Source organism: Dyadobacter sp. HNCC25DJ185 (assembly GCF_056895195.1).
This window is the reverse complement of sequence record NZ_JBXHAR010000007.1, coordinates 115,343-230,685: the sequence shown is the minus strand read 5'-3', so window position 1 is coordinate 230,685 and position 115,343 is coordinate 115,343. Positions and strand designations below refer to the sequence as shown.

The window sequence follows — 115,343 nt, the reverse complement described above, 5'->3', positions numbered from 1 at the left end:
TGAAACTTCTGCAGAAATCCTACAGATTATAAAAAATATCCCTACCGGGTGGGGGTGCCCCCTTTCTTTCCTTGTCCTAACTTAGGAAAGCACCTAAATACATGTCAGATCACACACCTTGGCCCCTGATCGCCAAATATTTGGCAGGCGAATGTAGCCCGGAAGAAGAGCTGGCAATGGAATGGTGGCTCGAAGACTACAATAACCACGACTTGTACCAGCAGATAAAAACCGCCTGGCAGCAGGAGAAGGGACCCGAGGGTATGCCTGAATTCAATCCTGAGGAAGCACTTGCCCGCCTACATGCCAGAATCGCTGAAACCGAAGGTAACCATCTTGAAAAGCAGGTTAAAAACAATCGCTTCCCATGGCTGAGGCCCTGGATGGCCGCAGCCAGCGTCGTGCTTTTGATTGGGATCGGATACCTTTTTGTGAATAAAAATATGGGCAAAAAGACTGTTGCCAGGATCAGCTATGGCCAAAAGGTAATGACTGCCAACGAGGTGACAAGCTTTGTACTGCCCGACGGCTCAAAGGTCTGGCTCAATAAAAACAGCAAGTTGGAATATCCGAAGGCGTTTCTTTCGGACCAAAGAGAGGTGTTCCTGGAAGGCGAGGCTTTTTTTGAAGTCGTGCCCAATCCCGAAAAACCCTTCATAGTCCGGAGCCAGAAGGTCTCAACCCGGGTGCTGGGCACGTCCTTCAACGTGAAAGCAAATAAAGGGGACGAAACTGCCTCGGTTGCTGTAGCCACCGGAAAAGTGGAAGTCAGCAAAGGGATCCAGAGCGGAATGCCCATACGCATTACCCAGCTGACGCCCCAGCAAGAACTGGTGATCAATACTGAAAAAGACGAAACGTATATAGACATCGTTAGCATACAGGACGTTGGTGCATGGCGAAGAGACCAGTTGGTATTCAGAAACAATACCTATGTGGAGGTAGCCGCCAGACTGGAGGCGCATTACGGTGTCCGCATCAATTTCAAAGAGCAAAATCTCAAAGACTGCCGGGTGATGGCAAGCTTTCATGAAGGCACCACCCTGAAAGATGTTTTAAAACTATTGAGCATCTCCAACTCCTTCCGTTATCATATTGACGGAGAACAAGTTACAATACTTGGAGGAGTTTGCAGATAAAGAATTCCTGAATCCATTGATATAGTTACTTGATTTGACTGCTGATGTTTAACACTAAACCGCTTAACCTTTCCTAGCTACGCTATGAAAAAACCATTACCCGTAAAATCGTCGCTCAGCCTGTCCCGTAAACTGCCCGGATCGCTCATGGTGATCTGGCTGTTGCTCAACACGGCGAATGCAGCCGGTATAGACTCGGGGCAGGGTATTGAAGAAGTGAAGATTTCGCTCTATCTCAAGGACGTTTCCCTGCAGAAGGCATTTATCGCTATCGAGAAAAAGAGTGACTTCAAGTTTATCACCAGCATTGAGCGCATCAACGTCAAGAAAAAAGTATCTGTTTCCTTTCAGAACACTTCGATCAAAGATATACTGGAAAATATACTTACAGGCACCGGCCTGGGCTATACACAAATCAACAACAACATTATCATCAACAATAAGTCTTCTGCTGTAAAAACCACGTCTGCGACCACAGCCCCGCCGGCCCCCTCCGAGGCAAAGGCCGCCCAGGAAGTGAGGGGGACCGTAAAGGACGCTAAGGGAAAGGCTATCCCTGGCACGAATATCCTGGTCAAGGGCACCACAGTTGGGACTACTACCGATCTTGACGGTAAATTTTCCGTGAATGTACCCGACGGCAACGCGGTACTGATATGCTCTTCCATTGGCTACAACTCCCAGGAAATAACCGTCGGTGGCCGAACCATCATTGATCTGGTACTAATCGACGACATCAAACTGCTGGGTGAAGTGGTGGTAACTGCATTAGGTATCGAAAAAGATGCAAGAAGCGTGACTTACGCCCAGCAGAATGTGAGTGGAGAAGAGCTGTTGAAGGTCAAAGACCCCAATATGATCAATGCACTGGCGGGTAAGGCGGCCGGTGTGGTGATCACCAAAGGTTCGGGCGGACCGGGCTCCTCTTCCAAAGTATTGCTTCGCGGAAACAAATCCATCACCGGCAATAACCAGCCGCTTTATGTGATCGACGGTATCCCCATGAACAATGCCAACGGCGCGCAAGGCGCTACTTTATTTGATACGCGTGACGCGGGCGATGCGATTTCGAACCTCAACCCGGAAGACATTGAAAACATCAGTATCCTCAAAGGCGCCTCGGCGGCCGCATTGTACGGAAGCCAGGCTGCGAACGGGGTGATTTTGGTAACCACCAAAAAAGGCCGCAAAGGCTTTTCGTCGGTTAACTTTTCCTCCACAGCCAATTTCGAAAACCCTATTGCATTGCCTCATGTGCAGACCAGGTACGGTCAGGGCTACGGCGGCGTGGCCAATACCACCGTCAACGACAGCTGGGGACCGGCGATTACCAATGGAAGTGACAGGCATCTCAAAAATTTCTTTGAGACAGGTAAAACCTTCGTGAACAGCGTATCGATCACAAACGGCAACGACATCGGGCAGTTTTATTTGTCCTATGCCAATACCAGGGCAAATGGTATTGTCCCTCAGAACGACTACAAGCGACATAACATCAATTTGAGAGGTACCACCCAGCTTTTCAACAACAAGCTTTCGCTGGACGCGTCCGTCAACTATATCGAACAGAAAGTTTACAATCGCCCCATGGCGGGGTTCTATTTCAGCCCGATTTTCAGCTTGTACCTGTTCCCGACCGGCGACGATTTTTCGAAATACAGCGGCGACAATTTCCAGAAATGGGATCCCTCGCGCCTCATGAATGTGCAAAACTGGCCTTATATCAAAAATGAAGCGAGTTCAAACCAAAACCCGTACTGGCTCGCCAATCGCAACCAGACCGACCAGTTCAGGAACAGGGCCATCTACGCTTTTTCGGCCAAATGGGCGATTACCGGCTGGCTGAATTTGCAGGGAAGGGCCACCTATGATAAAGTGCAGGACAGCTATGAACTTCGCCAGTACGCTTCCTCGGACCCTACACTGGTGGGGCTGAACGGCGGCTACCGCAAGAACCTGACAAACACCGACCAACTTTATTCGGACATACTGCTAAGTGGCGCAAAAACCTTTGGGAAGGATCTTTTTCTGTCGGCTACCCTTGGTTTCAGCAATACACAAAATACATTTTACGACCTGAATGTAGGCAACAACGGAGCAACCAATACCCTATCCTATCCCAATTATTTCTCGGTATATGCATTGCAGAGCCTGACCGGCCAAGGCTTTTTTAATGCGACCGAAAGTTTGCAGAAACGATTGACACAGGCGCTTTTCGGCACTGCGACCGTCGGGTTTAAGGAAACCGTTTTCCTCGACCTGACTGCCCGTAAGGAATGGTCGTCCACTGTAAACCAATCCTATTTCTACCCGTCGGTAGGTTTGTCCTACGTATTGACCGAGCATTTGTCCCCAAACGATATATTTTCTTTTGCAAAAGTCAGGGCTTCCTATGCCGAGGTGGGGAATGCACTGCCATTTGGAGTGGCCAACTGGACGCCGCCTTATTCGCTTTCCAATGACGAAAACGTGAATGGAAGAGGCACACTGCCGTTTTTCAGCGGCACAGATACCACCAGCCTGAAACCCGAAAGGACACGTTCGTATGAGATTGGTACGGAATTAAGGTTTTTCAAGGACAAGCTGAGCATGAACCTGACGTATTACAATGCCACTACCTACGATCAGGTTTTCCAGATCCAGGCGCCTGCCGGGGCTGGTGCATCCAATTTCTGGATCAACGGAGGAACCATACGGAACAAAGGCTTTGAATCGACCATAAGCTACAAAGCGGATTTCGAAGGGGTAACCTGGACACCAGGGATCAATTTTTCGAGGAATGTCAACCAGATCCGCGAACTCAGCAGCTTGTTGAAATCCGATTGGTTTGTATTGCAGGCCGGCGGAAGTACACGGATGCTGCAATTGTTCCTGACGCGCCCCGGTATCTCCAATCTGCATGGCCGGGAATATGGTTCTTACGGCGATTTGTTTGGAAAAACCTATCAGCGGGACGAAAATGGCAACATCAAATACAATGAAACGACGGGCCTCCCGCTGTTATCCGCAGGTACCGACCAGTATCTGGGCAATGCAAATCCTAAATTCCTGCTGGGTTTCAACAACCAGTTCAAATACAAAAATGCGGCACTTTCATTTCTGGTGGATGGCCGTTTCGGGGGGAAAATTGCTTCGATGACCGAGCAGTGGCTGGATTTCAAAGGGCTATCCAAAAGGTCCGGGGATGCCCGGGATGCGGGTGGGGTGACGTTGAACGGGAAAGTGGTACCTGCGGAAACCTACTACAACTTTATTTCAGGAAAAGGCGATGTCGCGGCGGCGGCCGAAGAGTATATGTTCAGCGCCACCAATGTGCGTTTGCGCGAACTGGCTTTGAGCTATTCCTTCCCTCAGGTTTCCAAAGCCATCAAAGACATCAGCGTTTCGCTGATCAGCAGGAACCTGTTCTTCTTTTACAAAGACGCCCCGTTTGACCCGGAAGTAAGTATCACGACCGCCAACAGCATGCAGGGGATCGAAGGGTTCAGCATACCCGCCACCCGCTCCTATGGCTTTACTGTACGTGCAACCTTCTAACTGTCAATGCAATGAATTTACTTCCTAAACCCTATAAATTCAATGTCCTGATAGTCGCAGGCCTGCTTTCCGCGGCGACTTCGTGCACCGATTACATGCAAACCCTGAACCAGGACGAAAAGCTGATCACCGACGAAGACCTGGTCCAGGACGCCAATGAAGGCGGTATCCTGCTCCCTTTGATGATGAACCGGATCGTCGCTACCACCACAGCGGTACAAACCCAGCAAAACCTGCAAGCCGAATCCTTCGCCGGTTACCTCGAAACCCCTACCCCGTTTTTGAACAATGAAAACACCACCACCTATTTCATGGTGGACGGCTGGAACAACACAGCCTGGAACACCTCCACGCAAAATGTGATGGATCAATGGCTCCAGATGTCGAAAAAAGGTTATGAAACCAAGTATCCCGACTTATACGGTATTTCCCTGATCGTGAAAGTAGCCGGTGCGCATCGACTGGTGGATACCTTCGGGCCCTATCCCTATTCCCGATATGGGACCGCCGCCCAAGTTACTTTTGATTCGGAAGAGGAAGCTTATACCGCATTTTTTGCAGACCTGGAAAAAGCCGTAGGCTTTCTGAAAGCTTCTGAGGCAGCTAACCCCAATGCGGACAAAACGCGTTTCGCCAAATGGGACAAATCGTCGCTTCTCGGAGAATATACCAACTGGATCAAGCTGGCCAACACATTGAGGCTGCGACTGGCAATACGTATTTCAGAAGTGAAACCGGATGTGGCCAAAACCCAGGCAGAAAAGGCCGCAGACCCGGCCAGCGGCGGCTTACTGTCCGACATTGGGTTTTCGGTGACACCTTCTACGACCAATCCTTACTATACCATGGCCAATGCCTGGTCGGACACGCGGCTTTCGGCTAGCGTCGAGACATTCCTGAAAGGATTTGCAGACCCGCGCCTGCCAGCGTACGCGATCGCGGCCACGGATACCGCAGCGAAGGGACAGGTGAAAGGGATCCGTGCAGGATCGGAAAGGCCTGATAAGACGCGATACCAGTTTTATTCGCTTCCAAACGTCTCCACCACTTCGCCGGTAAAACAGGTAGACGTTGCCGAAAGTTACTTCCTGAGGGCAGAAGGCGCCCTGAGAGGCTGGAATATGGGCGGTACCGCCAGGGATTTTTACGAGGCTGGGATCCGGGCATCTTTTAAGGCCAGTAACGTCGGCGGAGTGGACGAATACCTGTCTGGCACCTCCATGCAAGCCGCCTATGTTGACCCGAAAAATAAAGCCAACAACATGCCGTCGATGACGCAGATTACCGTAAAATGGAACGAGGCCGACAATTTTGAAACCAAACTGGAAAGGATCATCACCCAAAAATGGATCGCACTATATCCCGAAGGGACCGAAGCCTGGTCTGAATTCAGAAGGACCGGCTACCCAAGATTGTACCCGGTTGCGGTGAGTAAAAATCCTGACTTACCGGCGGGGACATTTATCAAACGGCTGACGTATCCCTCAGCCGTTACCAATTCCAGTGGAGATGCCGTGAAGGCAGCAGTAGCGGCCTATCTGGGAGGAAAGGATAGTGCCGCTACCCCCATCTGGTGGGACTTGGATTAATCAAAACAAAAAAGCCTTAAAGTCAATATTAACCAAAGTTTATTTCTCCAATGCCGTTAAATAAAAATAATTGTCCTCCCGGTGGGGTATTCGCACATATTTTCTGCATCCTTATTCTGTTATTTGTTTAATTTTTAAAAAAAAGCCTTTATCTCCATATTTCAGCCCTTGATCACTATGATAAACCGCAGAGATTTAATCAAACACCTGTCCGCTTTTCCTCTTTTAGGCGGATTTATCGGACAAAACAGCATAGGTACCCATGCATTCGTTGCGAAGGGAGCAACAAGGAACCTAGCCAAAGAACTGGGCATCCGTACTTTTATTAATGCTGCGGGTACCTACACGGCGATGACAGGCTCACTGATGCAGGATGAGGTAATGGAAACGATCCAGGGCGCCGCAAAGGAATTTATGATGCTGGATGAAGTGCAGACCAAAGTGGGCGAAAAAATCGCTGCCATATGCCACGCGGAAGCCGCGGTGGTGACTGCGGGCTGCTTTTCAGCATTGACATTGGGACTTGCAGGGGTATTGACCGGAATGGACCAGAAAAAAGTGGAAGCCCTCCCGCATTTGGAAGGTACGGGCATGAAATCCGAAGTCATTATCCAGAAAGGCCATAACATCGGCTATTCACATGCACTGACCAACACCGGCTGCAAAATCATCGAAATTGAGACCGCCGAACAATTGCAAAAGGCAATCAATGAAAAAACCGCTTTGCTCTGGTTTTTGAACATCCAGTCGGATAAAGGACAGATCAACCACCAACAATGGATCGAGATCGCTAAAAAGAATGGCATTCCCACCATGATCGATATGGCAGCGGACGTTCCGCCGGTCGAAAACCTTTGGAAATTCAACGATATGGGCTTCGACCTGGTTTGTGTGTCGGGCGGCAAAGCCATGAGGGGACCTCAAAGCGCAGGCATTCTGATGGGCAAGAAACAGCTGATCGATGCGGCAAGATTAAGCATGCCCCCACGCGGATCGACGATCGGTCGCGGCATGAAGGTAAACAAAGAGGAAATCCTCGGCATGTACGTGGCGGTGGACAACTTTGTGAAGATGGACCACAAAAAAGAATGGAAAGTTTGGGAAGACCGGATCGCACACATTGGCAATGCTGCCAAAAGCGTCGCAGGCGTCACCACGGAAGTAAATGTTCCCGAGCTCGGAAACCACACCCCTACTTTGAAAGTATCCTGGGATCCCGCCAGAGTAAGCCTGCCTGTAAAACTTTTACAGGAAAACCTGCGCAAAGGGAACCCATCTATCGAGATCATGCCGGCTGAGAATAATTCATTGACGATCACAGCCTGGATGCTGAAATCGGGAGAAGAAAAAATTGTCGCCAGCCGTTTGAAAGAGGAGCTTTCAAAAGCAGTCGTATAACTGGACTGCAAGCACTGACCTAAACCCATTTTTGAAAATGAAATACAAAGTTGTCCTTCTTTTTCTGCTGGCAGGTCTGCACAGCTACGCGCAGACTTACAGTATCCTCATCAAAGGCGGAACCGTAATCGACCCCAAAAATAACATCAACCAGGTCATGGACGTGGGCATATTTGAGGGGAAGATCAAGAAAGTCGCGAAAGATATTGACCCCAAGGAAGCACGCCAGGTAGTGGATGCCAAAGGTATGTATGTAACGCCGGGACTGATTGATATCCACGGACATGTGTTCTTCGGCACGGAGGTGAACCATTATCTGAGCAACAGTTTTACAGCATTGCCTCCCGATGGTTTCACGTTCCGGGTGGGCGTAACGACCATTGTCGATGCTGGTGGCGCAGGCTGGTCCAATTTCGATGATTTCAAAAACAATGTGATTTTCCATTCGAAAACTCGTGTGCTGTCCTTTATGAATATTGTAGGGAAAGGCATGAGCGGCGGGCAGATCGAACAGGATACCAGCGACATGGACCCTGGGCTGGCAGCGGCGGTGGCACTTAAAAACCGCAACGACGTAGTAGGCTTCAAGGTAGCCCACTTTATGGGGCATGACTGGAAACCGGTGGATAATGCGGTCAAGGCCGGAAAACTGGCCAATATGCCCGTCATGGTCGATTTCGGCGGCAGTACCCCTCCGCTTCCTCTGGAGGATCTGTTTATGAAGCATCTCCGCCCGGGAGATATTTTCACACACGCCTACACCTTGCTGGAAGGTAACATTAGAGAAACCATTGTAGATGAAGCGACGGGCAAAGTGAAGCCCTTCACGCTTGAAGCCCGCAAAAAAGGGATCATTTTCGACGTCGGCTATGGAGGCGCCAGCTTCAATTACTCTCAGGCGATCCCGGCACTCAAAGCGGGTTTTTACCCCAATACAATCAGTACCGATCTGCATACCGGCAGCATGAATGGCTCGATGAAGGATATGCTGAGCATTATGTCCAAATTCTATGTGATGGGGATGGACCTGCCATCGGTCATCAAAGCCAGTACCTGGGCGCCGGCGCAGGTGATCCACCGCGAGCAGCTCGGCCACATTTCCGAGAATGCCATCGCCGACGTAGCCGTGTTTTCGATGCGAAAAGGCAACTTCGGATTTTATGACAAAACCGGTTATAAAATGGAAGGCAAGGAAAAACTGGAATGCGAACTGACCATCATGGGCGGAAAGATTGTCTATGATTTAAATGGGATCACAAAACCGATTTATTTGAAATGAGCTGCCTTGTGACCCTGAGTGGACGGGGCCGCCCTGGCGGTCGAAGGGCTTCCCGGCGACCGCATCTCCCCTAGACCGCGCTTAGGATGACAATGGCATGTTTCAAAACAATATTCTGAGTATTATTAACTTCTTAGATCCGCCTTTAACACATCATGAACAGAAAATTCTTGAAAAGGTCCGCGGCGCTTTTAACCCTCTGCGTGCTGGGCTTTACCTCAGATCATCAGGACAAGCCTTTCAATTCCAAAAACGGCGGATTGTACTTGCCGGATGGTTTTGAAGCAGTTGTAGTCGTCGACAGTCTGCCTGGCCGCGCACGGCACATTGCGGTCAACGATAACGGAGATATCTATGTAAAAGCACGGTTTGCCAACAAAGGAGAATCCGTCATTGCGCTGCGGGATACCAATCATGACGGCCGGGCCGATATCGTCAAACGTTTCGGCGGCGAAGCCAGGGAAAGGGCTTACGGAACCGCCATGCGGATTTACAAAGGATATCTGTATTTCAGCTCGGAACTGGTGGTTTACAGATATAAGCTGACACCGGGCGACCTTGTCCCGCAAAGTCCGGAGGAAGTGGTCCTCACCGACGACCATCCTCATGGCATGCATGAACACATTGCAAAGCCGCTTACCTTCGACGACAAAGGCTTCATGTATGTTCCGTTCGGGGCCAATTCCAACTGCTGCCAGGTCGACAACCGTACACCAGGCTCGCCGGGAATGAACCCCTGCCCTATCCTGGAAGACCACGGCGGCATCTGGAAATTTGACGCAAACAAACTCGGGCAGCATCAGAAAGACGGCGTCAAGTTCGCGACCGGGCTGCGCAGCATCGTCGGTATGGACTGGAATTTTGCGGATAAAAACCTGTATGCATTGCAGCACGGTCGTGACGACTTGCTGCGTTTATGGCCACAGCTTTACAACGGCTGGGAAAGTGCCATGCTGCCATCCGAAGAATTTCTGAGGATCAAGGAAGGAACCCACGCGGGCTGGCCTTATTGCTACTGGGACCAGATGCAGAGTAAAAAAGTCCTCAATCCGGAATATGGCGGCGATGGGAAAATCGTGGGCGACTGCGGTCAGTACGAAAAACCGCTGATTGGTTTTCCAGGGCACTGGGCACCGAACGACCTGCTTTTTTACCAGGGAAACCAGTTTCCTGAACATTACAAAAACGGATCTTTCATCGCTTTCCACGGATCGACGAACCGTGCGCCTTATCCGCAGTCGAGCTACTTCATTGGGTTTGTGCCCTTTAAAGGCGGGCAGCCTTCGGGCCCCTATGAGATCTTTGCCGACGGCTTCGCAGGCGTTGACCCGATTGTAAATGTAAGTGACGCCGTTTATCGCCCTATGGGTATTGCAATGGGGCCGGATGGCTCTATCTATATCGCTGAAACTGAGAAAGGCAAGATTTGGAAAATAACTTATAAAGGCAATAAAAAGAAATTTGGCAAAGCTGCTTTGGCCTCGCAGGAAAAAAGAAAGTCATTGACGCACATCCGAACTCCGGATTTTGTGAACGATAACATGGACAAAGACCAGCCGATCGCAGGAGGAAAAGTATACGGCGTTTATTGTGGTGCCTGTCACCAGCGTAACGGAATGGGCGACTCGCAACGTTTTCCGCCATTGGGTGGTTCGGAGTGGGTTACGGGGGACAAGACCAAACTGATCAATGTTTTATTGAAAGGACTGGAAGGGCCCATAGACGTGAAGGGGCAGTCTTACAACAACGTAATGCCCCAGCACAGTTTTTTAAAGGACGAAGAAATCTCAGAAGTACTTACGCACATCAGGAGCAATTTTGGCAACAGTGCAAGCCCGGTTAGTGTGGAAGAAGTGTCTAAGGCGCGGGCCGCACTCGATAGTTTGAAATAAGGCTTTTCTTCCTCCAACCTGTTTAAGCGGATATTACTCTCCGGCAATTGAGTATTCCTTTAAAAGGTTGGAGGGAGAATGGCAACCCAATATAAAATTCCACCATACAGTCACTTTGAATGCGCAGAAATAACGTTTTCGCCGCAGTAATCATTATTTTTTCCGGAGCTGGCCTTGCAGGGTTCTCATCCAAAGCGACAGACCCATTCCTACATGGCGCCCAGGATCCATGGAAAGCGCCTTCCTGGACCGATACCCTCAAAAGTCCGTACCACGAAGAGCCGCTGACGTTAGCACAGGGCGAAGAACTGTTCACGCTTTATTGCGCTTCCTGCCACGGCGATGGCGGCTATGGGGACGGTGCAGCCGGTGGCGCACTGGGACAAAAACCCGCCAATTTCCACGATACTTTGGTGAAGGCCCAGAGTGATGGCGCACTGTTCTGGAAAATGTCGACCGGGAGAGGGAATATGCCCCCTTTCAAGGACGTTTTCACCGACGAGCAAAGATGGCAGCTGGTGGCCTATGTCCGCCATTTAGGCAAAACAGAGTAATCCTGAACCCAATCGTCATAAATGTTACATTACAGAAACTTCCTGAAAACCGGATATGCCCTCGCATTATTAGGGATATCATTGGGGGCCTCCGCACAGCAAAGGGAGGTAGTTACCAAAACACCCGTCCCGCTTCGTGACGACATCACGATCGAAGAATACATGAAAGTGGAGCCGGAAGCCGTAAGGATCATTCAGAATCCCGTCAGCGGCGAAATCTATTACACGACCTTCTTTGGCGATGTGCTGAAAATTGTAGAAGTGGATGGAAAACCGCAAAGCAAAAAACTGCTTTCCGTGGAAGACCATGGCATACCCCGCTTGCAAGGTGCTGCTTTTCATGGCAATACGCTTTTTCTGGCTGGTAATGTGAGTGTCAATAACAACAAAGGAAACAAAGGCAGGATGGTCCGCTATGAAATGAAAGCAGGCGTGGGAACGTCCGATGTTGAAAAACCTGAAATGACCGTTGTTTTCAACACAGTCGAATATGGTGCCAACAAAACTACCTTTGATCACGGTTGGAATGCCCTGGAAATCAGTCCGGACGGCAAATACATTTTTGTGAACACCGGTGCCAGAACAGACCATGGCGAGGTACAGGACAATGGTGGCGAATATCCTAATGCACGCGACAATGCATTGACTTCCAACGTTTTCAGGTTTCCAATTGACGCCAAGGACCTGTTGCTGTCTACGGACGCAGCCCAGTTAAAGGCCGACGGCTACCTGTACGCCGAGGGCATCAGGAACGCCTACGACATGGCTTTCGACCCAAAAGGAAATTTATTCGGCGTATCCAATTCCGGCGATTATGATCATCCGGAAGATATGTTCTGGATCAGGCAAGGGCACCATTATGGCTTCCCGTGGGTGATGGGCGGCATCGATAACCCACAACAATATCCCGATTTCCAGCCCGATCCCGACAAAGACCCATTCCTGAGCAAATTTGCTTTCGCGTTGCTGATGAAGTACTTTCACAACGATCCGGATTTCCCAAAACGGCCTGCCGGTGTTACATTCACCCCATCAGTCCAGAACATGGGCCCTGATGCAAACGAATACCGGGATAAGAAGACCGGCGTGATCATGGATGGGGATACGACCGGAGTAACCGTCGGAACGTTCAATGCGCATTCATCTCCGCTGGGGCTCTTTTTCGATACCAAGAGCGCCTTGGGCAAAGACTTGACGGGGGACGGATTTGTGATCAGGTATGCGGGTGGCCCCAGAAACGGTGTAACCAATCCAAGCCCACTTCGCAGGCAGGGAAAAGACCTCCTGCACCTCCAAATGATCTATGACAAGGCATCTGACAATTATAAAGTAAAGACAACCAGGATCATAGACAATTTCACGTCGCCGACGGATGCGCTGCTGGTTGGAAACGTCTTATATGTAATCGAGTACGGCGGCAAGCAAGGCGGAAATAAGGCGGGAGGCAGTATCTGGAAGATTACATTGCCGGCCAACGAGAAAATGGCTAAAAAACGCAAAAAGAAAAAAGCACAATGACCATTTAATATCTAACCTTAATTAAAACCAATATGAAATCCGAAAGAAGATCGATCATCAAAAAATTGTTTGCATCGGTAGCAGGTATTGCCGGAATTGGCGTTGCTGCCAAAGCCGCTCCCGCGGAAGTTTTGCCAGCAGGGGCCACCCCCGCCCCCACTCATGAAAGTGGCAGCGTAGAAATGCTTCAGGATGTGCCGTTATTTGCCGGTCATACCATTTTCAATAATCTCGTTTTTATAGCTGGCAAAGGCGCTCACGTCCCGGGGGACGTGACATCGCACACCAAGATTGTTTTGGATTCGATTGAAGAGGAACTGAAGAAGGCTGGCTCTTCCATGGATAAAGTGTTGAAGGTGAATGTTTACCTGGACAAAATCGAGGACTGGGCAACAATGAACGCAGTATATAAAGGCCGCTTCGGAAAAAAACCACCGGTTCGCACCACTGTCGCCGTTAAAGGAATCCCTGGCGACTCGCTGATTGAGATCGACTGCATCGCGTATATCTAGTTTCTGGTTTCTTCGGGGTTGGACTTACAAGTCTTCAAGATTTGGTAAGTCCAACCTTAGAAAACCGACTAATATTCCGCTAAACTTAAATTAGCCGGCAGATAATTTTAAATAAAAAAATTAAATCGATCTTATATTTTAAATTTCAGCGAGAAACAGTTACTTTGTTGTCTTACCGTACCAAATTTGAACAAAAGACAACGTATCGCTGAGGAGAACATCGTTCTCTTGGATCTCTGGCGCCAATCCCAGGCCGGGGACAGTCTGGCGTTTTGCCAGCTGGCCGACAAGCAGTACCGCACGCTTTTCAATTACGCCACCCAATTCACTTCCGATCGGGAGTTCATCAAAGATTCAATTCAGGAACTGCTGATACACATTTGGGAGAAACGCGAGACCATCCATATCCAATTTGTTTCGATCTACTTCCTGAGAGCATTGCGCAACCAGTTGATGCAGGAATTCCGCCGAAACAATGCTTCCCACTCATTGCTTGACATTGACGAGGCAGGTCAGATTTCTGATTATCAGACGATTGAAACGGAAATAGAAAATCACGAGGCCTTCACCGAAAATCAATTTAAAGTGCGTAGCGCCCTGGAAGAGCTCCCCCGCCGCCAGAAAGAAGCCATTTTCCTGAAATATTTCGAAGGAATGGATAATGAACAAATTGCGGACCTGATGCAGGTTAACAGGCAATCCGTGGCTAACTTATTGTTCAAGGCAATTACATCGCTGAAAGCACAGATGCACTGGGCCGGGCATGTAATGATTGTGCTGCTTTTTTCTTGGGAATAGGTTAGAAATCGTTGTATCATCTGCTTCATCAAGCCTAACAATTCCTAGTTGCCTTCTAATTGCCTCACAAACGGTGCTATGAATGCGGTGGCACTGTCGCCTGCTGACATCGCGCAAAGTCCGATTCCTCAGTTGAAATGATCGCACCCAAGCTACCACAATCCCCCAAAAGGGTCATTTTCGGTGATGCTTTCGAGGGAATCCTGAACATATAGTCCAGGCGCATCACTGATATTTTCCATTACCTCTTCAACGGTCCCTCCTTGCGTCATAACTGCCGGTATCTCTCTGGTTCACCAGTTAAAAACGCTTAGCTCCGGGATATTAAGACCGTAAATTTCGTGGCAAAAATTTTGAAATATGCCCCAAGCTCACAACCAATCTTATACGGAACATACAAGTTTTAATCGTGGTCGGAATTGTAATCTAAAACAACTTTATCATCTGCCCCTTCTTTTTTCTGACAACCTCAAACCCAGCATTATCAAAAGAAAGAAATACGCAGCATCGCACGCAAGTAATTGTCCGATCGGCAGGGAGTTCATCAGCCACCAGCATAAATTCCTAAAATAATTTCCACAAAAAGAGTATTACCCCAATCATTCTGCATCCTTATAGAAATTGGCCTATTTTTATTTGCTTGTTATGCATAATTACCGCAATTTTCTTCCGGAGGAGCTCGCTGCCGATCCGTCTTTCAGAAGCTGGGTCTTGTTCAACGATCCCGCTCAGGAAGAGGTATGGAGGGAATGGATGGAGGAGAATCCCGACAAGCTCGAACTGGTAACCCGCGCAAAGCACTTTCTGGCAATGACCGAAACGGAATTCGACCAGATCTCGGACGAAGAAATTGCCAATGAAATCTACAGGCTATCCCATGCAATAGGCGAGAAAGCTGCCAAAAAATCATCGATCTGGCTTCGTTTCAAGCCTAATTGGTACCATATGGCCGCTTCGGTCCTGCTCCTTATTTTTGCGGGCTGGTGGCTTCACAAGCAAACTGCCTCACAGCAACAGTCGGATCAATACAAAGCCATATTGAGCCAGATTACCGAGCCTTTGGTGGAGGTCAACAATACGACCGAAAAGGCACAACTGGTGATCCTGGAAGACGGGAGTTCAGTGCTGCTGCAACCGGAAAGCCGCATTACTTATCCTAAGAAATTCGAAAGCAATAAAAGAGAGGTATTCCTGAATGGAGAGGCATTTTTTGAAGTTGCCAAAAACCCGGACAAACCCTTTTATGTATACGCAAGAACATTGGCCACGAAAGTATTGGGGACCAGCTTCAAGGTGAGTGCATTTGATGATGACCGGGAGGTGAAAGTGGTAGTCAAAACAGGAAAAGTATCGGTTTTCCCGATGACCAAGGAAGCATTGGCCAATCAGCATGCAACTGATAAGCTCGGCGGAATGGTGCTGACACCCAACCAGCAAATCACTTATGCAGCCAAAGAACTGCGCCTGACGCGAAGCCTGGTGCCCGACCCGAAACTGCTCGAATTGCCGATCCAGAGACAATCCTTTGAATTTAAAGGCACCCCGATTAACGATGTTTTCGCGACACTCGAAAAATCCTACGGGGTAAAGATCATTTTTGATGGCGAGGTTATGCAAAACTGCTATCTGACCGCCTCACTTTCAGATGAGCCGCTTTTTGAAAAGATAAACCTGATTTGCAAGACCATTGGTGCAGAATACGAGCAAATGGACGCCAGCATTATTATCACCAGCAAAGGCTGCTGGTAGCTCATACCTTTCTCTTAACTGACTACAATACGGTGATGCCTATGAATAGAATCTATTACTAATTGCTCCAAAAGAAAAAGTCGATGATGCTGCAACATCACCGACCCAGTTTAGTCCCCCTCGTTTGTTCAAAACCGACATCCGCCAAGGCGGGCTGTCAGGGAATCATAATGCCGAATTTTAACCGACAAAAATCAAAATTATGTCAAAAACAGTACAATTTCACCATGCTTTACAGAAAATCATGCGCATTACGCTGTATCAAGCCCTACTCTCCATCGCCTTCGGCACGCTCGTGCACGCCAACGATGTGCGTGGACAAAGAGTTTTAGAACAAAAAGTGACTTTGCGATTGACCAATGCCGACATTGACAAGGCATTGGAAAAAATTGAGAACGTGACGAGGGTCAAGTTTATGTATAACCCTCAGATTTTCAATAGCCAGAAATCGACTTATAAATTCCAGGAAGAAGCGCTTTCGGAAGTCTTGAATAAAATCCTGACCCCGCACAAAGTTACTTACGAGGTGGTGCAGGACCGCATTATCCTGAAGAGGGAGCAAGTTCCGGTACAAGAGGATGTTCCGACGAGCAAAGTGGCACCCAAACGCAACGTTACGGGCAAAGTAACCGACGAAACAGGCGCAGGCCTGCCGGGTGTGAGCGTGTTGGTAAAAGGCACGCAACGCGGCACTTCTTCCGACTCGGAGGGAAAATATGCGCTGGATATCCCCGATGCAGAAGTAGCCTCGACCGTTCTGGTATTCAGCTTTGTAGGTTATACCTCACAGGAAATTACAATCGGCTCGCAGACAGACCTGAACGTACAGCTTGCACCCGAAGCAAAAGCACTGAACGAGGTAGTGGTAACCGCTTTGGGTATTTCCAAAGAAAAGAAGGCACTTGCTTACGCGGTGACAGAGGTAAAAGGTAGCGAGTTTACTCAAGCCCGCGAAAACAACGTGGCCAATGCGTTGACCGGCAAGATAGCGGGTGTCAATGCAACCGGTATGGCTACCGGCCCAGGGGGTTCCAGCCGTATCATCATCCGCGGTAACGGATCACTGAGCGGCAATAACCAACCCTTGTATGTGATCAACGGTATGCCTATGGACAACAGCGTACCGGGTGGCGGAAACGCGTCGGACGGAAATGGCAACAACACCGACCGTGGTGACGGCATCGGCGGTATCAATCCCGACGACATCGAATCGATCAGCGTTCTGAAAGGCGGCCCTGCTGCCGCGCTTTATGGTGCCCGCGCTTCCAACGGGGTTATTTTGATCACTACCAAAAAGGGACGTGCTCAAAAAGGCATCGGAGTAGAGTATAACGGTAACTTCAGTGTAGATAACCTCTCCATCATCCCTGACTGGCAATATGAGTACGGACAAGGCGTGGATGGTGTGAAGCCAACTACTCAAACGCAGGCAAAAAGCTCCGGCCGCTTGTCATACGGAGCAAAAATGGATGGTACCGATGTGATCCAGTTTGACGGCCAGATGCGTCCGTATTCTCCTCAGAAAAACAACCTCAAAAACTTCTATCGTACCGGGAAAAACTATATCAACTCCATTTCATTTACAGGCGGTAACGAGGTTATTAATTTTCGTTTCGGGCTGAACAATACCAGTGCAACAAGCATTGTGCCTAATTCTTCATTCAACAGGAGAATTGCCAACCTGAACCTGAACGCACAATTGGGTAAAAAACTGAGCATCGAGACGGTCGTGCAGTACAACATCGAAAATGGTCATAACCGTCCGAAAGTAGGTTACGCAGATTACAACCCACACTGGGCCACTTATCTGATCGCCAACACAGTGGATATCAGGAGCCTTTCGCCCGGCTACGATGCCACAACCGGCAAAGAAGTAGAATGGAACCCGGTACCTGCCGCTCCAAACCCATACTTCGTGATCAACAAATTCAAAAACGAAGACCGCAAAAACCGTTTCCTTGGGCAGGCCAATATTAAGTATGACATTTTGGACAACCTGTTCATCAAAGGAAGCGTGAGTCAGGATTACTACAACTTCAATTACGAATTCGTGGTGCCGTCCAACAACGCTTACCAGCCCTTGGGAACTTACGAGGCTAAGAAAATTACCTCGTCGGAAACAAACGGAATGCTTACCCTGAATTACAGCAAGGATTTCTCCGAGAACTTCAACTTCTCCGCATTGGCCGGTGGTAACATGCAAAGAAGCATTTACGATCAGACCGCGTTCAACGGAACTGAGTTTACTATTCCCGGATTTTACAGCTTTACCAACCTGGCGACGACCACTACGGTTCCTACTTATACCAAAAGCGGTATCAACTCCCTGTTTGGTTCGGTGGATTTGGGTTACAAAGGTTTTGCATACATCACCATGTCGGGCCGCCAGGATTGGTTCTCGGTGCTGAACACAGCTAGTAACAGCATTTTCTATCCGGCAATCGGTGGATCGCTGATCCTGTCAGAAGCGTTCAGACTGCCGGCTGCGGTGAGCTTTGCAAAACTGCGTGGTTCATGGGCACAAGTGGGTGGTGCCAACGTGGCTGCCTACCAGATCTATCAGAGTTACAGCATGGCGCAAGGTGGCCACAATGGTCGTCCGGTGCAGCAATTGGGATCGGCATTGGTGCCTAACCCTAACCTGAGACCGCTTACTTCCACCACTTATGAAGCAGGTATCGAAGCCAAGTTCCTTCAAAACCGCCTGGGATTAGACCTAACCCTGTACAATCGTAAGACGACCAATGACATTGTCCAAAGCAACATCGCATCTTCCTCAGGCTACACATCAGCGCTGTTGAACGTGGGTGAACTGAGCAATAAGGGAGTAGAGCTTTTGCTGACCGGTACGCCTGTTAAATCGGGCAATTTCTCCTGGGATATCAGCTACAACATGGCTTACAACAAAAGTGAGATCATTAAACTGGACGATAAACTTCCCAGTTTGACAGTCGGTACTGGTGTAGGTGGCGGTATCATCAACAACTATGTAGGAGGTACTTATGGTGAGGTATGGGGTTATAACAAAAAGAAAGACGCCAACGGAAATACGGTATTCAACACAGCCAGCGGCTATGCGGTAAGAGGTGATCTGCAAAAAATGGGCAATGGTATCCCTCCCTGGACAATGGGTATCACCAACAATTTCAAATACAAAAATTTCTCACTGAATATCCTGGTAGACGGCAAGTTCGGAAGCGTGGTTTATTCCAACATGTACCAGTATGCCTATCGTTTCGGCTTGCCGAAAGAGACGCTTCCAGGTCGTGAAACCGGTGTAACTGTTACAGGCGTAACTCCTGAGGGCGCTCCTTTCACCAAGTTCTGGGAGAAAAAAGATGTGGATACCTACTATGACAATGATAAGAACTACACGGGTATTTTTGTGTTCAACAACGATTTCATCAAGCTGCGTCAGGTGATCCTGAGCTACAACCTGCCTGTCTCGAAGTTCTCGCTCCTGGGTACCAAGCTGCAATCCGCTTCACTCTCGCTCGTGGGACGTAACCTTCTGCTGCTCTACAAAGACAAGAGGAACAATTACTTCGATCCTGAATCCAGCTATACCAACGGTAATGCGCAAGGTCTGGAAGCATTTGGTGTACCAAGAACCAGGAACATCGGTGTGAACCTGCAAGTGAAATTTTAATCATTAAAAATATTTAGTGAATATGAAAAAATACTTAAAGCTGCTATATCTGGCCCCGATGGCCTTCTTCATTGCTTCCTGTGACAACGGGTTTGAGGAAATGAATGTCAATCCCAATGCTTCCACCGAAGTGGTTCCCGGTTTCCTTTTCACCCGGACACAGCTTACGACGGTGAGTAACAACTTTACAGGTGCTGCCTACCTGACCATCGGCGGTTCCATGCAACACTTTGCCACCTACAAGGAAGTTCCGGCTGCGGGTGACAAATATTTCAATTATAGCTACTCCACTGGCAGCTGGGCATTGTATGGCGGCGATCCTGCTACTGCCGGTGCGGTAATCGATGTGGAGCAGGTGATCGGTGCGGTGAAGACCTCTCCAGAAGATGTGAACAAACTTTCCGTAGCCCGTATCTGGAAAGCTTATCTGTACCACAGGCTGACAGACATGTATGGTGATATTCCCTATTCAGAAGCCGGAAAAGCGCTTACTGACAAGAATTTTACCCCGAAATACGACACGCAGGCTTCTATCTACGCAGATATGCTCAAAGAGATCGAGGAGTCAATCGCCGCATTCGACGCCAGCAAAGCCACTTTTGGCACTTCCGACCTTATCTATGGCGGCGACGTGACGAAATGGAAGAAGTTCGGCTATTCATTGATGCTGCGTCTGGGTATGCGCCTGACGGAAGTGGATCCTGCCATGGCCCAAACCTGGGTGAAGAAGGCAATTGCCGGTGGCGTGATCACCAGTGATTCCGATATGGCCACCATTGCTTATGTGGACGGATCCGTTACAGCGAGCCGCAATTTCATTGCAAGCGGCCTGATGAGTACGGATTACGTGAATCCGGGCGGCGACAATGTAGAAGGCGGTAAATTCTCGAAAACGCTGATCGACTATTTGAAAACCACCAAAGACCCTCGCCTGAATGTGATCTCCATCGTGTGGGTACCTTCTGCGGATGGGAAAACGTTCACTGCGGATACAACTACCGCCTTGCAAAAGGGAATGCAAAATGCAGCATTCAATAGTTTGCCCGGCGATTTCAATACTTATTCGGAGCCCAATCCTGCGACTATCCTGAAATACAGCGCGCCTTTACTGGTGTTCACCAGCGCCGAGATGCACCTGCTTCTGGCAGAAGCAAACCTGAGAGGCTGGTACAATGCTACCACTGCGGAAGCCGAATACAATGCGGCGGTAACCTCAGCGATGAAGCAATGGGCATTATTTGGCAACGCGGGTGTCATTTCAGATGCAAAAATCGCTGCATACCTGAAAGCCAATCCGTACAAAGCTGCCGGAACATTGGCTGAGCAAATGGAACAGATCGGCACACAAAAATGGGTGAGCCTGTTCCTGGAAGATGAATACGAGATCTTCTCGAACTGGAGACGTACCGGCTACCCCAAGCTGACGCCAACCAACTATCCGGGCAACCTGACCGGCGGCAAAATTCCGACCCGTTTTGTGATCCCCGATTCGGAAGAAACATATAACAGAGATAACTTCTATGAAGCACGTACCCGTCAGGGTGGCACCAATACACTTTCAAGTGTGGTTTGGTGGGATAAGTAATCAGTAGTGCCTTATTTATTGCGGATTGCGGGGTCAAACCTGCAATCCGTTCTTATTTTTAAAGCAATAAAAAAATACGGGGATAGAATGAGGATCTGCGGGTCTTTTTTTGTCTTAACAATAATGAAACCTGAACCCGATCATGCCGAAGATTTTAAGTAATACGTCGCTGGCGGCCTTGCTGGCCGTCTGTTTTTTGTTCCCCGGATTTGTCAAAGCGCAATTACTGAACGAAATCCGCATTGAACGCCATAAGGCGGTACCAATGCGCGACGGCGTAATTCTGTATGCAGACGTTTACCTCCCGGCTTCACCCGGCAAATATCCGACCATTGTCACCCGCACGCCTTACGGGTCCCAGCGGGACGCCGTGCATCAGACCATGATCAAGTTTGCCCAGCGGGGCTATGCAGTGGTAGTGCAGGATGTGAGGGGCCGCTATGAAAGTGACGGTAAATGGGTCCCTTTTTTCGACGAAGCCAAGGATGGATATGATACCATTGAATGGGCAGGCACGCAGCCCTTCTCCAATGGAAAAGTGGCGACCCAGGGGGGAAGTTATCTGGGACATAACCAATGGCAGGCGGCCAGTTTAAACCCTCCACATCTTGTAGCTGCGTTTCCATCGCTGGCGTCGACCAACATTTACGCCAACTGGATCACCATGGGAGGCGCATTCAGGCTGAGCTTTAATTACGGCTGGGGCGTCGTGCGGATGCCCAATAAAATCATGCTGCCCCAATACTGGCACACTGAAAATTACACGCCGGAAGAACTGAAATACGCGAATATTTTAATGCATTTACCATTGAAAGACGGTGATCTGCAAAGCGCCGGTTCTGTGGTACAACATTACCGCGACTGGATCGAACACGAAAGTTATGACACCTATTGGAAATCGATCAGTGACGAGGAACGCTTCAATAAAATAGACGTACCTACTTATGTTTCCGGCGGCTGGTTTGACATCTTTTTGATGGGCACGATCAACGGATATGTGGGAATGAAAACCAAAGGCGCTACACCGGAAGCCAGAAAAGGTGCGCGGATGATCATCGGTCCATGGGGGCACGGGCCCAGTCAGTCATTTGGAGACGTCGATTTTACACCCGCCGCTTTGATTGACCAATTCGAGACTGAGCTCAGTTTTTTTGATCACCATCTGAAAGGTGTCAAAAACCAGATCGATACCGACAAGCCGGTGAAACTATTTTATATGGGCGCCAATCAATGGAGAAGCGAAACCGACTGGCCGATTCCTGGCACCAAATACCGGGAACTGTACCTGAGTAGTAACGGCACGGCCAATTCGGTGCGCGGAAACGGGACATTGACTTTTTTTAAGCCAACCAAAGCCAGCACGGATACTTACCGGTACGACCCGCAAATGCCTGTACCGACCACGGGCGGCAATAATTGCTGCGGCACCCCTACCCTGTCCGGTCCGCGCGACCAGCGCCCTTTGGAACAGCGGGAGGATATCCTGGTTTACACCGGCGAATTTCTTGAAAAACCATTGACTATCGCAGGGCCGGTAAAAATGAAATTGTTCGCGGCAACTGACGGGCCGGATACCGATTGGATGGTCAAGCTGGTTGATGTCCAGCCCAATGGCTTTGCTATGCCGGTTTCGGAGGGAATTTTGAGGGCGAAGTTCCGTGAGGGCCTCGACAAATTGAAGCTCTTGACACCCAATCAGGTTTATGAATACGAGATAGAAATGACAGGAACTGCCCATGTTTTTCAGCCCGGGCACCGCATCCGGATCGATATCACATCCAGTAACTTTCCGCAGTTTGACAGGAACCCTAATACCGGCGAGCCACTTGGAAGCAGTGCGAAAACACGCATTGCCCAGCAAACTGTTCATCACGGCGGAAGCCGGATCAGCCATATGATACTGCCGGTAGTATCGGACCTGAGCTCCGATTGAATCTTAAACAAACACAATAGCGTACCTTTATCCACCCAAGTCCTGAATCGTTAATTATTTTTATTCTATGAAATTAAAGTTCCTTAGTTCTCTCGCTATCATGGCTTTGCTGCTGAGCAGCAGGCATTCAACCCAGGCTCAAACCATTTCTAAAGACGAATTGATATTCCTGACATCCGAATGGAAGGGAGAGAGGTTTCCGGACGGGCGCCCGAAAGTTTCAGACGATATGGTACGCCGGGCCAAAGAAATCAACATTGAAGAGGCTTGGGTAGTATTGAAAAACGGAGGGTACAATTCCCAGTTCGAAGGCAACTGGAAAATGGTGCACCCCGACGTGGTAATCGCCGGCCGCGCGTTAACCGCCCAGTTTATGCCATCCCGTCCCGATATCGAAAAAAACATCAAAGACCGCGGCACGAAAAACGGGCGGATCGGGAACACGAATTCCTGGCCGATTGATGTGCTGAGCAAAGGGGACGTTTACGTGGCCGACGGCTTTGGAAAAATCGCGGAAGGAACGCTGATAGGCGACAATCTTGCCAATTCCATTTACGCCAAATCAGGCAACGGCGTTGTATTCGATGCGTCGGTGCGAGATCTGGAAGGTCTGTCGAAAATTGAAGGTTTCAATGCATTTGTCCGCGATTTCGATCCATCTTACCTGAAAGACGAGGTATTAATGGGCCTGAATACGCCGATCCGCATCGGACGCGCGGTAGTACTGCCTGGCGACCTGGTTCTCGCCAAAAAAGAGGGCGTGATTTTTATCCCGGCGCATATGGTCGAGAAAGTGGTAGTTACTGCCGAGTTCATCGCATTGCGTGACAAATTTGGCATCCAGATGTTGAAAGAAGGTAAATACACGCCGGGCCAGATCGACAGCCAATGGTCGGATACGCTGAAGTCGGACTTCCTGAAATGGCTGGACAAAAACCCGAACGAGATCCCTATGAAACGTTCGGAGCTGGATGAATATATGAAAAAGAGGACCTGGTAATTTGTTTAAGCAACGCATTATGAACATTTATAAAATCCTCTCCGGTGCTGCGGCATTGTGCCTGCTCGTGGCGCTATATCTTGCTTTTAGCGGCAGCCTACCTTCCGCAGGCCCTTTTTTTATCGCTTTCTTCCTGGCGATGGCGGTCAGTTTTCGTGGCTACGAAAAACTGAAGGGCTTTACTTATACCACCGTTATTTTTGCGGCCGTTACAACCGCCCTGTACTATCCCCAGTATTTCCTTACTGTGGGCGATTTTAAACTTTCAACGCTCATTACCCCTTTAATCCAGATCATCATGTTCGGCATGGGGACTTCTATGAGCTTTGGCGATTTCGTGGGCGTCGTAAAAATGCCGAAAGGAGTGTTGATTGGAGTATTCAGCCATTTTATTATCATGCCAAGCATTGGGTTTACTTTGGCAAACCTCAGCGGCTTTCCACCCGAAATCGCAGCAGGCATAATCCTGATCGGATGCTCTCCCAATGGTATGGCTTCCAATGTGATTTCTTACCTGGCCAAAGCCAACCTGGCACTTTCCATTACAATCACCGCGATTTCAACGATGCTGGCCCCAATCGTTACACCGATTTTGATGAGCTTTCTGGCAGGCGCTTTTGTGAAGATCGACACGCTGCATATGATGTGGGATATTATCAAAATGGTGATCATTCCCATTGGTGCCGGATTGGTTTTCAATAAACTATTCAGCGGAAAAGTAAAATGGCTGGACGCGGCGATGCCGCTGATATCGATGGCGGGTATAGCTTTCATTATTGTGATCATTACCGCCGCCGGACGCGATAGCCTGCTCACCATTGGCCCTACCCTGCTGCTGCTTGTGCTGATCCACAATCTTTCTGGTTATACCCTGGGTTATTGGTCGGGCAGGTTGTTCAAAATGAGCGAACGAGATTGCCGGACGATTGCCATTGAAGTGGGTATGCAAAACGGCGGCCTCGCTTCCGGGATTGCGAAGGAAATGGGCAAAATGGCCACTGTTGGTTTGGCACCCGCGATTTTCGGTCCGCTGATGAATATCACTGGGTCGATTCTGGCATCGTGGTGGCAAGGGAAACCTACCGGCGACGAGGAGACCTATGTTGAAACGGGGCGTGCCCATTAGGAAGTTGGAATGTCGTCTCAAGCCAGCATTCCTGCGTCCGAAGGTCTCGATACCCGAAAGATTTCAGCTATTTGCGGTGCGGGGGACCTCTACCATGTTGCTCGTAGTCTCCGGACTATGAGCAACTGCATTAATCTTCTTCCAGCAATAGCTGCATGAAAACGAGATCGAGCCATTGGTCAAACTTAAACCCGACTTCTTTCAAATAGCCTTTTTCAACAAACCCGTATTTTTTGTGAAATTCGATGCTGCCGCGGTTCGCTGCATCAATGCCGCCAATCATCGTATGGATCCCCGACTCTTTGGCGCGCTGGATCAGGCTGCCCAGCAATTTTCCTCCTATTCCCATCCCCCTCGATTTTTCGTCCAGATAAATGGAATGCTCTACGCTGAATTTGTATCCGATTTTGGGCCGAAAAATATTGTAGGAACCGTAACCAATCACGATACCCTCTAATTCAGCTACAATCACAGGCATGCCATCGCTGAACATCTGGTCCAGCCATGCTCTTTGCTGTTCCAGTGTCCGGGGTTCGTAATCGTAAATAGCGGTCGTATTGAGAATGGCGTGGTTAATAATTTCAAGCAGAGAAGGCAGGTCCTTAGGAGTGGCACTTCTGATTATAAGATCCATCAATGTAAAACTGGTCGTTGTCAGGTTAATAAACGGGGTTAAAGTTACCCTATAATTCTTGAAAAAGAATTGGCAAAAAAAGCCTTTTATTTGATAGATTCGTCGGTAAAACAAAAGGGCAATGCTAGAGCAACAGGAACGGAAAAGATATAGCAGGCAAATATTGCTCCCTGAATTTGGGCTGCCGGGACAGGAAAAGTTAAAATCGGCCCGAGTTTTGGTGGTTGGGGCAGGTGGCCTGGGTTGCCCCGTCTTACAATATCTGACCGCCGCCGGCGTGGGCCATATCGGGATTGTAGACGACGATACGGTTGATATGACCAACCTGCACCGGCAAATTCTCTATGCTGCGGCTGATATCGGCAAAAACAAAGCGCTGACATCATCAGACAAGCTCTCGGTTTTAAATCCTTTTGTAACATTCACACCCTATCCGGTCCGGCTAACCGAATCCAATGCGGAAAAATTGATTCAGGATTTCGACCTGGTCATCGATGGGTCCGATAACTTTCCGACACGTTACCTGATCAATGATTTTTGCGTAAAGCTGGGAAAACCATTCGTTTTTGGATCTATTTTAAGGTTCGAAGGACAGGTTTCGGTATTTAACTATCAGGGTGGCCCTACCTACCGCTGCCTTTTCCCCGATACCAGCGAAGAAGACAATTGTGCTGAAGCCGGCGTAATCGGTATTCTCCCCGGACTAATTGGAAGTTATATGGCCAATGAAGCCATGAAACTAATCTCTGAAATCGGAGAACCACTCTCTGGAAAGTTACTTGTCATTAATGCGTTGACAAATTCGTCATCCGTTTTTCAATTTTCAAAATCTGCTGCGATCAATATAGCCCCTATTGAGCAGACCGCAGCAGTTGCTAAGCAAGAAACCACCATCAGGGAAATTTCCCTCGAAGAATTCGAGGCCCTGCAGAGCACGTATCCCGATCGGGTCGAGCTGATCGATGTCCGGGAATACTATGAGTTCGAAGCCGATCATTTTGGGGGCACGAATATCCCTTTGTCCGATATTCCCGAAAATATTCCCGCCTTTCCTGCACACAAAATCATTGTCTTTTACTGTCAAAGCGGGATCCGCAGCAAAAAAGCCTCCCTGATGCTCCATGAGAGCGGTTTTTCGGGTGAGAACTACTGGGGAAGGAATTGGTAGAACATTTTTACTAAGCAAGATCCAGGCAGATTTCGAAGGTCAATCCTTTTTGCCGACAGCGAAGATCTGTATACTATCTCTCTCCTCGCCGACGGCAGCATTGCACCATTCACAAACTAGACAACAGATATTCAATTGGTGATTAGCTATGAAGCAGAGGCTGTTCGCCCCATTGGAAATCCTTAGAACTACCCAACGAGCAACCAAGTGACTACAAATTCAGATAGGCGTCAGAGCCAATTTCCATAAGCCTTTATCGCAGCAATCGCCGCAATTATTGACTTCGTGACTGGAGAGATTCCAGGATGGCAAACCATTTTAAGCAAACTTTAATACTCTATCAATTACGTAGATTAAATAGTTTTACTATTTTTGTATCCAACGCTCATCATTTCAAAACCAACCGCATGCTTGCCAAAGTGCTTTCGCTCAAACTTCCTTCATCTCCGCTATGGTATATCATTCCGGCAGCCGTTTTGGCATTGCTCGGAATTTTCCTTTTTAGCGGAAGTTCATCCATTGACGGTGAAGATGTTATTAAATTTCTTACCGGAGACTTCGCCTTGTATTTGTTAGTAGGATTAGCTGCACAGCTTGTGGACGGGGCTTTGGGAATGGCATATGGGGTTACTTCCAATTCGTTTCTGCTGTCGCTTGGGGTAACACCTGCGGTAAGCAGTGCAAGCGTGCATTTTGCCGAAATGTTCACAACCGGCGCATCAGCGATCTCGCATTTCCGTTTTAAAAATATTAACAAGAAGCTCTTTAAAAGTCTGCTGATCCCGGGGGTACTTGGAGCCATTGTAGGGGCTTACTTGCTTTCCGATGTGATCGACGGCAATTTCATCAAGCCATTTATCGCATTTTATATGCTGGTCCTCGGGATCATCATTATCCGCAAGGCACTACAAAAGACCATCATCAAAAATAAAACCAAAAGAATCAGCGTACTGGCAGCAGCCGGAGGGTTTCTGGATTCCATTGGTGGGGGAGGTTGGGGACCGATTGTTACCTCAACCTTGCTGGGACAGGGCCGCGACCCTAGGTACACCATCGGTTCTGTCAATGCTGCCGAATTTGCTGTGGCATTTTCCAGCGGGGTAACCTTCCTGCTTTTCAGCGGGATTAATAACTGGCAGGTTGTATTAGGGCTGATCACGGGAGGCGTAATCGCTGCTCCTTTCGGTGCGATGCTTGTAGGCAAGATCCGCCGCAAACCATTGATGCTGATCGTAGGTTTCCTCGTAATCGGGCTTAGCATCCGCACCATTCTTCAAAGCATTTAATCCTTTTCAGGCAGCTGTAAAACGAAATTCCTTAGTTTTGCGGAAATCGTTTTACATTATGCTCACCGATTTCGGATATATTCTTCTATTCATTATTTCAGGTCTGGTACTGATCGGCGTGATGCTGACCATTGCCAGATTTCTCCGCCCAGATCGTCCCAATGAAGAAAAACTAACGACCTACGAATCGGGTGAGGATCCGCTGGGCAATGCGAATATTCAGTTTAACGTGCGTTTTTACGTGGTAGCCCTCGTCTTTGTCCTTTTTGAAGTCGAACTCCTGTTTATGTTTCCCTGGGCAGTCGTATTCGGTAACGAAGAATTGATCGCCCAGACCAATGGTGCCTGGGGATGGTTTGCGATGGCAGAAATGACGGTTTTTGTTGGAATACTGATTTTGGGACTCGCTTATGCCTGGGCCAAGGGGTATCTGGACTGGGTAAGGCCTAAACCGCAAATACCGGAAATAAAATCGCCGGTACCAGCTGACTTGTATCAAAAAATAAACGAACGGTATAAAACCTGACTGAAAGGGCAAGGAGGTGCTTTCAGTGCATCCCACCCCATTTTTTCATGCCAGGTTTTGGAAACATTACCACGCCCAGCTGGATATAAACCTGGTTCACTTTCAGGTTCCCCAAATCGCTTACCGTCACATTTTCCCCTTTCCATTTTCTTTTCCCAAGAATCGGCTGATGATAGGTCGCCTTTGCGCTTAAGTACACTTTGTCATTGAATTTTGGCATAAAATTCATTTTATAATCTACGCCGACTCCCCCATGCAGGTTAACATTGCCCGTGTACAGCCGCACCGCCTGAAAAGCCGAAGGGTTATTGACCAACTGGGAAATGGTGGTGGAGCTATTGCTCCTGATATTCAGCCGGTAAAGCATCAAATCTACACCCAGTGGAATGGTCACATTCCAGCGCGGGCTATTGACGAGTTTTGGGCCGCCGTCGGTTCCTATGCCAATTCCATTGAGGTAGGCCTTTTTCTCGTCCTTATCCTTGGTGTAATTGGTACTGTTCATCAGGATAAGACGCCCCTCGGAGAACCACTTATCCGACTCCGTCCTTCTGGCCAACACCAGCGATCCCATAAAGGAAGTAAATGGTTTTACTTGCAGACGGGCGAGTTGTTCCCTGATCACCTTATTATTCGGAAGTAATCCGAACTCTGCGTAGATCGCCATCCCGCTTTTGAAAATCCTTACCGTACTGTCGGTCTGCGCCCGGACAAATCCCATTGAAACCAAAAGCAAAGTAATACTGAAAAGTAGTTTGTTTTTCATCATGTTGTGATTAATAGTATATGGTTTGTAACGTACGCCGAAACGGTTTCTTACCAAATATGGTTACTTTTGTGTGAACCGGACAGGATACTGAAAGCAATATCCATACCAGTTATTTCCACCCCGATTGAACCCATGAATGAACGAATAAAAACCGGTGACGGTGGTATCATCCTTACCAACGCAGAAGACCTGATGAATTGGGCACGCCTTTCTTCTTTGTGGCCAATGGGCTTCGGATTGGCATGCTGCGCTATAGAGATGATGGCAGCATATGCGTCTACCTACGATCTCGAGCGGTTCGGTATATTCCCCAGGCCTTCTCCACGGCAGTCCGATGTAATGATTGTGGCCGGAACTGTGACCTTTAAAATGGCGGACAGGATACGTAGATTGTACGAACAAATGCCCGAACCGAGATATGTGATTTCCATGGGCAGCTGCTCCAATTGCGGCGGGCCTTATTGGGAGCATGGGTATCATGTGGTAAAGGGAGTCGACAGGATTATACCGGTGGATGTATACGTTCCGGGATGTCCGCCCAGGCCGGAGGCGCTCATTGGAGGGTTTATGAAATTACAGGAAAAGATCAGAAATACGCATACACCAGCTCCCGAACTGTTTCTCGAAGCAGAAGCAGCACAAATAGTCAAGGTCTGATGATCAGCAAAAGTCTATGAATTTTCAGGAAATAACAGGGTTAATCGTGGAGCGGTTCCCCGATCTGCCTATCGATGCCGATACAAAAGGACCGCAGCCCATTCTGGTGGTTCCCGCCGCCCGCATAGCGGATGTTTGCCGCTTTTTGTTCGAAGATGAAAGGCTTTACTTTGATTATCTGGCCTGTATCACAGCAATTGACAACGGTGCCGGGTTAGCGACGATGGAAGTAATTTATAATTTGACGTCCATTCCCTATCATCTTAATTTTACTCTCAAAACGATTTTTCCAAGAAACGTGCCGGGGGCACCCCTTCCTTCCGTGCCCACCGTTTCACATATCTGGCGCACCGCCGACTGGCACGAAAGGGAAGCCTTTGACCTGATGGGCATACACTTCGAAGGTCACCCCGATCTACGAAGAATTTTGCTTCCGGAAGACTGGGAAGGTCACCCGTTGCGCAAGGATTACCATGCCCAGGACCGCTATCATGGGATTTATGTACGGTATGAAGATGGCACGATGGGACCGTTTTCAGAGAATTCCGACAGGGCCTAACGGGTCGTCATTTTTGCGCGCCTGCCACCATGCGGAAATAAACAGGACAAATTTGGTAGCCTGAAAAAGGCTCGTTATTTTTCGTTGTCAATCTCTAATAGCCAAGTGCATGCGCTTCATCATTATAACCATTTTTCTTACTGGTTTAATATCCAGTTCATTCGCGGCCACCGACTCACTGGTTATCAAAGGACGGATTCAAAATCTGAGCGGCAGGCTTTACCGGCAAGCTTCCTTTATTAATTTCTCCCGCAATAACATTCTCCAGCCCCAGTCCGAACTGAGCAAGCAGGCACCTTTGGAAGCCGATGGCAGTTTTCGGGTTTCGTTACCCATGTTATTTGCTCAAGAGGAAATTTATCTCGATTATGGCGGCCGGGCATTCGCTACGTTTCTTGGCTCTCCGGGAACGGTCGAAATAACCTTTAACGGGGATTCTATAGGAAAGGCAAAGAAGCTGTTCTACTTTGCCGGGGTGAATGCGGATGCAAATAACCAATACCCGTTGTATGTCGAGGCGGAGGATAAGCTAGCGGCAGCGAGCAAAATAAATACACCGGTAGGTGTTACTTCTCCAAAGGAACTGCTCGGCCCAAATTTCTTCAGGACCTTCTGGGAAAAAAACACTGCCGACGCCACATCGGCGGTCAATGCAAGGGAGGTGCTCAGACTTTCCTCCCTTCAGAATGTTGGTCAGAGAGCCATGCTATCCCCTGTTCTGTATCAATGGGTTAAGTCGTTGACCGACGAAGAAGGTCTGCAATTATTGTATGAGCATTCGCTTGGAACTGATTATATTTTGTCCAAGGCACTGCTGGACAGTCTTCAAAGATTGAAAGAACCACCATTGACGGGCCAGCGGGTACTATGGGCCAACCGGTTTGGCAACTACGCCGATGTTTTGGTCGCAAATCGCAAATTGGCCAATCCAAGCCGCATTAACTCATTACCAGTGCGTTTAATGGCATCCCTGATCCGTAACAATGCATCGAACCTGACAACAGACGAGCGTCAGCATCTTGAGCAGATTACGACCAACGGGCTGGTCGAAAAAGGAGAGCTTGATTTTATGAACAAGCTTTTTGCCAAAAACGAAATGATCCTGAACCTTCTGTTTAACTATGAGAGGGAAAGCAGGATCTATGGCGAAGTTTTCGACAGCACAGCTGCCGAGTTTCTGAAGGTCCGTTATCTGGCCAAAAACCTGTATCAATTTACCTATCCTCAGCAACTGAGGCTGAGCCAGCACATTCAATCAAGAATAGGGATTCCGCAATTCAAACAATCATTGAACGAGATTGTCGCACTGGAAGTGCGTGACAGTGCCGATATCAGAAAACTCGTGAATTTCAAGGACCTGCGGACCGATCCGGTGGAAGCTTTGCCCGGTTACTGGCTGGCTGCCTCCAATGACCGCGGCACCGCCTGGTTCAACCGTGTACTGGATCGTTACAAAGACAGAACCGTGTATCTGGCCAAGTGGAATATTGAGGACCCGAAAAGCCGCGAGCTATTGGATTACATTCCTTCGATTCAGGCCAGTGTGCCGGAAGATGTGGTCTTTCTGTTCGTCCATCTTCCCAATGAAGAGTTGGTTACCTCAGAAACACTCCTCAAACAGTACATTGTAAGGCATAAGCTGAAAGGGGTGCATTTGTTTATGAGCAATGACCAAATGATGGACTTACTTTTCAGGCTCAATCCATTGGACGCTGCCACATTCTCAACCATCCGGCCCAATGGCAAGTTTGCATTGAAAAACGCGCCTGCGCCCAGTGACAAAGAAAAGACCATTCAGGCAATCATAGACGCTGGCAAGTAAGCTATATCTGACAGTCCTCCATTTACGTTAAGTTTGTTGGTTTGGAATTTTGCTTGGCCCGATGTGTAGATATTTATTGCTGCTGATACTGGTTTCTGGTCTTGCTTCGGCTCAAAAGCCCGATAGTCTGGCCACTTACAGCCGCGACAGCATTACATATACCAATCTCAAAGCACGGATGTCGAAAACTAAGTTTTCCCGTGCGGTTTACCGGCTGCTCTTCAGAGATGTGTATAACCAAGGCAAAGTTACGGAGGTAAAGGAAATTGAAACCAATCCCTTTACCCCTTTCGAAGGAATGGTAATCCGGAAAATTTACATCCGGCAGCTCAATATCCTGGGTCAATCGGTTTATGATACCACCCGGACGGGAAACAGGCTCGAAAGGTTCCTGAGCAAAAGTGTTCATACCAATACCCGGGAAAGTATCATTCGAAAATCCTTTTTGCTTTTCTCGGAAGGGGATGATATTCAGGCCAAAGTTTTGAAGAACAACGAACGTCTGCTAAGGTCCAATAAGACCATTGTCGATGCACGTATCATTGTAATACCCCGGAAGGACGTTACTTGGATGGCTGATGTAGTAGTGCTCGTGCAAGACGCCTGGTCGCTCAATTTCGGCGGAGGCTTCAGCTCGTTCAAAAAATTCAATGCTAAAATTGAGGATATCAACGTCCGCGGGACCACACATTCCCAGCTGACAGCCATTCGCTGGGACGAAAAGGATTCGATCCGCAAATTCCAGTTCCGCACCATTTACACAGTTCCTTATATTGGCAAAACCTTTATAACCGGCCAGGCCAGTTTCATTTTTGAGAGGGATATCAAAGAGCAATCAGTCCGTTTTTACCGTAGGTTTTTAACCAATGAAACCAAATATGCAGGCGCGGTTGACGTCGGGCATACGACGCTGTTGCAGAATAAAAGAAAGATCGACAGTACCGACATATCCGTCCCGCTCTACCCTACCGAATTTCAATATTATGATATCTGGATAGGACGATCCTTCAGATTTCCATTTAAAGATAGCTGGCTAAGCCAGAATTCGCGTTTGGTGGTCGCTGCCAGGCACAACAAATACCGCTTCCTAGAGCGTCCGCTGGTGTCGCCCGACATGAACAAGATATACTGGAACCGTAGCGCTACGCTGATCAGCCTCGGTTACTCCAACCGAAACTACAAAAGGGACGTCTTGATTTACGGGTTCGGTAGAACGGAAGATGTGCCCATCGGTAGCCTTTTTGCGTTGACAATCGGGCAGGAGAATACAGAATTCGGCCAACGCGGTTATGGTGGTGTCCAATACGCGATCGGCAAGTATCTTCCGCATAATCTGGGATATATGTATAGCATTGCCAATATAGGCAGCTATTCAAAAAATGGAAGGGCACAACAAGGGGTAATCAGCGGCCAGCTTAACTATATCAGTAACCTCATCCCATTCAGATACAGCTTCTTCAGGCAATTCCTGACCGTACGGTATACACATGGTATCAGGCGTGATTCATTGGATTACCTCAATATCAGCGGCGACCAGGGGATCAGAGGTATCAATAACGAGCAGTTGATCGGTACCAAAAGGCTAACCGTTGGTACGGAAACCGTATTTTTCTCGGATAAGAGCTTGCTGGGTTTCCGGATCGCATATTTTGTTTTCGGGGATATAGGCCTGGTAAACGGGGTCCATTCACTCTGGAAAGGGCCTTTGTACCAGGGTTATGGCCTTGGTTTACGGCTCAGGAATGAGAATCTGACATTCAACACCATTCAGATACGAGTGGGTTACTACGCCAATATTCCGGCAAATTCTTCCCCCTGGCGTTTTGGCGCCAATGGAAATGTGCCGCTTCGACTGCGTGACTTTGACATATCCGCGCCCTCCATTGTTCCTCTGCAATAGCCTTACTTTGACTTGATATATATTTGTTTTTCAATAAGTTATATTAAATATTCTAAATTTTTGCAGTAATTTCAACAATACGTCCCTTCTTTTTCGGATATGTGAATTAACTTTGTGGAATTTTTGGACGTACCCCTTCTCAATTACAAGCGGCAACCCCAAAAGTTGTTATAGTTTTTCCTTCATATATCTACACAAATACCATTTACTGTGCCCAAAAATACGAATATCAATTCCGTTCTAATTATCGGTTCAGGTCCAATTATCATCGGTCAGGCATGCGAGTTTGACTATGCAGGTTCTCAGGCAGCCCGTTCGCTGCGCGAGGAAGGGATTGAGGTGGTTCTTATCAACTCCAACCCTGCAACTATCATGACAGATCCAATCAGCGCAGATCATGTTTATCTGCTGCCTTTGGAAAAGAAATACATCGTCGAAATTCTTGAAAAGCATAAGGCGATGGGGAAACCCATCGACGCGGTGCTTCCTACCATGGGGGGGCAAACAGCACTTAACCTTGCCATTGATTGCGACAAAGCCGGGATTTGGAAAAAATATAATGTTGATATCATTGGGGTCGACATCAAGGCGATCGAAACGACGGAAGACAGGGAAAAATTCCGTCTGAAAATGCTGGAACTGGGCGTGAACGTCTGCGACGGACGTACCGCCAGGTCATTTTTGGAAGGGAAAGAAATTGCACAGGAAATTGGATTTCCTCTGGTGATCCGGCCATCTTTCACGCTTGGGGGAACAGGCGGCGGTTTTGTTGAAAAAGAAGAAGATTTTGACAAGGCCCTCAATAATGGTCTGCATGCGTCGCCCGTCCATGAGGTCCTGGTTGAGCAGAGCGTAATGGGCTGGAAAGAATATGAGCTCGAGTTGCTCCGAGACGGAAAAGGTAACTTCATTATCATCTGTTCCATCGAAAACTTTGACCCGATGGGTGTCCATACCGGCGACAGCATCACGGTAGCACCGGCGATGACGCTCCCGGATACACTCTATCAACAGATGCGTGACCTGGCGATCAGAATGATGGACGGCATCGGAAAGTTTGCTGGTGGCTGTAACGTACAGTTCTCGGTAAATCCGGCCGACGACAAGATTATCGCAATCGAAATTAACCCACGCGTTTCCCGTTCTTCTGCCCTCGCCTCCAAAGCAACAGGCTATCCCATTGCAAAAATTGCCGCTAAAATGGCGATCGGATACAATCTGGATGAATTAATAAACCCCATTACCGGCAGTACTTCCGCATTCTTCGAGCCGTCTATCGACTATGTGATCGTAAAAGTACCTCGCTGGAATTTCGACAAATTCAAAGGCGCTGACCGTTCGCTTGGCTTGCAAATGAAATCGGTTGGTGAGGCTATGGGTATCGGACGCAACTTCCAGGAAGCGTTACAAAAAGCTTGTCAATCACTTGAAATACGCAGAAATGGTCTGGGCGCCGACGGACGGGAGCTACGTGATCAGGAGGCGATCAAATACAGTCTGAAACATCCGAGCTGGGACAGGCTTTTCCATATATACGATGCATTCAAAATTGGCTTGTCTTTCAAAACCATCCAGAACCTGACCAAGATCGATTCGTGGTTCCTGCGCCAGATCGAGGAAATGATCGAACTGGAACATGAAATTGAAAAGTTTGACCTGGACGACCTTCCCAGGGAATTAATGCTTACAGCCAAGCAGAAAGGTTACGCAGACAGACAGATCGCCCATTTGATCAATACTAAGGAAAGCAAGGTTTACGACAAAAGGATCAGCATGGGTATCCATCGCGTTTATAAATGCGTCGATACTTGTGCGGCAGAATTTGAAGCAAAGACACCTTACTATTATTCGACTTTCAATTCTTCGCAGGAATTTCCGGATAACGAATCGATTGCGAGTGATCGCAAAAAGGTCGTCGTACTCGGCTCGGGGCCAAACAGGATCGGGCAGGGAATTGAATTCGACTACTCCTGCGTGCATGGTGTTTTGGCAGCAAAAGAAGCTGGCTATGAAACCATTATGATCAACTGTAATCCCGAAACAGTATCAACTGACCCGGATATTTCGGATAAGCTATACTTCGAGCCGGTTTTCTGGGAGCATGTTTATGACATCATCATGCATGAAAAACCGGAAGGCGTTATCGTGCAGCTTGGCGGACAGACTGCCCTGAAAATGGCGGAGAAGCTGGAAAAATATGGTATCAAGATCATTGGCACCAGCTACCATTCGCTCGACTGGGCAGAAGACAGGGGACGGTTCTCGTCACTCTTGGAAGAACTCAATATCCCGTTCCCTAAATTCGGTACCGTTCGCACTTCCGACGCCGCGGTAGAGCTTTCCCGTAAACTCGGGTTCCCGCTGCTGGTCCGTCCGAGCTACGTGTTGGGTGGACAAAGCATGAAGATCGTAATCAACGAAAAAGAAATGGAGCAGCATGTTGTGAAAATCCTTCACGACATTCCTGATAACAATATCTTGCTCGACCACTTCCTGGAAGGCGCATTGGAAGCAGAAGCAGATGCCATTTGTGACGGGGAAGACGCGTATATTATCGGTGTCATGGAACATATAGAACCGGCAGGGATTCACTCAGGCGACTCGCACGCTGCACTTCCTCCATTTGATCTGACAGAAGATGAAATCCGACAGATTGAAGAACATACCCGCAAAATTGCACTGGCGATGAATGTAAAAGGTTTGATCAACGTCCAGTTTGCAGTAAAAAATGGCATTGTTTATGTAATCGAGGCTAACCCGCGGGCATCACGTACGGTACCTTTCATTTGCAAAGCTTACCAGGAGCCTTATGTTAACTATGCCACCAAGCTGATGCTGGGAGACAAAAAGGTAAAGGATTTTAATTTCAAACCTGTAAAAAAAGGCTGGGCGATCAAAATCCCGGTGTTTTCTTTCAATAAATTCCCGAATGTCAACAAGGAGCTTGGCCCTGAAATGAAATCGACCGGAGAGGCTATTTATTTCATTGACGATCTGCAAGATGACTTCTTTCAACGCATTTATAGCGAAAGGAATCTGTATTTGAGCAGATAAATCCGGAAATCAACGATGATAACAAAACAGCCGATGCTTATAAAGCATCGGCTGTTTTGTTATCAAATAAAGAATTCTTATTTCACTTCTTCGTAATCCACATATTCACCACCCCTGAACTGAGACGACTGATTGGCCCCAGGCGGGACATGGTCAACCCTTACACCTCCTTTGGTCCTTTGCTTATCTTGCTGTTGCTGGGCGCGGTATTGTTTTTCCTGTTGTTTTATCAGCTGACGTCCTACAAGCAAGTGGAAAATAAACCTTCTAAAAAAGGGCACAAAGGCAATCAGAAGCAGAAATATGAGGATTATATTAAATAAAAGTTTCATGTCTCAATGGTTTTTTCTTCTCTGTATAACGTAAACCTAGGTAAAATGACACACGAATATAACGAAAAACATAACGAGTGTAATAATCGGGCCCTGGAAAGGGGAATGACTGTTACAAACGGAAACGCCCAGTCACGAAACCTAGATTTCAATCGCCCGGCTGCTTTCAACCACGCGTTCGTAAAAAGCTTCGTAATGGGGAAGGATTTTAGCCACATCGAAATCTCGGGCCCTGGCCAGCGCATTGGCTTTGAAGGTTGGCAGGTGATCGTCATTCAGAATATAGGCCGCATGCCTTACCATATCCTCCACATCTCCGACATCGCTTAAAAAGCCAGTGATGCCATGCAGGTTTAATTCGGGCAATCCTCCCGCATTTGAAGTGATCAATGGTACTTCACAAGCCAATGCCTCCAAAGCCGCCAGTCCGAAACTTTCCGATTCCGAAGGCATCAGGAATAAGTCGGCAACAGAGAGCACTTCTTCGATAGCGTCCAGCTTGCCCAGGAACCTGACATCTGAAAGCATATCCAAGTCCCTACAAAGGCGTTCGATGCGGGCACGATCGGGGCCATCCCCTACCAGCAGTAATTTGCTTGGGAGTATTTTACGAAGTTTTTCAAAAATGGCAATTACATCATCAATCCGCTTCACTTTCCTGAAATTGGAAGTATGAACGATCAGCTTCTCGTTATTTGGGCAGATCGCCAGCTTGAAATGATCCTTTTTCTGACGGTTAAAACGGTCAAGATCAATAAAATTAGGAATCACCTCAATGTCTTTGGTAACATTGAAGTGGCTGTATGTATCCCTCTTGAGCGATTCGGAAACGGCAGTCACACCATCCGACTGATTGATACTGAACGTCACAACCGGTTCGTACGACGCATCTTTTCCGACAAGCGTAATGTCAGTACCATGTAAAGTCGTGATCACTGGAATGTGAATGCCTTGCTGGGCCAGGATTTGCTTGGCCAGATAGGCGGAGGAGGCATGCGGAATAGCGTAATGAACGTGTAATAAATCAAGACCTGCCTGGGTAACCACGTGAACCATCTCGCTTGACAGTGCAGATTCATAGGGTGGATATTGAAATAATGGATAGGCGGGTATATTTACTTCGTGGTAGTAGAGATTCTCATTAAAAAAATCGAGACGTTGAGGTTGTGAATAGGTTATAAAATGAACCTGGTGCCCCACTTTAGCAAGCGCCTTCCCAAGTTCAGTAGCTACTACCCCACTTCCTCCAAAGGTAGGATAGCAAACGATACCAATTTTCATATTGTTAGTAAATAGTTGAAGATCCGGTCCCAAATCTGTCCGGATTACAGATTTTAAACAGCTAACAACAAATGCCTCTTTTTTATCCCACAAATGGATAAAGATGTGTTGAATTGTCGTTAATGCTATAAAATCAATAATTTTATTGCCTAAACCTTTCTTTTCCGGAGCTAACGTGCATGAATGTGTCTATAAGGCCAAAAAAAATCAGTTTATGGGATTACATCGCCGGAAGCGTACGCCTCGTCAGAATGACCAATCTGGTTATTGTGGTGTTGACCCAGTATCTGACGCGCATACTTCTGGTAGGGCCAAGAAATGAATGGAAAAGCATTTTGAGCAACTTGGACATGTTTCTGCTCTCGTTGTCAACCGTTTGCATTGCTGCTGCCGGCTACATCATCAATGACTATTTTGATGTAAAAATAGATATCGTCAACAAACCTGAGCGTGTCGTGGTAGGTCGCTACTTAAAACGGCGTTGGGCAATGGGGGCGCACCAGATATTGAATGTGATGGGTGCCGTGCTTGGGCTTGCAGTAAGTCCTTACATCTTTCTGATCAATGTTTTTTCCATAACCCTGCTCTGGTTTTACTCCGAGCGTTTTAAACGAAAACCTTTCATTGGCAATTTTATCGTTTCACTGCTCACTGGTTTCACGCTTCTGATCTTAACGGTTCATTTTCCCGCTAACCGGCACCTGGTATTCATTTATGCCGTTTTCTCCTTTTTCATATCGCTGATACGGGAAATTGTGAAGGACATGGAAGACATAAAAGGGGACGAAGCTCACGGCTGCCGTACGTTGCCGATCGTTTGGGGTATCAGGCGGACAAAAAGTTTTCTTTACATTGTACTCCTCCTGTTTGTTATCTCTCTGTTTATAATGGCCCACGCCTTGGACAACGATATCCTGATCATCTTGTTTGTGCTACTCCTGGCGCCCTTGATTTGGCTTGCATTCAAACTGTACCAGGCGGATACGCGGCGCGATTTTAAAGAGAGCAGTAATCTTTGCAAAATAATCATGCTCCTGGGCTTGATGACCATGGTATGGGCTTAGCAAAAAAATCAATTTAGAGGTTTTTCAGCACTAAAAGTCTGTGGAAAAAGTATCTTTACCGCCCCAAAACCAAATGTAAAATATGAAAAAGCTTTTGTTGTGGTTCGTTCTTTGCCTCTCTGTGCTAAGCTTCCCGACGTGGTCGCAGGATTGCTCGGTGTTTAACCTGAAAGAGGGCTCCGGGTTTGAAATGATTAATTACAACGCAAAAGGAAAGTCTACGGGCACGCTCAACTACAAAGTGGTCAAAATTACCACGGAAGGCGCAAATACGGTTTTCGATGTGGAAATGGAAATGTTCGACGACAAAGGCAAGTCACAGATGAAAAACAATTACCAGCTGACCTGCAATGGAAATGTAATCACGCTGGATGCCCGCTCCATGATCAGCGAAGAGCAACTCAAATCCTTTAAGGATATGGAAATGAAATATACTTACGAAAACATTGAATATCCCACCAAATATAAGGTGGGTGAAAATCTGAAAGATGCCTCGGTCAAAGGAAGCGGGCAATCAGGGCCAATGGCAATTTCCTTCAACTTGTTTATCAAAAACCGCACGGTGGCAAGCCAGGAAAAACTTACCATACCAGCAGGTACCTACGATGCCTACAAAATTACTTCCGACCTGAATATGCAAATTGCAGTGGGCTTTCCGATCAAGGCAGACATGCAAAGTATTTCCTACCGCGCACCAGGGGTGATATGGGACCTTAAAACCGAGACCTATCGCAAAGGTAAGTTAATGGGATACAGCGAACTGAGTAAGGTCTACTGACCATGGCTGCAACCTGCATTTCCCCATCCATATCATTCTAATTCTTTTCAATGAAACGTCTTGCCATTTTTGCCTCCGGCTCAGGATCCAATGCTGAAAACATAAGTGAATATTTTGCAAAAAGAGAAGATGTTGACGTTTCCCTGGTTTTTACCAATAACCCGATGGCGGGGGTGATCAAGCGGGCCTGCAGGCTGCAGATACCTGTGGTGTTTTTTGACAAAAAAACATTCTACCATACCGGAAAAATAACTCAGATACTGCAAAATGAGGGTATAGATCTGATAGTGCTGGCTGGATTTATGATGCTGGTACCGCCTGCGCTCGTAACAACATTTGCGGACAGGATTGTGAACATTCATCCTGCGCTTTTACCCAAATATGGTGGAAAAGGAATGTATGGCCACTATGTCCATGAGGCCGTTATTGAAGCCAAAGATCCGCAATCGGGTATTACCATTCATTTTGTAAATGAACATTACGATGAAGGCAATATTATTTTTCAGGCCACTTGCGACATCGACCCGTCTGACACGCCTGCGGACCTCGAAAAGAAAATTCACACCCTGGAGTATGAACATTATCCCCGTGTAATCGACGAGATACTATCCGCGCAATAATCTCCGGACATGCTTTTCTTCCTGCTGGCTGTTCTATTTACTGTGGCGCTTTACCTGATCATGCGGGCTTATCCGCGTTATCAGGTAGATTCGTTTCATGCCGTGGTGTTTAACTACTATTCCTGTGTAGTGACTGGCTTGTTGCTTACACCTGACCTGTCGGTTTTCAGAGAGGTGCAATGGCAGTCCAGTGGCACGGTGCTTACACTGGCATTGGGGGGTATGTTCGTAACAGCGTTCATGCTGATCGGGCTTACGGCACAAAAAGTGAGCATCACAGCTACTTCACTCGCGGGGAATATGTCCCTGGTGATCCCGGTTATTTTCGGCCTTTTTATTTTTCAGAACAACAATAAAGTCTTCACTCCACTCAACTACGCCGGCCTGGTAGTAGCATTGATCGCGCTGGCTTTAGGTGTTATCCAAAAATCGGGGAAACCTCCGGGACAGCATCAGGGTAATGTGGCTCCCCCGCTTCTTAGTGGTTTGTGGATTTATCCTGTGCTGACATTTCTGGCATCGGGTACCAATAATACGTTGATCAACTATCTCTCGGTTAAATATTACACGCCCGGCCAAACTACGGTTTTCATGATCATTGCCTGTGCTGGTGCCGTACTGATCGGAACTTCGTCTCTGATTTTCAGGATATTTACGCAAAACCAGACATTGAAATGGCGCAGTGTGATCGGCGGGTTGATTTTGGGAGTCCCTAACTTTCTGTCGCTCTATTTTCTATTGCTTGCCCTCGCTTCATTCCGGAATAGCGCAGCCTACGTATTCCCGATTTACAACATACTCACCATGCTCGCTTCGTCGCTTGCCGCATGGCTGATCTACAAGGAGCGGCTGAATGTTTATAACAAATTGGGCCTTTTATTGGCGGTATTGGCTATCTTACTGATCTCCTATCAGGAATTAGGCTTTTTTACCAACAATGTTTAAACCGAATGCCCGAACATTCCAATAAAATCCGTCCTCAAATTGGCCCGTTCGATTTGAGCATGATCGTCATCAGTCTTGTCATTGGCATCGGCATTTTCCGTACGCCAGCCATTGTTGCCAAGCAGGCGGGAAGCCCGGCTATATTCTTTTCCGCGTGGATAGCTGGCGGCATCGTAAGTTTAATTGGGGCATTCGTATTTGCCGAGATTGGCAGCCGCCACCATTTCCCGGGCGGATTTTACAAGCTGATTTCAACGGCGTTTCATCCGCTGTACGCATTTATGATCAACTGGGTCATAGTGCTTACTTATGGTGCCGGCATGGCCGGTGTCGCTTTGATCGGCTCGGAATACATCAATCCGTTGCTACCCGATTTCGCCCACGGTACCCCGGGAATACGGGTGACCGCCATTTTCACCCTGCTGTTTTTTTACATCGTCAATATGCTGGGGATCAAATCGGGTTCAAGGACCCAGAACATACTCAGCAGTTTGAAAATACTGATGATGCTCGTATTGTGCGCCGGCATTTTCTACACACAGCATGGAGGCAGTCACCCAGCTGAACCGGCACCGGCATCCGCAGGGAATTGGCTCACGGCATTTGGGGCGAGCCTGATCGCCGTCTTTTATACATTCGGTGGCTATCAGCAGACACTTAATTTTGGCGGCGACATCAAAGACCCTGTCCGAAACACGCCGCGGGGCATTTTCTTAGGCATGTTCCTGGTTATCGGGCTTTACCTGGTTCTGAACTTTGCTTATTTCAATGTGCTCGGGTTCCAGGCGCTCAGCAAATCCAGCCTGATCGCCGCGGATATGGCCAGGGTGTTGTTCGGGACCTGGGGAGAAACTTTCTTTTCGCTCGCAATTTTCCTTTCAGTACTTGGGTTTATCAATGCTACCATGCTTTCTCTTCCAAGGGTCTACTATGCATTGGCCGACGACAGGATTCTTCCGCCAATTTTCAAGAAAGTAAATTCCAAAACCCAGGTACAGGAATTCGCGCTGACTTTCCTGATCGTGACCACATTGCTTTCCTTGTGGGTGTTGGATACTTTCGAACAGATCGTGAATTACGTGATGTCCGTGGACGGCATTGCGCTGGCCAGCGCAGCTGCAACGCTGTTTGTATTTCGTAAGCAAGCCGGTCAAAACGATCCTCATCAGGGTTTCAAGGTCTGGGGCTATCCCTACCTCCCTGCATTGTTTGTTGCATTCTTACTTGCAGTGGCGGTTAATGTGATTTTCACAGATCCTTTCTCTGCGTTGATCGGATGGAGCCTTTTTCTAGGGGGAGCGCCGTTGTTCTTTATTCTTCAGAAACTTGGCAAATGATACCAGGGCCTGAAAAAGCGTATTCTGAGGGGAACCGATACAATTGTGGACTTATTTCCCCTGTTCTTTGTCCTGAATTTTAAATATAAATATATAAATATGACCCGAAAGTTGGCAAACGCTTAGTCCTCAACCAAAACAGCATTCTAACTTCCCGCTGGTACATCTTTTGTTGACTTGGTTTAACTTTATTTAAACCACACGTCGATGAAAAATTGTATTATTTTACTACTTACAGTGACCATTTTTACCTTGCGGGCACAGGCTCAGGAGAATGTCTCCATTGGTCCGATTGCGGGGGTTTCAATTGCAAATTTCAGAGGTGACATATCCGGTACGGATTGGAAACCAGGAGTGACCTTAGGAGGATTTTATAATTACAGCTCTGAATCAGGATTTGGCTTCAGCGGGCAATTGTTGTTCACCCAGCTCGGGGCGCAAGTGAACAACAAAACCAATGTAACGCGCCTGAATTACATCCAGGCACCATTACTCGCTACATTTTTCTTCGGGAAGTACGGAGCCCGCGTCCGCCCCAAAATTTTCCTGGGACCTAATCTCAATTTTCTCGTTGGTGCAAGGGACAAAAACGGAAACAATATCAACGGTGACTCTAATAACCATGTTTATAGCCCTTTTGACCTTGGACTAACTTTTGGGGGCGGCTTAAATTATCGTCTTCATAACAAAGTTTGGCTGAACTTCGACGCCAGGTACGGTTTGGGTTTGCTGGATGTAACACGACTTGACAATGCGAATATTAAAAATAACAACTGGGGTATCAACGTGGGTCTAAGCTTTCCGCTTGGGACCTACAACCGAAATACGGGAAGGTTCCGTTCTAGATAACACACTATTTTCATGCATCAGAAGGGCATCCGTCATGGACTGCCCTTCTTTCCTTTAGCCGTTCTACAACCGAAAATACGAGGCTGTGCTATACAAGGATTTGTCCAAAATCGTAAGCTGGGGGCTTTTCGCTTCTTTCTTAATTTGCGTGCTCGGCTGGTTCGTCAACTTACCCGAAGGGAGTTCGGCGCGCTATGCTGCAATGTCCATGGAAATGGCGCGTTCGCATGATTACTTCAATTTTGTGGTTTACGACACGACCTATTCCGACAAACCTCCTCTTTTACTCTGGTTATCAAGTCTTTCGATGACGGCTTTGGGGCCAACCCCTATTGCTTACCGGTTGGCCGGACTCTTACCAGATCTGATCGCGCTGTACGCTGTATACCGTTTTTCCAAAATCAACTATTCAAAGGAAGTGGGTTTGCTAGCGACACTCATTCTCGCAACGACCAGGTGTATGTTCTTGCTCAATAACGAGACCGGGCCGGAAAATTATCTGGCGGCATTTTTCATTTTTACGGTATGGCAGCTAACCGAATATCAGCACACCAGGAAATTACAGAACCTCGTCCTATGCTTTTCAGGCGTGGGACTATTACTGTTGTCCAAAGGAACATTGATCAGATCAGAAGGACACTTTATGCCTTTCAAGCTACTGCTGAATATCGCCTGGGCTTTCGCCCCATGGAGCCTGTTTCTTTTTCTAGGGATTTGGAATAGATTAACCAATGCTTTTCGGCTTAAAAGTTCAGAAGCTGGGACAGAAAAAGCCAGCTTGTATGCATTCTTGATTCCTTTTATCCTGCTTTCGCTAAGCCCTTTTCAGTCTGCTCATGACGATTTCATTGTTTATACGCTTGCCGCAGTCATTACAGCAGACTATATCATCAAATACATTTCCCGGCAGGCCCAAGTAACAAGGCATATCTATGTTATCCAAATCATACTTTCCTATTTGATCATTTCAGGGCTTTTCTATCTTGTATGGTTTCCGTTCCCCGAAAATAATTATTACGGTCTGATCCATTTCATGGCACTGTCAGGCGTCTTCACGTGGCTGGTGTTTTTCTCCGGGCTCAGGAATAAACTTGTAATTTCCTGCACCGTTCTCGCAATCGGTTCCAATCTGGTCTTAAACAGCTACTATCTTCCTAACCTCGCGACTTATCAAGCCGGCGCCCGGCTTGGTCTGCTGGCAAAAGAAGATGGTGTCCAAACAGGAAAACTTTTCACCTATTATGCCGGGAGCCCGGCTTCGCTGCATTTTTATTCCGGCACATCCGTTCAGGAGAAAGACAACTTCAAAGCCCTGGTTAGCATCAGAAACTGTTGGGTCTATACACACGAGTCATTTCTGAACGAATTCATTGCATCCCGTCCGGACCTGAAAATCATTGGAAGAAACCCCGATTTTACAGATAAAACCCTGGATATTACCTTTCTTAATCCAAAAACCAGGGAAGCAGCGATCAAAAAAATGATACTGATCCGAATGTAAATCCCGACCTTGCTTCTGATGCAAACAAACTGGTAATGAAAGAAATCGGAATATGCCTAATGGCCTTACTGTATCTGCTCGCCGGAACTATGCACTTCGTTCGCCCCGGCATTTTTGTGAAAATTGTACCTCCCTACTTGCCTTATCCTCTTCAGCTGGTGTACCTAAGCGGGTTTTGTGAGATCATTTTTGCGTTGCTGTTGATCATCCCGGGTACAAGGCAAACAGGCGCATGGCTGATTATCCTGCTTCTTTTTGCAGTATTCCCTGCGAACATTCAGATGACGCTTGATTTTTATCACCAAAAGAACCCCTACCTCTGGCTTACGGCCCTGCGACTCCCTTTGCAGTTTGCACTGATGTACTGGGCCTGGATATACACCCGCTGACTCATGACTATGGAAGATTAGACGTAACTTTGCTGTTCATTTTGAACAGGGTTATGACTTTTGAAGAATTAAATCTCACAAAACCTTTATTGAGGGCACTCTCTGAATCGGGTTATACGACACCAACAACCATCCAGCACAAGGTATTTTCGGTAATGATGTCTGGGAAAGACGTTTGCGGAATTGCACAAACAGGGACCGGGAAAACGTTTGCCTATCTATTGCCAACGCTCCGTCAGCTGGAGTTTTCAAAAGATCGCTTGCCGCAGCTGCTTGTATTGGTGCCTACCCGTGAGCTTGTGGTCCAGGTGGTGGAGGAAGTACGGAAATTGGCCACCTATATGAATGTTCAGGTGGTAGGGGCGTATGGAGGGGGCAATATCAAAGTCCAGATGGCCGAGCTGAAAGAAGGGGCAGACGTAGTTGTAGCAACGCCAGGCAGGTTGTTTGATCTCGCCCTCAATGGTTCCTTAAAAACCAAGGCGATCAAAAAGCTGGTTATCGACGAGGTGGATGAAATGCTGAACCTGGGATTCCGGACCCAGCTTAAAAATATACTTGACTTATTGCCGCAAAAAAGACAAAACCTGCTTTTCTCAGCGACCTTAACGGATGAAGTAGAAGCATTAATGCAAACTTACTTCAATAACCCGGTACGTGTGGAAGCCGCCCCGGTAGGTACACCATTGGATAATATTGAACAGCAGGCTTATTACGTTCCCAATTTTTATACGAAAGTCAACCTGATCGACTTACTCTTGGAGGAGCATGAGGATATGAACAAAGTATTGGTCTTTGTGGCCACCAAGAAACTGGCCGACCAGCTTTTCGGACAGCTGGAGCTTGGTTTTTTGAATAAGATCGGGGTTATCCATTCCAATAAGGAGCAAAATCACCGTTTTAATACCATCAGGCAGTTTCATGATGGAACCTACCGTTTGCTGATTGCAACCGATATTATCGCCAGAGGCCTGGACGTAGCCGAGGTATCCCACGTCATCAACTTCGATATACCTGAAACCCCCGAAAACTATATACACCGGATCGGGAGAACAGGCCGCGCCGACAAAAAAGGGGTTGCCATATCCTTTGTCACTGAGAAAGACAAGGACTGGCAGTTACAGATTGAAGAATTAATGGATTATCAAATCCCAGTTCTTCCCTTGCCCGAAAATCTCAAAATCTCAGAGATACTCACGCCGGACGAGGAGCCTAAAATTTTCATGAAAGACATACAGGTCAAGTTGCCCAAAAGAGAGTCCGTGGGTGCAGCATTTCACGAAAAAATCGCTAAAAATAAAAAGGTTAACGTTCGCCGTGACCACGCAAAAGAAAAAATGCAGAAGTACGGAAAGCCAATTAAGCGATCCGGAAAAAAATAGATAGATTAAAAAAGAATTAAAATATCAATTTTTGAATTAAAATTAAATTAAAAAGGAGTGATCTGACCAGATGGTTTGGGCGTATGTGACACGTTAGTCCTATTTCTCAATTCAAATCAAACGGATATGAAAATCTCTAAATTATTCGGGGTCAGTTTCGCTGTCCCCCTACTTTTTTTTGCATTGGTTGTAACCAACCAATCGTGTACTGATGGCCAGGTTGAAAAACAAGCAGCCCCCAATCAGGGCCAACCCGGTTCACTTCGAACCCTTGCGGAGCAAACCTTCTACGCCTTGACGGAAAACAATACGCTTTATGAGTTAAATGTACAGAACCCAGGGTCGCCCATCAGGACAGTTCAGGTTCAAGGTCTTGAGGCGGGAGAACGGCTTTTAGGTATTGATTTTCGTCCTGCCACTGGACAACTCTATGCCGTAGGAAATAAAAACCATCTCTATATCATTAACCTGAGGAGTGACATGAACCCGGGCAAGGCTAGCATCATCAGCCCCGTCCCATTCAATCCAGGCATTTCAGGACCAGAAGTGGTCGGCTTCGACTTCAACCCAACAGTTGATAAAATCAGGCTGGTAAGTAATACAGCACAGAACCTTAGGCTTCACCCTGAAACCGGCGCACTTGTGGCCGAAGATGGCTATTTGAAAGGATACAATAATGTAATGATTGCAGCTGCAGCTTACACCAACAATTTCGCGGGTGCTACTTCCACGCAATTGTATGACATCGATCCGATTGCAGACAAACTTTTGCTTCAGATGCCTCCCAATGACGGTATCCTGCAGACAATAGGGGCATTGGGAAAGGATATCACGGACGTGGGAGGGTTTGATATCTCCTCAAGCTCAGGTAGCGCAATCGCATCGGTACTGGTGAACGGCACCTGGGAATTAGATGAGGTAAACCTTACTACGGGTGCATTGACAAAGATCGGAAATATGCCATCTGGTCGTATTACCGGTATAGCAATACCCACCAATCCTGTCGCGTATGCAGTCGATGCATCTAATAAGCTTCTCATATTCAATCCAATGAACCCGGGTACGCGTGTCGAAAAAATGATAACCGGTCTTCCTGCGAAAACTACCATAGAGGGGATTGACATTCGCCCCGCTGACGGTCGTTTGTACGCATTTGGTTCTGATGCCAAACTATATACCATCGATTTGGGGAGTGGGGCAGCACGGTTCCTGACCGAATTACACGATATGAATGATCCTACTTTCAAAGTGACAGGTACCAGCTTTGGTGTGGATTTCAACCCGGTTGCGGACAGGCTACGCCTGGTAACCAATACGGGCCAAAACCTGAGGATCAATGTGGGTAACGGCATCACCCTGGTGGACAAATCCCTCAACCTCATTCCCGGTCCGGGAACGCCGAATATCAATGGAGCGGCATATACAAACAGTTTTGCGGGCACAACCGCCACGGTGCTTTATGATATAGATAGCGAGTCGAATACACTTTTCAAACAAAATCCGCCGAATGACGGAGGCTTAGAAAAAATCGGGCTGCTGGGGGTTGATATTGAAGCTGCCAACGGATTCGATATCGGCAATACGACGGGTACGGCCTACGCAATACTCACGGTTGGGGGTAGTACCGGAATATACTCGATCAACCTGGCTACGGGTGCAGCGACTAAAATGTCGGATTTTGCGGGACCGGTAAAAGGATTTGCATTAGGTTCCGGATTATAGGAATATCAGCTTCGTATAGAGTCGAATTGTCGGGTCCGACAATTCGACTCTTTTTTATTTCCACGTCTGTCATAAAAAATTTTCTACCCCAATCAATATTCAAATAACACAACGATTTGAGAGACAATAATTCAGTTTCATTAAATAAATACAATACTAAAACCTGCACATTTTCGCTTCCGCAAAATATTTTATTACGCATGCAATCCAAGTTTGATTTGACGCCGTAAGTCTCCGTGAATGCGATTCCTCATAAGATTTCATTTGCACACAAACTAAACAAACGATTATGAAAAAAACCTTAACGCAATTCTCTGATCCTTCAGACAGCGCTATGCTATCGAAAGTGAACAGACGCTATTTTTTAAGATCGGCGGGAGTGGCGGCTACCACGGGCGCGTTCATTCTGGGGGCTTGTACCGAACAAGACCTCATGTCCGACGATACTGTTGATCTGGGGTCAGGAGATATCGGGATACTTAACTATGCATACGCTCTCGAACAACTTGAAGCCGCATTTTACACCCAGGTAATGATGACACCGTATCTCAACATGACAGATATGGAAAAATGGATCCTGACAGATATCCGTGACCATGAAATTGTTCACAGAGAGTTCTTCAAAGCAGCACTGGGAGATAAGGCGATCAAAGGGCTCACCCCTAACTTTTCGCAAATAGACTTTCAAAGCCGCACGAGTGTATTAGGTGCAGCCAAGTTGTTTGAAGATACTGGTGTAGCTGCTTATAATGGAGCAGGAAAACTGATCAAAGATGTTAACTATCTGTTAGTTGCAGGTAAAATCGTTTCCGTTGAAGCAAGACATGCTTCAGCGATTGCTGACCTGATTAATCCGAATGCATTGGAATTTGCCAATGGCCAGATCAATGACATGGGATTGGAACACGCCTATTCTCCATCTGTTATTCTTGACGGAGTTTCGCCATTTGTTATGGATAAAATCAGTGGTAAAAATCTGCCTAAGTAATTCTAAAAAACACAGACATGGACATCTTTAAAATATTAGATAGCATTCAAAAAGTTGACGGTGACGCAGCAGGACGCCTTGCGCATTCTACCCGCCGTATGTTTATGAACCGTGTAAGCAGCAAGCTTGCCGCCGTAGCAGTTCCAACCGTTTTCGCATCAATCGTTAACAAAGCTTATGCAGATACCCCTTCAGTAACTGACATTCTGAACTTCGCATTGACGCTTGAATATTTAGAAGAGACATTTTACTTCCAGGCTAATAAGATTACCGGCTTGATCCCGGGAGAATATTCACTGGTATTTCAGCAGATCGAAAAACACGAAACGCAACACGTTTACTTTCTGCAGGCGGCTTTAGGTGCAGCTGCTGTGAAACGTCCGACTTTCGATTTTACTTATGGAGGCGCTTTCGCTGACATCTGGCATAATTTCAAAACATTTATCACCGTTTCGGCAGCGTTGGAAGATACTGGTGTACGTGCCTACAAAGGCCAGGCAGGAAATCTGATATCCGCACCTCAAATTCTTGAGTATGCATTGCAAGTACATTCTGTTGAAGCCCGTCACGCTTCTCTCGTGAGAAGAATTATCGGTCACATGAACAATGATCCGATGATGAAAGGATGGATCACACAGGCCAAAGGATTCCCTCCTGCTGTTTATGCAGGGGAAACTCCTGAATCAAATACGGTACATGCCGGTTTGGATGCATCTACACTTCCAGGTATTGGAATGATTTCAAAGGATAACGTGACAGAAGCTTTCGATGAACCATTGACTATGGCTGAGGTATTGGCCATCGCGGGTCCATTTATTGTAAAGCCAGGTTAAAAGGCACAATTAATTATTGTGGAGGGTAAGGTAATACTTAGAGAGGATGGCAAGATGCCATCCTCTCTTTTTTATTCGGGAAAAAAAAGGCCCGCTGAAATAATTCCAACGGGCGTAATAATTAAGAAATGCATTTTTTTAATGGTCTGACGTTTCCTTTTCCAGGTTAAAGAGGTCATTCAATACATCTATCAAAGTTTCCGCCTCACCCCTCTTGCAGGCCGCTTTCAACTGCAATACAGGAAGTTTCAGGATTTTTTGCATCATGCTCGTTGTGATGCGTTCTACCTTTTCCAGCTCAGAATCACTCAGGTTTTTGGTAAAACGGGTTAGCTCTTCTTTACGAATCTGCTCCAAAGCGCTTTTCAGTTTCTGAATAGTCGGCGAGACAATCATCTCCCTTGACCAGTCATTAAATTCCAGTATTGCTTCATCTATGATCTCTCTGACCTGCGGGACTGCTGCCAGCCTGCGATGAAGAGCTTCATCTGCCTTGGAACGGATTGAATCAATAGTATAAAGCATGACGCCGGGAATCTCCTCTACTTCCGGTGATACGCTACGGGGAACTGATAGGTCGATAAAATATTTAAACGACATACCCCGAAGCCGCACCATCATTTCTTTTGTAAAAAAAGGCTCGTCGCGACGAACAGATGATACGATAATATCAGCTTGAGTGACTTCGGATTCAATATCAGCAAAATCAGCCACACGAAAACCCAGCTCTTTGCCCAAGTCCTCAGCCCTGCTGCGCGAACGATTGATCAATGTTACTTCCGTACCCGCCTTTTGAGACAAATTGCGGCAAACATCTGCTCCTATTTCTCCTAACCCCACCACTAAGACTTTTGGGTTAGGCATCAATCCTTCCAGCAAATCTACTGCTGCATAGGAAACCGATGCAGCACCATCGCGAAAGAAAGTCTCTTGGGCAACTCTTTTGTTCGCAAAAAATATAGTATGCAGCAAACGGTGTAAAAACGGGCCGGCCATATTGAGATCCGCCGACCATTGGTAAGCATGCTTGATCTGGTTGGGGATCTGCATATCACCCACAACCTGGGATTGCAAGCCCGTAGCTACCTGAAATAAGTGCTGCACTGCCGCCTCGGCGTGAGCAAATTTCTCGAAGTATGCTTTAAAGGATTCGATATCTGTAACCCCTTTTTCGATCAAAAGAAGCTTAATAATTTCCTCGTTCAGGTCTGAAGAGGAAGAATAGTATATTTCTGTACGGTTGCAGGTCGAAACTGCCAACACGTCGGATACATCAAAGAAATCTTTGAGACGAAGCATAATGCCCTTCGCTTCCGCCTCATTCAATGCAAGCTGTTCCCTGATAGCAAGAGGAGCATTCCGATGTGATAAACTTACTGACTTAAACTGATACTGATTATACATCACTTGGTCTGATTCAATGCGCAAAAATACGGCACAAAATTCCAATAGAAAAGTGAAACAATGACCGGTTGATTATTTAGAAATCGTATAAATAGTTTCATTGAACGTTGCCCGGCGATTATAACTGAAAGGATCAAAAACGGCTAAGCACAAATATTTTACGTTATTTGTATCAGATAACATTAACGTCGGGATTTGGGTGCCCGGCTGAGCAAATGATCCGCGAAACTTCAAAGCAGAAACCAAAATTCCGTCTTCATCCCACAGCTATTCTAAATAGTCAGCGGCTACGCAGCTCCCTGATGGATACGTATGACCAGAAGAGCTTTTACAAGTATATCATTGGCGTTATTTTGCTTGCGCTCAGCATTGGATCACTCTTCTACACCGATAAGCTGGTGGAAGAACTTGAACAGCGCGAAGAGCGGGAAGTTCAACTCTATGCTGAAGGACTTCGTTATGTTGTAAACAGCCCTTTTGATGAAAACTTCAATGTGGTTTATCAAGTAATCCAGGATGCTGTTAATTTTTATCAGATCCCTGCGATTTATGTGGATGAAAACAACCTCGCAAACCCAAACCTCAATATTAAATTTCCAAAAAAAGTAAGTCCACAGGAGCGCGAGCGCATTATTGCGGAAAAACTGGCAGAAATGAAACTGGAACATCCACCTATTACAGTCGATATCGGAAAAGGGCGGACAGGCTACATTTACTATAGCAACTCATTTCTGCTTACCCAGCTCAGGTATTATCCGTTCCTGCAGCTGTCTGTCATGCTGCTGATTGGTTATCTGGCCTACCTGGCATTCAGCTCGGCACGGAAAGCAGAGCAGAACAGGGTCTGGGTCGGTCTGGCAAAAGAGACGGCACACCAATTGGGTACCCCACTATCCTCGTTGATGGCTTGGGTAGAGTATTTCCGGAGTGACCCCGCAATTGATCCTTCCATTGCCGAAGAGATCGAGAAGGATGTAATACGCCTTGAAATGATCACAACGCGATTCTCTAATATCGGATCTGTCCCGACGCTCAAAGAAGAGCCTATTGCTGAACTGGTTACTAATTTCATTGGATACCTTGAAAAGCGGGTTTCGTCGAAAGTCAAGTTTACGGTTTATAACCAGCTCGCCGTTGAGCAAACCGCTCGCTTGAATAAAAACCTGTTTGAATGGGTGATTGAAAACATCTGCAAGAATGCTGTGGATGCCATGGGAGGTATTGGAGAAATCAATGTGACCCTACAGGCCCCTCCGCAGACCAAGGAAATCTGGATCGATATCGCGGACACTGGCAAGGGAATGACGAAGGCAAATATGAATAAGATCTTCAATCCGGGCTTCAGCACTAAAAAGAGGGGCTGGGGATTGGGTTTGACCCTAGCCAAAAGGATTATTGAAAATTATCATTCGGGCAAGCTTTTTGTCAAAAGCTCGGAAGTTGGTAAGGGAACTACTTTCAGGATCTCTCTGGGAGCAGATATTATTGAATAGCAGATTCTTTTTTGTGTAAGAAGTATATGACGTATTTCGACCGTGCAACAACTACCGCTTAATAAGTAATACACAATAGATCAAAATCTCACTGAAATTAATTTATAAGTATTTGTTAGTTTGAATTCTCTAAGTAGTTTTACAGAAGAGTAACAAACAGTTACTTAGCCGAAATTCAATTACGACTAACAAGAGTACTTAATAATTCCAATTATTGAGGGATTTTCCAAATTAGGAGATTTCAAAAAAATTGTTGCCCTTAGGAGATCAACGTTCGCTTCATTGTGGGTTATTTATCATGAATAAATCAATATGAGGGCAGAGAAATATTTGGGTTTATACACTACTAGCCAGTGTTATTACTTTTTGTATTCCATTGGCTCGTCAAAATCTTCGGCTCCCTTTTATGCAAGAGAAACACGGGATAAAGACATCAAAAAAACGTATACATTGATGCGTTCAATTTTCGTTTCCATGAGCTAGCCATACTGTAACAGTTTAGACTTAGCTGTTATTAAATATGAATTCGACCAGTCCCCTTCCTAAAACGTTTAATTTAACAGATGAAAAGAAATTTACTATTTGGTCTGACATTGTTAATTGGCCTATCTGGTGCCTATTCACAAAATATCAACTATACATCCCTTCACAACGCAACAACCTTCAACAGAACGCTATCAACTTCGCTCGCGGTAGGCAGCCTTGTCGGACAAGGTTCCGTATCCAGTAACGGAGCAGCGACTTATTCAATACCAATATCTGTGCCTCCGGGTACTAATGGTGTTGTCCCTGAAATTTCAGTAACCTATAATTCTCAATCCGGTGCAGGAATTGCTGGCATGGGTTGGAACATCTCCGGACTTTCCTCAATTTCTAGAACACCAAGTAATAACTACTTTGATTCACAGACCAACCCTGTTGAACTTAGCCTCAATGATCGGTTTACCTTAGATGGTTCGAGGTTAATTCTGACTGAAGGAACTTACGGTGCAGCAGATTCAAAATATGGAACTGAGGTAGAAAACTTTTCAAAAATCACAGCATATGGAAGTCAGGGGAATGGCCCTCTCTATTTCAAACTGGTAACCAAGGAAGGAGTTACCATGGAATTTGGCAACACAACAGACTCAAAATTCCTGGCTGAGGCAATGAGCACTGTCATGTTCTGGCGACTCAATAAAATCCAAAACCCTGATGGGAACTATATCGAGTTTGTTTACGACAATACAGATCGGGACTCCCGTGTATCTGAAATCCGCTACACAGGTAATTCTGTGACCGGATTAACAGCGTATAATAAAATCGAATTTTCCTACAAAATCCGACAAAGCACGACGCCTGCGTTCTCAGACATCAAAACTTCGTTTGAAGGGGGATCTTCGGTGGTAAGCAAGTATCTGCTTGACCAAATCACAGTTAAAGCCGAAGGTGTTACAGCGACAAAGTACCAATTCAACTATGGTCACGATAATATAAATTCTTATCTGAAAGAGGTGATCCATACAGGAAGCGACGGCACATCGTCCTTTAACTCTACCATTTTTAAATACGGCGACGCGCCCCAGGATTTTGTAAAGGAAGCTGGGCCGATACTTCCCAGCGCTTCCATTGACTATATCGCAGGCGACTATGACGGGAACGGAAAATCCGATATGCTGATAGCCAATTATACGACGATAGCATATGTGACCGCCGGCGGACTAAAAACTGAAAAAAAACACACCAGTTTTAGTGTCTATCGAGATGGTAATCCAGCCAATGCTACGACGTTGGTTAATTTCGATGACGGTACACAGCTAAAAGGAAATCTGGCCAATGCAAATAACTTTTCTTTTTTTAATTCTGATTTTAACGGGGATGGTCTGGACGATTTGATGACTGCGAAAATAGGTACCGCTACTCTTGAAGGTATAAATAGGGGGATACTTGCGGGAATACGTATTTATCAGAGCAAACTCTCGCCTAATGGAGTTTTGTCTGACCAACTACAATTTACAACACTCGGTGTACCTGTTTCTGTGTCAAATCAGAGTTGCATCCCTACCAATGGCAATTATATTTTCAATGGAGATTTTGATGGGGATGGCAAACAGGACTTATTTACATTGCTACAAGCCTCCAACAATGCTCAAAATTATGCGCGCTATTACCGCCTTTATAATACAGGTGAATTACCTTATGATATCTATGATATTGTAAAGGATACGGACAATAGTTGGCTTGGTAATACCTGGGCGGCTGCGGAAAAAATTTTGATTCTGGACTTTAATGGTGATGGGAAAGACGACGTCATGACCTTGACAGGCAACCTTACTCAGGTTTATTCCTATGTCACAACGTCGGGGGGACAGGTTTCATTTAAACTTATATACTCGTCCAGCACAATAATGAAAGGCACGGATCAATTTATTTATTTAGGCGATTTTAACGGCGATGGCAAAACAGACCTTTTGTTTCAAGAATACGCAGGCTCCGGATCCAATAATAATTTCCCGTGGTATAAACTCATATCAACCGGGGCGGGCTACAACAAAACCAGTTTCACATTTGCGACGCCTGCAAATGCTGTGGCAGCGGGAAATGATATCATACAAATAGCTGATTATAACGGCGATGGCAAGTCTGACATCTATCACCAGCAAAAACTCGGCTCTGCTCAGGAAGTAGCATATGTTTATTACAGCAATGGCAATTCGTTCTATATTCAACAGTTCAACACCACCACAAGTACCGTTTACGGCCCCAAAACCAACGGAATCCCATTTGATTTGAATGGCGACGGCCGTTCGGAAATCATCATAAAAGAGGCCAACAATAACCTCAGCATCGTTTCGCCAAAGAAATCCGGTAAAGAAAGGCTGTTGGAAAAAGTGCAAACCGGTTTAGGATTGACTACCACATGGGCTTACAAGTCACTCTCGGAAGGTGGCGCATTTTATACCAAGGGAGCTGTCACTGCCACAGATTATCCTATTCATAGCCTACAGTTGCCGATTTATAGCGTGTCCGAACTTAGCTCTCAAAACGGGATAGGTGGAAATTTCACCAGTCAATATAGTTACGAAGATGCTAAACTACATAAAGCGGGAAAAGGCTATCTAGGCTTTAAAAAAATTACGGCCACAGATGTCACAATGGGTTTGAAAACTGTTTCCGAAAATGAATTTGAACCCAATTTTTATACCTCAACTCCAAAAAAAACTTCCAAGTTTCTGACCTCCAATAACTCTTTGATCAGCGAAATAACGCTTACCAATGCTACGGTTCCGCTGACTACCCCTAAACGCTTTTGGATAAAAACTACCTTGGCTACTGAAAATCAAAACCTTGAGGGCCGGACAGTAACCACCACAAATGTTTATGATGAAGCAAATGGTAATGTTACACAAAGCACCGTTAACAACAACAATGTTGAAACAGTTGTCACCAGTGCGGTTTATGCTGCCTATGTCACAAACCTACTGAACAGGCCTACATCAATAACCGTCACAAAAACAAGAACAGGGCAGGCAGCCTTTACAAAAACTACATTAATGGCGTATAACGCGCTCGGCCAACTGGAATCCAAAACGGACTTTAGTAATACAGCTAAAAAAGTTACATCAGCTTACGAGTATTTCCCAAGTGGAGCTCTCAAGAAAACAACCATTACCGGATATAATGGTTCGACTCCTCTTACAGCTCGTGTTTCCCTTGCTGGTTATGACCCGAAAGACCGTTATCCGCAAACGAATACAAACGAACTTGGGCAAATATCCACCGCCACGTATGACGCGAAATGGGGAAAGCCGCTTAGCTTAACCGGAATTAGCGGGCGGATCACCAGCCATACCTATGACGCCTTCGGGAGAATAGTGACAACCACTTATCCAGAACCATACACGGTTACCAACAGCTATATATGGGACTCTTCCAATGGAGCTGTTTGGCGCAGTCAACAAACCTATTCTGATAATGGCAGGCCGGATTCGAAAATATGGTATGACGTTTTGGGCCGCCAAATAAGAACGGAAAGCGAAGGTCTTGGTGGGGTCGCCATTATTCAAACGCAGACTTATGATTCACGAGGCAATGATTACGTAAGTTCACAGCCCTACAAATCAACAGAAACGTTCCTTACCACTACCAAGGGGTATGATGCGTATAACCGCCTTAATTCAATTAATAGTGGGCCATTAGGAACGGTTACCAGTAGCTATTCCTATTCATCCGGCAATCTTACCGTCACAACCACAGCCCCTTCGGGTATCACCTCGAAGAAAACAGATGCAAGTGGTCATATTATTGAGGCCACAGATGCAGGAGGAACCCTTAGCTACACTTACTATAGCCACGGATCATTAAAAGAGGTTAAGAATGGAAGCAGCGTCCTTACCTCAATAGAATATGATGCAAATGGTCGACAAACAAAATTAACGGACCCAAACGCCGGCGTCACTTTATACGAATATGATGCTCTCGGGCAGTTGATCAGTGAAACCAATGCGAATAATCAAACCCATACGATGACTTACAACGCCCTAGGCGAGATAGTCAATCGAATTGGACCTGAAGGGACTACGACCTATACGTACGGAACAACAAACGTCTCTAACGAATCTATGGGCCAGATAAAGCAGGTAACGGGATTTGTTCCGGGCAATCAAACGCTCTACTCCTATGACGTGTTAGGAAGAGTAACCTCGGTTAACGAAAAAATCGATGAGAATGACGACGGTACTGGCGAAAATCACGTTACCTCTTACACCTACAATCTCTACGGTGACGAGCTGACCATCAGCTATCCTTCTGGTTTGATTATTACCAAAGAATATGACGATTACGGGTTCCTGAAAAAAATCAAGAAAGGCACAACCGAACTCTATGGAACTGGCACTATGAACGGCCAGGGACAGTTGACCACTTATACTCTTGGCAATCAGAAATCCTCCACCAACACTTACGTGAATGGTTTTCCTACAAAATTGGAAACCTCAGGCTTACAAAACCTGAATATGGTATGGGACTATTCCAAAGGAAATCTTACAAGCAGAAATGATGCACGCGGAACCGTAAATAAAACTGAATCCTTCACGTATGATAACCTCAACCGACTAACGGGATCGAGCATTAACGCAGCAACGCCACTTAACCTGACATACATCGGCAATTGCAATATTTCGACCAAAACCGACGTCGGCAACTACACGTACGATAACACCAAAATCAATGCAGTTACACTCGTCACCAATTCCACGTCTTCGGCCGTCTCACTTTTACAACAAAATGTAAGCTATAATAGCTTTATGCAGCCAAGCGTAGTGACAGAAAATGGTTACGAACTCACCTATACATACGGGGCAGACTATAATAGAATAAAAAGTATCACAAAACTAAATAACACTATCATTAACAAACGCTTCTATTTAGACGGCTACGAAAAGGATATCACAGAAAGCAGCAATCGGTATCTCCAGTATATTAGCTCCCCGGCCGGCTTAATAGCTATAATAGTTAGTGAAGGATCCATACACAATATCCATTACGTTTACACAGACCACCTCGGCTCGATCATTACAACCACGAATGAGACAGGATTGGTGGAAACAGAGCTAAGCTTCGACGCCTGGGGAAGGCGACGTACTCATACAACATGGGCATTGCTTGCACCCACGGCGACGAACCTTCCTACCTGGCTTTACAGAGGTTATACACAGCATGAACACTTGGACAATTTTGGGCTCATTAACATGAACAGCAGAGTGTACGATCCCGTGCTAGGCAGAGTCCTAAGTCCAGACGACTATGCTCAGGACATATATGACACGCAAGGTCTCAACCGCTATTCGTATGCCAGAAACAATCCTTTAATTTATACAGACCCGGATGGCAATTTTCCATTCCTAGCAGTTGCCATCGGCGCTTTCATTGGCGGGGTAACGAATGGGCTTGCATATGATTCACAAGGCAAAAATTTTTGGGGAGGATTCTGGCGGGGTGCTATTACGGGTGCGATTGGCGGGTATGCAGGTTATTACGCGCCGATAGGCGCTGGTCCCGGCTTGGCCTATGGAGCTGCGGCAGGCGCTGTAACTGGTGGCATTGGTGCGGCACTTAATGGCGGAAATTTCTGGCGCGGAACAGAGCAGGGGGCCCTTTTCGGGGGTGCTATTGGCGGAATTAACGGGCTCGCCGAGGCAATCAATCTGAAAGCCGACTGGTTTACTGGCGAAAGACCACTGAAGTATATGCCCGTCGAAGGCAACACCATCTTAGGTATGAATTCTGCATCATACACAGACGAATACTTAAATGCATTGGTAAAGGAGAATTTTAGTGATGTCAAAGGCCTAAGCTGGGTAAGCAAAACACATATGCCTAAAGGAACAATTATTAAAGGTGACCATATTGAAGCGATGATAGATGGCAAGCTTCAGAACGCATATGCGGTGACTAAATTGAGAACTTGGGCTCATGGAAACTCCTCTTTCATATTTTTCTCTAAAAGCGCATTCTCTTCACGAGAGCAGCTCGCATATGTTATGACTCATGAAATGGGGCATGTTATCCATAATTATCTGGGCTTAACCGAAAGATCAAAGGAACCATCCACAGGGGATTATAATCAAGGTCATTTGGCAATTTATTCAATGACAAATGAGTTCTTGATCAAAAACTCTTGGCAAACAATCATGCCTGAACACATGACGAACTTGGGATTCGAAAGACCATTTGCTGATTTATATACGCCGATCACGACGTTGATTAGAAAAATCAAATTTCCCAAGTGAAATGAGACTAACTAGTCGTGCTTCCTTTATTTTTTTGTTATTCACCTCCGTATTTTATTGCAGTCCAAATGAAGCCTCCATTGAGGTTTCATTTGGACTGGTAACTCTTTCAAAAAATGACTCCTCCAAGTTTATTAAAGTCCATATTGATAATCGCTCAAATCAAAACTTTTTTATACTGAATACCTGCATAGTAAAAAAGATAGGAACGAACCACCCTTGTCGCAACATGATCTTGGGAGAATATACAAGAATTGGCTCTCACGAACTGAATGACTGTCTTACTAACAGAGGAGAGTTGCTTTTCAAATATCACCATACCACCCCCTTGCTTCGACAAAACCTCATTGATCTTAGAGAGAAAATCTCAGGCTCCTCTCGCCCTTCATCTTTTCAGACCTGGTTCTATTATCTGGAACCACGTTTCGCAGTTTTAGATCCAATACCCTATTTCATATTTATAGATGCGTCAAACACTGCTGACGTTTATTTTGAAATAAGTGACAGACTAACAAGCAAGGATCACGGGGATTACTTGTTGAGCTGGATGACAGAGATGGATATAGATAGGATTGACTCGCCTCACAATGGAGGTGAGTCTTTTAGAAAAGCAGCTAAGGGAGGTGTAAATGGATACCTGTATTACGGCAGCCACATAAAAGTTCATCCTATGAAAATCCAGTTATAGCTAAACGTTAACGCATCTCGCCAACGTCTACATAATTGGTTAATCTAGACCAGCAGGACAGTCTACTCACTTCTATCTAATGGATAGATGAATTAATTAGTTGTAGTACGAGATCACCTGTAAATCGGTACAGTAACAATATCCGTCTCCACTTGATTACTGATATGAAAAGCGCGGTCCATGATGCGAACTTTGAATTTCACTTTACCTGGAACTGAGCTATCGGGATATCGAAATTTGATGTGCAGGTCAAGCTTCCCCTTTATTGGGCCTGCCTTACCGTCTGGCTTTAAAAGTGGAAAAAATTTGAATTGATCTTCTGAAAGTATCGACTCAGACCATGTACTATCCTTATTCATAACCATGGTGACCAATTCGTAGTTGGCTGGTATGCCCCAGCCAGGAATTTTAGAATAAGCCAGCGTAAATAGCGAATCTTGAATATTTTCAGATGATGCGCCGAGATCGCCATCCCCATCCTCAAAATCCACTGTGACCGTCACAATTTCCGTTCGCTGAAGCTTTCCCGAAACAGAATCTGAGGTTGTATACTGGTCAATACCATTATAATATATCTTTGGTGTATCATCAAAATCAGGTATATCCACACAACTTGCCAACGCAACGGCGAACATCAGGAATAGGGAAACTTTCAGTTTCATATTACTTCAATTTTTAACTTTGCACTTTTAATTTATACGAAAGTAACAGTATTGGACCTTCAAAACAATATATCCGGCAGCGAAATCAGGGACAGGCTGAGGGACAAAATTATCGCTTTAAAGTCTTCGGATTTCAACACGCTGGCCCTCGAAATTTTCAGGTATCAGGCCGCTTTCAATCCTGTTTACAAGCAATATATTCATTATCGCAACATCGACACTGAAAAGGTTAACAAGCTCACCGAAATCCCGTTTCTCCCCATACAGTTCTTCAAAACCAACACCATCAGAAGCGGGGACAAGCCCTTAACGGCCGATATTGTCTTTGAAAGCAGTGGAACCACTGGTGCCAATACCAGCCGTCACCATTTGTATGACTCTAAACTCTATAAAATGGTTGCTGAACGTATTTTTAAAGAGCAGTATGGCAACCTCCACCGCTTTCAAATCCTGGCATTGCTACCATCATATCTTGAACGAAACAACTCTTCGCTCGTATACATGATGCAACATTTTATTGATCGAAGTGGCTCGAATTATTCAGGTTTCTATCTTAATAACCCACCTGAGCTGATTCAAAGAATGAAATACCTTTCCGAAAACCCCGACGGAACGGGTATTCTGCTGCTTGGCGTAACTTTCGCACTTCTGGACTTGGCAGAGAGCGGTGAAGACTTGTCATTCATGAAAAAAATCGGGAATTTGATTGTGATGGATACTGGCGGTATGAAAGGCCGACGTCGGGAATTGCTCCGGGAGGAAGTACATGACATCCTTACCCGAAATTTCCACGTGCCTATGATCCACTCGGAATATGGAATGACCGAACTACTTTCCCAAGGCTATTCAAAGGGTAATGGCCTTTTTGAACCAGGCTATTCCATGCGTATTTTAATCAGAGATGTCAACGATCCCTTTGCTATTTCCGACCATAATCCAGACAATTCGAAAACAGGAGGGATCAATGTGATCGACCTGGCCAACCTTGACAGTTGCTCATTTATTGAAACCCAAGACCTGGGTCGGTTCGGAGAAAAACCCGGTACCTTCTACGTCATGGGACGGTTCGATAATTCAGACATCCGTGGCTGCAATTTAATGGTCTTGTGAATCGTTTTTTCAATCGATATTCTGCCAGTCCGACACGATTCACGCTCAAACTTTAACCCCAATTTAATACCACTACTATATTGTAAACCAGTCCTTTGCAAACGGCTTTACTATATAGAATTATTCTAATAAGCCCTAAAGAAGAATATTTTATAAATTAGTCCGCTAATTCAAAATTGCACTAATCAAATGTATTATTACACTTTGAATTGTTAACCTATTTTAAAGTATATCAAATGAAAAGACGTGATGCCCTTGGTCGTGTGGCACTTTTAATGGGTGGCACACTCTCAGCCCCTACGCTACTGGCTTTTCTGGAGGGTTGTAAATCAGCCACCGAAACCTCTTCGGCAATAACATTCCCTTTTTCACCAGACCGGAAGGCACTGGTATCCGAAGTGGCAGAAATCATTATTCCGAAAACGGACACACCTGGCGCCAAGGACGCCAAGGTAGGTGAATTCATCGAATTGATGATTAAAGACTGCTATGCTGGCAAAGACCAGGAAAGTTTTAACAAGGGCTTGGAGGATCTAGAGAAAAAAGATTTTATGAAAGCAGATCCTGCAAAGCAAACCTCTATCCTCAAAGAAATGGAAGCTGCGGTAAAAGTTGAACTGGAAAAACAAGGAGAAGAAAAGAAGAAATACACCGAAGCGGGCAAAGAGTATACAGATGCCCCTGTTCCATTTTTCCGGCTTTTCAAGGAACTCACATTATTGGGATACTTTACCTCTGAACCGGGTGCGACCCTTGCATTGGAATATGTACCCGTACCAGGGCGTTACGACGGGTGCATTGACTTAAAACCCGGTCAGAAAAGCTGGGCGATGTAATTCAAAAACGGCAACGAGGCCTCAGGGCCGGAATTTCAAACTCTGACAAACATTCATCATGAATTTAAACATAAAAGCAACAAAGCAGACCACATACGACGCAATTGTAGTAGGCTCGGGAATCAGTGGCGGATGGGCCGCTAAGGAACTGACAGAGAAAGGCCTTAAAGTGGTGATGCTCGAAAGAGGTCGGGACATTAAACACATTACCGATTACAAAACGGCGACACTCGCTCCTTGGGAGTTTGAACACCGTGGCAGGATCACGACCATCGCAAAAGAACAGTATTGGGCAGGTCTGCGTACAGGTTATACCCCCAATGAAGAGTGGCGCTATCTTTTCGAAAATGACAAAGAAAACCCGTATGACGAAACCCGTAAGTTCGACTGGGTACGTGCGTACCATGTAGGGGGTCGCTCCCTGCTTTGGGGGCGCCAGAGCTACCGTCTTAATCCCATGGATTTCGAAGCTAACGCAAAAGACGGTATCGCAATCGATTGGCCTATCCGCTATTCAGACATTGCGCCATGGTATGACTATGTTGAAAAATTTGCTGGCATAAGTGGTGCAAAGGATGGTCTTGATGTACTCCCTGACGGGAATTACCTCCCTCCTATGCAAATGAACTGTGTAGAAAAACATATAAAAGGAGAGGTCGAAAAGAAATTTGCAGGCCGGCACATCATCATGGGACGCGCTGCTCACCTTACTCAACCGCAGGCCTTCCACACAGAACTTGGTCGCGCGGCGTGCCAGTTCAGGAATATGTGTATGCGAGGCTGCCCCTATGGAGCCTATTTCAGTACCCAATCTGCCACCTTACCCGCCGCTCAAAGGACTGGAAATCTCACTTTGGTGCCTGATTCCATCGTTTCCGAAGTAATCTATGATGACAAAGCAGGCAAGGTGACTGGTGTTCGGGTAATCAACCAGAACACATTGGAAACAAAGGAATACTATGCAAAAATCATTTTTATGAATGCTTCGGCGATCGCTTCAGCATCCATTTTGATGAACTCCAAGTCAAAACGTTTCCCCAACGGACTAGGCAATGACAGCGACCAATTGGGCCGTAATATTATGGACCACCACTTGGCTGTGGGGGCTCGTGGCGATGTTGATGGTTTTAAAGACAAATACTACTTCGGACGTCGTGCAAACGGTATTTATATCCCCCGGTACCGCAACTGGGGCAACGACAAACGCGACTACATAAGGGGTTTCGGATACCAGGGAGGCGCAAGCCGTGAAAGCTGGGGACGCGGTGTAGGGACAGAAGGATTCGGTGCAGATTTCAAAAAGCAGCTTTCTGAACCGGGAGGATGGAATATGAACATTCAGGGCTTTGGAGAAATGATCTCGGATGAGAAAAACCGGTTTACGTTACATCCAACCAAAAAAGACAAATGGGGACTCCCGGTTGTCGTGTTTGATGCAGCCTACGGCGAAAACGAAAGGAAAATGCGTATAGATATGATGAATGACGCAGCCGAAATGCTGGAAGCAGCCGGTCTGAAAAATGTAGAACCCTATATCGACGACTCAAAACATCCAGGCATCGGTATCCATGAAATGGGTACAGCGCGTATGGGTAACGATCCAAAAACTTCCGTTCTGAACAAACATAATCAGGTTTGGGGAGCAGAAAACGTATATGTAACAGACGGTGCCTTCATGACTTCGGCCTCTTGCGTAAATCCATCATTGACCTATATGGCCATGACTGCCCGTGCGGCCGATCATGCGGTGAAAGAATTGAAGAAAATGAATATTTAAGTGACGAATGACATACCATAACTGATTCTTTTAAGATAAAAAAACCTCGTTGGGTAAATCCAGCGGGGTTTTTTCTTTATGCAATAACCCACTTCAGCTTCCGGGCTGATACTCTCATTCTAACCTGACGACCTTGAAAGATTTTGCCCCCTCCCCTATCCAGCGTGTTTCCTCCGTCGATGCGTATCGCGGTTTTGTAATGTTCCTGATGATGGCCGAAGTGCTAAGATTCGGTCAGGTCGCGGAAGCCTTCCCCCAAAGTGCTTTCTGGGCACTTCTAGATTTTAATCAGAGCCATGTTTCCTGGGTGGGTTGCTCGCTGCATGATCTCATACAACCCTCGTTCTCTTTTCTGGTAGGTGTGGCTTTGCCCTATTCGATGGCGAGCAGGGCCAGCAAGCAGCAAAGCACATCCGTGATGTGGTTTCACACCATTCGACGCTCGCTTATACTTATTCTGTTGGGTATTTTCCTGAGGTCCATGCACGCCTCTCAGACCAATTTCACATTTGAAGACACTTTGACTCAAATTGGCCTTGGATACCCTATCCTCTTTGCCTTGGCATTTGCAACGGAACGTGTCCAATGGGGTGCATTGGCATTCCTTCTGTTTGCTTATTTTCTGGCGTTTGCTCTTTATCCTCTGCCTGGTCCTTACTTCGATTGGAACGAAACCGGGACTACTGCTGACTGGGAGCACAACCTTTCCGGCTTTGCAGCGCACTGGAATAAAAACACCAATATGGCCTGGGCGTTCGACCGCTGGTTCCTGAATATCTTTCCGCGGGAAAAGGTTTTTCATTTCAATGGAGGCGGCTATAGCACACTAAGCTTTATCCCCACATTGGGTACGATGACATTGGGTTTGATCGCCGGGAAATGGCTCAAAAGCGCAAGATCTTCTTCGTGGTTGATCCGCAGATACGTTATCACTGCGATAGCCCTTTTTGCGATTGCGATCATCTTGAACCTAACTGGCATTAATCCTATCGTCAAGAGAATCTGGACTCCGGCATGGACACTTTTCAGCGGAGGCTGGTGCTTTGTACTGCTGGCATTGTTCTATTTTGTTGTAGATGTTAAAGATAACAGGTCCTGGTTTGTACCACTCATTGTAATCGGAACAAACTCTATCGCAGCTTACATCATCGCACATACAATTGACGGCTTTATTGATTCGTCTTTCCGTATCAACATCAGTCCCAACTACGATCTGATTTTTGGTGAGGGCCTGCGGTCGCTGGTCAGCGGCGGTGTAATTCTATTAGTCGAATGGTGGATTCTTTACTGGATGTACAAGAAAAAGATCTTTATCAAAATTTGATCTTTGGATTATATTCGCCTTCCAAATAACGCATTGAATGCTCAATATCCATTCTATTCACCATATCGCCATCATTTGTTCGGACTACGAACAATCTAAACGCTTCTATACCGAAATTCTTGGTTTTAAAATTGACCGGGAGGTCTTAAGGAAAGAGCGGCAGTCGTATAAATTGGACCTGTCCCTGAATGGTCATTACTGTATTGAATTATTTTCCTTTCCAAATCCTCCGGAACGGGTATCCCGACCGGAGGCACGTGGTTTAAGGCATATCGCATTCCAGGTAGGTGATGTGGAAGCTGCTATCAAAGTCTTAGAACTGAAGGGCATTTCCCCGGAGCCTGTGCGAGTGGATGAATTTACAGGTAAGAAATTTACCTTTTTTTCGGACCCTGACGACCTACCCATCGAATTATACGAGATGTAGCCTGTCAGGCTGCTACCACGTAAGTGATATTTTTGCGATTGCCGAGTTCGAGCTTGCATAAGGCTTCATAAAACTCGGAAATCCTGATCAGATGTTCATCCAGGACCCTTTTAACCTCCGATTCTTTTTCCATATATAACCTGAGGGATTTATACAGCTGGAGCGTACCTGCTTCAATTTTTTTGAGACAACCTGCTATCTCCTCTTTTTCATTCAGATTTTCCAGGATCTGGAGAGAAGCTTTGGACGAAATCTGATTATCTGCCAGTTCCTTATCTTCCAAAAAACATTTAAAATAATCGTAAATCCATCGAATTTCCTTTTGAAATAAAACAGCGCTGACGTGGCCCTGGCTCAGTACCCTGCGAAAGGACCCCATGCTATCTTTTTTCAATGCTTCCAGATAAAGAAGTTCCCGGTTCTTCTGCTCATTCCACAATGCCCTGATCATCGGAACGAATTCATTTTCTCTCATATACTCCATAAATCTGAAATTTAAGCGACGCCTGAAATTTCAAAAAAATCGTACCTAAAAAGAGAAAAAAAGGCCTTAATAGGGCTATCCAAACAGTTATTCATGTTTAAGTGCTAAAAATCAATTAATAAACTAATTGATCAATTTTAGACACAATTCCGCAGGATGTAACTTGTGGTAAAATCGCCATAGGTATGTGACAGATTTGTGGAATCAAAATGTAACAAATCACATACCGCCGCTTTAATTTTTGTCCTGAACGGAAAGCGTCTAACTTTGCTGACTTTACAATAATTGAGTGCGTTCGGGGTTAAATTAAACAGACCTGCTTCGCTGATCAATCGAATTTAAGAAATATGATTAAAGCTTCTTTTCGTTTTTATTTCCTTGCCATTTTAATAGTCACTTCCTGTAAAACCGTTGCTCCGCCCCAGCAGCAGGCGGCTGCGGAAACTCCGCCCCTGCTCGAAATCGGAAATGAGAAATTCTCTTTTGCGGAATATCAGGATGCTTACAACAGGAATAAATTTGCAACCGACTCCACTAAAGAACTCAGCCCCCAGGAATACCTCGCCTTGTACACTGACCTTAAAATCAAAGTTTTGCAAGCGAGGCAGGAGGGTAAAGATACTACATTGGACTATCGCGAGGAAATCGCTTCATACCGTGACCAACTCGCAAAAAATCAGCTGGTCGACAAAGCATTGGTTGAAAAGCTGACCAATGAAGCCTACAACCGTCTTAAACAGGAAGTGCGTGCATCCCATATCCTGATTGGGGTTTCAGAAGACGCATCGCCGACAGATACACTGGAAGCCTACCGGGCCGCCGTTGCCCTGCGCGGCAGATTAGAAGAAGGCTCAGATTTCGGAGAGATAGCTGCCCGTTTCTCAAAAGATCCTGCGGCAAAAAATACTAAAGGAGACCTGGGTTATTTTACGGCGTTTCAGACATTATATCCAATTGAAACAGCTGCTTACACTCTGCCAATTGGCAAAATATCGCAACCTGTTCGTACCAAAGCCGGCTATCACCTCATCAAGGTGACCGACCGCCGTACAAACCGCGGAATGGTACAAATTGCCCATATCATGATTCGGACGGATTCCGTGGCATCCCCCGCGCAAAAAGAATCAGCCAAGGCACGGATAGAAGAGGCTTACAATCATTTACAGAACGGCGAAGACTGGGCGGAGGTTACCGAAAGCTATTCCGATGACAAACAGTCAAGAAAAAACAAAGGCATTTTACCGATGTTCGGGATCGGCCAGATGGTGCCCGAAATTGAAGAAGCAGCATTCAATCTCAGGGTAAATGCATATTCAAAACCGATACTTACCATTTACGGCTGGCACATTATCAAGCTTCTCGAAAAAAGAAGTATTGAAACGTTCGCCGTCATGGCCCCGGCATTAAGGAAAAAAGTGGTCACCGATTCCCGTGCGAAAATCATCGATCAGGCTAATTTTAAAAGGTTGCGCGAGAAATATGCGGTTCAGGAATTTGACGATCAGTGGCGCATAGTTGCAGCATTGGGGGATAGTACGCTCCGAACAGGCAAATGGGATTATACGAGGGCAGTTTCTGCCGACTGGTCCTCGATGACTTTGTTCAAAATTGAGCAGAGGCCTTTCGATGCAATGTCCTTTCTGAATTACGTGAGAAGAAAACAATTGCCGAGACCTAAGGATGCTTCTCCGCCAGTCATTTTCAGAAGGTATTACAACGAATATCTGGCCGAGAGCCTTACCGACTATGAAAAAGAACATCTTGAAGAAATAAGTCCGGAATTTAAAAGCCTGATGGACGAAATCAGGGATGGTGTGTTGCTTTCCCAGATGATGGAAGAAAACGTATGGCAACGCTCTCTGTCGGATTCGACTGGCCAGGTGAGTTTTTACCAGCGGAACAAACAGCGCTACAATTATCCCGAACGCGCGCTTGCAACCATTATTTCCGCCAAAGACACCCAGACTATCAATGAAATACGGCGAACCCTGGCCGTTTCTCCTTACAAACTGGAAAGAAAATCCAGGGAAATCCTTTTTGGTCCCAACACATCCATTGTGGATGCCGAACAGCAGGAGGCACTCAATGAACTCCGGATCATCATGCAGAAAAATCCTGATTACATTGTGGAAATTGCGGGTTATCGGTCAGCAGAGGAATCAGAAATGACGTCAGCTACCAGGATTCGTAATGTTGTCAAATATCTCACGGCACAAAACATACCCATTCTGCGTATCATAGAAAAAGACTACGGATCCTTCCGCCAGTCAGCCGACCCTGAACGCAACCGGAGGGCGAGTTTTCAGTTCTACAGCCCGTCGAAAAAGGATGTGGAAAAAGTCTATAATGAACTAAATAGCGCAGTTTCTATACAAGATGGGTATTTTATAAAGGATAGCCCGTTGTTTGCGAAGCTGAAATGGCAGACAGGTGAGCAAAGCATTACGGATAACAATGTGATTATCTGGGCAGACGTTAGTAAAATAGAACCGCCGAGAGGTAAGACATTTGCGGAAGCCAGGGGGGGAGTGATCAACGACTACCAAAAAGAACTCGAAAAGCAATGGGTAGCCCGGTTACAGCAAAAATTCCCGGTGAAAGTCAACACCCAGGAATTAGAAAAAATTAAGCGTTAGCTGTATTTTAGCGTTTTATATATTATTTTTTTGCCAATTTTAATAAACGAATACAAACCCGCAGGTTCAATTGGAACAAAACAATCCTATGAAAATAAATAAATTAATTGCAATTCAGTTTCTGACGGCGTTTTCGCTGCTCTTCAGTCTGAACAGCAAAGGGCAGGGACAGCAGGGAGTGAGCCTGGATAAAATTATTGCAAGAGTCGACAACCACTACATTCTCAATTCGGAACTGGAAGACATGTACGCCCAGTACAAATCCGAGGGAAGGACACCTCCCGAAAAATGCCAGCTTCTGGAATCACTGATCATCAACAAAATGCTTCTCGCCAAAGCCGAGATCGACTCCGTGACGGTGGAAGATAAGCAGGTCGATGGAGAACTTGACGCAAAAATGGGTTATATGATCCAGCGTTTCGGTTCTGAAAAAAACATTGTTGAGGCCTATGGAAAAAGCATCGACAACCTGAAAAGCGAGCTACGCCAGCAGGTGAAAGAGCAAAAGATCGTCGAGAAAATGCAAACCAAGATTTCAGGAGATGTGAAAATCACACCAAGCGAAGTCCGCAAATTCTTTAATTCCATTCCAAAAGACAGCTTGCCTTACATTCCTTCTGAGGTTGAAATCGGCCATATCGTCAAAAAGGGAAAAGTGACCCGCGAGCAGAAAGATAAGCTGATCCAACAGTTACGGGATCTCAAGCAACGTGCCGAAAAAGGGGAAGATTTTGCTACCCTAGCCCAAATTTATTCAGAGGATTTAGGTTCAGCGAAGAACGGAGGAGACCTGAATTTTGCTAAAAGAGGTGCCATGGTACCTGAATTCGAAGGAGCAGCATTAGCTCTTAAGCCTGGTGAAATGTCTGATGTCATCGAGTCACAATTCGGATTTCACCTGATCAAGCTGATTGAAACACGGGGTGCTGAATACCATGCAAGACATATTCTTTTAAGACCTGATTACAATAAAGGAACGGATATGACAGAGGCGATCAGATCCTTGGATAGTCTGCGAAAGTTGATCAAAATGGATACGCTTAAATTCGCCAAAGCTGCATTGGATAATTCGGAAGACAAGGAAACAGCCGAATCCGGCGGATTAATCCAGGACAGAAGCACGGGCATTGCGCGGCTTACCCTGGATGCCTCTATGGATCCTGCACTGTACTTTGCAATAGATACAATGAAAGTGGGCGATTTGAGCCAACCCGTATCATACCGTATGGAAGATGGCAGCAGCGCGGTTCGGATTATCTGGTACAAAAGCAAGTCGGAACCTCACACCGCCAACCTTCGCGATGACTATGAAAAGCTCGCTCAAATTGTGTTAAGCAATAAAAGAAACAATGCGCTGGAAAAATGGTTTAAAAAGGCACAGGGAGATGTGTACATTAGCATCGAACCTGAATATAGAAACTGCCAGGTACTGGGGCTTGTCGCGAAGAGTGACATTTAGTCTACAAATGTCATGTTTGTGCCTAAAAAGATTGAAAATCTAAACTGACCTATTGTGAGGTATTCATCGGATGTAGAAGCTGCTGAAGCTATGAAAGTAGCTTATGAGAAAATTCGTAATGAAATTGGTAATGTGATCATCGGGCAGGATGAAGTGGTTAAAAGACTGCTTACCGCTATATTTTGCCAGGGACATTGTTTGCTGGTGGGTGTTCCGGGATTAGCCAAGACATTGTTGATCCAAACCATTGCTTCTTCGCTGGACTTAAATTTCAACCGCATTCAGTTCACACCCGACCTGATGCCTTCTGATATCCTGGGCTCCGAAACATTGGATCAAAACCGCAATTTTAAATTCATAAAAGGCCCCGTTTTTGCGAATATCATCCTTGCAGACGAAATTAACCGTACCCCCCCCAAAACACAATCGGCGCTTCTGGAAGCAATGCAGGAATATTCGGTTACGATTGCAGGTGAGAAACATTCATTGGACCGGCCTTTTTTCGTTCTTGCTACTCAAAACCCGATTGAGCAGGAAGGCACTTACCCGCTTCCCGAAGCCCAGCTCGACCGTTTTATGTTCATGATTCAATTGGATTACCCTTCTTATGCCGAGGAAGTGAATATTGTGAAAAGCACAACCACCGACAGAAGGCACCAGGTTCAGAAGGTTATCACTGCTGAGGAAATCATGGATTTTCAGCACCTTGTACGCCGCGTTCCGGTGACTGACCATGTCATTGAATATGCCGTCAAACTCGTACATAAAACACGCCCAATGGCAGGCTTTTCTGTCAAAGAAACCAACGATTATCTCGAATGGGGGGCTGGCCCGCGGGCCTCTCAGGCACTTATTCTGGCCGCCAAATGTAACGCATTGTTGTCAGGCAAATATTCTCCTGATATCGAGGACGTAAAAGCAGTAGCCTTACCCGTTCTACGTCATAGGATTATCCGGAATTTTAAAGCAGAAGCTGAGGGAATTTCAGTAGACGATATTATCGGGCGGCTTGTTTGACGGCTGTTTTTTGCCAGTAAGTTTCAGTATTTATTTATTTATAAGTTTGTGTTGGTCATTGTATCGGCACAAACTTTTGTTTTTCAGGCTTGCTATTTTAATAATCTGTTTCTTCATATGAGTATACTAGGTAAAAACTATATTGGCTATTCCCTCTCTTCCGAAGGAGGGCGCACATTTCAGTCTTATGTTCCTGCAGAGGACAGCCTCCTGCCAGAGCCTTTTACGGCAGCGACATTGGCAGAAGTAAATCGGACCATGGAATTAGCTGAAAAAGCCTTCGATCGGTACGCCGCTACACCTGCTGCCAACCGCGCCGAATTTTTGATTGCCATCACGGAAGAGATCATGGCACTGGGTGATGAATTGCTCGAGCGGGCCCATCTGGAAACGGGACTACCTATAGCCCGGCTGCAGGGAGAGCGCGCCCGAACGATCAACCAGCTCACCCAGTTCGCCGAACTTTTGCGGGAGGGCTCCTGGGTGGAAGCCGCTATAGACACTGCCTTACCGGACCGCTCACCAGCTCCGAAGCCTGATATTCGCAAGATGCTGGTACCTATCGGACCGGTGGTCATTTTCGGCTCGAGTAACTTTCCATTTGCCTATTCGGTTGCCGGTGTGGATTCGGCTCCAGCGCTGGCGGCCGGGAATCCCATTGTAGTAAAAGCACACGCAGCACATCCAGGGGTGAGCGACCTGACTGCCCAAGCTGTAATAAAAGCTGCAAAAAGAACAGGCATGCCCGACGGCGTTTTCTCGATGCTGTATGACGATGGTTTTGAAATCGGGACAGCACTGGTGAAACATCCCGTGAGTAAAGCAGTAGGCTTTACGGGCTCTTATAGAGGAGGCATGGCACTTTACCGACTGGCTCAGGAAAGAGAAGAGCCCATCTCCGTTTTCGCAGAAATGGGCAGCGTGAACCCGATCGTTATCCTGCCGCAATATCTAAGATCCAATGCCACCGAATTTGGAAAAACTTTGGCGGCTTCGGTCAGCCTCGGCGCAGGACAATTCTGCACCAACCCCGGGCTCGTATTCGTAACAGCGTCTGAGGGTTTGGATGAGTTTGAAAAGTCGTATCGGCAGGAAATTGAAAATACCTTTTCCGCGACCATGCTAACCGCCGGGATCTGCACGAATTTTTACAAACTGCGGGACGAAGTCTTCAAACAAAGCGACGTCACGGAGCTTGCAATTTCTGAACACTTCTCCGGCGGAGAAAATCAAGCTCAGGCTTCCATTGCCAAAGTCTCGGGGAAAAGCTTTATTGCCAATCCGAAACTTCACGAAGAAGTCTTCGGCCCTTTTTCCCTGCTGATAGTCTGCGCGGATACGGATGAGCTTTTAGAAGCAGTATCTCATTTAAAAGGTCAGTTAACTTCGACGCTGATGGCCGACAAAGAAGAAGTCGTCTCCTACCCCGCTATTGTTCGTCAACTGGCTAAAATATCCGGGAGATTTATCATGAATGGCGTGCCTACCGGTGTTGAAGTCTGCCCCTCCATGCATCACGGCGGCCCATTTCCTGCCACTGCCGACGCCAGGTTTACTTCCGTGGGTAGGCATTCCATATTGCGTTTTGTACGTCCGCAATCCTACCAGGGGTGGCCTGACCCACTCTTGCCAACTGAATTGCAAGACTCAAACCCGCTAGGGATATATCGGCTGATTAACAATGTGTTAACCCGCAATCAAGTCTGACGGATACCCTACTTGTACTAAAAATAAACCTTCGGCCGGGGCTTGTGCTCCGGCTTCTTTTCTGTTGCGGGACAAGATGATTTTTTCAAAATGCGCAACGGTTATTTTCTCTTTTCCGACTTCCAGCAAAGTGCCCACCAATGCCCTCACCATTCCTCTCAGAAAACGGTTGGCCTGGATATGAAAAACCAGCATATCCCCTGATTCAATCCATTCAGCCTGTGAAATCGCACAACGAAAGTTATTGACGCTGGTATGTATCTTGCTAAAACTCTCGAAATCATTGTGCTTTAACAATAGGGCAGCTGCTTCATTCATCCTACAAACGTTGAGATCGCCCCTTAGCAAATAGGCAAGGTCAGTCAAAAAAGGATTTTTCTTTCGTGTGATCCGGTACTCGTACTTACGATAGACAGCCGCAAAACGAGAATTTGTACCATCTGGCACCTGAAAGATATTCCGCACCGCGATATCTCTTGGAATGACTCCATTGAGCTTATAAATAAGCATCTGTACATCATTTACGGCGTTTTCCAAGTCAAAGTGAGCAAATTGCTGTTCAGCGTGAACGCCCGTATCTGTGCGGCTGCTTCCTGTCAATTCGACTGAGATCCGGAGTATCTTAGCCAGTGCATCTTCCAATACTTGCTGAACACCAAGAGCATTGTTCTGCTTTTGCCATCCGTTATAGGCAGTCCCTCGGTAACTAAATTCCAGAAAATAACGCATGCCACAAAAGTAAGCCAAACCAGTCAGATTTACGATTTGCAAAATTTGATTGCGGATTTTGTTCCGAAGAAGGTTAACTTTGAAATTGCAAAATTTCATTTTAGTATGATTACGGAAGAGAAAAAAGAAGAGAAAAACCTGAATTTCATTGAGGAGATCGTGGAAGGAGATTTGCAATCAGGAAAATATACTCAAATAATTACCCGTTTTCCGCCAGAACCCAACGGCTATTTACACATCGGACATGCTTCCAGTATTTGCCTGAATTTTGGCTTAACAAAGACATTCCAGGGCTACACCAACCTCCGTTTTGACGACACCAATCCGGTGACAGAGGATACCGAATATGTCGAAAGCATCAAAAATGACATACGCTGGATGGGTTTTGAATGGAAAAATGAGTTGTACGCTTCCGACTATTTTGACATACTATATGGTTTTGCGGTTACCCTTATCTCCAAAGGGCTGGCTTATGTCGACGACTCTACTTCCGAGGAAATAGCAGCCTTGAAAGGAACGCCTACTGAGCCCGGAAAAGACAGTCAGTACCGTAGCCGGTCGGTGGAGGAAAATCTTGCACTTTTTGAAGAGATGAAAAATGGTGCCTTTCCTGACGGAAGCCGCACGCTCCGAGCGAAAATTGATATGGCCCATATCAATATGCTCATGCGCGACCCGATATTATACCGGATAAAACATGCACACCACCACAGGACGGGTGATAAATGGTGTATTTATCCTATGTATGATTTTGCTCACGGACAAAGTGACTCTATCGAAACCGTGACACACTCCATCTGTACACTGGAATTTGCGCCGCATCGTGAGTTATATGACTGGCTGATCGAAAAACTGGAAATTTATCCATCGCATCAATATGAATTTGCTCGCCGTAACCTGAACTATACGGTGACCAGCAAGAGAAAACTGCTTCGCCTTGTTCAGGAAGGCTACGTGAGCGGCTGGAATGACCCCAGAATGCCGACCATCAGCGGGCTGCGGCGCAGGGGCTACACGCCGGAGAGCATCCGTGACTTTTGCGACCGGATCGGCGTAGCACGCCGGGAAAATATGATCGATGTGGGACTGCTTGAGTTTTGTGTGAGAGAAGACCTGAACAAAAAAGCATTACGCCGAATGGTAGTGCTTGATCCTTTGAAACTGGTCATCACTAATTTTCCGGAAGGGGTTACCGAAATGTGCCACAGTGAAAACAATCCGGAAGATGTGGCAGCCGGTGTGCGCCAGATTCCCTTTACACGAGAAATCCTGATTGAAAAAGAGGACTTCATGGAGGTTCCTTCCAAAAAGTATTTTCGCCTGGCACCAGGCAAAATGGTGCGGCTCAAAGGCGCGTATATCATCCAATGCGACGATTTCGTAAAAGATGGAAATGGAACCATAACGGAGGTACGCTGCAGCTACATCGAAAACTCTAAAAGCGGCCAGGATACTACCGGCATTAATGTAAAGGGCACATTGCACTGGGTGTCGGCCTTACATGCGACAGAAGTTGAGGTGCGATTATATGATAGACTTTTCTCTGTCGAAGATGTTTCCTCAGAAGAAGGCGATTTCAAGGATTATATCAATCCCGACTCACTTCATGTGATCACTGGCTATGCAGAACCGGCTTTGCTTGAAGCAAAAGAGGGCGAATCGTTCCAGTTCCTCAGAAAAGGCTATTTTGCCAAAGACCCGGATAGCACCGCGAAGAAATTTGTTTTCAACCGGACTGTCACGTTGAGGGATAACTGGACAAAGACGAACGAGAAGTAAATCATTAATTTAGATTACTTACAAATAAACTTGCGCGCAAAAATGTCAGCATGTATCTTTGTGCAACAATTTCCACGATTCAAATAGTTGCTGTCAGTGAATACCCCGAATGAATTGTTCAGTACTGCGAAAGGATACAGCCTACAGTGTGATCTTACTTCAAAAATCATTCTTCATTTTGGTGAATTGAAAGCCTCGTTTAAAATCAGCGACTTTATCCATTTTCGCCGCGCCGTCAACAAAATCGACATTCAAAGTAAAATTTTCGACCTCTCGGACGAGTCTGATTACGAGTTCGTTGAGGCGCCGCAACTCAATCTTTCCCATAAATTAACGCTCTGTGAGCTGATCCAATTACGGGAACTTGTTAACGGGACCTACTTCGCGATCGAGCTTAATTCCTTGCTTCACCAACTGCTCTTCACTGAGCAAGAATTAGTCTAAATAACTCATTCTGATCATATTAGACCAATTCCAAATTTCCTTTTAAATTTGGAATGACCGAGTTTCGCATGATATTTGTAATTATTAAATTAAAATAATCACAAGTACCATGAGAGACTTACTTAGACAAAGAACTTCCCTTAAAGAGGAAATAGAGATACTTCTGAACAATCAGGTCAAAATGGAAGCCGAGGCGTCCTCCAAATATCTGGCGATGGCATCCTGGTGCGACCGTAACGGGTTTAGAAACGCTGCCAAATATTTTATGAAGCAGTCGGAAGAAGAAAGAGAACATATGGTAAAAATCTTCAACTACCTTATGTTTGTAGGCGGCACGGCGGTATCACCGGAGATCGGACCTGTAAAGCAGGAATTTGCTACATTCAGAAGCGTGTTTGAAGCTGCGCTACAGAGCGAAATCGCGGTAACCCAATCAATTAACCGTATTGTTACCCAAAGCCGCAAAGAAGAGGATTACGCAACAGAAAACTTCCTGCAGTGGTTCGTAAAAGAACAAACGGAGGAAGAAGACAATGCCCGCCACGCGCTCGAACTTTTTGACATGATTGGCGAAGATGGTACGGGACTATACATGATCGACAAAGCCGTTTTGAAGATTGGGTCTGAGGACTAGAAAATAAAATTATTGCAAAAAAAGAGGTTGTTTCTTTGCAGAAACAACCTCTTTTTTTGCTCCTTCCAGGATTTTTAAACTATCTCCCCTTCGCTTTTCCGGGAAATTCCTGCTACTCCCTTTTACCAGACTCTTCGCCTCTTTCACCCAATTCAATAAAGGTGTCCCTGTTATTTCGTCGCCACCGGATGATTTTGGGTCATAATGATCCGTGACATGCTCTTAGTCGATCAATAGCCGATGGCGATCGAGGCAGAGGCGGTGATTAAACCAAGCATCTTGCAAAAAGATTACCTTATTATTATTAAATCCAAATACTTGATTTTTGAAACTGAGATTAACTATATTTAGCCTTTGATTAATTACAGCAATGCATATCACTCAACGTTATAATGAAAAAATATCTATCTACACTTCTGCAGATTTGCCTATTCAACTCTGCCGTCATGATCGCGGTTCAGGCAAAGGATTGCACTTACACGAACCTACGTCTGACCTCACAAGCACTGGTTAATGCATTTGACCCCACTTGCACCACAATCAAAGGTAATATTACCATCTCAGGAGCGGATATTACTGATCTCAGACCGTTGGCGAACATCGAGCTTATTGATGGTATCCTAACAATTCAGAGCAATACAAGTCTTACCACTCTAAAAGGTCTGGAAAAACTTGCAAGCAGCAAGAGCTTACTGATAAATAGTAACACCTTGCTGACGGATCTGTCAGGGTTGGAAGGGTTAGTATCCGTTCCAAGTACGCTAAACGTTAGGTACAATAGTGCGCTTATTAGTCTGAAAGGATTAAATAACCTCACGAATGCGAACACCATCTATATAAGCAATAACGATTTGCTGCCAAACCTCTCAGGGCTGGGTAGTTTGGAATCCGTTGCTGACCTTCTCTCGATATCTTCCAACAAAAAACTGATTAGCTTAAACGGATTAACCAGCTTAACCAGTGTAGCCCGTATACTGATTGGAGAAAATGAACTCTTGCCCGACTTATCAGGCTTGGAAAATCTTAGATCTGTATCATGGCAGATGAATATAAGCTCCAATAAAAGTATGTTGAATTTCAACGGATTGGACAACTTGACCAGTCTAAGTGAACTTTATATCAGCGACAATAACTTAATGACGGATTTATCGGGGCTAGAGATTTTAGGCGCTCTATATTGGCTGGTAATAGGTGAAAGTAAAGGTCTTACAAGCCTGAATGGGCTGAACAATCTGCTGTCGGTAACGAATTTCATCATACGTAGCAACGATTTGCTGACTGATCTATCTGGATTGGAGAACATTACAAATATCGGATGGATTCAGATTTCCGGCAATCCTAAATTAAAAAGCCTCTCAGGACTAGGCGCGACTAGCAGCGGCCAACGCATCGGTTCAAACCAGAGGGTCGCTGCACTTACGATCGGAGGATTGTCGATAACCAACAACCCTAATTTAACTACTTGTGCAATCGCTCCTGTATGTGAATATGTTAGTGACAATATAGCCACGATCAGTGGTAACGGCATTGGCTGCGAAAGCCAGTCAGCAATAGAAGTGGCTTGTGGATCGCTCCCTGTTACCCTTGCTCACTTTACAGCAACTGCCGAAAATAAGACCGCGCTTCTACAATGGGCTACAACAGAGGAAAGAAATAGTTCCGTTTTTGAAGTTGAGCATAGCCTCGATACAAAAAAATGGCAAAGGACTAGTGTACAAGCCGCAAAAGGCGAAAGCAATACACTTTCCAACTATCATTGGGTGCATACGAAGCCGGCAAGCGGCCTCAACTACTACCGTCTAAAAATGATTGACTTGGACGGCACTTTCACTTACAGCCGGATTGCCGACGTCAAATTTGATAACCTTCCCGTATTTATTTATCCAAATCCGGTTACAGACATATTGTATATCGAAAATAAAGAAGACATTGTTCGGCTTCGGATTATTGATTTGCAGGGAAAAACAGTCCATGAAACCGGAAACCTGTCCCAAGAAGGGTTCTCAGTAAAAAAATTGGCAAAGGGATTATACGAGGTACATATGACCAAGCAGAGTGGCGCAGTGCAGATGCAACGCATTGCGGTATTGTAGATGATATTTTGGGAGACTATCGTGCTTAATGTCTAAACTTGCAATCGGGAGCCGGGCAGAACTTACAACTTGACTCTATCGTCGAAGCGGCGACGCCTTAAGCCTCACGACTCCTAACTACCTCAAAAAATCATCGGTTAATAATTCTGCTAGCCTCATAAATTGTGTCTTCTTAAAATAAAAAATCAGGATTACTGGCCCCGGTTTAAACTTTACTTAGATTCTGAGGTAGTACCTGGCTGGGCCGACTTGTCAAAAGCGAATATACTTCCGTATCCCAAAATGTTCCCTGATAAAAGAAATTCTGTTTGAAGTAGCCCTCTTTTGTGAAATTGAACTTCATCAATACACTTCTCGATTGCCCGTTTTCCGGATTGATTTTTGCTTCCACACTATGCAATCTGATTTCCGTGAATCCGTAGTCCAATACCACTTTCACAGCTTCGCTCATAAAACCCCTGTCCCAGTAGTCTGGGTGCAGTATGTAGCCAATTTCAGCACGATGATTTGACCAGTCAATTTTATGAAATCCAATTGTTCCAATCAGCCGGACCGAATCAATCTCTGAAACTCCCCAAGTAATCCCGACGGCATCTTTTAGATTCCTGTGATAAGCGGCTATCAGCTCCTCGGCCTCGTTGACCGTTTTTAATAGCGGCTTACCTATGTACTTCATTGCCTTAATGTTACTTCTGAGCCTGAACATGCATTGGGCATGCTCAGGCCTGAGTGCATGCAGCAGCAAACGTTCGCTTTTAATCTCAGGAAATATCTGAAAGTCTTTATACAACATGACGCTTAATATGTGAAATATGTGGGCTACAGGACATGGTTATGTCACTTACCTAAGAGAATTGCCCAAACCTGGTATACATTCTATTCATTGTAAAATTAAGACAACAGTATTGCGAAACCTACGGTTAAATATTTCCATTATCTCGGTCATTTTAGAGATATCATAAGAAGCGGTAAATGCGCCAACTGGTCTCGCTAGTCGTATACTTTTAAGAGGCGACTGGAGTTACAAAATTCCTTATAAATCTGGTATAGCTTTGCTTGAAACCGTCTATTTTTATTTGTAGGAGGTTTAATAAGTCTTCGAATAATGGATCATGATTCCTCAACAAATACCATACACCAAACGTCAGTCAACGAATCGTCTTTCACTTTCCCGAAAAACTAAGAGGATTTTTCTTTGGCAACATGATACCAGTTGGAACAAGTTTTTGTTTATCATTGAAGGAGAAGGAGATTTTCACGGGAAAATATTCCGTCCTTCATCCGGCGCTTATCAAAAAAGATTGAGGCGGAAACGTTTTTTCATAAAGGTGAGGAAGTGGCAATAATTACCAATGAAAAACACCGCGAAGGACTATTTTCACATACTAAAACACTGAAATTGAAAAATAAAAATAATGAACATTATGCCTGATAATCAACAACATACAACAAACCAATTATCAGGAAATCACCATATATGAATTACCTCGACGAGTTTAAGAAGTTTATTTCAAGCCACTACCTTTCAACGGGTGTAAGATTAACGCTAGGTGCCCTCGTTCCGAGCCTTGTTTTCCAACATTATGGCATCCTGAGCGAAATGATTGCCTTCCCGCTCGGAACGCTGCTCATTGGCGGTACTGACAATCCCGGCCCTTACCACAGAAGAAGGAACTCGCTCCTGATCGCAATTGCTACCTGCTTTACTGTCGCCTGCATAACCGGTTTTCTCAGGCACATCCATTTTATCGTGTTTATCGAAATCGTGGTGTTCGGAATGTTCTTTTCGCTCGCCGGCGTTTATGGAAACCGTGTAAACAGCATTGGGCTGATCTCGCTGCTCGTATTTGTTTTCAACATTGACGATCACCTGAGCGGCGATATGGTTTTGCGGACTGCGGCTATCTTTTCTGCCGGGGGTATCTGGTACTTTATTCTTTTTATGGTGCTGCAAAAGCTTTTGCCGTACAAATTGATTCAGCAGCTACTGGGCGAAAATTTCGTAGAGCTCGGCAAACTTCTTTCCATTAAGGCGGATTACTACTTTGCGAAACCTGATTATGACGATCTTTTTAACAGGATGGTCCATCAGCAGGTGATCCTGAGAGAAAACCACGAAAATTTAAGGGAGATACTCTTTAAAACCCGTGAAATCGTTACCGAATCGACCAATAAAAGCCGGATACTCATGCTCATGTTCCTGGATAGTATCGATCTTTTTGAACGGATCCTGAATTCCCAGCAGAACTACGCCAACCTGCACCGCGCATTCGACCACACCAAGGTCCTGAGGCTATTTGGCATTTACATCACCTGGCTGGCTGCAGAAATACAGCAAATCGGACTGGCTGTACAAAGTGGATTCTCTTCTCACCCAAAACATGACCTGGATGAAGCTTTCAATAAATGCCAGACGGCATTTGAACGGATGCGGGAATATAAGATGAACCATGATAACATGGAGGATTTCATCATGCTGCGCCAGATACTGAATAGCTTACAGGATGTGACGGAAAGGGTTAAAAAACTCCATCGAGCCACAACTTATGATGCAGAAGTCAGTAAGGATTTCAAATTGACCGTGGAAGCCGAAAACTTTGTTCCGAAACAGGAATATCATCCGCGCATCCTTCTGGATAATATCTCTTTGAAATCGAGTCACTTCCGGCACGCGGTAAGGGTTACGCTCGGGCTTTTGGTGGGATATATCGCTTCTTTGTTTTTCGAGTTGGGGCATGGCTACTGGATCCTGCTAACCATTGCGGTAATCCTGAAACCTGCGTTCAGCATTACCAAACAGCGTAACCTGCACCGAATCGGGGGGACAATTCTCGGCGTAATAACCGGTTTTATGATACTATACCTGATCAAAGACAACACGGTTATTTTCATCCTGATGCTCATTGCGATGATTCTGGCTTATAGTTTCCTTAAAACCAACTATTTCATTGCTTCCACCAGCATTACCCTTTATGTCATACTTTCCTTCAATTTTCTGAACCCGCAGCACATTACCGCGGTTTTACAGGACAGGGTCATTGATACTGTCATCGGGTCCATAATCGCCTATTTGATATCTTCCTATGTCCTCCCGGTTTGGGAACATTCGCAGATCAATCAGTATATGAGGGAAGCATTGAATGCAAATCGTAAATATTTCGACATTGTTGCCGGAAAATTCACTGGCAAGCAGCTGGATATCAACGAACTGAAAGTATTACGTAAAGACGCCATCATTGCAATGGCAAACCTGTCGGATAATTTTCAGAAGATGTTGTCAGAGCCAAAGCGGCAGCAGATGAACATGGAAGAATACCACCAGTTTGTAGCAACAAGCCATATGCTTACCTCCTACATTGCGTCCCTTTCGACCTATGCCCAAACATTGGAATATTCCGACTTTTCGGTTGAGTTTGAAATGATGACCCGGCAGATTGACCGCCAGTTACAGGCGGCAACGGATGTAATTGAAGGGAAAACGGGTAACAGTCTGGAAATTACCAGAGAGTCGCTTCCACAAAACCAGAGATTGATCGAGCTTCTGGCTAAGAGAAAAAAGGAAATCAAGGAATTGGGAATTGAAAAAGCGGACCAGTCGCCGGCACGAAAAATGTTATCCGATATCAAAACAGTCAATGGACTTTTCGAGCTGATCAGCACGATCACGATTGACGAAATTAAAATTCTTCAAAAAATCAAGGCAGTAAGTATATCCCATTAATATGTTACCATTATCAGGCACCGAAAGAAGAAATATATCTCCCGGCCTTCACGTATCCATTGTTCTGAAAAAAGACCAGCGCAGCGGCGCATTAACCGACGGAATTGTAAAAGATATCCTCACTAAGGCCCCTGTCCACACCCATGGCATCAAGGTCCGTCTTGAAAGTGGCGAAATCGGTCGGGTTAAAATTATTAAAGGTTCATTGTAAATAACTAGTATCATGTCATCGTATCTCTTCGCGCCGCTTAAACTGAAAAGCATCACGTTAAAAAATAGAATTGCAGTCTCGCCTATGTGCCAATACTCCTCTGTGGATGGTTTCGCCAACGATTGGCACCTGGTTCATCTCGGAAGCAGGGCCGTGGGCGGAGCAGGCCTGATCATCACAGAGGCCACAGCGGTTTCTCCCGAAGGCCGTATTTCACCGCAAGACCTGGGAATCTGGAAAGATGACCATATTGAAAAATTGAGACAGATCACCGATTTCATAAGTGCTCAGGGTACCGTTGCTGGCGTGCAACTTGCTCATGCCGGAAGAAAAGCAAGCACATTCCCTGCTTGGAAAGGCCGCGGCCAGGTACCACTGTACCAGGGCGGCTGGAAAACCGTAGGTGCCTCCCCTATACCATTTCTTGAAAACGAAGACGCGCCCATAGAGCTCGACCAGACGGGAATTGATCAAGTAATTACGGATTTCGCGTTTGCTGCTCAACGTGCCCTTCGGGCGGGCTTTCAGGTGATCGAGATACATGCCGCACATGGCTATTTGGTGCATCAGTTCCTTTCCCCGCTGAGCAACAAAAGAAATGATTTGTATGGCGGAAGTTTTGAAAATCGCATTCGGCTTTTATTGGAAATTATAGATGCCATACAAAAAGTCTGGCCGGACGATCTGCCGATTTTTGTACGGATCTCGGCAACCGATTGGGTAGAAGGCGGCTGGAATCCGGACGAGGCTACTGCGCTCTCTGGAATCCTGAAGGACAAAGGGATCTCTATTGTTGATGTCTCTTCCGGCGGCCTTGCGTCCCATGCAAAAATTCCAGTCGGCCCGTCTTACCAGGTACCTTTTTCGGCGAAAATAAAAAACGAAACCGGGGCCTTGACCGGTGCCGTCGGTTTGATCACCGAGGCACAGCAGGCAGAAGACATCCTGAAAAATAACGAAGCAGACCTCATTGTAATGGCCAGGGAAATGCTACGTGACCCTTACTTTCCATTGCATGCAGCCCATGAGCTTGGCGAAGATATGGTGTGGCCGGTTCAATACGACCGGGCCAAGCCAGCTCTTTAAGAGGTCGCGATAGCCATTTCCAGAATTGCCCTTATTTTTTCTACCGGCAGGTCTTCGTTTGGATCTACCGGTAGGATTTTCATCCTGGAACGCCGCTCTGCGATCAGGTCAGGATGTGCTATCAGGTTTCCGTTCACAATGCCCAGGTAAGGATGGCCGGTCTTCTTTCCGACCCAGATGTAGCAGATCCTTTTTCCGCGATAATTGTAAAACGGCATTTTATATTTCCAGTCCTCTGCCATGTCGGCACTGTATTCCAGCACAAAATGCCTTAACGCCGCCAAACAACTTTTTGCGGGCTCTGGTTTGTCCCAAAAAAACTGATCGATTTCTTTGAGCATCATAAGGCAAATATGAATCTTTATCTTTGCCCGAAATTATCTGATTTATGCCAAATCCCCGCGTCTGTCTGATCATAGGAATCGTTAGCATCAGTATTTTTCCGGTCCTGGTCAAATGGGCACCCGTTTCTGGGATAACCTCCGCATTTTACAGGATGTTTTTCGGCTTCGTCCTGATCTTGCCCTATGTTTTTATTACAAAAAAATTCAATTGGCCTGATAAAGCACTCTGGGTTCCTATTGTGGTTTGCGGCTTGATCTTCGCAACAGATATTGCGGTGTGGAACCTCTCCATTCATTATTCCAATGCGACCCAAGCCACTTTGCTTACCAATTTATCGCCTGTCTGGGTTGGTATAGCGACGTTCCTTTTTCTGCCCGACAAGCCCAGACCTCGTTTCTGGATCGGTACACTGGTCGCCCTATCCGGCATGGTTATTCTGATAGGCTGGGAAGCTTTTTCTGAAATGAGACTGGATAAGGGTTTTGCCCTTGCTATTCTGTCGGGAATGCTTTATGCCTCCTATATACTCGTGAGCAAAACCGTTTTGAGCCGCTTTGACATTGTCAGCTTCATGACCATCAATATGGCGGTTTCCAGCTTTTATCTCTTCCTGATCTGCCTTTTTTTCGAACAACCGGTAACTGGCTTTAAGCCTACCATCTGGCTCGTCTTTCTGGTACAGGGATTGATTTGCCAGCTGGCAGGTTGGCTGGCGATCAATTATGCCGTCAAAAAAATGGATGCAAAGCGGGTTTCCTTAAGCCTCCTGAGCCAGGCTCTCGTAACCGGCTTATTTGCATGGGCCTTTATCAATGAACAGGTCACTCTGCAGATGATCGTGGGAGGAACGGTTATCTTGGCGGGCATTGCCGTCACTTTTCAGAAAACAGGATCAGGAACTAGTCCAGCGGAAGATAGATAATGAAAGTGGAGCCTGCGCCTGGGTTTCCCACCGCGTCTATCAGCCCTTTGTGATTTTCTATTATCTTTTTACAAATTGCGAGCCCTATCCCCGTCCCCTCATAGGCGCTACGGCTATGCAGGCGTTGAAATACCTGAAATATCCTGTCTTTAAATTGTTCCTCGAAGCCAATACCATTGTCCGAAAACGAAATGAATTCGTAAGTCCGGAAATGATCCGAATCAGGCAATGGAATGAATTCGCCGCGAATGTGCCCGGTCCGGATGTCAATGACAGGTTTAACCCCCTTTTTGGTGAATTTTAAGGAGTTAGCGATCAGGTTCATAAAAAGCTGTTCAAACTGATATACAATGACGTTCCTCGTTGGCAGCTTTTCACTGAGAATCGTAGCTTCTTTCTGAACGATCAACTCATTGAGTTGCTCCTTCACATTTTTCAGCACGACATTCAGATCCGTTTGCTCAAAATGTTTTTCGACTGCATTGGCGCGGGAAAATGCCAGCAGATCAATGATCAATTGTTGCATTCTGGTGGAAGACGCCTGCATCCTGTTGAAATAATCCTTGCCCCTCTCCGAAAGGTTTTCACTTTCAGTTTCAAGGATGCGTGTCGCAAAGGTCTGGATTTTTCGCAAAGGTTCCTGAAGATCGTGGCTCGCCACATAGGCAAACTGGGCGAGTTCCATATTTGTCCGGATCAGCTCATTATTGGCTATAGTCAGTTCGTTGGTACGGACCTGCACCTTTGCTTCCAGCTGGTCAATGAATATTTTGCTGTCGTGAATATCCGTGCTTGTGCCTACCCACATCTGAATGCTGCCATCGGGATTCTTTTGGGGGATGGCTCGGCTCAGTTGCCATCTGTATTCTCCGTCGGCCCTCCTGAAACGATGTTCCAAAAGGAAATCAACTCCGCGCTTCACCGATATATTCCAGAGACGGATATTTTCGGGGAGGTCGTCCGGATGCACAATTTGCAGCCATCCTTCTCCGGTGATCTGTTCGGCCGTAAGGCCGGAATAATCATAAACTGATTTGTTAAAATAATTGAGATGCCCATCCGCGTCGCCCGTCCAGACGAACTGGGGCATCGAATCAGCCAATGTCCTGAACTTACCCTCGCTGGTTTTCAATGCCAGCTCCGCTTCCTTCCGGTCCGTAATGTCCATCATCGTTCCCAGCATCCTATGCGGAACATGGTCTTCTTTGTATAGAACTTTTCCCTGGGTTCTCACCCAATGAACAGACTTGTCGGGATGGATTATCCTGGCTTCGTAATAATAGGTACCCGTTTCGAGGGCGATATCAAATGCTTTTTCAACAATGGTTTTTCTGTCGTCCGGATGAACATGGTCCCGTAATTCACTATGTGTGAACACACTCGACTCCGGGTAACCGAATATCGACGCAAGCCGTCCGGAATGTATGATATCCAACGTCTGAAGGTTAAGATCCCAGGTCGCAAGCTTAGTCCCGTCGGTAGCCAGAGAGAGCCGGTCGGCTGCCTCGGCGATCTGCTGCCGAAACCTGACTTTGTCAGTTACATCATTGACGGACACCATTATACCCGAAACACTTCCATCGATTTCCAGAATCGGGGCATACTGATAGTCGAGGTAATAAGCCATTACACCACCCGGACCATCCACATAAGCGAGTGCCTCATTCTCTTTGTAAATCGTCCCCTTTTGATAAACGTCTTGCAATATCTTAGCAAACTTCTGGTCCTTCAGTTCCGGAAATACATCAAAAAGCTTTTTGCCCACCACATCGCTCAGTTCTCTGCGCCACAGATTTTTGAGCATGGTTTCATTAGCGATGCTGATCACAAAATCTTCCCCTTTGAAGATGGCCTTGGCAAACTGGGACTGGGTTACAAGATTGCGAAACTGGTTCTCGCTGCGTTGTAATGCTTGCTTGGACAGAACCTGGTCGGTAACTTCTGTGGCCACGACAACGATGCCGGTCAAATCACCGGTTTCCTCATAAGACGGCTGGTACACAAAATTGAAATAGCATTGCTGAGGTTGGCCAAAACGCCTGAGGGTAACCTCAAACTCATTTCCGTGATAAGGAGCACCGGTTTTCAGGACATTTGCCAAAATGGGACTAACGGAGTCTTTCACTTCCGGTAGTGAATCAAAAAGCGGCTTGCCCACAAACTCTTCTTCACTACGGTCAACGACCCTCAAATATGAATCGTTGGCCATTTCAACAACGAAATTTTCACCCCTCAGAATTGCTATTCCTACCGGGGCTTGCTTCATGATATTCCTGAATCTGCTTTCGCTGTCGCCAGCCGGGTTATGCCCCAGACCTTGGTTATGAGCAGGTTGCTGGTTGGTCTGGCCGGACTCGGTTAATTTGCTCACTTACTAATTTCGAAAGAGTATCTGCAAATTTAATAAGTGAATAAATCGGGGGATTAATATTGGTAATAAAAGTTTTCGGCAACTGGTTTCCAATGATGCTGATTCCAATCGATATCGAGAACTTGTTTGATTGCCTGTTTCAGTTTTGGGAAAGAACCTGGTTTTCTGATGAAGAAATTAGCGCCCTTTTCATGCACTTTCTTGACCATTTCTTCCTGGCCGGTTGTGGAAAATATCACTACCGGAATACCCTCCCAGCCCTTGGTATTTCTAATTTGCTCAAGACATTCGAAACCGTTCTTCCTGGGCATGTTCAAATCCAGAAAAATAACATCAGGCGGGGGCGGGACGGTTGTCTCCATCAGGTTAATCAGCTCAACACCGTCATTCGCGGTTAAAAGTTCCGTTGAGTTACTAACTTCCCTTAAAGCATCTTCAAACAACATGCAGTCGTCTGCATCGTCGTCTGCAAGAAATATTGATTTATTCGGTTTTGCGCTCATAATCCAAAATTAAGAAAGATAGTAGATAACATTCACGTTGATCAAAACATTCTGTAAACCTAATGTTGGCTTCACAAGCTAACAATCTCAAAATCAATTCAAGTTATCATTTTTTACCGTTTAATAAAATTAATTCGCATTAAAATTCACCTTCCAGGCTCTCTTTTGGCTTCTTCTTCGCCTGATGGAGACGGTAATTCAAAGTCAGGTTAATCTGCCGTAAACGGCCCTGGGAGCTATTCCGTGCATAAAAGTTTGCCCCTTCTGTAATCGACCGGTACCTGCGCGAATTAAAAACATCCACCACACTCAATGTGAGCGTCCCATTATTTTTGAGAATATCCCGGGTAGCTGCCAGGTCTAGTGTCGCGAGTGCCTTTCTTCTTCCCTGTGGTGTCTGCTGAGGCGCCTCGTAGTTGCCGCGCAGCTGTACATCCGCTGATTTCCAAGGTGTAAACCGCGACATAGCCCTCACGAACCAGCTGTAAGTATCACTTTGAAAATCCTCGTCCAATCCGGTACCATCGGTAATCGCCCGGAAAAAGTTGAAGCTTCCATCCATTTTCCACCAGGGATACGGCACAAATGAACTCGTAAATTCGAGCCCGTACGCATCCTCGGTACCCAGGTTCTCCGGACGTGTGTAGGAACTTCCATTGTCCTGTACCCTTCTGATACTGATGATCTTGCCATTGGTATGACGATAGTAAACGGACGACGTGATTGAACCCTTATTCAGGTATTTAATATGCCCAAGCTCAAATGCGTTGGTAAATTCAGGGTTGAGGTCCGGGTTGCCGCTCCAGTAATTACGGTTGTCGCTGTAAGTCGCAAAAGGGCTCAGGTCATTGTATTGCGGCCTGCGTACCCGACGGCTAAAACTTAGCTGAAATGCATTCTGTTTCGCAAAATCGTAGGTGACGTGTACGCTGGGAAAGAGGTTGGCATATTTCCTTGCATTCACATCTTTTGTCTGTTTCAGTTCCGTCGTTACCCCTGTCCATTCCGCACGCACGCCTGCCTGATAAGAGAATTTGCCAGTCTTATTGCCTATAATCCCGTAGGCAGCATTGATATTTTCTTCGTACAGAAAATCATTGGTGAGGTTGGGTAAGGTAATCCAGCCGCCATCGCTCGTCTGCTGGGTAACGGTATAATCATTCGTCATATCGCGGGAACTGCTCCGCGCACCTGCCTCGAATTTCCCGTCTTTGCCGAACGGATGAACATAATCAGCCTGAAACAACAGCTGTTTTTCAGTTTCATAGTTCACTGCCCTTTGCAAAAGAGGCGGAATACCAGAAGGCGAACCGTCGGGTTTGAAAACGTTCTCGTGATAATACTGATCGGAGTTCTCCCAGTTGTCCAGATACCTCACGTCGAATGTAAACTCACGTCCCTTGCGGTCAAATGTTTTTTTGTAAGTAACCGAATATTCCGAGTTCGGTTCTGTTTCTGTTTCATCCTGGGTGCGGTTCGTAATAGCTGTAAGATTGCCGACATTCGATAGATAATCGCGGTAATTCAGGTTCGAGAAACGCTTGCCTTTGCTGGTCCGCCAGGTGTACGAGCCTGTGAGTATATTTTTGGGATTGAAATAAAAGTCTATACCTCCCCTGGCGCTGTTGTTCATGCCCTTCAGGTTGCTCCGCATATTGCGCTCCATGATGAACGTGGAATCATTCCGGTACAACTCCTGGTACACATAATTCCTGCCGGGCGTATTCCGGTAAGACATGGTGTAATTGATAAAGAAATTCAGGTTTTTACGTCGGTAATTCACGTTGGCAGCGGCACCATAATTGGTCGGATGACCCGTAATGATGTCAAAAGACCCGTTAATCCCTTCTTTTCTTTCTTTTTTCAGAACAATATTGATCACCCCGCCCATACCTTCCGCTTCGTACCGGGCCGATGGGTTCGTAATGATCTCCACCCGCTCGATCATGCTGCCCTGCAACTGTGCCAGACCACTCGCACCTTTGATACTAACCAGGCCCGACGGCTTACCGTCTATCAATATACGTACATTGCCGCTCCCCCTCAGGCTCACGTTACCTTCCACGTCAACAGCCACAGAGGGCACATTGGTAAGGATGTCGACCGCCGTGCCACCGGCGTTTGCCAGGTCCTTTCCAACGTTGAAGATCTTTTTATCCAGCGACAATTCCATGGTGCTCTTCTCTGCCTGGACCGTAACCTCGTCCAATGTTCTGGCTGACGCCGTAATCTGAACAGAGCCGATATTCAACGGGGAATTAGCCGCATTTACCTGAATCCCCTGCGTGATCCGGGGCTTATACCCAATAAATTCAGAGAGTGAATAGTATGAGCCGGCGACAATATCCACCGAGAAACCGCCGGTTTCATCTGTAATCGCCCCACTTACAAAAGTACTATCCGAAGTCCTGAATAACCGTATGCTGGCGTAGCCCAGCGGCCCGTTATTTTGCGCGTCGACGATCCTGCCAATCACTTTCAGTTTGCCTTCCTTTTGCGCGAAAGCACCTTTATGGGCTACAAACGCCTGAATTGTAATCATGAATACGCAAAACAGGCGTATAAATCCCCTTCCGGCCCATGCACCCTTTGATAAAATTCTCCTAGTACCCATTCTGGCTTTTGTAATATTTTTTCAATAATCGATTGTAAGTTTTGATAATGAAGAAACCGGTTTTTCACTTGTTTTTACTCCTTATTACCTGATATTAACATGAAAGATTCTGAGGCTGACCCGTATTTGCCTAACTTTGCGGACTTTTTAGCAATCCTCACCGTCCATGAAAAACGAAGCATCACAAACTTTAAAATTAGCCTTCCCGATTATCATTGGAGAACTGGCCCAGATGGCCCTGCACTTGATTGACAGCGCCATGGTTGGGGCCATCAGCTATAAACAACTGGCCGCTGCGGCACTGGTTATCAACGCCATGAACATTCCCTTCGTGATTGGAATCGGCATGACGATCTCTGTTTCACAAATGGTTTCGCTGGCGAACGGACGCCGTGACGCGCTGCAGGTTTCGCATTATCTGTATAACGGCTTCTGCCTGTGTACCCTCACTGCCCTGGCTATTTCACTCACATTGGTTTTCGGGAAAGACCTTCTCAACCACCTGGGGCAAGATCCAGAGGTAGTGGCCCTGGCAATCCCCTTTATGAAACTCATGGGCCTCTCGATTATTCCAATGTTGCTGTTCATGACTTTGAAACAATTTGCGGATGGTCTTGAACAAACGAAGACAGCCATGGTCTTTTCACTCGGCGGGATGCCTCTGAACATACTGCTCAACTGGCTGCTGATTTACGGTAACTGGGGTTTTCCAAGATTGGAACTTGCCGGAGCGGGTTGGGCGACGCTCATTACCCGGAGCTGCATGTTCCTTGCACTGGGATATGTGATTTTACGACATAACACTTTTGAAAAGTACATCGCAGTGCGTGCCCATCAGTGGAAGTTCAAAGTCCAAACCTGGCGCGAGCTGCTGCATATCGGCATTCCCAGCAGCCTGCAGATCGGTATGGAAGCGGGGGCATTTGCGGTATCCGGAATCATCATTGGCACGTTGGGTGCGGTTTCCCAAGCATCGCATCAGATTGCACTGAGTTGCGCTTCTTTCACATTTATGGTTTCGATGGGGCTGGCACAGGCAGGATCCATCCGAGTGAGTAATGCCCTGGGCCGAAACGATTGGACCAAGATCATTCTGATCGGCAAAAGCACGATTATGACCGCTTTGGTGTATGGTACATTGTGTGCGATTACTTTTGTCCTATTCCGAAACCAACTGCCCCTTGCCTTCAACAACAATACGGAAGTCGTAAAACTGGCTTCTCTGCTTTTGCTATTTGCAGCATTGTTCCAGATTTCCGACAGTACACAGGCCATCGGCGCCGGGTTATTAAGAGGTATAAAAGATGTAAAAACACCAACGGTCCTGATCGGCATTGCTTATTGGGTGATTGGTATCCCCTTCGGATATGTACTCGCCTTTCATTTCGGCATGGGCGCATCCGGTATGTGGCTCGGCCTGATCATGGGACTCACAATGGCATCTGCTTTCCTGATCACACGATTTTTGAAGATGGGTAAGAGAAATTCGGTGGTTACGTCGTCCCTTTAAGAGGAACCAAAAACTGGTAAAAAAGGTAATCCCGGAAAATGGTGCCTGCCTATTATTCACCCTAGTCAATTTTAAAATGGATTTCAACGCCTCATTAAAGAACATCTTCCCCGAAGAAAATGACATTCCGGCGGAATTCTCCCTGCCAGCCCTCATCCACCAGCGCGAATACCTCAGCAATGGCGAGTTGAAGCCCTGGAATGGCCCGGTCCACGAAGTGTATTCCCCCGTCTGCATCAAAACAGAAAGCGGGTTAGAACGCAAACTCATCGGCAGCTATCCGATCTGCACCGCCACCGAAGCGGCAGAATCGCTCGACGCTGCCGTGGCTGCGTATAACAATGGCCGTGGCGAGTGGCCAACCATGGGTGTAGCCGAAAGAATTCATTGCGTGGAACAATTTACCGGCAAAATGATCGAACAAAAAGATATCATTGTCAAGCTCATCATGTGGGAAATCGGCAAATCCTTTGCCGACTCCGTCAAAGAGTTCGATCGCACCGTTGAATACATTTACGCTACCATCGATTCGCTCAAAAACCTGGATCGCGACTCGTCCGGCTTCGATATTGTGGATGGCATTGCCGCCCAGGTCCGCCGTTCTCCGTTGGGTGTGGTATTATGTATGGGACCGTTCAACTACCCGCTTAACGAGACCTTCACCACTTTGATACCGGCGCTGATCATGGGCAATACCATTCTTTTCAAACCGCCGAAGTTCGGGACGCTTTTACATTATCCTTTGCAGGAGGCGTTCAAAGACAGTTTTCCCAAGGGTGTTGTAAATGTAATCTACGGCCGTGGGAATACCATTGTGCCTGGTTTAATGCAGTCAGGCAAGATCAATGTGCTTACTTTGATCGGTTCCAGCAAAGTGGCGAATGAATTGAAAAAGTCCCACCCAAAAGTGAATCGGCTGCGGGCTGTCCTGGGGCTCGATGCGAAAAATGCCGCGATCATCACTCCCCATGCAAATATCGACCTGGCTGTAAAAGAGATCATCACGGGCTCGCTTTCATTCAATGGGCAGCGTTGCACAGCCCTTAAAATTGTTTGGGCGCACCGCAGTGTGGCCGACGAATTCCTGGAAAAGTTCAGTACGGCTGTCGCAGAACTCAAATACGGCATGCCATGGGAAAAAGGGGTATCCCTCACCCCGCTTCCGGAAACCAACAAGATCGAATACCTCAACGATTGTATCACCGACGCCATTTCCAACGGTGCCCGGATAGTCAACGAGAACGGGGGCAAGTCCGAAGGGTCGTTTTTCTATCCCGCGGTCGTTTACCCGGTCAATAGCAAGATGAAGCTGTACCATGAGGAGCAGTTCGGGCCGATCGTTCCTGTTGTTCCGTTCGACGACCTGGAAGAAACGATCGAATTCCTGATCGAATCGACGCACGGACAGCAGGTAAGTATTTTCAGTAACAACGCCGATGAAGTGGCCTCGCTGATAGATCCGCTTGTAAATCAGGTCAGCCGGGTCAACATCAATACACAATGCCAGCGCGGACCGGACGTGTTCCCATTTACCGGGCGCAAAGACAGCGCAGAAGGAACCTTATCGGTTCCCGACGCCATCCGCGCCTTCTCGATCCGCTCCCTGGTCGCATTCAAAATGAACGACGCCAACAAGCAGTTGATCAACGAGATTGTGCATGAGGACACTTCCAATTTTTTGAGTACGAAGTTTATCTTCTAAGGACAAGCCAAGCCCCCATTTACTTAAAGAGCCTTTCATTCGCTGGAAGGCTCTTTTTTATCTGAATAGTATTAACTACTCCCCTTTCTCATACCTTTCCACCAGCACTTTCGCTGCCCGGATATCGTAATCAAACATTTCCGCTTTTTGGGCAGCAATCTTCTTAGCCAGGTCAATGGCTGGTCTTGCATCTTTGCCTGTCAGGTCCAGAATATTCAACGCCTGCAGCCGCGCATACGGATTGTCACTTTTCAATGCATCCGTGAGGGTTGCGATAGCCGATTGCTTGTCGGTCCCCGTCACATATAGCGCTTCCGCAGCTGCTATGCGAACCGCAATTTCCGGATCGCTCAAAGTTTTAATCAGTGACGCTTTTGCAGTGCTTTCCTTCAAAACGGTGAGGCCGGTCGCGGCCCAATACCGCACTACCGGGTCCGGATCGCTTAATCTCCTGATCAGTTCCTTTGCTTGCGCAGGATTTCGGGAGGAGGCAATATCCGCTGTCGCAACGGCTTTTTCTAGATCGTACTTCCCGCTTCTGGCAAAATCATATAATGGCGTCTTTTTAGCAATTTCAAATAACATCGCCTCAGGTATAAATCCGACGTCTTTCAAGCTGCGAACCCATTGGTCATTGGCTTTTCTAAGCCGGACAAGCTCCGACTTATACCTCGGGTCGCCGGCCAGATTATGGACATTGTGAGGGTCCGAGTCTACATCAAACAGCTCCTCTGCTGGCTTTGGCTCCCAGAATTTCGATTGATCGGCATTCAGCTTCCCGGCCTTATAGAGGTCTTCCCAGGATTTTACCGACGGCGCACGCCATAAATATTCCAGGTATTGTCCGTAAATTTTATTAGGCAGGTAATTACGTATGTAGCGAAACTTCTTGTCCCTCACCGACCGCGACATATCGATACGCTCGTCCATTCTTCCGCGAAATCCGTAGGCATATTGCGGCTCCGGTTTCTGTTGCTTACCCAAAAAGGCCCTGCCTTGCATGTAATCCGGTATCTGAATATCAAGAAGACTCAGAACGGTTGGTGCAAAGTCCAGGAAGGTAACCAGTCTGTCCGAAACCGTGCCCTGTTTGTCCTTCGATAAATGTGCGTACCTGGGCGGCAGATGAACGATAAGCGGCACGTGCAGGCCTGACTCATACATAAACCGCTTGCTCCTTGCCAGCACCCCGCCATTGTCGGCATAGTAAAACACGATGGTATGATCAGCCAGTCCTTCGTCCTGCAGCTCTTTCAGCAAGGCCGCAAACTGCCGGTCCATTTCCTCCAGCTTATCGTAATATTGAGCCCAATCGTGTTTAAGCTCTGCCGTTGCCGGATGATAGGGTGGCAGCGGAACTTTCTCGGGATCGTGATGGAGGGATTTGGCCGGCTCGTGCAGCGAGCTTTCGTGCGAGACATTCAGATTGAAAACCGCAAAAAATGGCTGACCCGGCTTACGGTTTTTGTAGGTTGCCTTGGTACTCGACTCGTCCCAGGCTTCCGGCTGGTCTGTCGTATTGTAATCTTTTTTAGCATTATTGGTCGTGTAATAACCCGCCTCCCTGAGGTACCTCGGGAAAAACTTCACAAAGCCGGGTACCGGGTAAACGCTGCGCATATGTTCGGTACCCAGCGAAGGTGGGTACATCCCCGTGATCAATGTATTCCGTGAAGGCGCACAAACCGGCGCGGTGGAAAACGCATTTTTATACCTGATGCTCTCAGAGGCAAATTTGTCCAGGTTAGGTGTTGTCGCGAATGGATCTCCGTAGCTGCCCAGCAGCGTGGTGTTATCTTCACTGACAATCCATAAAATATTCGGACGGTCGTCCTGCGATCTCACTTGCGCGAAACATAATGTCGTCGCGAAAAGTAAAAGCCATTTTTTCATGTTACTGGTTTGGTATAAGATCAACGGCCGCGTTAGTTCCGGTGTGACTTGGGAAAGCTCGGCGCCAATCAGGTCAATCTGTTCAAGGTTATTTTTTGGCACTGCTCTCCGGACAAGTCGGTGCCAAAATTATGGACCGTATATTGGCAAGCCAGCAATGCAGAGAACGTATTTAAAAATCCAGTGGGAACCGGTTTAAGAGCCTTTCAGGCCAACAAAATGATTGGTGAATGTTAATGCCGTAATCCAATGGGAGTCTCTGGCAACCACCTCACAGCTGGCAAAAAAAATCTGAGGAAGATGTAAATCTTCAGTTTTCATGATGCGATACATTTTAATGAAAAAGGCCTGATTGGTGGTTAATCCGTCCGCCGAACTAATAGTCTATAAATTTGATAGACAAAGTAAGATTATTAAATAGTAATTCGCAAGGTTTATGGGCTAAAATGATTTTCTCTTTTCATTTCGAAAAAATTGACCAGAATCATGCTGTTTTTCGTTCTCGTTGTCCGGAGAGCAAATTTCCGGTTGGTCGCCAAAAACAACCGGGTACAGGCCATTAAAAAACTTATATGTTGAAGAACGGCCAGATAGTTTGTACCTTGAAAGTATACATACCGGGATCATCGGGCTTCAAATGTATGGGTTGGCAAAAAAAGCCAAAAGAAATGGAAACCAATGGGTTAAAGAAGCGCCTATACTGCCTTTATGTTAAATTACTCGAATTAATTCTATTTAATAACCATGAAGTCCAAGTTCGAACCAGAGGCTTTGGAAATGGTTGCTTCCGACATTGAAGCAGGCATCTGGGATTGGGATTTTCAGACAGGGCATCAAGTATGGTCGGACCGCATGTTTGAGCTGCTGGGATATGCCGCTGACGAAATTCCGGCCAGCTTCGAGACGCTCATGGACTATCTGATCCATCCGGATGATAGACCCATGGTGGTTATCGCCGTCAGGGAGAGATTGGAAAACAACGTGCCTTACAAAATTCAAGTCAGACTAAAAACGAAAGACCGTGGCTACCGTTACTTCTCCTGCCGGGGCAATGTGCGCTTTGAAAATGGGAAGCCCAAAAGAATGGTCGGGTTTCTGAATGCCATCGATGATCTGATCACCAATGAAGATCAGTCGCCAAGGCTGGGAGATACGTTACATGACTTCGGTGAAAAAAAACTGTTAGAAGAAAAGCTGAGTGTTATTTTTCAATATTCCACAGATGCGCATTTGCTTCTCGACGACACCGGGATCATCGATTGCAACCAGGCGGCAGTTAAGATGCTGAAATGCAAGAATAAAAGCGAGCTGCTATCGATCCACCCGGCGCATTTTTCACCTGAATATCAGCCCGATGGAAAAAAATCCGCTGAAAAATCGGCAGAGATGGACCGGATCGCCTACGAAACAGGCTACCACCGTTTCGAGTGGACCCATAAAAAAATGGATGGTGAGGAGTTCCCGGTAGAAGTTACTCTGAACCCGGTTGTGATCAGCAATAAAAAAGTACTGCTGGTGGTATGGCATGATATATCGCACCGGAAACGTGCCGAGGAATCGATCCGCAGAAGTGAGGCCATGCTTTCCGAAACACAGCAACTCACTCATAGCGGAAGCTGGGAGGCTGATCTGATAACGGGCAGGAACTATTGGTCGGATGAAACCTTCCGGATCTTCGGCCTGGAACCCGACAGCAGGGGCCCGGAAACGGAGCTTTTTTCAGGGATGATACATCCCGACGATCTGCCGCTTTACCGATCCCATATCAGGGATGCAATCAATAGCCTTACTCCTGCCAGTTTCGATCTCCGGATCGTACTTCCGGATGGCAAAATCAAATTTATCCATGCCATCGGCAAGCCGTTTGTGAACGAGAACGGCGAGGTGACTAAGTTGTACGGTGCGATTATGGATATCGACGATCAGAAAAAAACGGAAAAGGAACTAATCCAGGCCAAGGAGGAGGCAGAAATGGCCGCTGTGGCCAAGTCGCAATTCCTTTCCACGATGAGTCATGAGATCAGGACGCCCATGAACGCGGTAATCGGCTTCACACACCTGCTTCTTCAGCAGGACCCCAAGCCTGAACAGATGGAATACCTGAACATCCTGAAATTTTCCGCCGAAAACCTGCTGGTACTGATCAACGATATCCTCGACTTCAGCAAAATAGAGGCAGGCAAAATTCAGTTTGAAGAAGTTGATTTTAATATGCTCTCCTTACTGGAAAATATCCGGTCGGGGATCCTGCCCAGGGCGAATGAAAAAGGTATCCAGCTCAAACTTTCGGTTAAAAATGACATCAACATTACAGTGGTTGGCGACCCGGTCAGGCTGGGGCAAATTTTGACCAACCTGGTCAGCAATGCCGTCAAATTCACCGAGGCCGGCAAAGTGAATATTGTGGCCCAGGTATCCCAAAGGGAAGAAGACGACGTTACGATCGATTTCAGGGTGGAGGATACCGGCATTGGAATCCCTGCCGACAAAGTTGGGAATATCTTCGACAGCTTCACCCAGGCCACATCGGACACTACCCGCAAGTACGGCGGTTCGGGACTAGGTCTGACGATTACCAAAAAGCTTTTAGAATTACAGCAAAGCCATATTTACGTCGACAGTGAACCCGGAAAAGGGTCTGTTTTCTACTTCAGCCTTAAGCTAAAAATCAGCAAAAAACACCTTGCCGAACAAGCGAACGGAAAGATTGTCAACACGTTCAGTTTAAAAGGCCTCAGGCTGCTGATTGTGGAAGACAACGCCATTAATGTGCTGTTAATGAAAAACTTTATGAAGCAATGGGAGATCGATTACGATGTAGCGGAAAACGGCCTGATTGCTCTTCAAAAAGTGCAGAATGAGGATTTCGATCTCGTGTTAATGGACCTGCAAATGCCGGAAATGGATGGATATGAAGCAACTGCGAAAATAAGACAACTTCCTGACCCAAAATTCACTCAGTTGCCGATCATTGCACTCACCGCCTCTGCGATGATGGATATCAAGCATCTTGCATTTACTGTGGGCATGAATGATTATATCAGCAAACCGTTCAGTCCGGCGGAATTATATTCCAAAATCGCTGCTTACCGGCGAAATAAATAGCGAGCTTCCCTAAAACTTTCCTGCTCAACCGGCTTGTCCCTGTATATCAGGCAAGGACAACGTGTCATTTCTACGTTTAAAATGCTAAATTTAACTTCCGTCAAATAGTCCATGAATTCCCCCTGAAATAATATGAAGATTTTGATTATTGAAGACCATCCCCTGATCAGAGTAGGGCTCAAAATGCTGATAAATGAGGCGGATTCGGAGGCTTCCATTATCCAGTGCAACACCTTTCCGCAAGGGCTGGGCTTGCTCCAGAATGAGCGATTTGATCTGCTGATCCTGGATATCGATGTACCTGGTGGGGAAAATATCAAAATGATCAGCATGATCCGCAGTAAACAATCTGATATCCTCATTCTGATTCACTCCGGATATGATGAAACCGTATATGCATTGCCATATATCAAGGCAGGTGCCAACGGCTTTCTGTCCAAACAAGCGCCTCCGGAAGATTTTAAACTAGCGTTGGCGGCGATAAACACCACAGGCAAATATATGAGCGACCCTGTCCATCACCTGATGATGAACAATCCGAAAACCAGGCAAATGGGCAGAGAGGCAAACCCTATTACGAGGCTTTCACCTAACGAAATGCAGGTAATGCAACTGCTGACAGAAGGAAAGTGGACTAAGGAAATCGCCAGCATTATGAATGTAAAAGAAAACACAGTAAGTACCTACAAAAGAAGGATTTTTGACAAGCTGGAGGTCATGGATTCTATCGAACTCTATAAAAAAGTTTCCTTACTGAGGCAGCTTTAAGCGATTTTGAAAGTAAGGATGAAACAGGTGCAATCAGTTTGTTCCGCATAAAGGCCGACCTGAATCACTTCTGCTATTTCCTTGACAATCAGTAAACCCAGGCCGGTGTTCCTGCCATAGGGCCTGATCATTTGTTTCGCCTTCTCCGTATCCGCATTGATAAAATCCAGCATATCGCTGCTGAGACTTCTGCCCGTATTGCCGATGACCAGCTTCACCTGCTGGCCGGTAGTTTCGGTATAAACACGTATTACTCCGTTGCTGGTAAACTTGATCGCATTGTCGATCAGATTGTGCACCATGATCGCCAGCATCTGCTCGTCCGAATTGACGGTCACGTCCTCGGGTACCTCATTATGGAATTCGTTTCCCTGAAGCTCGATCCCATTCCTGAAAATTTCAAATTTGTTGTTAACCAGCTTCCTGATCGCAACTTGCTGAAATTGCATCCTGTTTCCATAAACGTACACTTTTATGTAGTCGAGCAGACCTCTTAACAGGTCACCCATTCGCCCGGAAGAGTCCGAAATTACCTGCCCTATCTCCGACACCGTTCCCAGTTCGCCTTTTTCGACCATATCGGGGATAGAACCGGAGGTGAGCCGGATGTAGTTCAAGGGTGACTGGATATCATGGGTCATGGACGTAAGCAATCGCGATAGCATATGCACTTGACGGGCCATTTCATTTTTGGAAGCTTCAACGTCTTTGAGCGCATCGTTGAGCCGTGCAGTACGTTTGGCAATGAGGTCTTCCAACTTTGCCTTTTCTTCGGATATTTTCCTCAGTCTAAACCTATTATAAAGAAAAATACCAAAACCCAGCAAAAGCACGCCCAGAATGATAGCCCATAAAGTCTGGTACCAGCGCGGCGGGACGATCACCACTATTGTACGGACCGTAAAGTTTTTTCTTCCAAAACCGCTCAGCTTTCGGATCAGTAAATGGTGTGTCCCGTGGGCCAGGTTAGAAAAAATGACGTTGAAATCGGATCCGGGCAGCGAAATCCAATCACTTGCAAGAACTTTCTGATCCGGGTCGACCAGCGCATAAGATAAGTTCAGATTATAGGGGTTTCCAAAAAACGGAGTTGAAAAATCGAATTCAACCCTGACCGGATCCACGGGCAGGACAACGGTATCGCCCGGGACGGTGATTGCCTGGTTATTGACAAATACCTTATCGAGCACAATAGTCTCTGACAGTAAGTGAACAGGCACCTGCTCTGGCCTGAACCAAACCAGTCCTACCAGCGAAGGCAGTGAAACGGAACCGTCAGATAACCTGACCGCACAAGGTTGGCAGCCGCCGTTAAATTCGTTGGTCTTGAAACCTTCATCCTTGGCGTGGTACTGATAGAATATTGAAAAGGGCGATTTCACATACTCATGCAGATCGCTGATCGAAATCTGGAATAATCCCTTGTCCGTCGTAACCCAAAAATAACCTTTGCCGTCATTTACAAGGCAATGCGGACTGCCCAGGTACTTATTCTTGTCGAGGGGAAAACGGTACAGCCTATTTTTATGGTAGAATAGGATCCCCTCCCCGATCGCGGTCATCCAAATACCTCCCGAAGGATCGGAATGCACACTTTTTATATAAATATTCCTGGTTTCGGACACAAACTTGTTCTTGCCTGTAAATCTGTCAAAAATGTAAAGTCCTTCGGTTGTGCCTGCCAGCACCTGTCTGCCGTTGTTCGTAAAATAGGTTGCTTTTGCGTGGCTGTGTATTAGCACGGGCCTCTCGCCAGGATGGGTCGCATTCAGTGTATAAATGCCGGAAGTTCCCGTGGCGATCCATACCACCCCGCCGCTGTCAAGGTAAATGTGCTTGATCTCGTTGCCTAAATGCCATTTTCGGATGATTTTTTCTGCATTGGGGTCCAGCATATAGAGCGTGGAACCGTTTTTGACCCAAAGCATCGAATTTTGGTCAAAAGTCAGGCTGCGCTTGTCCGCGGGGTTTATTTTTTGCAGGAAAGGATCATTACTGAACCTTGCGATCCCCGTAGCCGGATCCTTTCGAACGACCACTCCGTTTGGCGTGAGGATAGCATGATCCTTTCTTTCAACCTGAGCGTAAAAGACATTGTCAACCATATCATCGGGAGGAATGAGACTTTTAAATGGTTGCCTGGTCAGCACAAACAGCCCTTGGGACAAGCTTCCTAAAAACAAATTCTGCGTATTGCTGTCGCGGTATACAGCCTGTATCTGTTGTTTTTCGAGATCAAAATCTTCGAGTACCAACGTCGTATTCATCAGCCCGTCCCGCTCTTCGCCAAGCTGGTACAGCCTTCTACCCAAATAAAAGTAGGCCTGATCGGCCATAATATTCCAATAGATCTTCAGTCCCGATAACGGCCTGCCGTAACCATTATCCCTTGCAAGGTCGCCGCCAATGTCAACCCGTTCCACTTTTTGACCGGTAATTTTCAGCAAACCTTCATGATCGCTCAGGTAATACAATGTCTGCTTCCGCAAAAAGTAATTCCACCAATGACCTTTAAACGAAAGTTCATATTGTTTACCGATACCGGCGTAATATTTGACACGGCTGCTGTCAATCACATAATAAGTCCCCCGTCCGTAACTGTCGGCCACGATATATTTCACAGGGTCAGCCACCTGTTTCAACCAGCTTGGCAACCCAACAGATAGGCTGGTGTGGTAAAATCCGGGCTGAAAACAAGGCAATTTGCTGATGGTATTCTCAAAATAAGCGGTATCCAATTGGGCCTTTCCCCCCTCGATTCTCACGAATTGGTCAAAATCAACTGAAGCGTACATCCTTCCGGCGGGCTTTTCGTTCAGGCCTTTTGCAGGGCCCCCTTCGGTGTATGCCGCAATGGAAGGCTGGAGTGGCAGAAATCGGTTTGTGGATGTTCCGAGAATCGATTTGTCGAATTGATAGAAACGAATTCCGTCAAATCGCACCAAACCGTTTTCGGTAGCCATCCATATAAACCCTTTCGAATCGGCTGCCAGGCTTTTTACACTGTTCTGGGGCAGGCCGTTTTCGTCGGTATAATGTATGACGTTATAACCCCTCTGTGCCCTCCCGGCCAGGGACGTCAAAAAAGTAATCGTAAAAAATAGCGCAAGAATCCGCCTGTGCAAACCGGACTCCAATATGATTCTCAATAGTCAACTAAGTTTTGGGGAAGTTAAGAATAATAAGAACTATTTGACAAAATCTTGTAACTGATACAGAAGACTTCAATTCTGTTGACACAATTATGCTGATTTTGCTTACATAAAACTTCTGCAAAGTTCCGTAATACTTACAGCATCAATCCGTTCCAGCCATTTGGAATTGCCTATAAGGGCCGTTGGGCACGGTGATAGTGCCACATCGCGGTTTTCCGTTATAGCTGTGTCGCTCGAAACAAGCTCTGCAACAGCCCAGCTCATTTTTTGTAGAATAAATTAAACGACACATGATATAGCCTGTTTTTAAAGAAATCGGCATGCTTGTTTCAATTTTCTGATCAAAACAGCTGCTTATGCACGCTTTATCCGTTAACCCGGCCAAAGCAAAAAGCCGACTAAAATGAAAACGAACTATTTCTTTCCCGGATTTGACTATTGTGTTATACAGTTAAAAAAGTACATTCATGCCTGCAAAGTGTTTACAATTTTATTGACGGACGGGAGAATTGTACATTACCAGCCACAAAATGTTACAGATTTCCACAATTGGCTTTTACAACACGAAATTGAGGACTTGAGGGCGTCCTTCTCGGACACGATGCTGCCCTGAACAGAATGTTGTTACCACTTACCCCTACATCTGTGAAACGTATTCTAATTGTTGAGGACCATGCTATTGTCAGGCTCGCCAGCAGGTCTGTCATTGAAGAATTGATCAACCCGGTAACCCTATTTGAAGCTGCGGACTTTACAAACGCCATGCAATTGGTTTCCACGGAACATCTGGACATGGTCATGCTCGACATCGATATTCCTGCCGGAGAAGGTGTCAATATGGTCTATAAAATCAAGGAACTGCAGCCTGAGGTGCTGATCCTGATATTTTCCGCCCTGGATGAAGCTTTGTACACCGTACATTATCTGAAGGCTGGGGCCAATGGGTTCCTGTCCAAAAACGCCTCCATCCAGGAGGTAAGAGAGGCGATACTGGCAGTATTAGAATGCGGCCGGTATATGAGCAGCCGTATTCAAAGCCTGTTGTTTAAAAACGCGCCGGAGGATAATTCCAAACCGGTAAATCCATTGGAAAATTTGTCGCAACGTGAGCTCGAAGTGATGAATTTGCTTCTGGAAGGTAAATGGACCAAAGAAATCGCCACCCAGCTCAATATCGCGGGAAGTTCAGTAAGCACCTATAAGTTCAGAATTTTCGAAAAGCTGGATGTAACAACGATCATCGAGTTGTATCAAAAGGTTGAATTATTAAAAAGAACCCCAAAAAGCTAGCAGCGTTGCGCGGCTAGCAGTTCCTCCCTGATCCTCCTGCCGACGACCCTGTCCTCTCCCGGCTGCAGCATCCAGGCTGTCACCCTGATCAGGTTTTCGCCCTTTAGCGTTTCGGCCATAGCAGGGTCAACGGAATCGGAACCTGCCTGGTAATGGTATAGCGGCAACCCGGCAAACCCCGCTTCTATAGACGGACTGCCATAACGCAACTTGTCCCGCAGCGTTTTTCCTGCGAGGTTGACGCTGTTGTCCCAGCGAATGGTCAGGGTAGGTGTGATATTACCAAGTTCGGGAACAGAAACCTGTGTTGTAATCCCTGGAATATCTGCCACCGAATTACGGATTCGCGCGATCTGGGCTTCCCAACTGGCCCATTCCTTCTCGTGATCGCCGGAAATGAATTTTTCGAGGGCTATGTACATGCCGAGAATTTCCTCTTTGTTTACCTTATGACCCCTTGCGACGGTGAAGCCGCGTGGCGGTGCATTCAGCCGCGCGGCGGCTATAAACTCTTTTTTTCCCATCAGGATACCCGCGCTTTGCGGCCCCCGCATGGCTTTTCCCCCGGAGATGAACACCATATCAAAGCCCATGTCGTTGAATTTCCAGAGGTTGGAAACAGGGGGAACATCTGCGGCAATGTCGATGGATGTAGGGATTCCATACTTCTTACCGAGCGCGACCCACTCTTCATGTCGGATCTGTCCCGCATGGGCAGTAATATTCAGAAAATGCATCAAAGCCGTTTTTTCATTAATGGCCTTTTCCAAGTCCCCCGTCGTTTCCACCTCTACGATCCTGCACCCGGTGTTCAGGAATGCATGGTTATAACGCTCATTGTGCGACTTCTGGCAGATCACCTCGGATTTCATGCCGTTTTCCTCCGGGTTTGGAAGTTGTTCGACCTTTTTTATATCCTGACCGGTGAGCACACCGGCGAGGCCGAGGGTCATGGCCGAAAATGCACCACAAGTTACCATAGCAGCCTCCGAATGCACCATATTTGCAATTTTTGCTCCCACTTTATCCTGGACTTCATCGATCATACAAAAGTGCCTGGACGTATTTTCGATCGTTTCCACTACTTCATCATGCATGATGCAACCCGACATATAGGTAAGCGTACCTGCCGCATTAATAAAAGATCGGATACCCAGTTCGCTGATCAGGTCACGCTTCTTCCGTGCCAATGGATCGGGCAAAGCAGTCAGTAATGGAAAAGATGATAGTCTTTGTAGTACTTTTCTTCGTTTCATAAGGTCAGGATCTTTGATAGCCTAATTTAGCCATTGATGTTTTAATGTAAAATAAAAAACAGTGACCCAGCCTAACACTTTTATTAAGTGCTGGCATTCATGAGAAGGATCGGATTAAAACCTGTATTTTACATCTTTCAACATAATCACCATACTACTGCCCGACTATGGAAAATTTTCTTCACATTAACTGGCATGATCTATGGATGCCCAAGGCATCCCTCCTAGAGATTTTCATCCGCGGCACGCTCACTTACTGGTCCATTTATCTTTTACTTCGCTTTTTTCGCCGAGGGACCGGCCAGTTCAGCGTGAGCGATATTTTACTGATCATCCTGATTGGCGATGCTGCTCAGAATGCAATGGCCGGGGATTATCAGAGTATTACGGAGGGAGTGACACTCTTAGGTACGCTGGTTTTCTGGGACTGGGCGATAGACTGGCTTGGCTTCAAGTCCAGACGTTTCAACCTTTTTTTACAGGCCGAGCCGAAGCTGCTGATTAAAGACGGTAAATATCAACATCTCAATATGAAAAAAGAATTGATCACGGAAGAGGATTTGCAAAGTTATCTGCGCGAAAAAGGCGTGGCAAACATTAAAAATGTCAAGGAATGCTACCTGGAAGGTAGCGGAAACCTGAGCGTGCTTGAAAAAAAATAAACGTTTAATTTCCGGCTGCCAGCAAGGTGCGGCACAATTCTTACGAAAAATTGTCGCATTCCGTCTGAGCTTATTATGCATTCCGCCACATTAAAAATCAGCATCATGTCACAAACAGTCATTGGAATTTTCGAAAATAGCGACGTAGCCCGGAAAGCCCGCCGCGCACTGATTGAAAACGGTTTCAGTAACCAATGCATCGAAATCAACGACCGTGTTGACACTAACGACGAACTCGTCACCGATGGCCAGATGACCGACACATCGGACAGACGGAGTGTGTACCACAAGTCCTGGACTTCCGACGAAAGCAACCGGAACGGCGCAATGGTGACTGTTCACACGTTTTTCAGCGCAGAGAACCTGCTGGCCACCGATATCCTGAATGATTTCGGGGCAATGGATGTCAATGAGTTTAGTGAACCACAGCACAATGCACCGTACGCGTAGCGGGGCCGAAAATCAGAACCAAAAGCCTACCTGAAAGGCGATCCTGGGTTTTTCTTCCTTCTTTTCTTTGGGAATGAATGCGCCAACGGCTATTGTCAGGATGTCGACCGGGGCCAGCCATATTCCGCCTCCGTAGCTATAATGCCAGTTTTCGGAAGGGTCGTCGTGTCCCATCCATACGCGTCCGTAATCAAAGCTCCCGAAAACCCCGTAAGTTAAAGGCAGGGTCGGGTTATAGCTGCTGCCAATGCGCGCACGCAGGTCGGTATCGTGCCATATCGTGCTTTTTCCATAAAAACGTTCTGTACGATAACCCCGGAGGCCCTGTTTCCCACCAATGGTAGGCATCTGGAAAAACTCGTAAGCATGCCCGAAGTTCACACCGGTACCTATCTGCGATGCTACAATAAAGTTTTCGCTTTGGTCGAGGTTCTTATAAAAAGAGAACTGGGCACGCAATGCGCCAAAATTGTTATCATTTTTGAGATTTGACGTCCAGTTCAGCCCCGTCCGGAAACGGATACCCGAATGCGGAGAGAAGATATTGTCGACACTATTGAAGTCGAACAGAAATCTTGCACCGCCAAAATATTTGGTATCGAAAATATCTTTGGGCAAACCGTTTTCCGTACTGGTAATAAACCGGCCTGCCGTTTCCTGAACGTCCGATGCTTCAAAAAATGGGCCCAGTGCGATAAAACCGCTATTTCCTGCAAACCTTTTTTTCAGGGCGGGATACACGTGCAATACACTTTGCCTTACCCGGTAATAATTGGCATTGTCAGCGATCCTTTCGCTATTGTTACCTAAACCGGCATAGTTAAATGCATAAGTCGGCCCGCGGTAGTAAGTATCCAGGTAAAAATCTAAATTCCGGAAAGTATTGATGAAATCGCCGGTGTAGTTGAAGCCAAAGCCCTTGGTATGAAATGCGTATCTCCCGCCAAAATTCTGAACTGACTTATAAGGCTCCTTTTTGAACCCGTATTTGGTCACATTCACATTGGCGCCGATGAATAGCCCGTCATCCGGGTTGGCCCCCAACACCGGGAAGGGGATCGAAATATTATAATTGCTTTCAGCCCCTCTCCGGTCGTACACATTGTAGCGATATAAATTGGTGGTTTTCACCCTGGCATCCGAACCTGGGATAACCTTGTTGTTTCCGTTATCGTCAAAAACGACTGCTCTTTTTCCGGAAGATACGTGTGAGCTGTCAGTGAATGTATCCTTGCCCAGCCCGCCGATCAGCCGCAGCTTAATTCCTTTGTTGACATCCCCTTTGACGATAAACTCGTCGTTGTCTCCGTTGCCATAGATATTGATGAATTTGGTGACCTCACCTTCGAACACCCGATGGTAGTTTTGGTGCTTGATGCGCCCCTCCTTGCCTGTTTCATAAACTGTCACGCTCGTGCGATTTCCATCGAGCCGCTCAATTACAAATCGCTCTTCTTCCTCTGTGCCAATCACATTGACCGATTCACTGATAAATTCATAATGTGTACGCGCAATTTTCATCATGTTGTCGCGGCGCGACTTGATGCCTGCTATCAAAGCAGGGGAGGCAATTTCCCTGGCCTTTTGCGGCCAGTCGTCAAATGACCTGACAATGATATCGTCTGTCAGGTTTTTCTGGATCATCTTGACCTGCTGCTCCCATTGCTCCCAGCTCAGCTCATTCAGGAAAGTCCTGTCAAACAACCGTGCGCTCCAGGTAGTCCATTTCATACTCTGTATTTCGGGACTGAACGATTGCAACTGGCGCAAAAACGGCAGGGTAAGGCGGGCAACGCCTGTCAGTAAACCATCGTATTTGGAAAAGGCCTGGTCACGGTCGCGGGGTATGGGACGGTACACAATGGTCCCATCCTTTTGCTTCACCGACGACCACGCCCATTGGTCGTCATGCCGGTCCCAGTCGCCGACCAGAAAATCGAACAACCTCGTACGTACCGCCCATTCTTCATCGATCCTGTGCTTACTGCTTTCCAGGATATTTTCGACCAGTTCGGGGGTACTTACGATCTTATCTGGATTGCCGAAAAAATCGGCCTGCTTCCATTTTTTCCCATCCGGCCGCTCTTCCAGCAAATTCATAGTACCTCCAAAAAGAGCATTATAAGTTGCCAATGCAGGCTGCGCCGGGACATAATAAAGCCGGGGATTGGTATGGTACACATGCACCGCATCTGCCATCAGTGGCATAGAAAGCGGGGCAAATGGATTGGTCGATAGAAAGTTATCCTCTACCAGATACTTGGCAGCAACCATTTGATTAAATGGGAATGGCAAAAACCGGCTGACGTCCTTGGTTAATCCCCGTAGAGAATATTCCTTATCGTCACTGCCCCTCAGCCGCAGTGAGTTGGTCTGATTACCCCCGCCTTGCTTTACCGGCAACAGGCCGCCCTTGTAAGTACTGAGATCCAACACAGGGAATGGGTATTTTTCAAGATAAAGAGGCCGGTGATGCTCGCCAAAAAGGAATTTATGAAACTTTCCGATCGGTTTGATTTCGTTGCTGGTAACAAACCGGGTCGTCGAATCTGCATGCTGATTGTATTCGGTGAAAGAAGCCGAATCCGGGATTTCAGAGACCTGCCTGTCTTTTACTTTCTTTTGAAATGCCAGTGTTGCATCTTTGCCATCGGGTGTTACGTTCCAGTATTTCACCCAGGTTTCGCCTCCTTCATAAAAGCTGAGCGTCGCATAACCCAGCGAGGAGGACGAATACAACGACCCTTTGCCCAGACTCACCGGGCTGTGCTTGGAACCGCTGCCGCTTACAATGTACTCCTGTCCATCGTTTTCGATAAACTGCAATGCATGCTCGTGTCCGCTGGCAAAAATGAATTTCCCGTTCTTTTTGGCCCCGGCCAGCAGCCCGGCACGAAGGTCTTTATAATGCTTATTGGCAACATCCTGGCGAGAACCAATCGTAGCACGGAACAGTGCGCTCAGGCTCCCTAACCCAGGAAGCGGGATATACAAGTGCGGATTGAATTCGGTGAGCGGGAAAAGGTGCTGCTTGAGCGTGAAGCGTCCGCCATGCGGGCCATAGGTGTAAGGAGGGTGGTGCATCGCAATCACCACATTCTTATTTCTGTATTTCCTGACGACGTTTTCAAAAATAAATTTGAACTGATCGCGGTTCTTGATCTCGCAGCCGTCATTGATTCTGGAATCCCGGTCCCAATCGGCCAGCCACCATTGAGAATCGACGACGATCACGACAACGTTGTCGTTCAGCTCGATAACTTCCGGGCCGGAGCAACCATCAGGCGGCATAAAATAGTTTTCCCAGTCGTCCTTGTTTTCTTTTCCCCGTCGCTCATTGAGGTATTTATTGATATACTTTTCCTGTCTTTTCAACCCTTTGACACCCCATCCACGCCAATCGTGGTTGCCCGGCACAAAAACCGGCCGGCCTTTGAATTCGTTGAGTGTTTCCAGCTGGGAATTAATGCGGTACTCGGCTACACCCCGGTCCACCGAATCTTCGGAAGGTGGCATACCCGATTCGTAAATGTTGTCGCCCAGGAAAATGGCGGAGCTGTTCTTGGATTCTTTGGCCAGCCTGGCTTTCAGATATTCCAATACCGGTGCTCGGTTTTCCGGCGAATCGTTTCCGGCGTCACCAATCAAATACATGGTGTGCTTCAATTCCAATTTAGGATCAGGCGCGGCAGCAGTCCATTGCGCACCTTCCCTGGAATAATGCGGCTTGTAGCTGGCGCAGGAAGACATGCCGGCCAGCAACAACCCAAAAAGTATCAGACGTACATATGCAATCATGCCTTGTATTTAATGATTGTCGGGCGCTAGTGCCCCATTTTTTTGAATTTCAGGATATTTCCGGCAAACAAATCGTCGCCTTCACTGGAGATAAAAAGGTTTCCTGCTTTATCAAAAGCAATACCTTCAGGTTGGATAAAAAGGTTTCCATTTAAGGGATAAGCATTTTTCACTTTCCACCGGCCGTCTGCCACGACCAGCAGTTTATTGACTGCCGAAATAATATACCAGTCGCCGGTCAGAGGATTTTTTGCAATGCCCGACGGACGAAAACCTCTGGATACCTTGCCGTTGACAGCTTTAATTTCGTCGACATCGATAGAAAAAGTACGCGGCGCTTTCGCCGAATCGGCGGGATTGACAATGTACCCGGTAACACTGCTCTTGGAATCGTCTCCCGGGCAATTTTTACAGATAATATATAAGTCCCCCGAAGCTTCGTCCCCGTACATTCCTTCATATTCACCTTTGGGGAGCAATCCCTTTCGTTCCCGCACACCTTCCGGCTCCTCGAAAACCGCTTCCGACAGTGGAAAGGAAAAAATCACACCGTTGCTTTTCAGCACAAATACGGTGTCTTTTAGAATCGCAAGATCCTCATAATCGCCCTTTTTAGAGAATTTGGAATGGTACTGCTTGCTGATATCCCAGGCGAGCCTGAACAACTTGCCATCTTCATCCTCTATGGCATAAACAGTATCGCTGTTGCCGTGATCAAACGCAATGCCCGATATTTCAAAAAGGCTCTCAGGCATATTGAACTTATCGGGACTGTCCAGATCATAATCCTGACTGACAGGTTGTTTCTTTTCTGTGGCATTGCAGCCCGCCAGGATACAGCCGGCGATCAGTAAACCGATGAGGCGCAGCGCACTGTCATATTTGTAGATCTGCATTTGCTAATATCTTAATGGCGTTTTGAAGCTCTCACTTCATACTATTGTTGGTTTCGCGCCAATATTGGTGTTGTCTGATGTCATTGTTGGTGCTGTCACTCACACTGCCACTGGTGTCGTCACCAACAACAAGCACCTACCTTTGAATTGTAGGTAAAAACACCAGCAATCACAAGGTTAAACAATTATCAATGTTCAAAAATCAATGAGGCGAGCACAAAGGTGATCACCGACACGACAATTCCGAACATGAACACGTTATAGGCAATGCGCAACAGCCTGTATTTTCTCCCCAAAACTACTCCCTGCGAATACACATCTTTGGTAAGGCTCCCGTATAAAAATTCCCTGTCGTTCATCATCCGCTGCATGCCATTGGAATAGTCGTTGAACGACATTCTGTAAAAGTTTCCGAAGAAAAGCAGGTTTACGTTTTTAGTATCAATATCCTCCTGCGTGAACGTCCCGTGCGGAATCGTCGGCCTGGTGGATAAAATAGAAAAAACCATTGTGACCATGCATACCGTCAGCAGCATCGTAGTGGGCAGGATGAGATATGCATTATCTTCCAACCTGCGGATCAGTACACTCAGTAGTACGGAGATGATGATCGAGGTGGTCGTGATCATGATATGGGCCTTGTTGTCAGCCATATCACTCAACCGTTGATGGTTATTGGAGCTGATCCTGAACATGGTTTCAATACCCTTGTCAGGCCTGTCGGATTTCGATTTTTTACCATCTGTGATTTCAGGTGAAAATGCGTCATCTTTTGAAGATATCTCCACCGCTTCTTCTTTTTCTTCGCCGGCTTCCAGCTCTTTTTCTTTCAGCTTTTCGAGGTTCTTCTTCTTCTGTTTGTCGAGCAGGTCACGGCAAAAATCAGTTTGGTACCGATGTGTTTCCAGTAACTTGATTGTGCTTTTCCGCCACTCGGACTTGTCTATCTTCCTTCCTAACCGCTGTTCGGCTTCCTTTCTGACCAACTTGTTCCAGTCACCAAATTCAGGCGTGCCCAGATGAAACAAGTCTGCGTCGCAAACGATTTGCTGTAGCAGGTTTTCCGGTTTTTGCGGCCATACCGTCGCCTTGATACAACCCATGACCTCGATCACGACACTTTCATCAACACCATCTTCCCTCAGAAAGCCGGCCGCCAGATCCGCACCTCGTTCCTCATGTCCCGTAGCCTCACCGGTACAGTAGCCGATGTCGTGAAACCATGCCGACGTGACCACGATAAAAGTATCGCGGTCGTCGAGCTTATAATGATTTGCAATTTTGACAGCACTTGCCACCACCGACTCGGTATGAACCAGATTGTGATAAATGAGTTGAGACAAGGCCTTGGCACCGAAAAAGCGCTGCACATGATGCTTCTCCTTATCCAGCTGGTGATGGTAATTCATAAAAAATACATTTATTGAGTAAGCTATCTGCAGATCGGTTAAGTCCAGTCAGCGTCCAGGTTAACCCCTATTCGCAATGCTTTCAAACCGGTTACGCCCTGCAATTCTTCAAGATCCAGGAATTCCAGATCATTCAATAAAGTATTTTTTTCTTGTAAATACCGGATATAGCCTACATATTCTTCTGCAGATTTATTGTTAAAGTATACCAGCGCTATTTTGCCAGGCTGCGTAAGCCTTTCACCAGTGCCCTTCACGTGTACTTTGTCAATTCTTTTCTTGATTACCTGATACCGGATATTATAAGCACCTTCCACATCGAAACGGCGTTCATCATCCCTGAAACTGATATCAATACTGCTCGAATGGATAAATATCAGCTGCGTGGTCTCGAGTGGCTTTTCCATTTGCGGCACAAGGGCGTGCGTAATCCTGGCGATCGCAGCCATGGAGGTCAGTTGCCAAAGCCTGATGTTTTTAAGATAAAGTTCGCTGAATTTTTTCTCCGGCTCGATGGACTGTCCAATATAAATGTCGTACTCGATCCCG

Annotated in this window: 84 protein-coding genes (2 of these 84 running past the window's edge); 64 read left to right on the top strand and 20 right to left on the bottom strand. The window is 46.5% G+C overall.

What is annotated here, in order from left to right; genetic code table 11:
* The 17 genes from AC1XUF_RS20925 to AC1XUF_RS20845 form a co-directional block, all read left to right on the top strand.
* Nucleotides 1-32 carry the end of an RNA polymerase sigma factor gene (locus AC1XUF_RS20925; RefSeq protein ID WP_483343780.1) on the top strand. It extends 511 nt beyond the left edge of the window, so only the last 32 of its 543 coding nucleotides appear in the window; its start codon lies beyond the left edge, outside the window; its stop codon occupies nt 30-32.
* 69 nt (nt 33-101) lie between these two features.
* Nucleotides 102-1,139, top strand: a complete 1,038-nt coding sequence (locus AC1XUF_RS20920; protein WP_483343779.1) for a FecR family protein — start codon at nt 102-104, stop codon at nt 1,137-1,139.
* 84 nt (nt 1,140-1,223) lie between these two features.
* Nucleotides 1,224-4,676: a SusC/RagA family TonB-linked outer membrane protein gene (locus AC1XUF_RS20915; protein ID WP_483343778.1), complete on the top strand. Its 3,453-nt coding sequence runs from the start codon at nt 1,224-1,226 to the stop codon at nt 4,674-4,676.
* 11 nt (nt 4,677-4,687) lie between these two features.
* Entirely contained in the window at nt 4,688-6,265 is a 1,578-nt protein-coding gene (locus tag AC1XUF_RS20910) for a SusD/RagB family nutrient-binding outer membrane lipoprotein (protein WP_483343777.1), read from the top strand.
* 177 nt (nt 6,266-6,442) lie between these two features.
* Nucleotides 6,443-7,663, top strand: a complete 1,221-nt coding sequence (locus tag AC1XUF_RS20905) for an aminotransferase class V-fold PLP-dependent enzyme (protein WP_483343776.1) — start codon at nt 6,443-6,445, stop codon at nt 7,661-7,663.
* 37 nt (nt 7,664-7,700) lie between these two features.
* Nucleotides 7,701-8,942 (top strand): amidohydrolase/deacetylase family metallohydrolase, encoded by a 1,242-nt coding sequence (locus AC1XUF_RS20900; RefSeq protein WP_483343775.1) that lies wholly within the window; start codon nt 7,701-7,703, stop codon nt 8,940-8,942.
* 155 nt (nt 8,943-9,097) lie between these two features.
* Nucleotides 9,098-10,834 carry a PQQ-dependent sugar dehydrogenase gene (locus AC1XUF_RS20895; RefSeq protein ID WP_483343774.1) on the top strand — a complete coding sequence of 579 codons (1,737 nt, stop codon included), beginning with the start codon at nt 9,098-9,100 and terminating at the stop codon, nt 10,832-10,834.
* 119 nt (nt 10,835-10,953) lie between these two features.
* On the top strand, nt 10,954-11,388 hold the full coding sequence (locus AC1XUF_RS20890; protein ID WP_483343773.1) for a c-type cytochrome: 435 nt from the start codon (nt 10,954-10,956) through the stop codon (nt 11,386-11,388).
* 21 nt (nt 11,389-11,409) lie between these two features.
* A complete protein-coding gene (locus tag AC1XUF_RS20885) occupies nt 11,410-12,906 on the top strand; it encodes a PQQ-dependent sugar dehydrogenase (RefSeq protein ID WP_483343772.1) in 1,497 nt (498 codons plus the stop codon).
* 32 nt (nt 12,907-12,938) lie between these two features.
* Complete coding sequence (locus tag AC1XUF_RS20880) at nt 12,939-13,418, top strand: RidA family protein (RefSeq protein WP_483343771.1); 480 nt, start codon at nt 12,939-12,941, stop codon at nt 13,416-13,418.
* A 186-nt stretch (nt 13,419-13,604) separates the two neighbouring features.
* Entirely contained in the window at nt 13,605-14,216 is a 612-nt protein-coding gene (locus AC1XUF_RS20875) for an RNA polymerase sigma factor (RefSeq protein ID WP_483343770.1), read from the top strand.
* A 645-nt stretch (nt 14,217-14,861) separates the two neighbouring features.
* A complete protein-coding gene (locus AC1XUF_RS20870; protein ID WP_483343769.1) occupies nt 14,862-15,965 on the top strand; it encodes a FecR family protein in 1,104 nt (367 codons plus the stop codon).
* A 202-nt stretch (nt 15,966-16,167) separates the two neighbouring features.
* Nucleotides 16,168-19,614, top strand: a complete 3,447-nt coding sequence (locus AC1XUF_RS20865) for a SusC/RagA family TonB-linked outer membrane protein (RefSeq protein ID WP_483343768.1) — start codon at nt 16,168-16,170, stop codon at nt 19,612-19,614.
* Between the two features lie 22 nt (nt 19,615-19,636).
* On the top strand, nt 19,637-21,199 hold the full coding sequence (locus AC1XUF_RS20860) for a SusD/RagB family nutrient-binding outer membrane lipoprotein (protein ID WP_483343767.1): 1,563 nt from the start codon (nt 19,637-19,639) through the stop codon (nt 21,197-21,199).
* Nucleotides 21,200-21,341: 142 nt separating this feature from the next.
* Complete coding sequence (locus tag AC1XUF_RS20855; protein WP_483343766.1) at nt 21,342-23,132, top strand: CocE/NonD family hydrolase; 1,791 nt, start codon at nt 21,342-21,344, stop codon at nt 23,130-23,132.
* A gap of 67 nt (nt 23,133-23,199) precedes the next feature.
* Nucleotides 23,200-24,132 carry an RraA family protein gene (locus AC1XUF_RS20850; RefSeq protein WP_483343765.1) on the top strand — a complete coding sequence of 311 codons (933 nt, stop codon included), beginning with the start codon at nt 23,200-23,202 and terminating at the stop codon, nt 24,130-24,132.
* 19 nt (nt 24,133-24,151) lie between these two features.
* On the top strand, nt 24,152-25,258 hold the full coding sequence (locus tag AC1XUF_RS20845; protein WP_483343764.1) for a bile acid:sodium symporter family protein: 1,107 nt from the start codon (nt 24,152-24,154) through the stop codon (nt 25,256-25,258).
* Between the two features lie 130 nt (nt 25,259-25,388).
* Here AC1XUF_RS20845 and AC1XUF_RS20840 read toward each other — a convergent pair whose 3' ends face one another.
* Complete coding sequence (locus tag AC1XUF_RS20840) at nt 25,389-25,892, bottom strand: GNAT family N-acetyltransferase (protein WP_483343763.1); 504 nt, start codon at nt 25,890-25,892, stop codon at nt 25,389-25,391.
* A 121-nt stretch (nt 25,893-26,013) separates the two neighbouring features.
* Between AC1XUF_RS20840 and moeB the strand changes: the two genes are divergently transcribed.
* The 3 genes from moeB to AC1XUF_RS20825 all read left to right on the top strand — a co-directional run bounded on the left by moeB (nt 26,014) and on the right by AC1XUF_RS20825 (nt 28,872).
* A complete protein-coding gene (moeB, locus tag AC1XUF_RS20835) occupies nt 26,014-27,060 on the top strand; it encodes a molybdopterin-synthase adenylyltransferase MoeB (RefSeq protein ID WP_483343762.1) in 1,047 nt (348 codons plus the stop codon).
* A gap of 407 nt (nt 27,061-27,467) precedes the next feature.
* Entirely contained in the window at nt 27,468-28,346 is an 879-nt protein-coding gene (locus AC1XUF_RS20830) for a sulfite exporter TauE/SafE family protein (RefSeq protein ID WP_483343761.1), read from the top strand.
* Between the two features lie 58 nt (nt 28,347-28,404).
* Entirely contained in the window at nt 28,405-28,872 is a 468-nt protein-coding gene (locus AC1XUF_RS20825) for an NADH-quinone oxidoreductase subunit A (RefSeq protein WP_483343760.1), read from the top strand.
* A 22-nt stretch (nt 28,873-28,894) separates the two neighbouring features.
* Here the strand turns inward: AC1XUF_RS20825 and AC1XUF_RS20820 are convergent, their stop codons facing one another.
* Nucleotides 28,895-29,641: a hypothetical protein gene (locus tag AC1XUF_RS20820; protein ID WP_483343759.1), complete on the bottom strand. Its 747-nt coding sequence runs from the start codon at nt 29,639-29,641 to the stop codon at nt 28,895-28,897.
* A 132-nt stretch (nt 29,642-29,773) separates the two neighbouring features.
* Between AC1XUF_RS20820 and nuoB the strand changes: the two genes are divergently transcribed.
* From nuoB to carB, 5 genes are all read left to right on the top strand, one after another.
* On the top strand, nt 29,774-30,298 hold the full coding sequence (gene nuoB / locus AC1XUF_RS20815) for an NADH-quinone oxidoreductase subunit NuoB (RefSeq protein WP_483343758.1): 525 nt from the start codon (nt 29,774-29,776) through the stop codon (nt 30,296-30,298).
* 16 nt (nt 30,299-30,314) lie between these two features.
* Complete coding sequence (locus tag AC1XUF_RS20810) at nt 30,315-30,857, top strand: NADH-quinone oxidoreductase subunit C (protein WP_483343757.1); 543 nt, start codon at nt 30,315-30,317, stop codon at nt 30,855-30,857.
* 109 nt (nt 30,858-30,966) lie between these two features.
* Nucleotides 30,967-32,679, top strand: coding sequence for a hypothetical protein (locus tag AC1XUF_RS20805; protein ID WP_483343756.1), 1,713 nt, complete (start codon nt 30,967-30,969; stop codon nt 32,677-32,679).
* A gap of 61 nt (nt 32,680-32,740) precedes the next feature.
* Complete coding sequence (locus AC1XUF_RS20800) at nt 32,741-34,579, top strand: hypothetical protein (protein WP_483343755.1); 1,839 nt, start codon at nt 32,741-32,743, stop codon at nt 34,577-34,579.
* A gap of 210 nt (nt 34,580-34,789) precedes the next feature.
* Entirely contained in the window at nt 34,790-37,633 is a 2,844-nt protein-coding gene (gene carB, locus AC1XUF_RS20795; protein WP_483343754.1) for a carbamoyl-phosphate synthase large subunit, read from the top strand.
* A gap of 77 nt (nt 37,634-37,710) precedes the next feature.
* On the opposite strand, the gene AC1XUF_RS20790 is transcribed toward carB, so the two are convergent.
* Nucleotides 37,711-37,965, bottom strand: a complete 255-nt coding sequence (locus tag AC1XUF_RS20790; protein ID WP_483343753.1) for a DUF4834 family protein — start codon at nt 37,963-37,965, stop codon at nt 37,711-37,713.
* Nucleotides 37,966-38,106: 141 nt separating this feature from the next.
* Nucleotides 38,107-39,246 carry an N-acetyl-alpha-D-glucosaminyl L-malate synthase BshA gene (gene bshA, locus AC1XUF_RS20785; RefSeq protein ID WP_483343752.1) on the bottom strand — a complete coding sequence of 380 codons (1,140 nt, stop codon included), beginning with the start codon at nt 39,244-39,246 and terminating at the stop codon, nt 38,107-38,109.
* A 179-nt stretch (nt 39,247-39,425) separates the two neighbouring features.
* Between bshA and AC1XUF_RS20780 the strand changes: the two genes are divergently transcribed.
* The 12 genes from AC1XUF_RS20780 (at nt 39,426) to AC1XUF_RS20725 (ending at nt 51,654) form a co-directional block, all read left to right on the top strand.
* On the top strand, nt 39,426-40,310 hold the full coding sequence (locus tag AC1XUF_RS20780) for a geranylgeranylglycerol-phosphate geranylgeranyltransferase (RefSeq protein ID WP_483343751.1): 885 nt from the start codon (nt 39,426-39,428) through the stop codon (nt 40,308-40,310).
* Nucleotides 40,311-40,392: 82 nt separating this feature from the next.
* Nucleotides 40,393-41,088, top strand: a complete 696-nt coding sequence (locus AC1XUF_RS20775; protein WP_483343750.1) for a TapB family protein — start codon at nt 40,393-40,395, stop codon at nt 41,086-41,088.
* Between the two features lie 50 nt (nt 41,089-41,138).
* Complete coding sequence (purN, locus tag AC1XUF_RS20770) at nt 41,139-41,708, top strand: phosphoribosylglycinamide formyltransferase (RefSeq protein ID WP_483343749.1); 570 nt, start codon at nt 41,139-41,141, stop codon at nt 41,706-41,708.
* Between the two features lie 9 nt (nt 41,709-41,717).
* Nucleotides 41,718-42,653, top strand: a complete 936-nt coding sequence (locus tag AC1XUF_RS20765) for an EamA family transporter (RefSeq protein ID WP_483343748.1) — start codon at nt 41,718-41,720, stop codon at nt 42,651-42,653.
* 5 nt (nt 42,654-42,658) lie between these two features.
* Nucleotides 42,659-43,990, top strand: a complete 1,332-nt coding sequence (locus AC1XUF_RS20760) for an APC family permease (RefSeq protein WP_483343747.1) — start codon at nt 42,659-42,661, stop codon at nt 43,988-43,990.
* 207 nt (nt 43,991-44,197) lie between these two features.
* Nucleotides 44,198-44,839 carry a porin family protein gene (locus tag AC1XUF_RS20755; RefSeq protein WP_483343746.1) on the top strand — a complete coding sequence of 214 codons (642 nt, stop codon included), beginning with the start codon at nt 44,198-44,200 and terminating at the stop codon, nt 44,837-44,839.
* An 85-nt stretch (nt 44,840-44,924) separates the two neighbouring features.
* Nucleotides 44,925-46,340 (top strand): ArnT family glycosyltransferase, encoded by a 1,416-nt coding sequence (locus tag AC1XUF_RS20750; RefSeq protein ID WP_483343745.1) that lies wholly within the window; start codon nt 44,925-44,927, stop codon nt 46,338-46,340.
* Nucleotides 46,341-46,375: 35 nt separating this feature from the next.
* Nucleotides 46,376-46,729, top strand: coding sequence for a DoxX family protein (locus AC1XUF_RS20745; RefSeq protein ID WP_483343744.1), 354 nt, complete (start codon nt 46,376-46,378; stop codon nt 46,727-46,729).
* 53 nt (nt 46,730-46,782) lie between these two features.
* Nucleotides 46,783-48,111, top strand: a complete 1,329-nt coding sequence (locus tag AC1XUF_RS20740; protein WP_483343743.1) for a DEAD/DEAH box helicase — start codon at nt 46,783-46,785, stop codon at nt 48,109-48,111.
* A gap of 126 nt (nt 48,112-48,237) precedes the next feature.
* A complete protein-coding gene (locus tag AC1XUF_RS20735; protein ID WP_483343742.1) occupies nt 48,238-49,833 on the top strand; it encodes a DUF4394 domain-containing protein in 1,596 nt (531 codons plus the stop codon).
* 289 nt (nt 49,834-50,122) lie between these two features.
* Entirely contained in the window at nt 50,123-50,821 is a 699-nt protein-coding gene (locus tag AC1XUF_RS20730) for a ferritin-like domain-containing protein (protein ID WP_483343741.1), read from the top strand.
* A 17-nt stretch (nt 50,822-50,838) separates the two neighbouring features.
* The gene (locus AC1XUF_RS20725) at nt 50,839-51,654 is read left to right on the top strand and encodes a ferritin-like domain-containing protein (protein ID WP_483343740.1); all 816 of its coding nucleotides are present in this window, start codon (nt 50,839-50,841) and stop codon (nt 51,652-51,654) included.
* Nucleotides 51,655-51,792: 138 nt separating this feature from the next.
* Here the strand turns inward: AC1XUF_RS20725 and hemA are convergent, their stop codons facing one another.
* The gene (gene hemA / locus AC1XUF_RS20720) at nt 51,793-53,058 is read right to left on the bottom strand and encodes a glutamyl-tRNA reductase (protein ID WP_483343739.1); all 1,266 of its coding nucleotides are present in this window, start codon (nt 53,056-53,058) and stop codon (nt 51,793-51,795) included.
* A gap of 215 nt (nt 53,059-53,273) precedes the next feature.
* On the opposite strand from hemA, the gene AC1XUF_RS20715 reads away from it, so the two are divergent.
* From AC1XUF_RS20715 to AC1XUF_RS20705, 3 genes are all read left to right on the top strand, one after another.
* Nucleotides 53,274-54,551, top strand: coding sequence for a sensor histidine kinase (locus tag AC1XUF_RS20715; protein WP_483344040.1), 1,278 nt, complete (start codon nt 53,274-53,276; stop codon nt 54,549-54,551).
* Nucleotides 54,552-55,114: 563 nt separating this feature from the next.
* Nucleotides 55,115-61,321: an FG-GAP-like repeat-containing protein gene (locus AC1XUF_RS20710; RefSeq protein WP_483343738.1), complete on the top strand. Its 6,207-nt coding sequence runs from the start codon at nt 55,115-55,117 to the stop codon at nt 61,319-61,321.
* Nucleotides 61,322-61,550: 229 nt separating this feature from the next.
* A complete protein-coding gene (locus AC1XUF_RS20705; RefSeq protein WP_483343737.1) occupies nt 61,551-62,009 on the top strand; it encodes a hypothetical protein in 459 nt (152 codons plus the stop codon).
* A 113-nt stretch (nt 62,010-62,122) separates the two neighbouring features.
* On the opposite strand, the gene AC1XUF_RS20700 is transcribed toward AC1XUF_RS20705, so the two are convergent.
* The gene (locus AC1XUF_RS20700; RefSeq protein ID WP_483343736.1) at nt 62,123-62,671 is read right to left on the bottom strand and encodes a hypothetical protein; all 549 of its coding nucleotides are present in this window, start codon (nt 62,669-62,671) and stop codon (nt 62,123-62,125) included.
* A 51-nt stretch (nt 62,672-62,722) separates the two neighbouring features.
* Between AC1XUF_RS20700 and AC1XUF_RS20695 the strand changes: the two genes are divergently transcribed.
* The 5 genes from AC1XUF_RS20695 to gloA2 all read left to right on the top strand — a co-directional run bounded on the left by AC1XUF_RS20695 (nt 62,723) and on the right by gloA2 (nt 68,145).
* On the top strand, nt 62,723-63,781 hold the full coding sequence (locus AC1XUF_RS20695; protein WP_483343735.1) for an acyl transferase: 1,059 nt from the start codon (nt 62,723-62,725) through the stop codon (nt 63,779-63,781).
* A 236-nt stretch (nt 63,782-64,017) separates the two neighbouring features.
* Nucleotides 64,018-64,617, top strand: coding sequence for a gluconate 2-dehydrogenase subunit 3 family protein (locus AC1XUF_RS20690; RefSeq protein ID WP_483343734.1), 600 nt, complete (start codon nt 64,018-64,020; stop codon nt 64,615-64,617).
* Nucleotides 64,618-64,675: 58 nt separating this feature from the next.
* Nucleotides 64,676-66,394: a GMC family oxidoreductase gene (locus AC1XUF_RS20685; protein WP_483343733.1), complete on the top strand. Its 1,719-nt coding sequence runs from the start codon at nt 64,676-64,678 to the stop codon at nt 66,392-66,394.
* Between the two features lie 133 nt (nt 66,395-66,527).
* The gene (locus AC1XUF_RS20680) at nt 66,528-67,718 is read left to right on the top strand and encodes an acyltransferase family protein (RefSeq protein ID WP_483343732.1); all 1,191 of its coding nucleotides are present in this window, start codon (nt 66,528-66,530) and stop codon (nt 67,716-67,718) included.
* A 37-nt stretch (nt 67,719-67,755) separates the two neighbouring features.
* Nucleotides 67,756-68,145 (top strand): SMU1112c/YaeR family gloxylase I-like metalloprotein, encoded by a 390-nt coding sequence (gloA2, locus tag AC1XUF_RS20675; RefSeq protein WP_483343731.1) that lies wholly within the window; start codon nt 67,756-67,758, stop codon nt 68,143-68,145.
* A gap of 4 nt (nt 68,146-68,149) precedes the next feature.
* On the opposite strand, the gene AC1XUF_RS20670 is transcribed toward gloA2, so the two are convergent.
* Nucleotides 68,150-68,629, bottom strand: coding sequence for a hypothetical protein (locus AC1XUF_RS20670; protein ID WP_483343730.1), 480 nt, complete (start codon nt 68,627-68,629; stop codon nt 68,150-68,152).
* A gap of 347 nt (nt 68,630-68,976) precedes the next feature.
* On the opposite strand from AC1XUF_RS20670, the gene AC1XUF_RS20665 reads away from it, so the two are divergent.
* The 4 genes from AC1XUF_RS20665 (at nt 68,977) to AC1XUF_RS20650 (ending at nt 75,448) form a co-directional block, all read left to right on the top strand.
* Nucleotides 68,977-71,265: a peptidylprolyl isomerase gene (locus tag AC1XUF_RS20665; protein WP_483343729.1), complete on the top strand. Its 2,289-nt coding sequence runs from the start codon at nt 68,977-68,979 to the stop codon at nt 71,263-71,265.
* Between the two features lie 88 nt (nt 71,266-71,353).
* The gene (locus AC1XUF_RS20660) at nt 71,354-72,724 is read left to right on the top strand and encodes a peptidylprolyl isomerase (protein WP_483343728.1); all 1,371 of its coding nucleotides are present in this window, start codon (nt 71,354-71,356) and stop codon (nt 72,722-72,724) included.
* 54 nt (nt 72,725-72,778) lie between these two features.
* Nucleotides 72,779-73,741: an AAA family ATPase gene (locus AC1XUF_RS20655; protein ID WP_483343727.1), complete on the top strand. Its 963-nt coding sequence runs from the start codon at nt 72,779-72,781 to the stop codon at nt 73,739-73,741.
* A 117-nt stretch (nt 73,742-73,858) separates the two neighbouring features.
* Complete coding sequence (locus AC1XUF_RS20650) at nt 73,859-75,448, top strand: aldehyde dehydrogenase (NADP(+)) (protein WP_483343726.1); 1,590 nt, start codon at nt 73,859-73,861, stop codon at nt 75,446-75,448.
* Here the strand turns inward: AC1XUF_RS20650 and truA are convergent.
* A complete protein-coding gene (truA, locus tag AC1XUF_RS20645) occupies nt 75,428-76,177 on the bottom strand; it encodes a tRNA pseudouridine(38-40) synthase TruA (RefSeq protein WP_483344039.1) in 750 nt (249 codons plus the stop codon). The two genes, AC1XUF_RS20650 and truA, sit on opposite strands and share 21 nt — an antisense overlap.
* 105 nt (nt 76,178-76,282) lie before the next feature.
* Here truA and AC1XUF_RS20640 point away from each other — a divergent pair, with 105 nt between their 5' ends.
* The 4 genes from AC1XUF_RS20640 (at nt 76,283) to AC1XUF_RS20625 (ending at nt 81,127) form a co-directional block, all read left to right on the top strand.
* Entirely contained in the window at nt 76,283-77,956 is a 1,674-nt protein-coding gene (locus tag AC1XUF_RS20640) for a glutamine--tRNA ligase/YqeY domain fusion protein (RefSeq protein WP_483343725.1), read from the top strand.
* Nucleotides 77,957-78,052: 96 nt separating this feature from the next.
* Nucleotides 78,053-78,400, top strand: coding sequence for a hypothetical protein (locus AC1XUF_RS20635; protein WP_483343724.1), 348 nt, complete (start codon nt 78,053-78,055; stop codon nt 78,398-78,400).
* A gap of 109 nt (nt 78,401-78,509) precedes the next feature.
* The gene (locus AC1XUF_RS20630; RefSeq protein ID WP_483343723.1) at nt 78,510-79,034 is read left to right on the top strand and encodes a ferritin; all 525 of its coding nucleotides are present in this window, start codon (nt 78,510-78,512) and stop codon (nt 79,032-79,034) included.
* Nucleotides 79,035-79,426: 392 nt separating this feature from the next.
* The gene (locus AC1XUF_RS20625) at nt 79,427-81,127 is read left to right on the top strand and encodes a T9SS type A sorting domain-containing protein (RefSeq protein WP_483343722.1); all 1,701 of its coding nucleotides are present in this window, start codon (nt 79,427-79,429) and stop codon (nt 81,125-81,127) included.
* A 205-nt stretch (nt 81,128-81,332) separates the two neighbouring features.
* On the opposite strand, the gene AC1XUF_RS20620 is transcribed toward AC1XUF_RS20625, so the two are convergent.
* On the bottom strand, nt 81,333-81,920 hold the full coding sequence (locus tag AC1XUF_RS20620; RefSeq protein WP_483343721.1) for a GNAT family N-acetyltransferase: 588 nt from the start codon (nt 81,918-81,920) through the stop codon (nt 81,333-81,335).
* A 684-nt stretch (nt 81,921-82,604) separates the two neighbouring features.
* Between AC1XUF_RS20620 and AC1XUF_RS20615 the strand changes: the two genes are divergently transcribed.
* Genes AC1XUF_RS20615 through AC1XUF_RS20605 form a run of 3 tightly spaced genes read left to right on the top strand, consistent with a single transcriptional unit; the run spans nt 82,605 to nt 86,145 of the window.
* Nucleotides 82,605-84,848: an FUSC family protein gene (locus AC1XUF_RS20615; RefSeq protein ID WP_483343720.1), complete on the top strand. Its 2,244-nt coding sequence runs from the start codon at nt 82,605-82,607 to the stop codon at nt 84,846-84,848.
* Nucleotide 84,849: 1 nt separating this feature from the next.
* A complete protein-coding gene (locus AC1XUF_RS20610) occupies nt 84,850-85,059 on the top strand; it encodes a YwbE family protein (RefSeq protein ID WP_483343719.1) in 210 nt (69 codons plus the stop codon).
* A gap of 12 nt (nt 85,060-85,071) precedes the next feature.
* Nucleotides 85,072-86,145 (top strand): NADH:flavin oxidoreductase/NADH oxidase, encoded by a 1,074-nt coding sequence (locus AC1XUF_RS20605; RefSeq protein WP_483343718.1) that lies wholly within the window; start codon nt 85,072-85,074, stop codon nt 86,143-86,145.
* On the opposite strand, the gene AC1XUF_RS20600 is transcribed toward AC1XUF_RS20605, so the two are convergent.
* Nucleotides 86,142-86,489, bottom strand: coding sequence for a DUF1801 domain-containing protein (locus tag AC1XUF_RS20600; RefSeq protein WP_483343717.1), 348 nt, complete (start codon nt 86,487-86,489; stop codon nt 86,142-86,144). The genes AC1XUF_RS20605 and AC1XUF_RS20600 overlap by 4 nt on opposite strands.
* A 44-nt stretch (nt 86,490-86,533) precedes the next feature.
* Between AC1XUF_RS20600 and AC1XUF_RS20595 the strand changes: the two genes are divergently transcribed.
* The gene (locus AC1XUF_RS20595; RefSeq protein ID WP_483343716.1) at nt 86,534-87,412 is read left to right on the top strand and encodes a DMT family transporter; all 879 of its coding nucleotides are present in this window, start codon (nt 86,534-86,536) and stop codon (nt 87,410-87,412) included.
* Here AC1XUF_RS20595 and AC1XUF_RS20590 read toward each other — a convergent pair.
* The 3 genes from AC1XUF_RS20590 to AC1XUF_RS20580 form a co-directional block, all read right to left on the bottom strand.
* The gene (locus AC1XUF_RS20590) at nt 87,390-89,783 is read right to left on the bottom strand and encodes a PAS domain-containing sensor histidine kinase (protein WP_483343715.1); all 2,394 of its coding nucleotides are present in this window, start codon (nt 89,781-89,783) and stop codon (nt 87,390-87,392) included. The genes AC1XUF_RS20595 and AC1XUF_RS20590 overlap by 23 nt on opposite strands.
* A gap of 53 nt (nt 89,784-89,836) precedes the next feature.
* Nucleotides 89,837-90,286: a response regulator gene (locus tag AC1XUF_RS20585; RefSeq protein ID WP_483343714.1), complete on the bottom strand. Its 450-nt coding sequence runs from the start codon at nt 90,284-90,286 to the stop codon at nt 89,837-89,839.
* Nucleotides 90,287-90,425: 139 nt separating this feature from the next.
* Nucleotides 90,426-92,828 carry a TonB-dependent receptor domain-containing protein gene (locus AC1XUF_RS20580; RefSeq protein ID WP_483343713.1) on the bottom strand — a complete coding sequence of 801 codons (2,403 nt, stop codon included), beginning with the start codon at nt 92,826-92,828 and terminating at the stop codon, nt 90,426-90,428.
* Between the two features lie 238 nt (nt 92,829-93,066).
* On the opposite strand from AC1XUF_RS20580, the gene AC1XUF_RS20575 reads away from it, so the two are divergent.
* Together AC1XUF_RS20575 and AC1XUF_RS20570 are read left to right on the top strand one after the other, a co-directional pair.
* A complete protein-coding gene (locus AC1XUF_RS20575) occupies nt 93,067-94,410 on the top strand; it encodes an MATE family efflux transporter (RefSeq protein ID WP_483343712.1) in 1,344 nt (447 codons plus the stop codon).
* A gap of 76 nt (nt 94,411-94,486) precedes the next feature.
* Nucleotides 94,487-96,112, top strand: a complete 1,626-nt coding sequence (locus AC1XUF_RS20570; RefSeq protein WP_483343711.1) for an NADP-dependent glyceraldehyde-3-phosphate dehydrogenase — start codon at nt 94,487-94,489, stop codon at nt 96,110-96,112.
* Between the two features lie 75 nt (nt 96,113-96,187).
* Here AC1XUF_RS20570 and AC1XUF_RS20565 read toward each other — a convergent pair whose 3' ends face one another.
* On the bottom strand, nt 96,188-98,005 hold the full coding sequence (locus AC1XUF_RS20565) for a sulfatase-like hydrolase/transferase (RefSeq protein WP_483343710.1): 1,818 nt from the start codon (nt 98,003-98,005) through the stop codon (nt 96,188-96,190).
* Between the two features lie 744 nt (nt 98,006-98,749).
* Here AC1XUF_RS20565 and AC1XUF_RS20560 point away from each other — a divergent pair.
* A complete protein-coding gene (locus AC1XUF_RS20560; RefSeq protein WP_483343709.1) occupies nt 98,750-101,110 on the top strand; it encodes a PAS domain-containing protein in 2,361 nt (786 codons plus the stop codon).
* Nucleotides 101,111-101,242: 132 nt separating this feature from the next.
* Nucleotides 101,243-101,878 carry a response regulator transcription factor gene (locus AC1XUF_RS20555; RefSeq protein ID WP_483343708.1) on the top strand — a complete coding sequence of 212 codons (636 nt, stop codon included), beginning with the start codon at nt 101,243-101,245 and terminating at the stop codon, nt 101,876-101,878.
* Here AC1XUF_RS20555 and AC1XUF_RS20550 read toward each other — a convergent pair.
* A complete protein-coding gene (locus tag AC1XUF_RS20550) occupies nt 101,875-105,027 on the bottom strand; it encodes a sensor histidine kinase (protein WP_483343707.1) in 3,153 nt (1,050 codons plus the stop codon). The two genes, AC1XUF_RS20555 and AC1XUF_RS20550, sit on opposite strands and share 4 nt — an antisense overlap.
* 651 nt (nt 105,028-105,678) lie before the next feature.
* On the opposite strand from AC1XUF_RS20550, the gene AC1XUF_RS20545 reads away from it, so the two are divergent.
* Entirely contained in the window at nt 105,679-106,323 is a 645-nt protein-coding gene (locus tag AC1XUF_RS20545) for a response regulator (protein WP_483343706.1), read from the top strand.
* On the opposite strand, the gene AC1XUF_RS20540 is transcribed toward AC1XUF_RS20545, so the two are convergent.
* Entirely contained in the window at nt 106,320-107,579 is a 1,260-nt protein-coding gene (locus AC1XUF_RS20540) for an aminotransferase class V-fold PLP-dependent enzyme (RefSeq protein WP_483343705.1), read from the bottom strand. The genes AC1XUF_RS20545 and AC1XUF_RS20540 overlap by 4 nt on opposite strands.
* Before the next feature lie 167 nt (nt 107,580-107,746).
* Here AC1XUF_RS20540 and AC1XUF_RS20535 point away from each other — a divergent pair, with 167 nt between their 5' ends.
* The gene (locus AC1XUF_RS20535) at nt 107,747-108,241 is read left to right on the top strand and encodes a DUF421 domain-containing protein (protein WP_483343704.1); all 495 of its coding nucleotides are present in this window, start codon (nt 107,747-107,749) and stop codon (nt 108,239-108,241) included.
* Nucleotides 108,242-108,346: 105 nt separating this feature from the next.
* Nucleotides 108,347-108,691, top strand: a complete 345-nt coding sequence (locus AC1XUF_RS20530) for a hypothetical protein (RefSeq protein ID WP_483343703.1) — start codon at nt 108,347-108,349, stop codon at nt 108,689-108,691.
* Nucleotides 108,692-108,703: 12 nt separating this feature from the next.
* Here the strand turns inward: AC1XUF_RS20530 and AC1XUF_RS20525 are convergent, their stop codons facing one another.
* From AC1XUF_RS20525 to AC1XUF_RS20510, 4 genes are all read right to left on the bottom strand, one after another.
* On the bottom strand, nt 108,704-112,489 hold the full coding sequence (locus AC1XUF_RS20525) for a metallophosphoesterase (RefSeq protein WP_483343702.1): 3,786 nt from the start codon (nt 112,487-112,489) through the stop codon (nt 108,704-108,706).
* 26 nt (nt 112,490-112,515) lie between these two features.
* The gene (locus AC1XUF_RS20520; RefSeq protein WP_483343701.1) at nt 112,516-113,385 is read right to left on the bottom strand and encodes an SdiA-regulated domain-containing protein; all 870 of its coding nucleotides are present in this window, start codon (nt 113,383-113,385) and stop codon (nt 112,516-112,518) included.
* Nucleotides 113,386-113,573: 188 nt separating this feature from the next.
* Nucleotides 113,574-114,794: a Pycsar system effector family protein gene (locus AC1XUF_RS20515; RefSeq protein WP_483343700.1), complete on the bottom strand. Its 1,221-nt coding sequence runs from the start codon at nt 114,792-114,794 to the stop codon at nt 113,574-113,576.
* Between the two features lie 38 nt (nt 114,795-114,832).
* A protein-coding gene (locus AC1XUF_RS20510) for a GAF domain-containing protein (protein WP_483343699.1) crosses the window boundary here: on the bottom strand, nt 114,833-115,343 show its end. It continues 1,874 nt past the right edge of the window; 511 of the gene's 2,385 nt are visible here — the last part of the coding sequence; its start codon lies beyond the right edge, outside the window — the gene reads right to left on this strand; the stop codon is at nt 114,833-114,835.

Coding starts and splice junctions, on each gene's coding strand:
- AC1XUF_RS20710 (WP_483343738.1), top strand. CDS start 55,115: ATGAAAAGAAATTTACTATTTGGTCTGACATTGTTAATTGGCCTATCT.
- AC1XUF_RS20900 (WP_483343775.1), top strand. CDS start 7,701: ATGAAATACAAAGTTGTCCTTCTTTTTCTGCTGGCAGGTCTGCACAGC.
- AC1XUF_RS20775 (WP_483343750.1), top strand. CDS start 40,393: ATGAAAAAGCTTTTGTTGTGGTTCGTTCTTTGCCTCTCTGTGCTAAGC.
- AC1XUF_RS20565 (WP_483343710.1), bottom strand. CDS start 98,005: ATGAAAAAATGGCTTTTACTTTTCGCGACGACATTATGTTTCGCGCAA.
- AC1XUF_RS20905 (WP_483343776.1), top strand. CDS start 6,443: ATGATAAACCGCAGAGATTTAATCAAACACCTGTCCGCTTTTCCTCTT.
- AC1XUF_RS20585 (WP_483343714.1), bottom strand. CDS start 90,286: ATGAGCGCAAAACCGAATAAATCAATATTTCTTGCAGACGACGATGCA.
- AC1XUF_RS20620 (WP_483343721.1), bottom strand. CDS start 81,920: ATGTTGTATAAAGACTTTCAGATATTTCCTGAGATTAAAAGCGAACGT.
- AC1XUF_RS20920 (WP_483343779.1), top strand. CDS start 102: ATGTCAGATCACACACCTTGGCCCCTGATCGCCAAATATTTGGCAGGC.
- gloA2 (WP_483343731.1), top strand. CDS start 67,756: ATGCTCAATATCCATTCTATTCACCATATCGCCATCATTTGTTCGGAC.
- AC1XUF_RS20555 (WP_483343708.1), top strand. CDS start 101,243: ATGAAGATTTTGATTATTGAAGACCATCCCCTGATCAGAGTAGGGCTC.
- AC1XUF_RS20780 (WP_483343751.1), top strand. CDS start 39,426: ATGAATGTGTCTATAAGGCCAAAAAAAATCAGTTTATGGGATTACATC.
- AC1XUF_RS20560 (WP_483343709.1), top strand. CDS start 98,750: ATGAAGTCCAAGTTCGAACCAGAGGCTTTGGAAATGGTTGCTTCCGAC.
- AC1XUF_RS20690 (WP_483343734.1), top strand. CDS start 64,018: ATGAAAAGACGTGATGCCCTTGGTCGTGTGGCACTTTTAATGGGTGGC.
- AC1XUF_RS20890 (WP_483343773.1), top strand. CDS start 10,954: ATGCGCAGAAATAACGTTTTCGCCGCAGTAATCATTATTTTTTCCGGA.
- AC1XUF_RS20725 (WP_483343740.1), top strand. CDS start 50,839: ATGGACATCTTTAAAATATTAGATAGCATTCAAAAAGTTGACGGTGAC.
- AC1XUF_RS20915 (WP_483343778.1), top strand. CDS start 1,224: ATGAAAAAACCATTACCCGTAAAATCGTCGCTCAGCCTGTCCCGTAAA.
- truA (WP_483344039.1), bottom strand. CDS start 76,177: ATGCGTTATTTTCTGGAATTTAGTTACCGAGGGACTGCCTATAACGGA.
- AC1XUF_RS20610 (WP_483343719.1), top strand. CDS start 84,850: ATGTTACCATTATCAGGCACCGAAAGAAGAAATATATCTCCCGGCCTT.
- AC1XUF_RS20520 (WP_483343701.1), bottom strand. CDS start 113,385: ATGCAGATCTACAAATATGACAGTGCGCTGCGCCTCATCGGTTTACTG.
- AC1XUF_RS20600 (WP_483343717.1), bottom strand. CDS start 86,489: ATGATGCTCAAAGAAATCGATCAGTTTTTTTGGGACAAACCAGAGCCC.
- AC1XUF_RS20895 (WP_483343774.1), top strand. CDS start 9,098: ATGAACAGAAAATTCTTGAAAAGGTCCGCGGCGCTTTTAACCCTCTGC.
- AC1XUF_RS20840 (WP_483343763.1), bottom strand. CDS start 25,892: ATGGATCTTATAATCAGAAGTGCCACTCCTAAGGACCTGCCTTCTCTG.
- AC1XUF_RS20580 (WP_483343713.1), bottom strand. CDS start 92,828: ATGATTACAATTCAGGCGTTTGTAGCCCATAAAGGTGCTTTCGCGCAA.
- AC1XUF_RS20850 (WP_483343765.1), top strand. CDS start 23,200: ATGAAATTAAAGTTCCTTAGTTCTCTCGCTATCATGGCTTTGCTGCTG.
- AC1XUF_RS20870 (WP_483343769.1), top strand. CDS start 14,862: ATGCATAATTACCGCAATTTTCTTCCGGAGGAGCTCGCTGCCGATCCG.
- AC1XUF_RS20745 (WP_483343744.1), top strand. CDS start 46,376: ATGAAAGAAATCGGAATATGCCTAATGGCCTTACTGTATCTGCTCGCC.
- AC1XUF_RS20865 (WP_483343768.1), top strand. CDS start 16,168: ATGTCAAAAACAGTACAATTTCACCATGCTTTACAGAAAATCATGCGC.
- AC1XUF_RS20760 (WP_483343747.1), top strand. CDS start 42,659: ATGCCCGAACATTCCAATAAAATCCGTCCTCAAATTGGCCCGTTCGAT.
- AC1XUF_RS20660 (WP_483343728.1), top strand. CDS start 71,354: ATGAAAATAAATAAATTAATTGCAATTCAGTTTCTGACGGCGTTTTCG.
- AC1XUF_RS20535 (WP_483343704.1), top strand. CDS start 107,747: ATGGAAAATTTTCTTCACATTAACTGGCATGATCTATGGATGCCCAAG.
- AC1XUF_RS20880 (WP_483343771.1), top strand. CDS start 12,939: ATGAAATCCGAAAGAAGATCGATCATCAAAAAATTGTTTGCATCGGTA.
- AC1XUF_RS20670 (WP_483343730.1), bottom strand. CDS start 68,629: ATGGAGTATATGAGAGAAAATGAATTCGTTCCGATGATCAGGGCATTG.
- AC1XUF_RS20860 (WP_483343767.1), top strand. CDS start 19,637: ATGAAAAAATACTTAAAGCTGCTATATCTGGCCCCGATGGCCTTCTTC.
- nuoB (WP_483343758.1), top strand. CDS start 29,774: ATGAATGAACGAATAAAAACCGGTGACGGTGGTATCATCCTTACCAAC.
- moeB (WP_483343762.1), top strand. CDS start 26,014: ATGCTAGAGCAACAGGAACGGAAAAGATATAGCAGGCAAATATTGCTC.
- AC1XUF_RS20810 (WP_483343757.1), top strand. CDS start 30,315: ATGAATTTTCAGGAAATAACAGGGTTAATCGTGGAGCGGTTCCCCGAT.
- AC1XUF_RS20825 (WP_483343760.1), top strand. CDS start 28,405: ATGCTCACCGATTTCGGATATATTCTTCTATTCATTATTTCAGGTCTG.
- AC1XUF_RS20740 (WP_483343743.1), top strand. CDS start 46,783: ATGACTTTTGAAGAATTAAATCTCACAAAACCTTTATTGAGGGCACTC.
- AC1XUF_RS20820 (WP_483343759.1), bottom strand. CDS start 29,641: ATGATGAAAAACAAACTACTTTTCAGTATTACTTTGCTTTTGGTTTCA.
- AC1XUF_RS20910 (WP_483343777.1), top strand. CDS start 4,688: ATGAATTTACTTCCTAAACCCTATAAATTCAATGTCCTGATAGTCGCA.
- AC1XUF_RS20615 (WP_483343720.1), top strand. CDS start 82,605: ATGAATTACCTCGACGAGTTTAAGAAGTTTATTTCAAGCCACTACCTT.
- purN (WP_483343749.1), top strand. CDS start 41,139: ATGAAACGTCTTGCCATTTTTGCCTCCGGCTCAGGATCCAATGCTGAA.
- bshA (WP_483343752.1), bottom strand. CDS start 39,246: ATGAAAATTGGTATCGTTTGCTATCCTACCTTTGGAGGAAGTGGGGTA.
- AC1XUF_RS20735 (WP_483343742.1), top strand. CDS start 48,238: ATGAAAATCTCTAAATTATTCGGGGTCAGTTTCGCTGTCCCCCTACTT.
- AC1XUF_RS20515 (WP_483343700.1), bottom strand. CDS start 114,794: ATGAATTACCATCACCAGCTGGATAAGGAGAAGCATCATGTGCAGCGC.
- AC1XUF_RS20830 (WP_483343761.1), top strand. CDS start 27,468: ATGCTTGCCAAAGTGCTTTCGCTCAAACTTCCTTCATCTCCGCTATGG.
- AC1XUF_RS20665 (WP_483343729.1), top strand. CDS start 68,977: ATGATTAAAGCTTCTTTTCGTTTTTATTTCCTTGCCATTTTAATAGTC.
- AC1XUF_RS20605 (WP_483343718.1), top strand. CDS start 85,072: ATGTCATCGTATCTCTTCGCGCCGCTTAAACTGAAAAGCATCACGTTA.
- AC1XUF_RS20715 (WP_483344040.1), top strand. CDS start 53,274: ATGATCCGCGAAACTTCAAAGCAGAAACCAAAATTCCGTCTTCATCCC.
- AC1XUF_RS20530 (WP_483343703.1), top strand. CDS start 108,347: ATGTCACAAACAGTCATTGGAATTTTCGAAAATAGCGACGTAGCCCGG.
- AC1XUF_RS20570 (WP_483343711.1), top strand. CDS start 94,487: ATGGATTTCAACGCCTCATTAAAGAACATCTTCCCCGAAGAAAATGAC.
- AC1XUF_RS20705 (WP_483343737.1), top strand. CDS start 61,551: ATGATCTTGGGAGAATATACAAGAATTGGCTCTCACGAACTGAATGAC.
- AC1XUF_RS20630 (WP_483343723.1), top strand. CDS start 78,510: ATGAGAGACTTACTTAGACAAAGAACTTCCCTTAAAGAGGAAATAGAG.
- hemA (WP_483343739.1), bottom strand. CDS start 53,058: ATGTATAATCAGTATCAGTTTAAGTCAGTAAGTTTATCACATCGGAAT.
- AC1XUF_RS20685 (WP_483343733.1), top strand. CDS start 64,676: ATGAATTTAAACATAAAAGCAACAAAGCAGACCACATACGACGCAATT.
- AC1XUF_RS20730 (WP_483343741.1), top strand. CDS start 50,123: ATGAAAAAAACCTTAACGCAATTCTCTGATCCTTCAGACAGCGCTATG.
- AC1XUF_RS20575 (WP_483343712.1), top strand. CDS start 93,067: ATGAAAAACGAAGCATCACAAACTTTAAAATTAGCCTTCCCGATTATC.
- AC1XUF_RS20855 (WP_483343766.1), top strand. CDS start 21,342: ATGCCGAAGATTTTAAGTAATACGTCGCTGGCGGCCTTGCTGGCCGTC.
- AC1XUF_RS20885 (WP_483343772.1), top strand. CDS start 11,410: ATGTTACATTACAGAAACTTCCTGAAAACCGGATATGCCCTCGCATTA.
- AC1XUF_RS20805 (WP_483343756.1), top strand. CDS start 30,967: ATGCGCTTCATCATTATAACCATTTTTCTTACTGGTTTAATATCCAGT.
- AC1XUF_RS20640 (WP_483343725.1), top strand. CDS start 76,283: ATGATTACGGAAGAGAAAAAAGAAGAGAAAAACCTGAATTTCATTGAG.
- AC1XUF_RS20650 (WP_483343726.1), top strand. CDS start 73,859: ATGAGTATACTAGGTAAAAACTATATTGGCTATTCCCTCTCTTCCGAA.
- AC1XUF_RS20765 (WP_483343748.1), top strand. CDS start 41,718: ATGCTTTTCTTCCTGCTGGCTGTTCTATTTACTGTGGCGCTTTACCTG.
- AC1XUF_RS20800 (WP_483343755.1), top strand. CDS start 32,741: ATGTGTAGATATTTATTGCTGCTGATACTGGTTTCTGGTCTTGCTTCG.
- AC1XUF_RS20845 (WP_483343764.1), top strand. CDS start 24,152: ATGAACATTTATAAAATCCTCTCCGGTGCTGCGGCATTGTGCCTGCTC.
- AC1XUF_RS20790 (WP_483343753.1), bottom strand. CDS start 37,965: ATGAAACTTTTATTTAATATAATCCTCATATTTCTGCTTCTGATTGCC.
- AC1XUF_RS20625 (WP_483343722.1), top strand. CDS start 79,427: ATGAAAAAATATCTATCTACACTTCTGCAGATTTGCCTATTCAACTCT.
- AC1XUF_RS20540 (WP_483343705.1), bottom strand. CDS start 107,579: ATGAAACGAAGAAAAGTACTACAAAGACTATCATCTTTTCCATTACTG.
- AC1XUF_RS20595 (WP_483343716.1), top strand. CDS start 86,534: ATGCCAAATCCCCGCGTCTGTCTGATCATAGGAATCGTTAGCATCAGT.
- AC1XUF_RS20700 (WP_483343736.1), bottom strand. CDS start 62,671: ATGAAACTGAAAGTTTCCCTATTCCTGATGTTCGCCGTTGCGTTGGCA.
- AC1XUF_RS20525 (WP_483343702.1), bottom strand. CDS start 112,489: ATGATTGCATATGTACGTCTGATACTTTTTGGGTTGTTGCTGGCCGGC.
- AC1XUF_RS20755 (WP_483343746.1), top strand. CDS start 44,198: ATGAAAAATTGTATTATTTTACTACTTACAGTGACCATTTTTACCTTG.